Origin of the sequence: Sandarakinorhabdus sp., from assembly GCF_040398665.1 — a bacterium.
Classification (GTDB): domain Bacteria; phylum Pseudomonadota; class Alphaproteobacteria; order Sphingomonadales; family Sphingomonadaceae; genus Sandarakinorhabdus.
In genome coordinates this window covers 321,972-433,611 of the sequence record NZ_JBBATQ010000001.1, presented here as the reverse complement: position 1 = coordinate 433,611, position 111,640 = coordinate 321,972, and the positions used below count along the sequence as shown (strand labels likewise).

The 111,640-nt window shown below is 65.2% G+C and carries 111 protein-coding genes and 2 tRNA genes (1 of these 113 running past the window's edge); 50 read left to right on the top strand and 63 right to left on the bottom strand.

Translation table 11 applies throughout. The features are described 5' to 3' along the window. From ABWP22_RS02065 to ABWP22_RS02055, 3 genes are all read left to right on the top strand, one after another. Positions 1-872, top strand: partial view of a glycosyltransferase family 2 protein gene (locus tag ABWP22_RS02065; RefSeq protein WP_353198261.1) — the 3' portion only. 16 nt of this gene lie to the left of the window's left edge; the window shows 872 of its 888 coding nt (coding positions 17-888); the start codon falls outside the window, past its left edge; the stop codon is at positions 870-872. A gap of 342 nt (positions 873-1,214) precedes the next feature. Continuing rightward, the gene (locus ABWP22_RS02060; RefSeq protein ID WP_353198260.1) at positions 1,215-2,063 is read left to right on the top strand and encodes an FkbM family methyltransferase; all 849 of its coding nucleotides are present in this window, start codon (positions 1,215-1,217) and stop codon (positions 2,061-2,063) included. Positions 2,064-2,133: 70 nt separating this feature from the next. Next, positions 2,134-2,973: an FkbM family methyltransferase gene (locus ABWP22_RS02055; protein WP_353198259.1), complete on the top strand. Its 840-nt coding sequence runs from the start codon at positions 2,134-2,136 to the stop codon at positions 2,971-2,973. Between the two features lie 591 nt (positions 2,974-3,564). Here ABWP22_RS02055 and ABWP22_RS02050 read toward each other — a convergent pair. Both ABWP22_RS02050 and ABWP22_RS02045 read right to left on the bottom strand, forming a co-directional pair. Continuing rightward, a complete protein-coding gene (locus tag ABWP22_RS02050; RefSeq protein WP_353198258.1) occupies positions 3,565-4,044 on the bottom strand; it encodes a hypothetical protein in 480 nt (159 codons plus the stop codon). Positions 4,045-4,529: 485 nt separating this feature from the next. Next, positions 4,530-4,604, bottom strand: a tRNA-Gly gene (locus ABWP22_RS02045). A gap of 162 nt (positions 4,605-4,766) precedes the next feature. Between ABWP22_RS02045 and trxA the strand changes: the two genes are divergently transcribed. From trxA to ABWP22_RS02030, 3 genes are read left to right on the top strand one after another with little or no spacing between them, the layout of a single operon-like run. After that, positions 4,767-5,672, top strand: a complete 906-nt coding sequence (gene trxA / locus ABWP22_RS02040) for a thioredoxin (RefSeq protein ID WP_353198257.1) — start codon at positions 4,767-4,769, stop codon at positions 5,670-5,672. After that, entirely contained in the window at positions 5,669-6,352 is a 684-nt protein-coding gene (locus ABWP22_RS02035) for an LON peptidase substrate-binding domain-containing protein (RefSeq protein ID WP_353198256.1), read from the top strand. Before trxA ends, ABWP22_RS02035 begins: the two co-directional genes overlap by 4 nt. A gap of 1 nt (position 6,353) precedes the next feature. Then, a complete protein-coding gene (locus ABWP22_RS02030; protein ID WP_353198255.1) occupies positions 6,354-6,545 on the top strand; it encodes a Trm112 family protein in 192 nt (63 codons plus the stop codon). 39 nt (positions 6,546-6,584) lie between these two features. On the opposite strand, the gene ABWP22_RS02025 is transcribed toward ABWP22_RS02030, so the two are convergent. The 4 genes from ABWP22_RS02025 to ABWP22_RS02010 are packed head-to-tail and all read right to left on the bottom strand — an operon-like array spanning position 6,585 to position 10,190. Continuing rightward, a complete protein-coding gene (locus ABWP22_RS02025; protein ID WP_353198254.1) occupies positions 6,585-8,366 on the bottom strand; it encodes a flavin-containing monooxygenase in 1,782 nt (593 codons plus the stop codon). Between the two features lie 56 nt (positions 8,367-8,422). Then, a complete protein-coding gene (locus tag ABWP22_RS02020) occupies positions 8,423-8,710 on the bottom strand; it encodes a type II toxin-antitoxin system RelE/ParE family toxin (protein ID WP_353198253.1) in 288 nt (95 codons plus the stop codon). Beyond that, entirely contained in the window at positions 8,694-8,945 is a 252-nt protein-coding gene (locus ABWP22_RS02015) for a ribbon-helix-helix domain-containing protein (protein ID WP_353198252.1), read from the bottom strand. The genes ABWP22_RS02020 and ABWP22_RS02015 overlap by 17 nt, the downstream gene beginning before the upstream one ends. A gap of 27 nt (positions 8,946-8,972) precedes the next feature. Further along, a complete protein-coding gene (locus tag ABWP22_RS02010; protein WP_353198251.1) occupies positions 8,973-10,190 on the bottom strand; it encodes an FAD-dependent monooxygenase in 1,218 nt (405 codons plus the stop codon). 200 nt (positions 10,191-10,390) lie between these two features. On the opposite strand from ABWP22_RS02010, the gene ABWP22_RS02005 reads away from it, so the two are divergent. Then, positions 10,391-12,697 carry an FtsK/SpoIIIE family DNA translocase gene (locus ABWP22_RS02005; RefSeq protein WP_353198250.1) on the top strand — a complete coding sequence of 769 codons (2,307 nt, stop codon included), beginning with the start codon at positions 10,391-10,393 and terminating at the stop codon, positions 12,695-12,697. 29 nt (positions 12,698-12,726) lie between these two features. Further along, positions 12,727-13,113: a DUF2513 domain-containing protein gene (locus tag ABWP22_RS02000; RefSeq protein WP_353198249.1), complete on the top strand. Its 387-nt coding sequence runs from the start codon at positions 12,727-12,729 to the stop codon at positions 13,111-13,113. Here the strand turns inward: ABWP22_RS02000 and ABWP22_RS01995 are convergent. Continuing rightward, complete coding sequence (locus ABWP22_RS01995; RefSeq protein ID WP_353198248.1) at positions 13,110-13,871, bottom strand: sulfite exporter TauE/SafE family protein; 762 nt, start codon at positions 13,869-13,871, stop codon at positions 13,110-13,112. The genes ABWP22_RS02000 and ABWP22_RS01995 overlap by 4 nt on opposite strands. 158 nt (positions 13,872-14,029) lie before the next feature. On the opposite strand from ABWP22_RS01995, the gene lptB reads away from it, so the two are divergent. The 5 genes from lptB to ABWP22_RS01970 all read left to right on the top strand — a co-directional run bounded on the left by lptB (position 14,030) and on the right by ABWP22_RS01970 (position 19,254). Continuing rightward, on the top strand, positions 14,030-14,809 hold the full coding sequence (gene lptB / locus ABWP22_RS01990; protein ID WP_353198247.1) for an LPS export ABC transporter ATP-binding protein: 780 nt from the start codon (positions 14,030-14,032) through the stop codon (positions 14,807-14,809). Positions 14,810-14,827: 18 nt separating this feature from the next. Continuing rightward, on the top strand, positions 14,828-16,330 hold the full coding sequence (gene rpoN / locus ABWP22_RS01985; RefSeq protein WP_353198246.1) for an RNA polymerase factor sigma-54: 1,503 nt from the start codon (positions 14,828-14,830) through the stop codon (positions 16,328-16,330). A gap of 61 nt (positions 16,331-16,391) precedes the next feature. After that, entirely contained in the window at positions 16,392-17,738 is a 1,347-nt protein-coding gene (locus ABWP22_RS01980; protein WP_353198245.1) for a M48 family metalloprotease, read from the top strand. Between the two features lie 2 nt (positions 17,739-17,740). Continuing rightward, positions 17,741-18,505 carry a DsbA family protein gene (locus ABWP22_RS01975; protein WP_353198244.1) on the top strand — a complete coding sequence of 255 codons (765 nt, stop codon included), beginning with the start codon at positions 17,741-17,743 and terminating at the stop codon, positions 18,503-18,505. Positions 18,506-18,507: 2 nt separating this feature from the next. Continuing rightward, positions 18,508-19,254, top strand: coding sequence for an alpha/beta fold hydrolase (locus ABWP22_RS01970; RefSeq protein WP_353198243.1), 747 nt, complete (start codon positions 18,508-18,510; stop codon positions 19,252-19,254). Positions 19,255-19,293: 39 nt separating this feature from the next. On the opposite strand, the gene ABWP22_RS01965 is transcribed toward ABWP22_RS01970, so the two are convergent. From ABWP22_RS01965 to ABWP22_RS01950, 4 genes are all read right to left on the bottom strand, one after another. Continuing rightward, a complete protein-coding gene (locus tag ABWP22_RS01965; RefSeq protein WP_353198242.1) occupies positions 19,294-21,177 on the bottom strand; it encodes a TonB-dependent receptor domain-containing protein in 1,884 nt (627 codons plus the stop codon). Between the two features lie 137 nt (positions 21,178-21,314). Further along, positions 21,315-22,052 carry a M48 family metallopeptidase gene (locus tag ABWP22_RS01960; RefSeq protein ID WP_353198241.1) on the bottom strand — a complete coding sequence of 246 codons (738 nt, stop codon included), beginning with the start codon at positions 22,050-22,052 and terminating at the stop codon, positions 21,315-21,317. Positions 22,053-22,060: 8 nt separating this feature from the next. Next, complete coding sequence (locus ABWP22_RS01955; protein ID WP_353198240.1) at positions 22,061-22,510, bottom strand: YcgN family cysteine cluster protein; 450 nt, start codon at positions 22,508-22,510, stop codon at positions 22,061-22,063. Continuing rightward, positions 22,500-23,111: an SCO family protein gene (locus ABWP22_RS01950; protein ID WP_353198239.1), complete on the bottom strand. Its 612-nt coding sequence runs from the start codon at positions 23,109-23,111 to the stop codon at positions 22,500-22,502. Before ABWP22_RS01950 ends, ABWP22_RS01955 begins: the two co-directional genes overlap by 11 nt. A gap of 66 nt (positions 23,112-23,177) precedes the next feature. Between ABWP22_RS01950 and ABWP22_RS01945 the strand changes: the two genes are divergently transcribed. The 4 genes from ABWP22_RS01945 (at position 23,178) to ABWP22_RS01930 (ending at position 27,513) form a co-directional block, all read left to right on the top strand. Next, complete coding sequence (locus ABWP22_RS01945) at positions 23,178-23,765, top strand: ankyrin repeat domain-containing protein (RefSeq protein ID WP_353198238.1); 588 nt, start codon at positions 23,178-23,180, stop codon at positions 23,763-23,765. 79 nt (positions 23,766-23,844) lie between these two features. After that, positions 23,845-25,140 carry an ActS/PrrB/RegB family redox-sensitive histidine kinase gene (locus ABWP22_RS01940; protein ID WP_353198237.1) on the top strand — a complete coding sequence of 432 codons (1,296 nt, stop codon included), beginning with the start codon at positions 23,845-23,847 and terminating at the stop codon, positions 25,138-25,140. After that, the gene (locus tag ABWP22_RS01935; protein WP_353198236.1) at positions 25,140-25,685 is read left to right on the top strand and encodes an ActR/PrrA/RegA family redox response regulator transcription factor; all 546 of its coding nucleotides are present in this window, start codon (positions 25,140-25,142) and stop codon (positions 25,683-25,685) included. Before ABWP22_RS01940 ends, ABWP22_RS01935 begins: the two co-directional genes overlap by 1 nt. Positions 25,686-25,728: 43 nt before the next feature. Beyond that, a complete protein-coding gene (locus ABWP22_RS01930) occupies positions 25,729-27,513 on the top strand; it encodes a DUF885 domain-containing protein (RefSeq protein WP_353198235.1) in 1,785 nt (594 codons plus the stop codon). Here the strand turns inward: ABWP22_RS01930 and ABWP22_RS01925 are convergent. From ABWP22_RS01925 to ABWP22_RS01880, 10 genes are read right to left on the bottom strand one after another with little or no spacing between them, the layout of a single operon-like run. Further along, positions 27,504-27,968, bottom strand: a complete 465-nt coding sequence (locus ABWP22_RS01925) for an MmcB family DNA repair protein (RefSeq protein ID WP_353198234.1) — start codon at positions 27,966-27,968, stop codon at positions 27,504-27,506. The two genes, ABWP22_RS01930 and ABWP22_RS01925, sit on opposite strands and share 10 nt — an antisense overlap. A 38-nt stretch (positions 27,969-28,006) precedes the next feature. Beyond that, a complete protein-coding gene (locus tag ABWP22_RS01920; protein WP_353198233.1) occupies positions 28,007-28,582 on the bottom strand; it encodes a cell wall hydrolase in 576 nt (191 codons plus the stop codon). 32 nt (positions 28,583-28,614) lie between these two features. After that, the gene (locus tag ABWP22_RS01915) at positions 28,615-28,944 is read right to left on the bottom strand and encodes a DUF1491 family protein (RefSeq protein WP_353198232.1); all 330 of its coding nucleotides are present in this window, start codon (positions 28,942-28,944) and stop codon (positions 28,615-28,617) included. 4 nt (positions 28,945-28,948) lie between these two features. Then, on the bottom strand, positions 28,949-29,431 hold the full coding sequence (locus ABWP22_RS01910) for a PTS sugar transporter subunit IIA (RefSeq protein WP_353198231.1): 483 nt from the start codon (positions 29,429-29,431) through the stop codon (positions 28,949-28,951). An 11-nt stretch (positions 29,432-29,442) separates the two neighbouring features. Continuing rightward, a complete protein-coding gene (gene hpf / locus ABWP22_RS01905) occupies positions 29,443-30,081 on the bottom strand; it encodes a ribosome hibernation-promoting factor, HPF/YfiA family (protein ID WP_353198230.1) in 639 nt (212 codons plus the stop codon). Between the two features lie 42 nt (positions 30,082-30,123). Next, complete coding sequence (gene dnaQ / locus ABWP22_RS01900) at positions 30,124-30,789, bottom strand: DNA polymerase III subunit epsilon (RefSeq protein ID WP_353198229.1); 666 nt, start codon at positions 30,787-30,789, stop codon at positions 30,124-30,126. Positions 30,790-30,827: 38 nt separating this feature from the next. Beyond that, a complete protein-coding gene (gene coaE, locus ABWP22_RS01895; protein WP_353198228.1) occupies positions 30,828-31,412 on the bottom strand; it encodes a dephospho-CoA kinase in 585 nt (194 codons plus the stop codon). Beyond that, positions 31,409-32,221 carry a shikimate dehydrogenase family protein gene (locus ABWP22_RS01890; RefSeq protein ID WP_353198227.1) on the bottom strand — a complete coding sequence of 271 codons (813 nt, stop codon included), beginning with the start codon at positions 32,219-32,221 and terminating at the stop codon, positions 31,409-31,411. Before ABWP22_RS01890 ends, coaE begins: the two co-directional genes overlap by 4 nt. Next, positions 32,218-32,811 (bottom strand): Maf family protein, encoded by a 594-nt coding sequence (locus tag ABWP22_RS01885; RefSeq protein ID WP_353198420.1) that lies wholly within the window; start codon positions 32,809-32,811, stop codon positions 32,218-32,220. Before ABWP22_RS01885 ends, ABWP22_RS01890 begins: the two co-directional genes overlap by 4 nt. Continuing rightward, positions 32,811-33,674 (bottom strand): pyruvate, water dikinase regulatory protein, encoded by an 864-nt coding sequence (locus ABWP22_RS01880; RefSeq protein ID WP_353198226.1) that lies wholly within the window; start codon positions 33,672-33,674, stop codon positions 32,811-32,813. Before ABWP22_RS01880 ends, ABWP22_RS01885 begins: the two co-directional genes overlap by 1 nt. Positions 33,675-34,060: 386 nt before the next feature. On the opposite strand from ABWP22_RS01880, the gene hemE reads away from it, so the two are divergent. From hemE to ABWP22_RS01860, 4 genes are read left to right on the top strand one after another with little or no spacing between them, the layout of a single operon-like run. After that, positions 34,061-35,101 carry a uroporphyrinogen decarboxylase gene (hemE, locus tag ABWP22_RS01875; protein WP_353198225.1) on the top strand — a complete coding sequence of 347 codons (1,041 nt, stop codon included), beginning with the start codon at positions 34,061-34,063 and terminating at the stop codon, positions 35,099-35,101. 3 nt (positions 35,102-35,104) lie between these two features. Continuing rightward, on the top strand, positions 35,105-35,554 hold the full coding sequence (locus tag ABWP22_RS01870) for a CopD family protein (protein ID WP_353198224.1): 450 nt from the start codon (positions 35,105-35,107) through the stop codon (positions 35,552-35,554). A gap of 5 nt (positions 35,555-35,559) precedes the next feature. Continuing rightward, the gene (gene hrpB, locus ABWP22_RS01865; protein WP_353198223.1) at positions 35,560-38,001 is read left to right on the top strand and encodes an ATP-dependent helicase HrpB; all 2,442 of its coding nucleotides are present in this window, start codon (positions 35,560-35,562) and stop codon (positions 37,999-38,001) included. Positions 38,002-38,012: 11 nt separating this feature from the next. Further along, positions 38,013-38,396, top strand: a complete 384-nt coding sequence (locus ABWP22_RS01860) for a nuclear transport factor 2 family protein (protein ID WP_353198222.1) — start codon at positions 38,013-38,015, stop codon at positions 38,394-38,396. Positions 38,397-38,511: 115 nt separating this feature from the next. On the opposite strand, the gene ABWP22_RS01855 is transcribed toward ABWP22_RS01860, so the two are convergent. From ABWP22_RS01855 to ABWP22_RS01835, 5 genes are all read right to left on the bottom strand, one after another. Next, positions 38,512-38,585 (bottom strand) — tRNA-Arg (locus ABWP22_RS01855). A gap of 65 nt (positions 38,586-38,650) precedes the next feature. Further along, positions 38,651-39,073: a DUF1178 family protein gene (locus ABWP22_RS01850; protein ID WP_353198221.1), complete on the bottom strand. Its 423-nt coding sequence runs from the start codon at positions 39,071-39,073 to the stop codon at positions 38,651-38,653. Further along, a complete protein-coding gene (locus ABWP22_RS01845; RefSeq protein ID WP_353198220.1) occupies positions 39,070-39,894 on the bottom strand; it encodes a carbon-nitrogen hydrolase family protein in 825 nt (274 codons plus the stop codon). Before ABWP22_RS01845 ends, ABWP22_RS01850 begins: the two co-directional genes overlap by 4 nt. Further along, positions 39,891-40,148, bottom strand: coding sequence for a glutaredoxin 3 (gene grxC / locus ABWP22_RS01840; RefSeq protein ID WP_353198219.1), 258 nt, complete (start codon positions 40,146-40,148; stop codon positions 39,891-39,893). Before grxC ends, ABWP22_RS01845 begins: the two co-directional genes overlap by 4 nt. A gap of 50 nt (positions 40,149-40,198) precedes the next feature. Continuing rightward, positions 40,199-40,987 carry a ComF family protein gene (locus ABWP22_RS01835; protein ID WP_353198218.1) on the bottom strand — a complete coding sequence of 263 codons (789 nt, stop codon included), beginning with the start codon at positions 40,985-40,987 and terminating at the stop codon, positions 40,199-40,201. Positions 40,988-41,032: 45 nt separating this feature from the next. Between ABWP22_RS01835 and ABWP22_RS01830 the strand changes: the two genes are divergently transcribed. From ABWP22_RS01830 to ABWP22_RS01770, 13 genes are all read left to right on the top strand, one after another. After that, on the top strand, positions 41,033-41,818 hold the full coding sequence (locus ABWP22_RS01830; RefSeq protein ID WP_353198217.1) for a class I SAM-dependent methyltransferase: 786 nt from the start codon (positions 41,033-41,035) through the stop codon (positions 41,816-41,818). 38 nt (positions 41,819-41,856) lie between these two features. Beyond that, positions 41,857-42,321 (top strand): universal stress protein, encoded by a 465-nt coding sequence (locus ABWP22_RS01825; protein WP_353198216.1) that lies wholly within the window; start codon positions 41,857-41,859, stop codon positions 42,319-42,321. 85 nt (positions 42,322-42,406) lie between these two features. Further along, positions 42,407-42,961: a NifU family protein gene (locus ABWP22_RS01820; protein WP_353198215.1), complete on the top strand. Its 555-nt coding sequence runs from the start codon at positions 42,407-42,409 to the stop codon at positions 42,959-42,961. After that, positions 42,961-43,554 (top strand): malonic semialdehyde reductase, encoded by a 594-nt coding sequence (locus ABWP22_RS01815; protein ID WP_353198214.1) that lies wholly within the window; start codon positions 42,961-42,963, stop codon positions 43,552-43,554. The genes ABWP22_RS01820 and ABWP22_RS01815 overlap by 1 nt, the downstream gene beginning before the upstream one ends. Positions 43,555-43,563: 9 nt before the next feature. Then, positions 43,564-44,148 (top strand): tRNA (adenosine(37)-N6)-threonylcarbamoyltransferase complex dimerization subunit type 1 TsaB, encoded by a 585-nt coding sequence (tsaB, locus tag ABWP22_RS01810; RefSeq protein ID WP_353198213.1) that lies wholly within the window; start codon positions 43,564-43,566, stop codon positions 44,146-44,148. Positions 44,149-44,167: 19 nt separating this feature from the next. Next, a complete protein-coding gene (gene rimI / locus ABWP22_RS01805) occupies positions 44,168-44,668 on the top strand; it encodes a ribosomal protein S18-alanine N-acetyltransferase (RefSeq protein ID WP_353198212.1) in 501 nt (166 codons plus the stop codon). A gap of 87 nt (positions 44,669-44,755) precedes the next feature. Continuing rightward, on the top strand, positions 44,756-45,202 hold the full coding sequence (locus tag ABWP22_RS01800) for a Ros/MucR family transcriptional regulator (RefSeq protein WP_353198211.1): 447 nt from the start codon (positions 44,756-44,758) through the stop codon (positions 45,200-45,202). A gap of 97 nt (positions 45,203-45,299) precedes the next feature. Then, positions 45,300-45,719, top strand: a complete 420-nt coding sequence (locus ABWP22_RS01795; RefSeq protein WP_353198210.1) for a Fur family transcriptional regulator — start codon at positions 45,300-45,302, stop codon at positions 45,717-45,719. Between the two features lie 49 nt (positions 45,720-45,768). Continuing rightward, positions 45,769-46,539, top strand: a complete 771-nt coding sequence (locus ABWP22_RS01790) for a lysophospholipid acyltransferase family protein (protein ID WP_353198209.1) — start codon at positions 45,769-45,771, stop codon at positions 46,537-46,539. Positions 46,540-46,562: 23 nt separating this feature from the next. Beyond that, positions 46,563-47,948: a tRNA (N6-isopentenyl adenosine(37)-C2)-methylthiotransferase MiaB gene (gene miaB, locus ABWP22_RS01785; protein WP_353198419.1), complete on the top strand. Its 1,386-nt coding sequence runs from the start codon at positions 46,563-46,565 to the stop codon at positions 47,946-47,948. Continuing rightward, positions 47,948-48,961, top strand: coding sequence for a PhoH family protein (locus ABWP22_RS01780; protein ID WP_353198208.1), 1,014 nt, complete (start codon positions 47,948-47,950; stop codon positions 48,959-48,961). The genes miaB and ABWP22_RS01780 overlap by 1 nt, the downstream gene beginning before the upstream one ends. Continuing rightward, positions 48,961-49,479, top strand: coding sequence for an rRNA maturation RNase YbeY (ybeY, locus tag ABWP22_RS01775; RefSeq protein WP_353198207.1), 519 nt, complete (start codon positions 48,961-48,963; stop codon positions 49,477-49,479). Before ABWP22_RS01780 ends, ybeY begins: the two co-directional genes overlap by 1 nt. A gap of 84 nt (positions 49,480-49,563) precedes the next feature. Next, entirely contained in the window at positions 49,564-50,412 is an 849-nt protein-coding gene (locus ABWP22_RS01770; RefSeq protein ID WP_353198206.1) for a hemolysin family protein, read from the top strand. 269 nt (positions 50,413-50,681) lie between these two features. Here ABWP22_RS01770 and ABWP22_RS01765 read toward each other — a convergent pair whose 3' ends face one another. Continuing rightward, the gene (locus tag ABWP22_RS01765; protein ID WP_353198205.1) at positions 50,682-53,930 is read right to left on the bottom strand and encodes a type ISP restriction/modification enzyme; all 3,249 of its coding nucleotides are present in this window, start codon (positions 53,928-53,930) and stop codon (positions 50,682-50,684) included. 71 nt (positions 53,931-54,001) lie between these two features. On the opposite strand from ABWP22_RS01765, the gene ABWP22_RS01760 reads away from it, so the two are divergent. From ABWP22_RS01760 to ABWP22_RS01750, 3 genes are all read left to right on the top strand, one after another. Next, on the top strand, positions 54,002-54,289 hold the full coding sequence (locus tag ABWP22_RS01760) for a hypothetical protein (RefSeq protein WP_353198204.1): 288 nt from the start codon (positions 54,002-54,004) through the stop codon (positions 54,287-54,289). Between the two features lie 283 nt (positions 54,290-54,572). Beyond that, positions 54,573-54,833, top strand: coding sequence for a ribbon-helix-helix domain-containing protein (locus ABWP22_RS01755; protein ID WP_353198203.1), 261 nt, complete (start codon positions 54,573-54,575; stop codon positions 54,831-54,833). Positions 54,834-54,836: 3 nt separating this feature from the next. Next, on the top strand, positions 54,837-55,250 hold the full coding sequence (locus tag ABWP22_RS01750) for a putative toxin-antitoxin system toxin component, PIN family (RefSeq protein WP_353198202.1): 414 nt from the start codon (positions 54,837-54,839) through the stop codon (positions 55,248-55,250). A 1-nt stretch (position 55,251) separates the two neighbouring features. Here ABWP22_RS01750 and ABWP22_RS01745 read toward each other — a convergent pair whose 3' ends face one another. Continuing rightward, on the bottom strand, positions 55,252-55,911 hold the full coding sequence (locus tag ABWP22_RS01745) for a YggS family pyridoxal phosphate-dependent enzyme (protein ID WP_353198201.1): 660 nt from the start codon (positions 55,909-55,911) through the stop codon (positions 55,252-55,254). A 4-nt stretch (positions 55,912-55,915) separates the two neighbouring features. Next, positions 55,916-56,665: a hypothetical protein gene (locus tag ABWP22_RS01740; protein ID WP_353198200.1), complete on the bottom strand. Its 750-nt coding sequence runs from the start codon at positions 56,663-56,665 to the stop codon at positions 55,916-55,918. Between the two features lie 259 nt (positions 56,666-56,924). Here ABWP22_RS01740 and ABWP22_RS01735 point away from each other — a divergent pair, with 259 nt between their 5' ends. The 4 genes from ABWP22_RS01735 to holA are packed head-to-tail and all read left to right on the top strand — an operon-like array spanning position 56,925 to position 61,414. Beyond that, on the top strand, positions 56,925-57,362 hold the full coding sequence (locus ABWP22_RS01735; protein WP_353198199.1) for a DUF3576 domain-containing protein: 438 nt from the start codon (positions 56,925-56,927) through the stop codon (positions 57,360-57,362). 19 nt (positions 57,363-57,381) lie between these two features. Next, the gene (leuS, locus tag ABWP22_RS01730) at positions 57,382-59,904 is read left to right on the top strand and encodes a leucine--tRNA ligase (protein ID WP_353198198.1); all 2,523 of its coding nucleotides are present in this window, start codon (positions 57,382-57,384) and stop codon (positions 59,902-59,904) included. After that, positions 59,897-60,385 carry an LPS assembly lipoprotein LptE gene (gene lptE / locus ABWP22_RS01725; RefSeq protein WP_353198197.1) on the top strand — a complete coding sequence of 163 codons (489 nt, stop codon included), beginning with the start codon at positions 59,897-59,899 and terminating at the stop codon, positions 60,383-60,385. The genes leuS and lptE overlap by 8 nt, the downstream gene beginning before the upstream one ends. Before the next feature lie 9 nt (positions 60,386-60,394). Then, positions 60,395-61,414, top strand: a complete 1,020-nt coding sequence (gene holA / locus ABWP22_RS01720) for a DNA polymerase III subunit delta (protein ID WP_353198196.1) — start codon at positions 60,395-60,397, stop codon at positions 61,412-61,414. 98 nt (positions 61,415-61,512) lie between these two features. On the opposite strand, the gene ABWP22_RS01715 is transcribed toward holA, so the two are convergent. From ABWP22_RS01715 to ABWP22_RS01690, 6 genes are read right to left on the bottom strand one after another with little or no spacing between them, the layout of a single operon-like run. After that, the gene (locus tag ABWP22_RS01715; RefSeq protein ID WP_353198195.1) at positions 61,513-62,373 is read right to left on the bottom strand and encodes a ParB/RepB/Spo0J family partition protein; all 861 of its coding nucleotides are present in this window, start codon (positions 62,371-62,373) and stop codon (positions 61,513-61,515) included. Between the two features lie 11 nt (positions 62,374-62,384). Continuing rightward, positions 62,385-63,161, bottom strand: a complete 777-nt coding sequence (locus ABWP22_RS01710) for a ParA family protein (RefSeq protein WP_353198194.1) — start codon at positions 63,159-63,161, stop codon at positions 62,385-62,387. Beyond that, complete coding sequence (gene rsmG, locus ABWP22_RS01705) at positions 63,158-63,808, bottom strand: 16S rRNA (guanine(527)-N(7))-methyltransferase RsmG (protein WP_353198193.1); 651 nt, start codon at positions 63,806-63,808, stop codon at positions 63,158-63,160. Before rsmG ends, ABWP22_RS01710 begins: the two co-directional genes overlap by 4 nt. 1 nt (position 63,809) lies before the next feature. Further along, positions 63,810-65,651: a tRNA uridine-5-carboxymethylaminomethyl(34) synthesis enzyme MnmG gene (gene mnmG / locus ABWP22_RS01700; RefSeq protein ID WP_353198192.1), complete on the bottom strand. Its 1,842-nt coding sequence runs from the start codon at positions 65,649-65,651 to the stop codon at positions 63,810-63,812. Between the two features lie 49 nt (positions 65,652-65,700). After that, positions 65,701-67,005, bottom strand: coding sequence for a tRNA uridine-5-carboxymethylaminomethyl(34) synthesis GTPase MnmE (gene mnmE / locus ABWP22_RS01695; protein WP_353198191.1), 1,305 nt, complete (start codon positions 67,003-67,005; stop codon positions 65,701-65,703). Positions 67,006-67,015: 10 nt separating this feature from the next. After that, complete coding sequence (locus tag ABWP22_RS01690; protein WP_353198190.1) at positions 67,016-67,354, bottom strand: DUF6489 family protein; 339 nt, start codon at positions 67,352-67,354, stop codon at positions 67,016-67,018. A gap of 63 nt (positions 67,355-67,417) precedes the next feature. Between ABWP22_RS01690 and ABWP22_RS01685 the strand changes: the two genes are divergently transcribed. Continuing rightward, the gene (locus tag ABWP22_RS01685; protein WP_353198418.1) at positions 67,418-68,386 is read left to right on the top strand and encodes a quinone oxidoreductase family protein; all 969 of its coding nucleotides are present in this window, start codon (positions 67,418-67,420) and stop codon (positions 68,384-68,386) included. Positions 68,387-68,437: 51 nt separating this feature from the next. Here the strand turns inward: ABWP22_RS01685 and ABWP22_RS01680 are convergent, their stop codons facing one another. The 4 genes from ABWP22_RS01680 to ABWP22_RS01665 form a co-directional block, all read right to left on the bottom strand. Beyond that, complete coding sequence (locus tag ABWP22_RS01680; RefSeq protein ID WP_353198417.1) at positions 68,438-69,079, bottom strand: YjbE family putative metal transport protein; 642 nt, start codon at positions 69,077-69,079, stop codon at positions 68,438-68,440. A gap of 43 nt (positions 69,080-69,122) precedes the next feature. Continuing rightward, positions 69,123-70,538, bottom strand: a complete 1,416-nt coding sequence (locus ABWP22_RS01675) for a M20/M25/M40 family metallo-hydrolase (protein ID WP_353198189.1) — start codon at positions 70,536-70,538, stop codon at positions 69,123-69,125. A gap of 11 nt (positions 70,539-70,549) precedes the next feature. After that, entirely contained in the window at positions 70,550-71,974 is a 1,425-nt protein-coding gene (locus ABWP22_RS01670; protein ID WP_353198188.1) for a M20/M25/M40 family metallo-hydrolase, read from the bottom strand. Positions 71,975-72,050: 76 nt separating this feature from the next. After that, a complete protein-coding gene (locus ABWP22_RS01665; RefSeq protein ID WP_353198187.1) occupies positions 72,051-72,938 on the bottom strand; it encodes a LysR family transcriptional regulator in 888 nt (295 codons plus the stop codon). 91 nt (positions 72,939-73,029) lie between these two features. Here ABWP22_RS01665 and ABWP22_RS01660 point away from each other — a divergent pair, with 91 nt between their 5' ends. Together ABWP22_RS01660 and ABWP22_RS01655 are read left to right on the top strand one after the other, a co-directional pair. Further along, positions 73,030-73,974 (top strand): sterol desaturase family protein, encoded by a 945-nt coding sequence (locus tag ABWP22_RS01660; RefSeq protein WP_353198186.1) that lies wholly within the window; start codon positions 73,030-73,032, stop codon positions 73,972-73,974. After that, positions 73,971-74,537 carry a hypothetical protein gene (locus tag ABWP22_RS01655; RefSeq protein WP_353198185.1) on the top strand — a complete coding sequence of 189 codons (567 nt, stop codon included), beginning with the start codon at positions 73,971-73,973 and terminating at the stop codon, positions 74,535-74,537. The genes ABWP22_RS01660 and ABWP22_RS01655 overlap by 4 nt, the downstream gene beginning before the upstream one ends. Positions 74,538-74,555: 18 nt before the next feature. Here the strand turns inward: ABWP22_RS01655 and ABWP22_RS01650 are convergent, their stop codons facing one another. The 7 genes from ABWP22_RS01650 to ABWP22_RS01620 form a co-directional block, all read right to left on the bottom strand. Continuing rightward, positions 74,556-75,218 (bottom strand): class I SAM-dependent methyltransferase, encoded by a 663-nt coding sequence (locus ABWP22_RS01650; RefSeq protein ID WP_353198184.1) that lies wholly within the window; start codon positions 75,216-75,218, stop codon positions 74,556-74,558. Continuing rightward, positions 75,215-76,420, bottom strand: a complete 1,206-nt coding sequence (locus ABWP22_RS01645; RefSeq protein ID WP_353198183.1) for a BtaA family protein — start codon at positions 76,418-76,420, stop codon at positions 75,215-75,217. The genes ABWP22_RS01650 and ABWP22_RS01645 overlap by 4 nt, the downstream gene beginning before the upstream one ends. Before the next feature lie 142 nt (positions 76,421-76,562). Further along, the gene (locus ABWP22_RS01640) at positions 76,563-76,949 is read right to left on the bottom strand and encodes a type II toxin-antitoxin system VapC family toxin (protein ID WP_353198182.1); all 387 of its coding nucleotides are present in this window, start codon (positions 76,947-76,949) and stop codon (positions 76,563-76,565) included. Further along, positions 76,946-77,179, bottom strand: a complete 234-nt coding sequence (locus tag ABWP22_RS01635) for a type II toxin-antitoxin system Phd/YefM family antitoxin (RefSeq protein WP_353198181.1) — start codon at positions 77,177-77,179, stop codon at positions 76,946-76,948. Before ABWP22_RS01635 ends, ABWP22_RS01640 begins: the two co-directional genes overlap by 4 nt. Before the next feature lie 333 nt (positions 77,180-77,512). Next, positions 77,513-78,166 (bottom strand): PEPxxWA-CTERM sorting domain-containing protein, encoded by a 654-nt coding sequence (locus ABWP22_RS01630; protein WP_353198180.1) that lies wholly within the window; start codon positions 78,164-78,166, stop codon positions 77,513-77,515. A 514-nt stretch (positions 78,167-78,680) separates the two neighbouring features. Next, on the bottom strand, positions 78,681-79,508 hold the full coding sequence (gene dapD / locus ABWP22_RS01625; protein WP_353198416.1) for a 2,3,4,5-tetrahydropyridine-2,6-dicarboxylate N-succinyltransferase: 828 nt from the start codon (positions 79,506-79,508) through the stop codon (positions 78,681-78,683). A 2-nt stretch (positions 79,509-79,510) separates the two neighbouring features. After that, entirely contained in the window at positions 79,511-80,185 is a 675-nt protein-coding gene (locus tag ABWP22_RS01620) for a pyrimidine 5'-nucleotidase (protein WP_353198179.1), read from the bottom strand. 267 nt (positions 80,186-80,452) lie between these two features. On the opposite strand from ABWP22_RS01620, the gene ABWP22_RS01615 reads away from it, so the two are divergent. Then, a complete protein-coding gene (locus tag ABWP22_RS01615; RefSeq protein WP_353198178.1) occupies positions 80,453-82,486 on the top strand; it encodes an oxidoreductase in 2,034 nt (677 codons plus the stop codon). Positions 82,487-82,523: 37 nt separating this feature from the next. Here ABWP22_RS01615 and ABWP22_RS01610 read toward each other — a convergent pair whose 3' ends face one another. The 7 genes from ABWP22_RS01610 to ABWP22_RS01580 all read right to left on the bottom strand — a co-directional run bounded on the left by ABWP22_RS01610 (position 82,524) and on the right by ABWP22_RS01580 (position 89,967). Further along, positions 82,524-84,725, bottom strand: coding sequence for a patatin-like phospholipase family protein (locus ABWP22_RS01610; RefSeq protein ID WP_353198177.1), 2,202 nt, complete (start codon positions 84,723-84,725; stop codon positions 82,524-82,526). 77 nt (positions 84,726-84,802) lie between these two features. Beyond that, positions 84,803-85,219, bottom strand: coding sequence for a 6,7-dimethyl-8-ribityllumazine synthase (gene ribH, locus ABWP22_RS01605; RefSeq protein ID WP_353198176.1), 417 nt, complete (start codon positions 85,217-85,219; stop codon positions 84,803-84,805). Positions 85,220-85,223: 4 nt separating this feature from the next. Then, positions 85,224-86,501 carry a 3,4-dihydroxy-2-butanone-4-phosphate synthase gene (gene ribB / locus ABWP22_RS01600; protein WP_353198175.1) on the bottom strand — a complete coding sequence of 426 codons (1,278 nt, stop codon included), beginning with the start codon at positions 86,499-86,501 and terminating at the stop codon, positions 85,224-85,226. A gap of 55 nt (positions 86,502-86,556) precedes the next feature. Continuing rightward, positions 86,557-87,159 (bottom strand): riboflavin synthase, encoded by a 603-nt coding sequence (locus ABWP22_RS01595; RefSeq protein WP_353198174.1) that lies wholly within the window; start codon positions 87,157-87,159, stop codon positions 86,557-86,559. A gap of 9 nt (positions 87,160-87,168) precedes the next feature. Beyond that, entirely contained in the window at positions 87,169-88,113 is a 945-nt protein-coding gene (gene ribD, locus ABWP22_RS01590) for a bifunctional diaminohydroxyphosphoribosylaminopyrimidine deaminase/5-amino-6-(5-phosphoribosylamino)uracil reductase RibD (protein ID WP_353198415.1), read from the bottom strand. Positions 88,114-88,139: 26 nt separating this feature from the next. Beyond that, a complete protein-coding gene (locus ABWP22_RS01585) occupies positions 88,140-88,556 on the bottom strand; it encodes a hypothetical protein (RefSeq protein ID WP_353198173.1) in 417 nt (138 codons plus the stop codon). Positions 88,557-88,653: 97 nt separating this feature from the next. Continuing rightward, on the bottom strand, positions 88,654-89,967 hold the full coding sequence (locus ABWP22_RS01580) for a glutamate--tRNA ligase (RefSeq protein WP_353198172.1): 1,314 nt from the start codon (positions 89,965-89,967) through the stop codon (positions 88,654-88,656). Positions 89,968-90,068: 101 nt separating this feature from the next. Between ABWP22_RS01580 and ABWP22_RS01575 the strand changes: the two genes are divergently transcribed. Then, on the top strand, positions 90,069-90,497 hold the full coding sequence (locus ABWP22_RS01575) for a cupin domain-containing protein (RefSeq protein ID WP_353198171.1): 429 nt from the start codon (positions 90,069-90,071) through the stop codon (positions 90,495-90,497). A gap of 154 nt (positions 90,498-90,651) precedes the next feature. Here ABWP22_RS01575 and ABWP22_RS01570 read toward each other — a convergent pair whose 3' ends face one another. The 9 genes from ABWP22_RS01570 to ABWP22_RS01530 form a co-directional block, all read right to left on the bottom strand. After that, positions 90,652-91,737, bottom strand: coding sequence for a peptidyl-alpha-hydroxyglycine alpha-amidating lyase family protein (locus ABWP22_RS01570; RefSeq protein WP_353198170.1), 1,086 nt, complete (start codon positions 91,735-91,737; stop codon positions 90,652-90,654). A gap of 27 nt (positions 91,738-91,764) precedes the next feature. Further along, complete coding sequence (locus ABWP22_RS01565) at positions 91,765-92,220, bottom strand: c-type cytochrome (RefSeq protein WP_353198169.1); 456 nt, start codon at positions 92,218-92,220, stop codon at positions 91,765-91,767. A gap of 12 nt (positions 92,221-92,232) precedes the next feature. Next, the gene (locus ABWP22_RS01560; protein ID WP_353198168.1) at positions 92,233-94,317 is read right to left on the bottom strand and encodes an outer membrane protein assembly factor BamB family protein; all 2,085 of its coding nucleotides are present in this window, start codon (positions 94,315-94,317) and stop codon (positions 92,233-92,235) included. 44 nt (positions 94,318-94,361) lie between these two features. Next, on the bottom strand, positions 94,362-95,360 hold the full coding sequence (locus tag ABWP22_RS01555; RefSeq protein WP_353198167.1) for a dihydrodipicolinate synthase family protein: 999 nt from the start codon (positions 95,358-95,360) through the stop codon (positions 94,362-94,364). Between the two features lie 127 nt (positions 95,361-95,487). Next, positions 95,488-98,421, bottom strand: coding sequence for a TonB-dependent receptor domain-containing protein (locus ABWP22_RS01550; protein ID WP_353198166.1), 2,934 nt, complete (start codon positions 98,419-98,421; stop codon positions 95,488-95,490). 210 nt (positions 98,422-98,631) lie between these two features. Then, complete coding sequence (locus ABWP22_RS01545; protein ID WP_353198165.1) at positions 98,632-99,561, bottom strand: hypothetical protein; 930 nt, start codon at positions 99,559-99,561, stop codon at positions 98,632-98,634. 34 nt (positions 99,562-99,595) lie between these two features. Further along, on the bottom strand, positions 99,596-101,248 hold the full coding sequence (locus ABWP22_RS01540; RefSeq protein ID WP_353198164.1) for an NAD+ synthase: 1,653 nt from the start codon (positions 101,246-101,248) through the stop codon (positions 99,596-99,598). A gap of 28 nt (positions 101,249-101,276) precedes the next feature. Further along, positions 101,277-102,392 carry an L-lactate dehydrogenase gene (locus ABWP22_RS01535; RefSeq protein WP_353198163.1) on the bottom strand — a complete coding sequence of 372 codons (1,116 nt, stop codon included), beginning with the start codon at positions 102,390-102,392 and terminating at the stop codon, positions 101,277-101,279. After that, complete coding sequence (locus tag ABWP22_RS01530) at positions 102,389-103,990, bottom strand: amidohydrolase family protein (RefSeq protein WP_353198162.1); 1,602 nt, start codon at positions 103,988-103,990, stop codon at positions 102,389-102,391. The genes ABWP22_RS01535 and ABWP22_RS01530 overlap by 4 nt, the downstream gene beginning before the upstream one ends. Before the next feature lie 60 nt (positions 103,991-104,050). Between ABWP22_RS01530 and plsY the strand changes: the two genes are divergently transcribed. Together plsY and dprA are read left to right on the top strand one after the other, a co-directional pair. After that, positions 104,051-104,635 (top strand): glycerol-3-phosphate 1-O-acyltransferase PlsY, encoded by a 585-nt coding sequence (gene plsY / locus ABWP22_RS01525; protein WP_353198161.1) that lies wholly within the window; start codon positions 104,051-104,053, stop codon positions 104,633-104,635. After that, positions 104,632-105,717: a DNA-processing protein DprA gene (gene dprA, locus ABWP22_RS01520; protein WP_353198160.1), complete on the top strand. Its 1,086-nt coding sequence runs from the start codon at positions 104,632-104,634 to the stop codon at positions 105,715-105,717. Before plsY ends, dprA begins: the two co-directional genes overlap by 4 nt. A gap of 135 nt (positions 105,718-105,852) precedes the next feature. Here dprA and ABWP22_RS01515 read toward each other — a convergent pair whose 3' ends face one another. Next, the gene (locus ABWP22_RS01515) at positions 105,853-108,198 is read right to left on the bottom strand and encodes a TonB-dependent receptor (RefSeq protein WP_353198159.1); all 2,346 of its coding nucleotides are present in this window, start codon (positions 108,196-108,198) and stop codon (positions 105,853-105,855) included. Between the two features lie 83 nt (positions 108,199-108,281). Between ABWP22_RS01515 and ABWP22_RS01510 the strand changes: the two genes are divergently transcribed. Together ABWP22_RS01510 and topA are read left to right on the top strand one after the other, a co-directional pair. After that, positions 108,282-108,659 (top strand): winged helix-turn-helix domain-containing protein, encoded by a 378-nt coding sequence (locus ABWP22_RS01510; RefSeq protein WP_353198158.1) that lies wholly within the window; start codon positions 108,282-108,284, stop codon positions 108,657-108,659. Between the two features lie 388 nt (positions 108,660-109,047). Continuing rightward, a partial coding sequence (topA, locus tag ABWP22_RS01505; protein WP_353198157.1) for a type I DNA topoisomerase occupies positions 109,048-111,640 on the top strand: 2,593 nt, incomplete at its 3' end.

Sequence of the window (111,640 nt, the reverse complement as noted above, 5' to 3'; positions counted from 1 at the left end):
TGGCAGGAAAAGACTTTTTGCGCACAACTTTGCCGTTCTGCGGGTGCCCCCGGGGAGGCGCTCTCTGGCAGGGGGTGGCGCAAGATTGTGGTGCAGTGAAATGGACGCTCAAGTCGGCAAGGAAATATATGAAAGTTAGCCTCATCACCCCGACGTTCCAAAGGGAGCAATTCCATTCCCGGATCCTCAAATGTTTCCGATCGCAATCACATTCCGATATCGAGTGGCTGATTCTCGATGACAGCCCGACCCCTTCGAAGACACTAGCAGGACTAGAGTACGACAATATCAAATACTACCATACCCATGAACGAATGCTAATCGGTGACAAGAGGAACTGGTTGGCTGAGAGGTGCTCAGGCGATTTTATCGCCCATTTCGATGACGATGATTTTTATGCTAAAGAATATACATCAACAATGTTGTCAGCAATCGACGAACGGGGGCTCGATTTTCTGAATTTGCGCGGTTGGTTTGTACATGATATCAGATCCAGTTTCTTTGGATATTGGGACATGACAAAAAAGACTGGCAAACATTACGTATGCGATTGGGCCGGCGTTTCTTCCGTTGATTTTGAAAATGAAGATTTTCTTGGTCCGACGAATGAACTGGGCTGGGGTTTCGGATTTTTTTATCGGAAAAAAGTATGGGAGGCCATAAAATTCCCGTCTCAAAACTGGAAAGAGGATGGTATATTTTCAGTAGAAGTTCACAGTCAATTCAAGGCGGGGGGATTGATGGATAGCACGGGTATCTGTCTTCATGAAGTTCATGGTAAGAATTCTTCGCGCTGCTTTCCGCAGTATAACATACCGTCATTCTTCATAAATCGGGTGTTCCCAGATTATACGGAAATTGAAGCGGGCTGAAGTCCCAAGTTCGAATCCTGTCGGGTGCACCATGGTTTTTCTCTCGGTTTCAATAGTTTACACTCAGAAATACACGCCTGGAACGTCATTTTGGAACAAGCGGATCATAGGCAGATTCCGAGCTGCGAAACTGTGCTGTCTGATTGTGGCTTGAGGCTTCCGTTACGCTGTTTTGAACCCGGTGTTTGAAACGGTCTGAACCGCCGCGGAATCGCCGGAGGTCCTTGAAAAGATCTGTGAGCGCCAGGCGGCCGGCTTGGCACAGGCCGCCAACGGTGCTTGTCAAGACCTACCGGTCGGGCCAAGACATCGGGGGCATCCACCGCGATCTGGGCCTTTCTCATGAAGTCACTTAAGTTTCCGGTCGTCGATCCGCTCATTCAGGTAATGGATGTGGGGGCGGCGGCGATTGCCGAAACGCCGATGTACAAGGGCCTGCTCGATGCCGGTCTGGCGCATCTGCACGCCTTCGAAGGCGATGCCCGCCAGATAGCGGCGATCAAGGCGGCCTATGGGGATCGCGCCACCATCCACCAGGCGTTTCTGTTCGATGGCAGCTTGCGCCCGCTCCATATCGCCAGCCCGGCCAGCGGCATGACCTCGTTGCTGAAACCGCGGCAGGCGGCGCTGAACTTCTTCAACGGCTTTGACAGATTTGGTGCCATCGAGGCGGTGGAAGATGTGCAGACCTGCCGACTGGATGATCTTGGCGGGCTGCCCCGCATCGATCTGTTGAAGATGGACATCCAGGGCGCCGAACTGACGGTGATGCAGCACGGGCAGGACCGGCTACGGGACTGTGTCGCCGTGCAGCTCGAAGTGTCCTACATCTGCCTGTATGAAGATCAGCCCAGTTTCGGCGACGTGGATGTGTGGATGCGTGCGCAAGGCTATGCCCCGCACCGGTTTCTCGACGTCAAGCGCTGGTCGATCGCGCCGACCATCTTCCAGAATAATTTCCGCGTGGCGGGCCACCAGTTGCTGGAAAGCGACATCGTCTATGTGCGCGATCCGTTGGCGCTGGACAGGTTGAGCGACGTGCAATTGGAGAAACTGGCGATCATCGCGCATCATTGCCTGACCAGCCCTGATCTCTGTGCGTTTGTGCTGCTGGAACTGGTGCGGCGCGGGCGGCTTCCCGAAGGCCATAACCGCACCTATCTTGCGGAACTGGCAGGATCGGCACGCTGAACCGGGTCATTGTGCGGGGTTGGCAGCGGCACCGGACAGGCCGCACGCATTGTTTGGCAGGGGATCGTTCGTGAAAACCTATGTGAAAGACTGCAGGTGGGGGAAATTCCTGCTCCTGCACGGTGATTTCATCAGTCATTTCATGAACATGTTTGGAGAATGGAGCGAAGCCGAGGTGGATCTCTTCCGCTGGCTGCTGCCAGCAGACGGTGTGGTCATCGAGGTCGGTTCCAATATCGGCACTCACGCCGTGCCGCTGTCGATGATCTGTCCGCAAGGCCGCGTCTATTGCTATGAGCCCCAGCGGCAGATTTATCACATTCTTTGCGCCAACCTCGCGTTGAACAATCGCCTGAATGTCTTCGCCTTACACAGCGGCGTTGGAGACACGGTCGGACGGATCGCTATCGAGTCAAGCGACTACGACGAGCCGTTCAACTATGGCTCCTATTCATTGACCCAAGGGTTCAGCACCGAGACGGCTTTCAAGGGCCATCTATCGAGCGAGATTGTGCCAATCACGTCTCTTGACGGCGATCCAAACCTTGGCGATCTGCAAAATGTCCACCTACTCAAGATCGACGCCGAAGGATTTGAACCGCAAGTTATTGCCGGGGCAGAGCAGATCATATTGAAATTTCGACCTGATATCTTTGTGGAGGCCAACAAGCCGGAAGTCTTAGAGGCCGCAATGAAAGCCCTGTTGCCGTTAGGGTATATCGGATACTGGTTCGTTTCACACCGGTTTCGTCCTGATAATTACAACCGTTCCCCCTTTGTGGTTGCAGGCTGGGACGCGAACATTATCTTCCGTCAAACCAACCGACCAGTGCCATCCGGCCTTCGTGTGGCACAGGATTTTGACGACCTGTCACGAGGTGTGGCGATCCTGAACAAGTTTGAGGGTTGAAACAGAACCAACGGCCTTGAAACGGCCGGGTACCAGTTGTTGGTGTGGGTTGTTCGGTTTGGGATTGATGACCTCCGACTTTGGTCGGATTGGATCGCTCGCGAAAGCCTTCGTGGTTTGGGATCTTGGCTTCAAGGCATCAGCGCCAATGCCGTAAGCGACCGGCCACGGGCAAGTCGGCTGCCCGGATCGTCCGTCGAGACGGCGAAACCTGCCCCGTCATCGGCCTGCTGTCACGCTGTTCGAAACACGCTGCCTGGGAACGATCGGTCCAGTTGCTTGCTCTTCCTGAACGCAGGCTCGATCAACAGGCGCGTTTGAACGCCCGGAGTGTTCACCACGGCTCCAAACCAAAGCCGTCACAGGGCTTGCGGCGTTATCAGAACGACGACTGGCAATCGGCAGGTCACTCCGGGACATTCAGGTCATGGTCGGTCACAAGAACCTCCAAACGACACAACGATATATCGATTATGATACCGAATGTCAGAGGAGGGTTGTCGATCTGGTATAATCATACATTCCGGTTCCATTGGAACCATACGGACCCTGGTATCAATTCTTCGTCTTCAATTGACGTGTCCCACTTAACTATCTTTGTTTCCCAATCGTATGAAAAGTCTTCATGCCGTTTCTTTCGAAATTTATGTGGATTTCTGTAGGTAATTTATCATTGATAATTGAATTTTTTAATGTTTGGAATTCAATACCAATAAGGGGATGAAAAAATTCAAGATTAAAAAATTCTTCTAAATTATGTTTGTTTTCTTTATTGTACTTTATACTGGATCCCATTTTTATTAATTCTTCATTGGTACCGTATTTTTCTTGATTGTTTATGTAGAGAGAGGCAGTTTTTACATAATGTTCACTATTATTAAAATTTCTAACCACACTGACTTCATCACGACAAAAGACCTGTCCATTGTCAAAGTGTATTTCTGTTTGACATATAGGGACCAATTGGAACTGGATTCCTTCTCCCCAAACGTTCCCCCACTCCTGATTTTCTGTGTCCCAGACTGTATGGTGAGAAAACCCGTACCAGCATGATATGACTTTGAATTTCATCGATATTCCCAATCTCACGACACCACGCCGTCATCTAACGAACCTTTTCCTGATCTCCCCTGAGACCCGGGTCAGATGATCATCCATATCCCCATTGAGTACCATTCCCCGGAACGTACACAAGACGTGTTCGACCTCATCAAGGTCCTGACACTGAACAGAGAACATCCGATGTCCGAGTGGACCGATAGATGTACCCCTTCATACCGGGGACCTTGATCCGACAGAACCAAATCGGGGTTTTGTAGTCCCCCCGGAGGAACAGATAGATCCCACCGTCCCGGAAAGTTTTTGATTTCAGGATGTTTTTTCCCTGACGATTTTTATCGTCAGAGGTGAGGTCTGAGACCGATGTAATATCGTTGTGAACTGATTTTCCCAAAATCAATCTCCGAATCCGGATATCCGTACATGATCCGTATATCGACGATTTTGGAAATTTTGAAAACAGGGGGTCGCTAACCCCCTGAAATCCTTACAACGACTGGAGCGGGCGAAGGGATTCGAACCCTCGACTTCAACCTTGGCAAGGTTGCGCTCTACCCCTGAGCTACGCCCGCTCATCTGTCGATGAGAGGGCGGCGTCTAGCGCGGGTGGGGTGGGGGTGCAAGACTCTTTTTTCCCGGCCCTCATTAACCCGCCTGTGCGCAACCGCCGTCTTGGCAAACCCCCTCCTCCCGCCCCATATGGCGGGGAACGTGCAATCACCGGAGCAGCAGTCTTGGCCAGCATTCCCAACCCGGTCGCCGAAAAGGCCAGCATCGAAGCCTTCCGCCGCGATGTCATCGACGCGTCGAAAACCGCGCTGGTCCTGGTGGATTTCTGGGCGGAATGGTGCGGGCCGTGCAAAACACTGGGGCCGGCGCTGGAACGGCTGGTCGCGGCACGGGCGCCCAAGGTCAAGCTGGTCAAGATCGATGTCGACAAGAATCAGGCCTTGGCCGCGCAGTTCCGCATCCAATCCATCCCGACTGTCTATGCGTTTCTGGATGGCCGCCCGGTCGATGGCTTCCAGGGCGCGCTGCCCGAACGCGAGCTGGCGCAGTTCGTCGATCGCCTGCTGGCCGGCGTGCCGGCCGATGCCGAGGAAGCCGCGCTGGAAGAGCAGATTGCCCAGTTGATCGCCGCCGCCGAGCAGGCGTCCGCCGCCGGCGCCCACGACGATGCCGCCGCCATGCTGGCCGCGCTGGTGCAGGAATTGCCGGATCGCCACGATCTGATTGGCCGTTATGCGCTCGCGCTGCTGGCCGGTGGCAAGGTGGAGGCGGCGACGGCGGCGCTGGCCGTGGTGCCGGCCGACGTGAAGGATGAAACCGTGGCACGTGCCCGCGCCGCGCTGGCGCTGGCTGCGGCCGCGCCGGAACCGGACGAACTGGCCGATCTGGTGGCGCAGGTGGAACGCGATCCCGGCAATCACGCGGCGCGATTCGATCTCGCCAGCGCGCTGGCAGCGCGCGGGGATCGCGATGCAGCAGCAGCACATCTGCTCGGCATCATCAAGGCTGATCGCGGCTGGAACGACGGCGCCGCACGCACCAAGTTGCTGACCATGTTCGAAGCGGCTGGCCTGGGTGATCCGTGGAGCATCAAGACCCGCGCCGCCTTGCGCGCCATCTGGTTCGCATGAGCGCCAGCGAGGCCCTTGATCCGCTGCCGGCCGCGGTGCCGGTGTTCCCCTTGACCGGCGCCGTGCTGTTCCCGCGCGGCGTGCTGCCGCTGAACATCTTCGAGCCGCGCTATCTGGCGATGGTGCGCGATGCCATGGCCGCCACGGGGGCTGCCAACCGGGTGATCGGCATCATCCAGCCGCGCGAATCCGACAATAATCCGCCGCCGCTCTATCAGGTCGGCTGCCTGGGGCGGATCAGCGATTATCGCGAGACCGACGATGGCCGCATCCTGATCGCGCTGGTTGGCACCAGCCGTTTCCGGGTGGGAGCGGAGCTGGAGCGCGACACGCTCTATCGTCAGGTGATGACCGATTACCACAGCTTTGCCGAGGACCGTGACGAGGCCGAGTCGCTGGATGCCGCGACACGTTCGGCAGTGGAGGACGCGCTGCGCCCCTATCTCGACGCGCGCGGGCTGGCGGCGGATTGGGATGCGGTGCAATCAGCGGATGATGAAGCGCTGATCACCACCCTGGCCAGCGTGCTGCCATTCGAACCGGCGGAAAAACAGGCACTGCTGGAAACCGTCACCCTGCCCGAACGCGCGATGACCCTGGCGGCGTTGATGAGCTTTGCCAGCGGGCCCAACTCCGGCTTTGGTCCCGGCTTCGGCGCTGGCCCCGGCCGCCTGCAATAACATGTCCGGCGCTGCGCTCGATCCCCGCCTGCTGGGCATTTTGGTCTGCCCGCTGACCCGCCAGCCGTTGCGTTATGACCGCGATGCGCAGGAGCTGGTCAACGATACGGCGGGATTGGCCTATCCGATCCGCGACGGCGTGCCGATCCTGCTGGTCGATGAAGCGCGCGAGTTTCTGCCGAATACGGGGTGAAGACGCTCCCTCCCCCTTGCGGGGAGGGCGTTTCGTGGATCAACCGAACACCAGTCCCTTGAAATCCCCGCGCGTCCGCCAGCCATCCATGTAGCGGAAAAACGCGTTAGGCCCGGCTGGATAGCCGACGGCATATTTGGCGCGCGGGTCCATGGGTTGACCTTCGTTGTTGTAATAGCCGGGTGTGCAGTCAGGATTGTTGATCATCATGCCGGGGCCGGAGAGCAGCAGGTTGACCCAATCTTCCTGGGCCTTCGGGTCCGGCTCCATGGTCTTCAGGCCGGCATCGGTCATGTGGCGGACGATGGCGGCGATACTGGTGCCGGTTTCCATCCAGTTGTGCGGCACATTCACGATGAAATTGGCGGCCTGCGCGAACTGCACCAGAAACAGATTGGGGAAGCCCGCGCTGTTCAGGCCGTGCAGCGTGCGCATGCCATCCGCCCATGCTTCGGAGAGTTTCTGGCCGCCGCGCCCGACCGGATCGAATCCGGCACGCTCCTCGGTGGGGGTGCCCACTTCAAATCCGGTGCTGTGGATGATGCAATCCACGTCATAATGCTGCCCGTTCACCCACAGGCCGGTTTCGTCGATACGTTCCACGCCCTGGCCATCGGTGTCGACCAAGGTGACGCCCGGCCGGTTGAACGCCTGCAGATAGGCATCGTGGAAGCACGGCCGCTTGCACAACTGGCGATACCAGGCCTGCAATTTCTCGGCGGTGGCGCGATCCTCCACCACGTTGGCGGCGCGCTCCCGGATTTCGGTCATCTTCTCGTGATCGGCCATTTCCCAGGCGGCGGCCATCTTGTCCGGCGTCCAGTCAGATGGCGGCAGCGCCATGATGCGCGACCTTATGCGCTTCGACAGGTCGGTCCAGCCATCCTGCACCCAATCCTCACTGGCACCGCCCATGCCGACATTGCCGGCGAAATTTTCCAGCCAGCGCGTCTGCCAGCCGGGCGTCGCGATGGATTTGAACCAGTCTGGATCGATGGGCGCATTGGCGCGCACATCCACCGATGAGGGTGTGCGCTGCACGACGAACAGCGCCTGCGCATCGCGCGCCAGATGCGGCACGCACTGCACGCCGGTGGCGCCGGTGCCGATGATGGCGACGCGCTTGTTCGCCAGCCGGTCCATCGGTGCGCCTTCCGCCGAACCGCCGGTATAGAAATAATCCCAGCGGCTGGTGTGGAACTGGTGGCCCTTGAACGTGTCGATCCCGTTTATGCCGGGCAGCTTCGGCACGTTCAGCGGCCCGGTGCCGATGCCGACGAAATCGGCCGTGAAACGATCGCCGCGGTCGGTTTCGATCACCCAGACCAGCGCCGCTTCATCCCACACGCACGCCGTCACTTCGGTGTGGAACAACGCCTTGTCATACAGGTTGAAGGTGCGCGCGATGGCTTTGGCCTGGCCCTGGATTTCCGGGGCATGGGCATATTTCTCGGTCGGGACATGCCCGGTTTCCTCGAGCAGCGGCATGTAGATGATCGAGGCGGTATCGCATTGGGCACCGGGATAGCGGTTCCAATACCAGGTGCCGCCAACATCGCCGCCAGCCTCGATGAGGCGGAAATCCGTGATGCCCGCCTGCGCCAGCCGCGCGCCAGTGCACAGCCCGGCAAAACCGCCGCCGACCATGGCAAAGCGGACATGATCGGTAACCGGCGCGCGCTCGACCCGCGGGGTGTAGGGATCGGTGCGCAGCTGCGGGAAATGCGTGGCAAGGCGCACATATTGGGCATTGCCTTCGGGCCGCAGGCGCTTGTCGCGTTCGGCACGATATTTTTCGAGGAGAGCGTCGCGATCGATCATGGCGCTGACAGTGGCGGGGGCAGGCGCGAGCGGCAACGCTGGATAATGTCAGGCGGTTACAGATGCCGCGATGGGTCCATGCGCTGGTGCAGCACACGCACAATTCGCACAATGTCGCCATCGATCCGGTAGAAAATCACGTGGCTGCCACACCCCTTGCGGCGCAATCCCCGCCTGCCAAAGCCGGGTCCAACGTTCGGGAAATCAAGCAGAAAATGCATGGCAGCCAGCAAATCGTCCGCATATCGAATGGCTTGCGCCTCACCATGCACCTGACGGCCATAGTCCTCAATTGCTTCAAGATCAGCAACTGCCCGGCGAGCGAAGTTAAGTCGCGTTGGCATATCGGGACCGCAGATGAGAGCGAAGCTCGTCCACGGTCATTTCGACAAACCCGCTGGCGAAACCTTCCTCGATGGCCTCATCAAATGCCTTCTGCTTGGCCGCCTGTTCGGCTTCGCGGGCAACGAGATCGGCCACCAGGGCTTCGCGCGTTTCGGCATGGCCGGCGGCCACCAGCGCATCGAGGCCGGCGATGGTCTCTTCGGGCAACAAGATGGTTTTCAGAACGGTCGCCATGGCCGGTTTATGCCACAGGCTCGCGCGTCAAACCAGTTCGCCCTTCAGCAGCGCCGGCAGCTTGCCGGTTTCGCCGCGGGCCTGGTTCATGAAGAAGCGCTTCAGCGGCGGCAGGCGCTCGACCGCCGACAGGCCGATACGCCGCACCCGGCTGGGCACTGCGCCGGGCAGCGCAAACAGGCGGTTCAGCCCGTCGGTAACGGCACACACCAGGCTGTTGTCGAACCGCCGCCACGCCGAAATCTGCGCCAGCACATCCGGGCTGCCGAGATCGAGGCCGGTTCGGGCCGCATTGGTCAACACTTCGGCCGCCGCCGCGACGTCGCGGAACCCCATGTTGAGGCCCTGGCCGGCGATCGGGTGGATGCCGTGGGCACTGTCCCCGAGCAGCAGCAGGCGATTGTCGGTGTAGCGGGCGGCGTGGTGATACCCCAGCGGCCACACGGCCTGCGGCGCGATCACCTCGATATCGCCCAGCGTGCCATCACAGCGCGCAGCGATTTCGGCGGCGAGTTGCTTTGGCCCCAGTTTCTTCGCGGCGGCCATGTGCTTGCCGTCCACCGTCCACACGATGGCGGTGCGCGGCCGACCGTCATCGCTGTCGACCATCGGCAGCAGCGCCAATGGGCCTTGCGGGTAGAACAGCTCGCACGCCACATTGAAGTGCGGCACGCTGTGGGTGACCATTGTGATCAACGCAGCGTGCGGATAATGGAATTGCGCGATCGGAATGCCGGCCGCTTCGCGGGTGGCCGAACGCCGGCCGTCACACGCCACCACCAGCGCGGCACGAAACACCCGGCCATCGGTGAGCGTGAGCGTTGCGGCATGATCGTCGCGTACAAGGCTGGCGACCGTCACCGGCGCCAACAGGGTGACTTGCCCACAGTCACGCACGGCGTTCAGCAGACCGATGCGCAGATGGCGGTTTTCCACCATAGTCCCGAGCGGATCATTGCCTTCGCCGGCATCGAAATGCAGGAACTGCGGGTGCGCGGCATCGGTGACGCGGATCGCGCGGATCGCGCAGCCATGGGTGTCGAGGATATCGCCCAGGCCAAGCGCGCGCAGCATCCGGCCGCTGGCGCTGGCCACGGCACTGGCCCGCCCATCGAAGGCGGCGGTGATGGTGGTATCGAGATCGGCCGAGTCCACCACGATGCTGGTCACGTCGTGGCGGGCCAGGGCCAACGCCAGAGTCGATCCGACAAGCCCGCCACCGATGATGATGACATCTGCGTCCATGGTCTGCATACACTGGCCTTAGCCCAGACAGGCGATTCCCCCAAGCGAGACATGATGTCATAAGCGGTGCAGCGCTTGACCGGCCGGGCGGCCTGATTCATGCTCCGCAGTGACCAAAGGGTGAACGCTCGCCGAGCCTTCACAGCAATAAAGGCTGAACCGCGATGGCCACACGGGCAAATACGGCCACAGCGTCGACCATGGCGGGATGGCTGGTGCGCGTCCGCGTGGGCGCGGTGCTGCTGCTCCGGCAGTTGGGGCGCATCCTGGCCGGGCTGGCCCTGGCCGGTACGGGCGCGGCACTGGCAGCGGCACTGCTGACCTATTCGCCGCGGGATCCGTCGTTCAACACCGCCACCGCACTGCTGCCCGGCAATGTGATGGGTGTGCCCGGTGCGCATGTCGCCGATCTGCTGCTGCATCTGGTGGGTTGGCCGGCGCTGTTGCTGGTGCCAGCGCTGATTTTGGCAGCGTGGCGAACCGCCTTCAATCTTGCGGTGCCGGCGCTGCGCATGGCGGGCGCCACGCTGGCCGGCGTGGCGGCGCTGTCGGGTGCGGCCGGCGGCTTTGATCTGCCCGCTCTGGGCGCTCCGGCCGGCGCCGGCGGCCTGTTGGGCCTTGCGCTGATGGCACTGGCCGGCACATTGGAGGCCATTCCCGAACTCGCCGACGTGCCGGCCGGTGCGGTGCTGGCGATCCTGCTGGCGCCTGCAGGCCTGGTGCTGATCGCCATCGGCACCGCCCTCGGCCGCGACAGCGTGTCGTATGCCTTCGCCAGCATCCGGGCATTGTGGCAACCGGCCGAAGTCGATTCGCCAACCTTGCCGATCCCGGCAGCACCGCGCCGGTCACGGCCGGCCGAGACGAATCTGCCGCTGCCAATGGATGCCGAATCCGGCCCCGTGGTGGTGGAGCGGGGTGCTGCCCCCAGCGCCGGCCGCCGCGTGCGCCGCGACACGCAGGCTTCGCTCGATCTGGGCGATGCCGCCGTGCTGCCCGGCCTCGATCTGCTGAGCCCGCCGCCAACGGCACCCAGGGCGCGCATTGATGCGGCGTCGCTGGAACAGAATGCCCGGCTACTGGAAGGCGTGCTGGAGGATTTCGGCGTGCGTGGCCGCATCGGCGAAGTGCGCCCCGGCCCGGTGGTGACGATGTATGAACTGGAACCGGCGCCGGGCATCAAGGCCAGCCGGGTGATCGGGTTGGCCGATGATATCGCCCGGTCGATGTCGGCGCTGTCGGCGCGCGTTGCCGTGGTGCCGGGCCGCAATGTGATCGGCATCGAACTGCCCAACCAGACGCGCGAGATCGTCTCGCTGTCGGAACTGCTCGGCAGCGCCGCCTTCGATGGCCGCGGCATGGGGCTGCCACTGGTGCTGGGCAAGGATATCGCCGGCGATCCGGTGGTCGCCGATCTGGCACCGATGCCGCATCTGCTGATCGCCGGCACCACCGGTTCAGGCAAATCGGTGGGCCTGAACGCGATGATCCTGTCTCTGCTGTTCCGCATGACCCCGGCGCAGTGCCGGTTGATCATGATCGATCCCAAGATGCTGGAACTGAAGATGTACGACGGCATCCCGCATCTGCTGGCGCCGGTGGTGACCGAGCCTGGCAAGGCGGTGCGCGCGCTGAAATGGGCTGTCGAGCAGATGGAGGATCGCTATCGCAAGATGAGCGAGCTGAATGTGCGCAGCCTGGCCAGTTTCAACCAGAAGGTGAAGGAAGCGCGCGTCGCCGGCAAGCCGTTCGTCCGCCGCGTGCAGACCGGGTGGGACCCGGAAACCGAAATGCCGATCATCGAAGAGGAGGTGCTGGAATTCGAAGCCATGCCGCTGGTGGTGGTGGTGGTCGATGAGCTGGCCGATCTGATGATCACCGCCGGCAAGGAAGTGGAAGTGCTGATCCAGCGGCTGGCGCAAAAGGCGCGCGCGGCCGGCATCCACCTGATCGTTGCCACACAGCGGCCATCGGTGGATGTGATCACCGGCGTCATCAAGGCCAATTTGCCGACGCGCATCAGTTTCCAGGTGACCAGCAAGATCGATTCGCGCACCATTCTGGGCGAGCCGGGCGCCGAGCAACTGCTGGGCAAGGGTGATATGCTGTGGATGCAGGGCGGCCGGCTGGTGCGTGTGCACGGGCCGTTCGTGTCGGATGAGGAAGTGGAAGCCGTCGCCGATTTCTGGCGCGCGCAGGGCGAGCCCGACTATGTGGAATCGGTGACCGAAGAGCCGGCCGACCTCGACGGCCAGCTCGATCTGTCAGGCGCCGGGCTGAGCGGTGGCGGCCGCGGCGACGAGGAAGCCGATATCTATGCCAAGGCCGTCGACGTGGTCGCCAAGGCGCAGAAGGCCAGCACCAGCTTCATCCAGCGCCATCTGCGCATCGGGTACAACAATGCCGCCCGCCTGATCGAACGCATGGAGCAGGATGGCTTTGTCAGCCGGCCGGATCATGTCGGCCGGCGCGAGGTGCTGGTGGATGAATATGGCAACCGGCGGTGACATGACGATTGCGAAGGTGATTGCTAGACATGAAGAGAGACATGGAGCTTATTCGGAAAATACTCTTTCATATTGAGGCATGTGAAAGACCAAATGGTCCTGATCAAATTGATCTACCCGAGGAATCGCCAGATGCTGTTAGCTACCATGTATCCCTCCTGTTAGAGGCGAACCTAATTCAAGGAATGGTGCAGCCAGATCCGAATTCAGTGTATGGGTGTTGGATTTATCATCCAAGCCTAACTTGGAATGGTCACGAGTTTCTAGACAATGTTCGTGATGATGCGGTTTGGAAAAAGACAAAAGAGGGCGCTTCTAAAGTTGGCGGATGGAGCATTTCGCTAGTCGGGGATATTGCTAAGGCCGTACTGAAAGTGGAAGCAAAGAGGCGTCTTGGGCTGGATATTGGGGACTAACCCCGCAGGAATAGCCCCACCGTCAACGCCACGCCGATCACGATCACCGCCAGCTTCAACGCCTTTTCCGGAACCACCGCCAGCAGACGTGCCCCGGCATAGCCGCCGGCCATCGCGCCGATGCCCACCACCAGTGCATGGGCCCAGGCGACATTGCCGGTCAACGCGAACAGGATCGCCGCCGTGGTGTTGGACAGGGACACCAGCACATTCTTGGTGCCGCCAGCGTTGCGCACGGCCAGGCCGGCGATGGTCAGGCTGGCCAGGGTCAGGATGCCGGCACCGCCGCCGAAAAAGCCGCTGTACACCGCGATGGCGGATTGGCTGAGCACAGTCACCCAGGCCGGCGGCGGCGCACGATCCGCCGCCTTCTTCGGCCCGAAGCTGCCCCAGGCGAACACGGCCGTGGCCAGCAGCACGAGCCACGGCACCAGGGCGGCAAAGACGCGGGTGGGCGTGGCGTTGAGCAATAGCGCACCGGCCACGCCGCCGGCCAGCGCGATGATGGCCAGCGCGCGGAACGACAGCCGCTCTGCCCCGGCCACCAGCTTGCGGCCTGCCAGGCCTGTGGTGATCTGCCCCGGAAACAGTGCCATGGTCGACGTGATATTGGCCAGTTTCGGATCCAGCCCGGCGGCGATCAGCGCCGGCAGGGTGATGAAGCTGCCACCGCCGGCCAGCGCATTCTGCGCCCCGGCCCACAGCCCGGCCAGCAGCAACAGGCCGATCATGGCGGGTTCGGGGAGCGCGTCGAGCATAGCCCCCCTTTGCCCGCGCGCCGCGGCTTGGCAAGCCTGCGCCGGGCGGTCGTTATGGTGCGTATATCCCGGCGCTTTGTCTTGGCGCGACACCGGTTTCAGGCTAGCGTGGCGCGACATGCAATTGTTGGGCCAATTGCAAAGGGATTGATTCGCAGATGGTTCAGACCGAAGTGAGGGAACGCGGCACCCAGGCCGGGCAAAGCGGCGAAGTGGTGCGCGGCTTGTCGGTGGACGGCATCGGCAAGCGTTATGACAACCGCGTCGTGCTGCGCGACGTGTCGCTTTCGGTGCGGCGCGGCGAGGTTGTCGGCCTGCTCGGCCCCAATGGCGCCGGCAAGACCACCTGTTTCTATTCGATCATGGGCCTGGCCATGCCCGATTCCGGGCGCATCCTGCTCGATGGCCATGACATCACCGGCCTGCCGATGTACCGCCGCGCCGCGCTCGGCCTGGGCTATCTGCCGCAGGAAACCTCGATCTTCCGCGGCATGACCGTGGAGCAGAATATCCAGGCTGTGCTGGAAGTGGCGGAGCCCGATGCCAGCACACGCGCCGCCCGGCTGGAGCAATTGCTGGGGGAATTCAACATCACCCGGCTGCGCAGCGCCCCGGCGATGGCGCTTTCCGGCGGGGAGCGGCGGCGGGTGGAAATCGCGCGGGCGCTGGCGGCCAACCCGTCGATCATGCTGCTCGATGAGCCATTTGCCGGCATCGATCCCATCTCCATCGCCGATATTCGCGCCCTGGTGGTGCAATTGCGCGCCCGCGACATCGGCGTGCTGATCACCGATCACAATGTGCGCGAAACGCTGGAAATCGTGAACCGCGCCTGCATCATCTATGATGGCCGCGTGCTGTTCGAAGGCACACCCGAAGCGCTGGTCGCCGATGAAACCGTGCGCCGCGTGTATCTGGGTGAGGATTTCACCCTGTGATGGCTATCACGACCTGACATGGGGCTGGGGCCGCGCCTTGAGCTGAGGCAGTCGCAGCAGTTGGTGATGACGCCCCAGTTGCAGCTGGCCATCAAGTTGCTGACACTGACCAATGTCGAGCTGGAAGGCTGGATCGGCGAGGAAATGGAGCGCAACCCGCTGCTGGCCAGCGGCGATGTGGCCGAACCTGGCGAAGCGGGCCCCAGCGGGGTCGATGCCAGCCCCGATCCGCTGCCGGTGTCGGAGCATAGCAGCAACACCGGCCTGGAAAGCCTGCTGCAGAATGGCACGTCCGGTGGGGATGCACCGCTGGAGGCCGATTACAGCAGCGAACGGTTCCACCATGACTGCACGTCCGACCAGCCCGCCGATTGGGGCGAACGCGCCAACCAGGGCGCCGGCGGCGACGAGGATGGTTTTGATTTTGATCGCATTGCCGGCAGCGATGCGACGCTGGCCGAAGTGCTGGAGCGCCAGGCCGTGGCCCAGTTCAGCGGCATAGAGCTCGCCATCGCGCGCTTCATCATCGATGGGTTGGATGAATGCGGCTATCTGGCCGAACGCGTCGACGATATTGCCGACCGGCTCGGCACCAGCCCGGCCGACGTCGAACAGGTGCTGGCCCGCGTGCAGATGTTCGATCCGGTCGGTGTGGCGGCGCGCACGCTTTCGGAATGCCTGATCGCCCAGGCGCGTGCGGTCGATCGCTGCGACCCGGCGATGCTCCAGTTGCTGCGCAATCTCGATCTGGTGGCGCGCGGCGACATGGCCGGCCTGGTCCGCAAATGCGGCGTCGACCGGGAGGACATCGTCGAGATGATCCGCGAGCTGAAGGCCTATGATCCCAAGCCCGGCCTGCGTTATGGCGGGGAGGCGGCGACGGCGGTGGTGCCCGATGTGTTCGTATTGCGCGGCGCCGACGGCGGCTGGCAGGTCACGCTCAACCAGGCGACGCTGCCACGGCTGATCATCGATCGCCAGTATCAATCCGAACTGGCCGCCGGCGCCGATCGCGCCACCACCAGTTTCGTGAACGAATGCGTGGCCAGCGCCAATTGGCTGTTGAAGGCGCTGGATCAGCGCGCTCGCACCATCGTGCGCGTCGCCACCGAGATCGTGCGGCTGCAACAGGGGTTTTTCGAACAGGGCGTCAGCCAGTTGAAGCCGCTGACCCTGCGCCAGGTTGCCGAGCTGATCGAAATGCACGAATCGACCGTCAGCCGGGTGACCAGCCACAAATATCTGCTGTGCGAACGCGGCCTGTTCGAACTGAAATATTTCTTCACCTCCGGTGTCGGTTCCGGCGATGGCGAAACCGCCTCCGCCCTCGCCGTGAAGGATCGCATCGCCCGGCTGATTGCCGCCGAAGGCGAGGACGTGTTGTCGGACGACAAGTTGGTGGAAGTGCTGCAGGGCGAAGGCTTTGACATCGCCCGGCGCACCGTGGCCAAATATCGCGAGGCGCTGGGCCTGGGCTCATCCGTGCAGCGCCGCCGGGCACGGGCGTTGAAGGCGGCTTGAGCGTCGGTCGGCTGCCCCCCGCTTCACCCACCGTTCAACTGTGCTAGGCAAGGGCGTGACCATGCGCGCAATCCTTGCCCTGTTCGCGATGCTGGTTCTGGCGATGCCGCGCCCGGCGGCGGCGCAATCGATTCTGCGCGATGCCGAGACCGAGGCGTTTTTCCGCGATATCAGCAAGGATCTGGTGCTCGCCGCCGGGCTGGAGCCGCGCAATGTGCAATTCGTGCTGGTTGGCGATTCCAGCATCAACGCCTTCGTCACCGGGGGGCAGAATGTGTTCATTCATTCCGGCCTGATCATCGCGGCCGACAATGTGAACGAATTGCAGGGCGTGATCGCCCATGAACTTGGCCATATCGCCGCCGGGCACAACGTGCGCTTTGGCGAAGGCGCCGGCCCGGCCAGCAAGATTTCCCTGCTGTCGCTGGTCGGCGCGGCACTGGCGGTGGCTGCCGGGGCAGGCGAGGCCGGGATGGCGATCCTGGGCCTGGGCACGGCGGCCGCGCAGGGGCGCTTTCTGGCCTTTACCCGCGATCAGGAAAGCCGCACCGATCAGGCCGGAGCGGTGTTCCTTTCAAAAGCCGGGATTTCCGGTCGCGGTTCGATCGCGTTTTTCCGCAAATTGCAGGGCATGGAATATCGCCTCGCCATCAGCCAAGACAATGAATATGCCCGCACCCACCCGCTTTCGAGCACGCGCGTCAACAATCTGCTGGCGGTGTATGAACGCGACAAGGCCTGGGATACACCGCCCGACAAGGCGTTGCAGGCGCGGTTCGAACGCATCAAGGGCAAGCTGGTCGGCTTTGTCGAGGAACCGCGGCTGGTGATGCAGCGTTATCCGGAAGGCACCAACACGCCGGCCGCGCTCTATGCCCGTGCCTATGCCTGGCACCGGTCGGGCCACCCCGATCAGGCCATGGCCGAAGCGGCACGGCTGGTCGCCAGCGGGCCGAATGACCCATATTTCCTGGAACTGGAAGGCCAGATCCTGCTGGAATCCGGCAAGGTCGATGACAGCTTGCCGGTGCTGCGCCGGGCGGTGGCGCAGGCGCCGGGCGAACCGATGATCCTCACGCTGCTCGGCCATGCGCTGGTGACGAGTGAAGACCCGAAACTGCAAGCCGAAGCCGAGCCGTTGTTGCGCAAGGCCGTCAGCCTCGATCGCGAAAACCCCTTTACCTGGTATCAGCTGGGCGTGATCTATGACCGGCGCGGCGACAAGCCGCGCGCCGCGCTGGCGGCTGCGGAGCGCTTCAGCCTGGAAGGCAATGCCATGGGCGCGATGATGAACGCGCGGATGGCACGGGCAGGCTTGCCGGCCGGCACGCCGGACTTTATCCGGGCCGACGACATCACATTGGTCGCCGGCGATGCGCTGGACCTGCAGAAACGCAAGAAGAGGTAAGCATGGCGAGCAAGACAGGCTTCTGGAACCGCCGGCTGAGCATGGCGGCCGGCATGGCGTTGGCGCTGGCCGGCACCGCCTTGGGCACCGGCGCGGCCTTTGCCGCCGGGCAGGGTGCACCGTCCGCCAATCGCGCCGAAATCGAAGCCATCGTGCGCGATTACATTCTGAATCACCCCGAAATCATCCCCCTGGCCGTCGCGCGGCTGGAACAGGCCGAGGCCCGCAAGCTGCTGGCCGCCAATCGCAGCGCCATCGAAACGCCGTTTGCCGGGGCCATCGCCGGCAATCCCAGGGGTGACGTGAAGCTGGTGGTGTTTTTCGATTATGCCTGCCCCTATTGCCGCCAGGGCCATGCCGATGTGCAAAGGCTGGTGCGCGAAGATCCGCAGCTGATGGTGATCTACCGCGATTTCCCGGTGCTCGGCCCGGCCAGCACCGAGGCGGCACTGGCCAGTCTGTCGGCGGCGCAGCAAGGCAAATATGCCGGGTTCCACAATGCGATGTTCGAAAGCCCCGGCCGTCCAAACCAGGCGCGCACGCTGGGCATCGTCAAGGGTATCGGCATGGATCAGGCCCGGGCCACGGCGGCACTGAATGATGCCGAACTGAAGGCGCAGGTGAATCTCAACCTCGAACTCGGCCGCAATCTGGGGCTGACCGGCACGCCAAGCTATATCATCGGCAACCGCATCCTTTCGGGCGCGGTCGGCTTTGACCGGCTGAAAGAGGCCGTGGCCGCCGCGCGCACCGAAAAAGGCCGTTGAGCTTGGGCCAGTATCGCGGTTTTGATGGCGCCGAACTGGCGCTGTCCGAAATCGGTGAAGGCCGGGCCATCATCCTGCTGCACGGGCTGTTTTCATCGGCCGAAATGAACTGGCTGCGTTATGGTGCCGCCGCCGAGATCGCCAGCGCCGGTTATCGGGTGATCCTGCCGGATTTCCGCGCCCACGGCCGCAGCGCCGCGCCGCATGACGCCGCCGCCTATCCGCCGGATGTGCTGGCCATGGATATCGAGGCGATGATCGCCCAATTGGGCCTGACGGATTTCGATATCGCCGGCTATTCAATGGGCGCGCGCACGCTGGTGCGGCTGCTGGCGCGCGGTTTGAAGCCGGGCAAGGCGATCATTTCGGGCATGGGGCTGGAAGGCTTGATCGGCGGTACGCAGCGAGCGGAATTTTTCCTGAAGATCCTTGCCCAACCCGATGGCTGGCCATCCGGCAGCCCGGAGGCCTTTGCCGCCGCCTTCATGCGGCAAAACAACATCGATCGTGCCGCGGTCAGCCTGTTGCTGAAGAGCCAGCAATCGACGCCCATCGAAACACTGCGCACAATCGACACGCGCGCCCTCATTCTGTGCGGGCGGGACGATCGCGACAATGGCTCGGCCCCGGCGCTGGCCATGGAATTGCCCGACGCCGCGCTCGTCGAAATCCCCGGCAATCACATGAGCGCGGTGACCAAGCCGGATTTCGGCACCGCCATCGCCGCCTGGCTGGGGCATATGCTGTAGAATTTCTGTTTGGGTGGCAAATCATCATGCGTTCACCGCCTAGAAATCCACAGTGAGATAGGCAGAGGCCAGCCGACCCTGAATCAGATCGTAAGCGCCCGCGCCGCGCAGTTCCCAGCCCTGGAAATCGGCAATGTTGGTGATCTGCACACGCAAGACAGAGGGGTTGCGGGCCAGTTTGAAGGCATAACGCGCACCCACATCAACCAGGGTGCGGGTCGGGATATTCACATCATTGGCCACGGTGGCAGTCTGGCGGCTGGCGTGAGCAACGTTGATGTCGAACGACAGTCCAGGCGCAAAGCCGGGCCGCCAATCGGCACCGGCCTCGATCCGGCGGCGGATGGCCCCCACCGGTCGCGGGCCAGTAAGCCCGCGCGCAACAACATCGCCGCTCACCACCGGTTCAAGCAGCACTGCGCCGGCCACTAGGCTGAGCTGGGGCATGATCGGCCCGGAGATGGAGGCTTCGATGCCACGGTTGATGACATCGCCCAAGGCCGTGAAACGATTGTTCGGATCGAGATTGAAATAAGGTTTGCGCACTTCAAAGCCGCCGGCGATCACGCGCATGCTGGCGATCTGCCAACGCAGGCCGAAGTCAAACTGCCGAGTGGTTATGGCGGGCAGGGCTTCGTTGCGGTTGGCAGCATTTTCCGGCGCGATTCCGCTTTCCTCCAGCCCGGTGACAAAGCCCGCATAGACATTGAGCGTGGAATTGACCGCAACCGCGGCCGCCACATTGACCAACAGGGGCGTGGCATCAGTCGCCACGGGCGGGCGGCCAGGCAAGCCGATGCGCTTGGAATAATCGCTGCGCTGCAGGCCCACAGACAGTTCGCCGACGCCCTGCCATCGGCCTTCATAGGCCAGACCCACTGTCCATTGCCGCACGCGATCGCGCTGTTGCTCACCAAAGGTCAAGCCCGGTGCTGGGCGGGTTTCCGTACTGTTGATGGTGGTAACGCCCAGATCAATCAGATCAGATCCATCAAACCGCCGATCGCCAGCCCGTGCGCGCAGCGTGGCATGAATGATATGCGTGCGCGGGCCATCACCGATGGTGCGCGACAGGCGGACTTCGCCGCTGGTGGAGGCGAACAGCAGCGGCGGATCGGCGATGATCAGCCGGCGCGCACTGCCATCCGATTGCACATCTGTAAGCAGATGCGAAAAGCTGCGGGCATCGTCGAACAGGCTGCGGAACAGGCCGGCGCGCAGCAACCATATTGAACTGGCCTGCCAATCGACGATGGCACCAGCATTGATCGCGGTGCCGCGATAGCGCGGCCAAGCGGGGCCGAAAAACTGTCGCCGTGGCAGGCGCGGCGGCAGGCGGGCACCCGCCGGCAGGTAGATCGGCCCGGTTTCGTCCACGCCCTGGCTGATTGCCAGCCAGGGCCGGATGGTGATTTGATCGGTGGGTGTCCACCGCGCGGTAACGGCGCCCTGCTGGAAATGGGCGCCCGTGCCATTGTAGAATTCATCGCCAAACAACGCGCCGCCCAACCCAAGGCTGAATCGCGGTGTGATCGGAACGGCCGCATCGATCTCCGCCGAACGGTTGCCCCATTGGTTGATGCTGATCAGCAGGCTGGCGGCGGGTTTGTCCCCTGGTGAGCGCAAGCCAAAATCCACAATGCCGGTCGGGGCTGGAAACGGGCTGCCGAGTGCGCTGAGCCCCACGCGGATGGTGGTTGTGGTGCGCAGCCGTTGGTTGGGCAGCCACACGCTGTCGAAATACAGGCCATCAATGCGCACATTGCCAGCGGCCACCGGAGAAAAGCCGCGCACTTCGGAACTGCCGTAAAGGCCGATTTCCTCACGGCCGACCGCGGTGCCAAAGGCATCGCCAGCCTGGCGCACGGCATTTTCGCCGGCGCGCGCACCAGTTGCAGCGGGCAGTTCCGGAGCCAGGGGCAAGGCTGAAGTGGCAGGCCCGGACGCCACGAGTGCCAGGAGCAGGCATGAAAGCAAGGCAATGTCCTCCGCAGAACCGGAGCGGATTGTAATACTATATCATGACATTGACAATCGCTAACGTTGGGAGGACAGATTGTTCAATCGGCCCGCCCCACCCAGTGGAGTGCCGCGCCATGGCGGGCCAACCAGCGCCGCGCTTCGGCCGCGCGCGGATCGAGCTGACGGTTAAGGGCGTGAAAGGCCGGTGAGTGGTTCTGGTGGACCAGATGCGCGGCCTCATGCGCCGCCAAGGATCGCCGCACCCAGGCCGGGGCCATGATCAACCGCCAGCTATAGGCGATGCGCGCGCCTTCCGGGCGCAACGCACCCGCGCAACTGCCCCAGCGGCTGGTGGTGTCGCCCACGCTGACCCGCGCGACCTTGCGCGCCAGCTGGGCCGCGAACCCTTGCGTCATCGCGTCCAGATCGGCCAGCGCCCGCGCCTTCAGCCAACGTTCGATGCGGCCGGGCAGCAATGGCAAAGGCCCACCCAGTTGCAGCTTGCCATCGGCCAACAGGGGCATGCGTTTATGGCCTTCCTGCCAATCGATCAGCACCGGTTCGCCGTCGATCGGGATGATGAAGCCGGGGGCAAAGGGAATCGGCCGCGGCCAGCGCGCCACCTGGGTCTCGATCCAGGCGCTGTGCGATTTCAGCAGCGCCGCGCCAATGTCTTCGCCGCCGCGCGTCGGCAGGCTGATTTCGATGCGCCCGGCCACGGCGCTGGCCCGCAGCCGCACCGCGCGCTGGCTGGGGCGGCGGGTGAGCACCACCGGCACAGTTCGCCCGGCAACGTTCAGCTCTGTTGGCAATTCCGCCCGACGCCAGCGCAGCATGGCCAAGCCTACAACGGCTTCTCGAGGATATAATCTTCCAGATCGCCGATATGATCCTCGCTGATCACCCGGCCCGCCACGGATTCACGGGCGCGGTGAATGGATTCGCGGTCGCCGGTGATCAGATGGTGCCACGGCGCCAGCCCCTGGCCGCGATGCACGCGCAGATAGGAGCAGGTTTCCGGCAGCCAATCCAGTTCATCAAGGCGGGCGGGGGTGAGCCGCACGCAATCCGGCACCAGCGCCTTGCGGTTGCGATAATCGCGGCATTGGGCGGTTTTGGTGTCGAGCAAGGTGCAGCAGACATTGGTGGGAAACACCTCGCCCGTGTCCTCATCCTCCAGCTTGTGCACGCAGCATTTGCCGCAGCCGTCGCACAGGCTTTCCCATTGCGCGCGGCTCATGCGCGCGAACGGCGTGGTTTCCCAAAATGGCTTGGCTGACGGCCTATCGGACATAGGTGGCCAGCATCCGGGTGATCAGTTCAGCGGTCAACCCCTTGTGGTCGAGGTAAGCAATTGGCTGACCCTCTGGACCGTATAGATAGACCATGGCGCTGTGATCCATCAGGTAGTTTTCCGCATCGCCCGTGTCGACGCGCTTGGCATAGACGCCGTAGGCCTTGGTGACGGCTGCGATCTGGGCGCTCGTGCCGGTCAGGCCGACGAGGCGGGGATGGAATGCGGCGACAAAGGGTTTGAGCATTGCCGGCGTGTCACGCGCCGGATCGATGGTGATGAAGATCGGCGCCACCTTGGCCGCGCGCGCTGCGTCCTGCGCTTGGAACGAAGCCAAGCCGCGGCCAAGCTGCGCCAGATCGGTGGGGCAGATATCCGGGCAAAAGCTATAGCCGAAATAGATCAGGCGATATCGACCCGCGAAATCCGTGTCGCGCACGGTGCGGCCGTTCTGATCAACCAGCGCAAACGGCCCGCCCAGGCTGGCGCCGGCCAGATTGCCGGCCGGCAGTGATGGGCTGGAAAACCGCATCCAGCCCAGGCCTGCGGCGATCGCCACCGCGAGGCCCAGCACCAGCCACAGATTCTTGCCCCTGTTCATCGCCGGTTCGAAAGGTTATGCCCAATCATGCTGGCAAGGCCTTAAGCATGTGGGGATGACTTGTCGATGATCAGACATTTGGTGGCGGTCCTGATGGCGCTGGCGCTGGCCGGCCCGGCCGCTGCGCAGTTTTCCGACAGCTATAATTTCCTGAAGGCCGTGCGGGACCGCGACGTCAACAAGGCGATCGAGATGGCCGACAAGCCCGGCACCACCGTGGTCAATACCCGCGACAATGACACTGGCGAAGCAGCAGTGCACATCGTGACGCGGCGCGGCGATCTGGGCTGGCTGGGGCTGCTGTATCAGAAGGGCGCCAACCTGAATGTGAAGGATCGCGAAGGCAATACCCCGCTGATCCTGGCGGCCATCACCCGCTGGAACGACGGCGCATCGACGCTGATCCGCCTGAAGGCCCAGGTGAATGCGCAGAATCGGCTGGGCGAAACCGCCTTGCTGAAGGTGGTGCAGGCACGCGATCTGGGATTGGCCAAGGCGTTGATCGAGGCCGGTGCCAATCCCGATATTGCCGACAACAGCGGGATTTCGCCACGCATCGCGGCAGACAATGATGTCCGCGCCGGCGCAATCGCCAAATTGTTCAAGGACATTCCGGCCAAGCCCAGCGGCCGCGTGCAGGGGCCGTCGCTGTAAACATCCTGTACGGCGGGCGCAATTGTCGCATACAATCTGCCGCATGGGCGCAGCGGTCTTGGGGGTTTAGGCGATGGCAATGGAACGTCCGTCCATTGCAGCAGCGGCCTTCGATCGGCCCGGGGTACGCGTGCGCACCTTGGCGGCGATCCGTTGGATTGCGATCCTGGGCCAGTTCGCCACGCTTCTGGTGGTGGGGATGGGCTTTGGTTACCCCTTGCCGTGGGGATCGCTGCTGGCCGCAGTGGCCGCGTCGGTCATCCTGAATTTCGGCCTGTCGACGCTGTACGGACGCAATGACCGGATGACCGGCCGCGAACTGGCGCTGCATCTGGCCTTCGATCTGATCCAGGCCGGCGTGCTGCTGTTTCTCACGGGCGGGCTGGCCAATCCGTTCGCGCTGCTGCTGATCGTGCCGGTCACCATCGCGGCGACCTTGTTGACCGCCAAGGATATGGCGCCGCTGGTGGCGCTGGCCTTTGGGGTGCTGGCGGTGCTGTGGTTCGGGGCGCAACCCCTGCCCTGGCTCGGGCCGCCACCGGAATTTCCGCTGATCTACCGCTTTGGCGATGTGATCGCCTATGCGCTCGCCATCGGCTTTCTCACCGTTTATCTGTGGATGGTCTCCGCCGAAAGCCGCGACCGCGCCCGGGCGCTGGTTGCCACGGAAGCCGCCTTGACTCGCGAAGCCCGCATGAATGCGCTCGGCAGCCTGGCGGCGGCGGCGGCGCACGAACTGGGAGGGCCGCTCGGCTCCATCTCGCTGATCGCCCACAGCCTGGAAGAGCAGTTGGGCGATGATCCTGATTTCGGCGAGGATATCCGCCTGCTGGCCGCCGAAGCCGCGCGCAGCCGCCGCATCATGAAGGGCATCGCCACCCGCGCCGAAGCCGAAGATCCGTTCGCCACGCTCACCCTCGATCTGCTGCTGCACGAGGTGGCGCAAAGCGTGAAGCCCAGTCGCGTGCCGGTGCATGTGGTGGCATCGCAGCCGCAACCGCTGGTGCAACGATCGCCGGAACTGCTGCACGCCTTCAACAACCTCGTGTCCAACGCCGCGCGCCATGCCGGCACGGAAGTGCGCATCGAAACCATCATCACGCCCTCCGAAATCCGCGTTGCGGTGCTGGATGATGGTTTCGGTTTTCCCCCCGATCTGCTGCCGCGGCTGGGCGAGCCCATCCTGGGCCCGACGCGGTCCAAATCCAATTCCACCGGTCTGGGCGTGTTCATTGCCACCACGCTGATTGAACGGACAGGCGGCCGGCTGTCCTTCTCCAACCGACCCGAAGGCGGCGCGCGCGTGGACGTGCGCTGGCCACGCGAAGAGTTTGAGGTTAGTGAAAACCTTGTGGCACAACAGGAGCCCAACTGATGGCGAGTACGCCCGAACCCGAAACCCGTCCGCTGCTGCTGGTCGATGATGATGCCCCGTTCCGCCAGCGTCTCGGCGTGTTGCTGGCGCGCAAGGGCTTTGCCGTCACGGCGGTGGGCAGCCTGTCCGAAGCGCGCATTGAAGCCGCACGGCTGAAGCCTGGCCATGCCGTGGTCGACATGCGGCTGGAGGATGGCAACGGCCTCGATCTGGTCACGGAAATGCGGGCAACCAACCCGGATGTGCGCATCGTGATGCTGACCGGCTATGGCAATCTTGCCACGGCGGTTGCGGCCGTGAAGGCCGGCGCGATCGATTATCTCGCCAAGCCGGCTGACCCGGAAGACATTGTTCGCGCCCTTTCCGCCGATGGCAGTGCCCGCCCGGAAGCCCCGCCGGAACCGATGTCGGCGGATCGGGTGCGCTGGGAACATATTCAGCGTGTCTATGAACTGTGCGAGCGCAACGTTTCCGAAACCGCACGCCGGTTGAAGATGCACCGTCGCACCTTGCAGCGCATCCTGGCCAAACGCTCACCCAAGTAAACCGCCCCCTTGCAATCCTGCACCAAGCTGGTTGGATGCAGGCATGTTGAACCGTCGCTCCGCCCTGGGCCTGCTGGCCGCTGTTCCCGTCGCTCCGGCGCTGGCCGCCGCCGACACGCCATCATCGCGCTTTGCCGCGCTGATTGCGCGGGCGGCGGCCGATGATGTAGCCCTGGCACCCAATGGCCCGCCGGGGCAGCGCCGGCCAGCCGGCCAGCCGGTGTTCATCGATCCGCTGACGGACGCGTGGGCCGCCACGACCCTAGCCAACAAGCGCAGTGCGGCGGCGGCGCTGGCCCGCATCGATCGCGGCGCCCTCACCCCGGCCGAGCGCATCGCCTATGATGTGTTCGGGCGCAGCCTGAACCAGACGATTGCCTTCCACAGTTCCGGCCTGTTCGCGATCCAGCGGCAACTGGCGCTGAACCCGAGTTTCGGCCTGCACATTGAATTGCCGGATTATGTGTCCGGCGCCGGTGCGCTGTTCGAAACGTCGGCGGATTATCAGGACGGGCTGGAACGGCTGCGGCTGTTTGCCGGCCATATGGACATGGCGCTGGTGCGCCTGCGCGAAGGCCTGGCCAGCGGTAACATCCAGCCGCGGGTGCTGGTGGAGAACGTCATCCGCCAGGTTGAGGCGCAGCTGGCCCAGGCACCCGACGACACGGCCTTCATGGGGGCGATCAAGCGCCTGCCGCCGGCGCTGTCTGCCGATCAGGAGCAGTGGACGGCCGCCTATCGCACCATGGTGACCGGCACCGTGCTCCCGGCCTATGCGCGCTGGCTGGAATATCTGCGCGGCACCTATCTGGCGCGCACACCGGCCACGCCGGGGCGATCGGGCATCAAGGATGGCCTGCGGCTGTACATGTTCGAACTGGAGCGCCACACCACGCTGCCGATGGCGGCCGCCGATATCCATGCGCTGGGCCTGCGCGAAGTCACCCGCATTCGCGCCGAATTCGAAAGCGTGCGCGGGCAATTGGGCTTTGCCGGCGATCTGAAGGCGCTGTTCGAACATGTCCGCACCGATCCGCGCTTCTATTGCAAGACGGAAGTCGAGTTGCTGGGCCGGTTTGCCGAGATTGAATCCCGCATCTGGCTGGGGATCCCGCGCCTGTTCCATTCCCGCCCGAAGGCACCGTTCAAGGTGGCACCCCTGCCGGGGCTGGGCGGCCAGCGCGGCACCGGATATTATCGGGCCGGGCCACCCGATGGCGTGTCGCCGGGCATCCTGTATTTCAACATGTCCATGCTTGATACGCGGCCGATTCCGACGCTGGAAACGCTGACCCTGCACGAAGGCATCCCTGGCCATCATTTCCAATCGACGCTGGTCAACGAAGACAAGGCGCTGCCGGCCTTCCTGAAACGCGGCGGCAGCACGGCCTACACCGAAGGCTGGGGCCTTTATGCCGAATCGCTCGGCCGCGAACTGGGGATGTTCACCGACCCGTGGCAATGGTTCGGCCATCTCGACATGGAAATGCTGCGCGCCGTGCGGCTGGTGGTGGATACCGGGCTGCACGCGCTGGGCTGGAGCCGTGATCGTGCCATCGCCTGTATGCTGGACAACACCTCGATGGCGCCACGCGATGTCGCGGTGGAGATCGATCGCTATATCGCCCAGCCCGGCCAGGCCTGCGCCTACAAGATCGGCGAGCTGACCTTCGCGCGGCTGCGCCGCGAGGCCACGGCGGCGCTGGGGCCGAAATTCGACGTGCGCGATTTCCATGAGGTCTGCCTGAACACCGGCGCACTGCCGCTGGCCGTGCTGGAAGCCAAGGTGAAGGACTGGATCGCCGGCGGCGGCGGCCGTCAATCGTAGCCGAGCAGGGCGCTTTCCGGATCGACCAGGCCCAGCCAGCGATTGGCGGCGCGGCGGGCCAGCGCCACGGTGATCGCCCGGCGCCGCGCCGCATTGAGCGGGCGGCACGGCGCAGCGCGCAGCTGTTCGGCGTCATAGCTGTCCGCCACGATCAGGCCGGTCACGTCGGGCCTGAACGCCGGTGTGTGCAGATCATCCAGCGGCAAGCCGGCCGGCACCGCCCAGAAAAACCGGTCACAATGATTGAGATAATCCGGCCATTTGCGATCACCGCGCAGATCGGCGAGGCTGACCTTGATTTCGACGATGGTCAGTTGCCCGGCCGGATCGATGCCCAATATGTCGGCGCGGCGGCCGCCGGCCAACGGCACCTCGGCGAGCGGGCTGATGCCGGCGCGCAGTAGCCAGCGGCAGGTGCCGCGCAGCACATCGGTCGCCGTATATTCATGCCCCATAGATGGGGGTCTGCCAGAACGTAGCGGGAACGGCAAGCTCAGCGATAGAAGACGTGATTGCCGATCTTCGCAACGCGCGTGAGGCGCCAGCGGGGGCTGAGCCGGGCGGCGTGGAAACTGTGCGCACCTGCTGCCATGTCGTGCCAAAGGCCGGCGACGGCGATGCGGGCGACGGCCATGGCCGTGGTGAAAGTGGTCGTGCTGCGCTTGACCTGCGCGGCGTTGAAACTGAACTGGCGCGGCGCCTTGATCACGCCGCAGATATTCTTGCCCCACCGCCCGATGCGGGCACGGTTGACCACGGCCTGGGCGACGGCCAACTGACCTTCCAGCGTTTCACCGCGGCTTTCGAACCAAACCGCAGTGGCCAGGCAATCAAGTTCCGCCGGCTCGGCGGCGGCGAGTTGCGGATCGGCAGCGGCCATCTGCACCAGGGCCGGCAGACCGGTTGAGGAGCCACCGGTATCGGCAGACGCCACCACAACGCGAACATCATCGGCCGGCAGGATCGGCAAAGTCGTATCGGCCAGCGCCGGGCCGGCAAGCGCCATCACGATCAGGGCTGCGCATTGCACGCCGCGCCGCGCCAGAAATTGAAGAGCCGATGCAACCATGGACACAGTTTGAGCGTGGGGCGCTGATTGCTTCAAGCACCGGTGAGCATTTCGGCGACGAACTGCCCTGCCTGCGGGATATCCAGTTCGATCACCCACAAATCCGGGTCACGTCCCCGCGCCCGTTCGATCCACGGCGCCACCGCATCGCCGCTCGCCAATTCGGCAAATTCATAGGCGCCGCTGACGGCCAGCACGGCTGCCAGCAGGCATTCCCGGCCGCCATCGCGGCTGACCACGGCGATGGCGCCGGCCACATCGTCGCCGTGCGCCAGCACCGTGGCAAAGCCGCCTGCCGCACTCACCCGGCGGCGGAGCGCATCAATCTTGAAGCGGCTGGCCAGCCGCGGCAGCGCGTCCACCGGCTCAGACGACCGGCACAGATTCGAGCGACACCGCCGCGAGCATGGCCGCGGCCGTGCGGGCGCTGCGCAGCGCCGGCAGGGTTTCGGGATGGCGCAGCGTTCGGCCGATCCGCGCCAGCGCCTTCAGATGATCGACGTCGGCCTCGGCTGGCGACAGCAGCAGCACCAGGACATCGACCGGTTGGCCGTCCACCGCCAGCCAATCGACGGCCACCGGCAGCCGCGCCAGCAGCACGATGCAGCGCGGCAGACCGGGCAGCCGCGCGTGCGGGATGGCGACACCGCCGCCACCGCCAGTGCTGGCCGCGGCTTCCCGGGCCACCAACATGGCCTGGAGGGCCGATGCTGGCGCGTCGGTGTGAGCGGCGGCGGCCCGCGCCAGCGCCAGCAGCGCGGCGTCACGCGACAAGGCCTCCAGCGCCGGGAACACCCCGTCCGCCACCACCAGCCCGGCAAAGCCGGTACCCAGACCACTATATGGCATGTGGACAGCGTTCAACCGGCGGCCACGGCGCGGCGCGGCGGCGCGGCGGTCGCAACGTTCACAACGCGCGGCTCCACCCAGCCGATGGTGCCATCTTCGCGGCGATAGACCATGTTGTGGGCGCCGCTGGCGCTGTTGACGAACAGCAAGGCGGTGGTGTTGCGCAGATCAAGCATCATCACCGCATCGCCCACCGAAGCGGTCGGGATATCGACGCGGGTTTCGGCGATGATCAGCGGGGCATCGCCGGCCGGTTCGGCATCATCGTCCGATCCGGCAAAGATCTTGTATTCGGCGTTGTCGAGCGGTGGCAGTTCGGCCAGTGGCGGCACGTCGCGCGCGGCGGCCGGCGAATGACGATCCTTCAGCCGGCGCATGTAGCGGCGCAACTGCTTGTCGATGCGTTCGGCAGCGGCATCAAAGGCCGCGTGCGCGCCATTGGCTTGCGCCGTGCCCTTCAGGATCAGATCGGCCATCACGTGCATGACGATATCGCAGGAAAAATGCCCGTGCGGCGCCGGGCCGAGCGTGACATGGGCGGACAGGGCGCGCGGGAAATATTTTTCCGCCATTGCGGTCAGGCGTTCGCGCACATGTTCGGCAAAGGCCGCCCCGGTATCAACCTGGTGGCCGGAAATGCGAATATCCATTGTATATTCTCCTCGCGTGCTGCTGACAGGCCCTGAATAGGGTCACGACAGCCAGAGCGGGTCTTTCAGGCCGCTCACGAACGCGGCGTGACGGGCCAGCTCCTCTGGGCTGGCATCATGGGCACGCGCGGCAAGACTCACCCGCTCGTATACAGTGTCGTCGTCGCCTGCGTCGCTGGCAAGGTCGAATCCGATCTGTCGGCCTCCGGTCAACTCGATATAGACACGCGCCAGCAGTTCGGCGTCGATCAAGGCACCGTGCTTGGTGCGACCTGAAAGATCAATACCATACCGGTTGCACAGGGCATCGAGCGTGTGCTTGGCGCCAGGGTTGGCCTTGCGGCTGATCTCCAGCGTGTCGATGGCACGTGCCATCGGGATGATCGGCATCCCCGCCCGCTTCAGTTCCCAGTTGAGGAACTCCATGTCGAAGGCGGCATTGTGCGCAACCAACGGCGCATCGCCGATGAAGGCGAGGAAATCGTCGACCACCTGTTCAAAGATGGGCTGTCCGGTCAGGAAGTCTGACGACAGGCCGTGCACCCGCTCGGCATCCTTGGGCATGGGGCGCTGCGGATCGAGATAGGTGTGGAAACTGCGCCCGGTCAGCGAGCGATTCACCATCTCCAGCGCGCCGATCTCGACAATACGGTGGCCATCACCGGGCATGATGCCCGTGGTTTCAGTGTCCCAGACGATCTCGCGCATGACCCCCTATGCCCCCACAGGCGGGTGCGGGGCAAGCCTTACAAGCCGGCGACCAGGCGTTTCACCGCCAACCAGGTTTCGCGCCGGCCGCGCCCGGTTTCGATGACCACATCGGCAAGCCTGCGCTTTTCGCGGTCCGGCATCTGGCCCTTCAGGATGCCGGCGAATTTTTGCGCCGTCATGCCAGGCCGCGCCAGCACGCGCGCGCGCTGCACGCGGAAGGGCGCGGAGACCACCACGGTCAGATGGCAACGCTGCCATCCGCCCTTTTCGAACAACAAGGGCACATCGAGAACGATGGCGGGCTTCAGCCGATGCGCGCCAAGGAATTCGCTCTGCGCTTCGGCCACCAGTGGATGGAGGATCTGTTCGAGCCGGCGCAACTGCGCGTGATCGCCAAACACCGCCGCGCCCAACTTTTCCCGGTGCAGGCCGCCTGCATGGGTGGTGCCCGGAAACGCCGCTTCGATCGCCGCCAGCGCACGGCCGCCCGGACCTTGCACGCGGCGCACTTCGGCATCGGCATCGAACACCGGCACGCCCAGTTTGCGGAACATGGCCGCCACGGTCGATTTGCCCATGCCGATGGAGCCGGTGAGGCCGATGATGGTGGCACGGCTCATTTTGTCAGCAGCCTCCGCAGTTCATCGTCATGCGCGCGCGGCGCTGGCGCACCAAAGAACAGCGCGAACGCTTCGGCGGCCTGGCCGATCAGCATGGCGAGGCCATCGATCGTGGCCAGCCCGCGCGCGCGCGCGGCCTTGAGCAATCCCGTTTCCAACGGCGCATAAACCGCATCGAACACAGTGGCATCCTGCGGAAGCCGCGTCAGATCGAGTTCAAGCGGTGGCTGCCCGACCATGCCCAATTGTGTGGCATTGAACAGCAGGCCGGTACCATCGGGCAGCGGCGCCCCCCATGGCATGACCCCGCCGGGCAGGCCGCTGGCGGTGTGGATCGCCCTGGCCTCCACCTGGTTGCGCGCCAGCAGCCACAAATGTGCAGCGCCGGCCTGACGGGCCGCAGCCACCCCGGCCCGCGCCGCGCCGCCACTGCCGACCACCAACACCGTACGCGCCGCCATGGCCGCCGCAGCCGGCACGTGGATGCCGGCGACATCGGTGTTGTGACCATGCAGCTGCCCATCCGCCCCGACCAGGATCGTGTTGATCGCGCCGACCGCCGTGGCGCCGGCCGATATTGATGCGAGATGCGGGATCGCCAGCAATTTGTGCGGCACCGTCACATTCACGCCGCGCAGGCCCATGGCCGGCATCGCCGCCAGAAATTGCCCCAGACGATCGGGTGCCACCGGAAAGCGGCTGTAATCACCGTCAAGTCCCAGCTTGCCCAGCCAGAAGCGGTGGATCAGCGGGGATTTCGAATGGGCGATCGGCCAGCCGATCACGCCCGCCACGGCAGGCTGGATCATGATGGCAACAGGCCGCGCACGCGCAGATAATCCAGCACCGCCAGCAACGGCAGGCCGCGGATGCTATACTGGTCACCATCGACGCGGGTGAACAGCTGCGCGCCCAGCCCTTCGATGCGATAACAGCCGACGCAACCAAGCACCGCATTGCCTTCGGCATCGAGATAGTCGGCGATGAATGCGTCGGACAGGGCGCGCATGGTCAGCTTGGCCGAACCCGTGCTGCGCCACACCGGTTGTCCGCCCTCGCAGATCACCGCCGCCGAAATCAATTGGTGGCTGGTGCCAGACAGCGCGCGCAGTTGCGCTTCGGCGCGCGCGCGCGTTTCCGGCTTGTTGAGCAGCGTGCCATCCTGTGCCACCGCCACACTGTCTGCCCCCAGCACCAGCGCGCCGGGCTGCTGGCGACTGATCTTCAGCGCCTTCACTTCGGCCAGGGCATCGGCAATGCGCAGCGGGGTCGCACCTTCGGCCTGCAGACCGGCGGTGATTGCATCCTCATCGACATGCGCCGGCAACGCCTGGTGCGGCACCCCGGCGGCGATCAGCATGGCGCGCCGTGCCGCGGATTGGCTGGCCAGCACCAGCATCACGGCTCGCCCGCTGCAATGGCGATGCGCTCGGCACGCGCCTGGTGGAGATTGATGATCGCCGCGGCCGTTTCCTCGATGCTCCGCCGTGTGACATCAATCACAGGCACATCATGATCGGCAAAGAGCCGGCGGGCAAAGGCCACTTCGGCTTCGATGCGATCGGCATTGACATAATCGGTGTCAGGGGTTTGCCCCAGGCTGAGCAGACGATTGCGGCGAATGGATTGCAGCCGGTCAGGCGCTGTGGTCAGCCCGACCAGCAAGGGGCCTTCGATCGTCCACACATGCGGCGGCGGCGGCGATTGTGGCACCAGCGGGATATTCGCCGTCTTGTAGCCGCGGTTGGCAAGATAGATCGATGTTGGCGTTTTCGAGGTCCGCGACACGCCGAGCAGCACGATATCGGCCTCTTCCAGCTCTTCGCGGCTGGTCAGGGCGCCATCATCATGCACCATCGTGTAGTTGATCGCATCCACGCGGCGAAAATAGGCCTGATCCATCACATGCTGACGCCCCGGCCGGCGGGTGGCAGCCTGACCGAGCAATTCCGACATCGCCGAAATCGTCGGATCGAGCGGTGAAACCATCGGCAGGCCGAGCGTGGCGCAGCGGCTTTCCAGCCGATCGCGCACCGCGCCATCGACCAGCGTGTAGATGACAAGCCCGGGTTTCTTGGCAATTTCCTCAATGACGCGATCAAGATGGCCTTCGCTGCGCACCATCGGCCAGAAATGCTTCACGGCCTGTGCGCCCTCGAAGCGGGCGAGGCTGGCCTTCGCCACCGATTCGAGCGTTTCGCCGGTCGAATCGCTGATCAGATGCAGATGCAGCAGGTCTGGCACGGTGCTGGCCGGGCTCATGCCGCCACCAGCCGCATGCGTTGCTGCGGGGGGACGAAATATTTCAGTCTGATGACTCTGTGGAAAACCATGGGCGAGCAGCGTTAGTGCCTGTGTGGCGGCGGGAGCAAGTCACATTTCCGCCAGAACGCACACCATGGCTTCGCATGATCATTCGCCTGGGCACATATGCACAGCCATGCCTGTGGAAAACGGGGATGATTGCCGCGACTCGCGTGATTCCGCCGAGTCGCAGCCACTGCCGCCTGTGGACAGGGCGGCGCATGGGATTTTATCCCCACATTGCGAGCCGCCATCTACTTGCTACATCCTCATCAGATTCATTGAATGGTTGAGACACGCGCTGGGCTCTTGACCGGTTTCGCCGCTCCGTCGAAAGGAACGGCATGTCCACTGCTCTTCCCACCGATCCACCGTTGCTTGCCGTGCTGAAAGGCGAACGCCGCGATCCGCCGCCCGTGTGGCTGATGCGCCAGGCTGGGCGTTATCTGCCGGAATATCGCGCCCTGCGCGCCGAGAAGGGCGGGTTTCTCGAACTCGTTTATGACAGCGATGCCGCCGCCGAAATCACCATCCAGCCGCTGAAGCGTTTCGGCATGGACGGTGCCATCCTGTTTTCCGATATTTTGATCGTGCCGCACGCCATGGGCCAGGGCCTGACCTTTGGTCCCGGCGAGGGCCCGCAGCTGACCCCGCCGCTGCATGATGGCGATTGGTCGGCCTTGCAGCCAAACCCGCTGCACTTCGCCAAAATCTATGAAACCGTGGCCAAGGTGCGCAAGGCCATTGATCCCAGTGTGACCATGCTGGGCTTTGCCGGGTCCCCATGGACTGTGGCGACCTATATGGTCGCTGGCCATGGCAGCAAGGATCAGGCCGAAACCCGGCGGCTGGCTTATGCCGATCCGGCACGCTTCCAGGCGCTGATCGATCGCATCGTCGCGGTGACAGTGGATTATCTGTCCGGCCAGATCGAGGCGGGTGCGCAGGCGGTACAGTTGTTCGACAGTTGGGCCGGCACCTTGTCGCCCGCGCAGTTCGAACGTTGGGTGATCGCGCCCAATGCCGATATCGTTGGCCGGTTGATGGTACGCCACCCCGATGTGCCGATCATCGGCTTCCCCAAAGGCGCCGGCGCCAAATTGGCCGCTTATGCCGCCGAAACCGGTGTCGATGCCGTCGGCCTTGATGAAACCGTCGATCCCGCCTGGGCCGATGCGATGCTGCCGCCGGACATGCCGGTGCAGGGCAATCTCGATCCGCTGGCGCTGATCACCGGTGGCAAGGCACTGGAGGACGCCGTCATCCGGATCCGCCATGCGTTGAGTGGCCGGCCGCATATCTTCAACCTGGGCCATGGCATCTTGCAGGACACGCCGATCGCGCATGTCGAGCATCTGTTCAGCCTGCTCAAGAGGCCGCTGTAAGCCATGATGGAATGGGGGGTTGGCTGGCTGGAAGACGCTTATCCGTGGGTGAAGGCGCTGCATGTCGCCTTTGTCATCTTCTGGATGGCCGGATTGTTCATGGTGCCGCGCTTCCTGGTCTATTGGCATCCGGTGGTGCCTGGCGCGCCGGAGTCGCTGCTGTGGGATGAGCGCTGCCGTCGTCTGCGCCGTATCATCCTGACTCCGGCGATGATGGTCAGTTGGGCCGCCGGGCTGTCGCTGGGTTTTCACCTCGGCTGGCCGCTGTGGTTGTTGGCAAAGCTGGTGTTTGTTGTCGGATTGACAGGCTTTCACGAATGGACGCTCGGGATGGTCAAGCGCTTCGCCGCTGGTGAACGCCCGGTCAGCGAGAAGGCCCTGCGCCTGGCCAATGAAATCCCCTCGCTGGTGACGCTGGCCGTTGCGGTGCTGGTGATCGTCAAGCCATTTTGACCGCGATGGCAGCGCTGCCTGTTGAAGCGGTGCTGCCCGATGTTTTGGTGGCGCTGGCGGGCAATGCGCCGGTTGCGCTGATCGCGCCGCCGGGTGCCGGCAAGACGACGGCCGTGCCACCGGCGCTGCTCGATGCCGATTGGGCCCAGGGGCGCCGCATCATCCTGCTGCAACCGCGCCGATTGGCGGCGCGCGCCGCGGCAGAGCGCATGGCGGACCTGCTGGGAGAGCCTGTGGGGCAGACCATCGGCTATCGCACAAGGCTGGATTCGCGCACATCGGCCGCCACCCGTATCGAAGTTGTGACCGAGGGCATCTACACACGGCTGCTGGTTGGCGACCCTGAATTGGCCGGCGTGGCGGCGGTGATTTTCGACGAAGTCCATGAGCGCAGCCTCGACAGCGATTTTGCGCTGGCGTTGACGCTGGAAGCACGCGATGCGCTGCGCCCCGATCTCCGGCTGCTGCTGATGTCGGCGACGCTGGATGGCAGCGGCTTTGCCAGCATCATTCCCGATCTGCATGTCATCGAATCGCTGGGACGGATGTTCCCCGTGGAGCTCCGCCATATCGGCCGGCGCAACGAAGAGCGGCTGGAGGACGCCATGGCCAGCGCCATCCGCGCTGCGCTGGCCAGCGAGGCCGGATCGATCCTCGCCTTTTTGCCCGGTGTTGCGGAGATCGAGCGCACCGCCGAACGGCTGGAGCCGCGACTGCCAGGTGACGTCGATCTGTTCCGCTTGCATGGCGCGCGCGAGGCTGCCGACCAGCGCGCTGCCATTGCCCCCGCCGCCGGCGGCCGCCGCAAGCTGGTGCTGACCACCAGCATTGCGGAAACCAGCATCACCATCGATGGTGTGCGCGTGGTGGTCGATTCCGGGCTGTCGCGGCGACCGCAACTGGATCGCAGCGTTGGCCTGTCACGGTTGGTGACGGTACGTGCCAGCCAGGCTTCGGCCAGCCAACGCGCCGGGCGGGCCGGGCGCACGGCGCCGGGCGTGGCCATAAGGCTGTGGGATGCCGCCGAGACTGCCGGGCGTGCCGCGTTCGATCCCCCGGAGATTCTGGAAGCCGATCTGGCCGGGCTGGTGCTGGAATGCGCGCGCTGGGGTGTGAGCGATCCAGCCAGCCTGAATTGGCGCGATCCGCCGCCGTTTGCCGCCGTGGCCGATGCGCGCCGGCGTCTGGCGGCGCTGGGCGCGCTGGACGGCGATGGCCGGGTGACTCCGCATGGCGAGGCAATGGCCGTGCTGCCGCTGGCGCCGGAACTGGCGCACATGCTGATCCAGGCGGCGCGTGGCGGCCATGGTCTGCTGGCGGCGCGCATCGCGGTCTTGATTGGTGAACGCGGGCTGGGCGGCCGCAGTGACGATATCGAACAGCGGTTGACCGGGTGGGCGCGGGAACGCGGCCAGCGTGCCGAAGCGGCGCGGCGGCTGGCGCAACGCTGGGCGCAGGCGGTGGGCGCGCGTGAAACCCGTGTGGAGATCGAGGCGGCGGGCGCTGTGCTGGCGCTGGCCTGGCCGGATCGGGTGGCGCGGCGGCGGGGCTCTGGCTTTCTGATGGCCAATGGCCGCGCCGTCGCCGTGCCGGGCGAATCGGCGCTGGCGCGCGGCGAATGGCTGGTGGTGGCCGATGCCAGCGGCAGCGCCGCCGGCGCGCGGCTGTTGCTCGGCGCACCGTTGAATGGTGATGTCGAATCCACGCTGGCCAGCCGCATCGAAACCCGCGCCATCTTTGCCTATGATCCGGTGACCACGGGCGTGACGGCCGAAACCCAGCGTCGGCTGGGCGCCATCACGCTGGCGCGGCAGCCGTTGGCGCGTCCTGATTCGGCACGGGTGCGCGCCACGCTGCTGGCGGCGGTGGCCGATCAGGGGCTTGGGCTGCTGCCTTGGGGCGACGCCGCCACCGCCGTGCGCGCGCGACTGGCTTTTGCGGCGGCGCAAGGCCTGGCGCTGCCAGCCAGCGAGGATGCGGCGCTGCTCGCCAGCCTGGATGACTGGCTGGCGCCGCTGCTCGGCCGCCGCCTGTCCGACATCGGCGATGCTGCGCTGGCCGACGCGTTGCTGGGCCGGCTGGATTGGCAACAGCGGCAGCGGCTCGACCAGTTTGCCCCGGTTCGGCTCGACACCCCGGCAGGCAGCAGCCACGTTATCGATTATGCGGCGGATGGCGGCCCGGCTGTTGATGTGCGCTGCCAGGCGTTGTTTGGCCTGGCCCGCCACCCGATGGTTGGCGATGGCCGCGTGCCGCTGACCTTGCGACTGACGTCGCCCGCCGGCCGGCCGATCCAGGTGACCAGGAACTTGCCGGGTTTCTGGGCCGGCAGTTGGGCCGACGTGCGCAAGGACTTGAAGGGCCGCTATCCCCGCCACCCTTGGCCGGAGAATCCATTGGAGGCTCCGCCCACTTTGCGGGCAAAACGGCCGGGGCAAGCCGGATGAAGGAGAAAGCGATGAACCACGCCATGATCGCGCAGGCGCTGTTTGAGGCCCTGGCGCAGACCGACGACCAACGCGTTCGCGCGCTGTGTTCACCTGCGATGCTGCTGCGCCAGAATGGCGGCAAACCAATGGATCTGGAAACCCTGCTGCGCTTCAATCGGCGGGTGCATGGGGTGGTCAGCGGCTTTCGCTATGAAGAGGCCATCTGTGCGGAGACAGACAACGGCTTTGTGGAGGAACATGCGGTGCGCGGCACGCTGCGGGACGGAAGCCTGATCGATTTTGCCGCCTGCATCGTGGCCGAGGTCCGCGAGGGCCAGGTGATCAGCGTTCGGGAATATGTGGACACGGCAGCCGCCGCCCCGATGCTCGCGGCTTTGGCCGCCAGCAAGTAAGCAGCGGCCAGCACGCGGAGCCCGATGGTTGGCCGTGCGCTGGCGGGCAGCGAAGCCAGGCAGCGCGGACTGGCCGGGTCTGGGGTCGGCGGCAGATCCGCGCCCCGCAAAAACGTGCACCCGACTGGATTCGAACCAGTGGCCTACGGTTTAGGAAACCGCCGCTCTATCCTGCTGAGCTACGGGTGCGCGACGCCTTCAAGGCCATGGGGCGCGGCCGGATTCAAGCAGAAATTTGCAGCGGCCAGATATCGTCAGGCGTCGGACCGGGCGCGCGGCCGGAAGGGCAGTGGCAGCAATTGCACGCCATCTTCGCGCAGCGCCTTCACTTCGTCGGCCGATGCTTCACCATGCACACTGCGCACTTCGCCGCTTTCATGGATGGCGCGGGCTTCGGCCGCGAAGCGATCCCCGACATAGTCGCTTTGCGCCTCAAACGCCCGTTGCATCATCAGCAGGCGGGCCATCGGATCATCATTGGCCAGGCTCTGGCGCAGCGGTGACTGGTTGGATTTGGCGGGCACGGCCGGTGCCATCACCGCCTTGCCGACATTCTGTGATCCGCACAGCGGGCATTCCAGCAGGCCACGCGCCTGTTGATCGTCGAAATCGGCGCTGCTGCCGAACCAGGCTTCGAAACGGTGAGCGCCATCGCAGGCCAGATCATAAACCATCATGGCGCTGTCACCCGAAATTCGCGCCCATGTTCAAGCGCCGGCACCTTGCCGCGCGCGATGGCGACCTCGCCAAGATCAATATCAATCAAACCCACACCGGGCGCCTCGCCCATGTCGAGCCGCACTTCGCCCCAGGGCGATACCACTAGGCTGTGGCCATAAGTGGCGCGGCCATCGGCATGTTCGCCGGTCTGCGCCGCAGCGATCACCCAGCAACCGGTTTCGATGGCGCGGGCGCGCAGCAACACGTGCCAGTGCGCAGCGCCGGTGGGGCGGGTAAACGCCGCCGGCACGGCGATCATCGCAGCGCCTGCCGTGGCCAGCGCGCGATGCAAGGCCGGGAAACGGATATCATAGCAGATGGTCAGGCCCAGCGGCCCCCACGGCGTCGCGGCGACGACGGCTTCTTCGCCGGCTTCATAGGCTGCGGACTCGCGCCAGCTTTCGCTGCCCAGCGCCACATCGAACAGATGGATCTTGGCGTAGCGTGCCTGCACCGCCCCGGTCGGATCGATCAGGAAGCCACGATTGACGAACTTGTCGGATGTCTCGCTGCGCAGCGCCAGGCTGCCCAATTGCACCCACACGCGATGTTGTGCAGCAGCGGCGCGCACGGCGGCCAGCACGATATCGTTGGCTTCGGTGCGGACATGGCCGGCGGCGCGCGAGCGGTCACGATCGAGCAGACCGCTCATTTCAGGTGTGAAGATGATCTGGGCACCCTGCGCAGCCGCCTCGGCGATGCGCAGGGCAAGGCCTTCGGCTTCAACGAGGGGATCGATGCCGGTGGTGGTCTGGATCAGGCCGATGCGAAGATTCATGCGCCAAGCATCGGATCGAGCCGGCCGGCACGATCCAGGGCCAACAGATCATCGCAGCCGCCGACATGGGCGCCATCGATGAAGATTTGTGGCACCGTCTGCCGGCCGCCCGAGCGATCAAGCATCTCGCCACGCCGCGGTCCGCCGGCGCTGATGTCGATCTCTTCGAAGGCGACGCCCTTGGTTTCGAGCAGTTTCTTGGCACGTGTGCAGAAGGGGCACAGGAATTTCGTATAGATTTCAATCTTGGCCATGGCCTGTTCCAATCTTCAAGGGCGAGGCGATACACCGCCGCCGGCCAATGTCAAACATTGGCAGTTATCGTCTGTTCCGCCTTGAAAGCGGCAAAACCCCCGTCAGTGTTGGCCAAAGCGCGCGTGTAGGTCAACACGGCCACATGTCGCGCCCCGGCACGATGCAGCTGGCGTGCACAGGCCGATACAGTGGCGCCGGTGGTCATCACATCATCGACCAGCACCACGGCGCGGCCCTGTACCGCCGCCTTGCGCGCCACCTTGAACGCACCTGTGACATTGGCGGTGCGCTGCTTGCGGGTCAGCCCTTTGGTGCTGACGGTCGGCTTCACGCGGACCAGCGCATCGACCGCCAACGCCCGCCCGGACTGGCGCGCGACATGGCGGGCGATTTCGGCGGCCTGGTTGAAGCCGCGCTGCCAAAGCCGCCAGCGATGTGACGGCACCGGCACGATCACGCTATCGTCGGGCAGCGGGCCTGCCACCCGCAACATCGCCCGTGCCATCAACCGCGCCAGCACGAGCCTTCGGCCGTGTTTGAGCGCGAGCACCACCTGCCGTGCTGGCCCGCCATAGGCCAACGGCGCGCGGGCGGTGGCAAAGGGCGGTGGATCGGCCAGACACGCGCCGCATTGCGCCGCCGCGTCACCATCGTGCGGCAACGGCACACCGCAGCAAGCGCACTGCGGCGGCCCCATAAATTGCAGTGCGGCAAAGCAGGTGGCGCAAAACCGATCATCGCCATCGACAATCTGACCACAGCCCGGACAGCGCGACGGCAGCACGGCATCGATGACCAGCCGAAGCGGCAGGCTGAGCAGATGAGCGGTGCTGGCCATGCGCTGCAGCTTGCGCGGGCCATTGTCCGCCGTAAAGGGGTGGCCATGCTGGATCTGCCCTTTGATGCCATGTTGCGCCGCCGCCGGCATATCAGCGCAACGCCGGGCTTTGCCGCCGCCGGCTTTCTGCATGATCGCCTGGCCGAAGACTTGCGCGAACGCGCGGCGATGATCGCCCGGCCCTTTGCCGACGTGCTCGATCTGGGGGGGCCGCGCCCCGTTTGGCCTGCCGGCGATGGCCTGGTGGTGCGGGCGGCGCTTGGGGCCGGGCCGACGGAGCCAGCCGGCCGGCTGGTGGTGGCCGACGAGGACGGGTTGCCGTTTGCTGACGCCAGTTTCGATCTGGTGGTTGCGGCCGGCAGCCTGACCACGGTGAATGATCTGCCCGGCGCACTGGTGGGCGTGCGCCGCGTGCTGCGCCCTGATGGCCTGTTCATGGCGAGCTTTGTCGGCGGGCTCAGCCTGGTCGAGCTGCGCACCTGCCTGCTGGAGGCCGAAGCCGAGCTGACCGGCGGAGCCGGCCGCCACACGGCGCCGATGGTGGAGGCGGCCCAGGCGGCCGGCCTGCTGGCCCGCGCCGGCTTTTCCATGCCGGTCGCCGATGTCGATCGCGTCACGCTGCGTTATGCCAGCCTGTTCGGTCTGTTCGATGATCTGGCAGCGATGGGCGCGCGATCGGTGCTGGCGGATCGCCGGCCGTTGCGTCGCGATGTGCTGATCAATGCGGCGGCACGCTTTGCCGCCATGGCCGATCCCGATGGCAAAACGCCGGTAACCATCGAGATATTGCACGTCGCCGGCTGGGCGCCGATGCTGAAGCGCCCGGCGTGAGTTTTGCGTTCCCGCCGGATTCCCCTTAGATTGCTGGCATGCAAACGGCCGCAACCTATCTGGTGGTGATCGAAGACAGCCCGGAAAGCGGCGTCGCGATGCGCTTTGCCGTGCAGCGGGCCGCGCATGTCGATGCCGCGGTGGCGCTGGTCAGTGTGGTGGCCCCCACCGAATTTCTGCATTTCGGCAGCCTGCAAAGCGCGATGGCCGCCGAAGCCCGCGCCGATGCAGAAAAACTGCTCGACCGGTTGGCGACCGAAGCCGAAACATTGGCCGGTGTTCGCCCGGCCACGCGGGTGCTGGATGGGGAGCCCGCCAAGGCAATCCTGGCGCATGTGAAGAACAACCCCGGCATCCGCGCCCTGGTGCTGGGCACAGCGACCCGTGGCAGTCCGAGCGCACTGGTCAGTTTTTTCGCCGGCGAAACCGCCGGCAGCCTGCCGTGCATCCTGATGCTGGTGCCCGGCGGGCTGGAGCCGGCGCGGATTGCCGATCTGGCTTGATAGTGGACGACTTCGGTCTTAATTTGGTTGAAGCGCCGACGGCCGTAGGCCATAGCCGACGTGATCGATTCTGAAGGTACAAGCCATGTTCATCGAAACCGAGCAGACGCCGAATCCGCTGACCCTGATGTTCCGTCCCGGCCGCAAGGTCACGGGCGGCGATGGTGTCGATGTGGCGACGCCCGAAGCAGCCGGCGCCTCACCATTGGCGGCGGCGCTGTTTGCGCTGGGCGATATCGATCGGGTGTTTTTCGGTTATGATTTCGTGTCGGTGACGCGCAATCCGGCCGGCGCCGAATGGCTGGGGCTGAAGCCGCAGATCCTGGGCGTGCTTGTTGATCATTTCAGCAGCGGCGCACCGCTGTTCACCGGCACGGTGGCGCAGGCGACCTATGATGATGACCCCGCAGATGCCGAGATCGTCATGCAGATCCGCGAATTGATCGAAACCCGCGTGCGCCCGCAGGTCGCGGACGATGGCGGCGACATCGTCTATCGCGGGTTCAAGCAGGGCACGGTGTTCCTCGAAATGCAGGGTGCCTGCTCGGGCTGCCCATCCAGCACGATGACCCTGAAAATGGGCATTGAATCGCTGCTGAAATATTATGTTCCCGAAGTCACCGACGTGCGGGCAATCTGATGGCTGGCGAACCGTTGCCGGATGCCGCGCTGGCGCAGCTCTTCACCGATGCGCGCACCCATTATGGCTGGGACGACACCCCGGTGTCCGAAGCCGATCTGCGCCAACTCTATGACCTGTTCAAGATGGGCCCGACGTCGGCGAACAGCAGCCCTGCCCGGTTCATCTTTTGCCATTCCACCGCAGCGCGCGAACGGCTGGCGGCGTGCGTGAGCGCCGCCAACCAGCCCAAGGTCAAAGCCGCGCCGGTGACGGTGATCATCGGTTTCGATCCGGAATTCTATGATCGCCTGCCGGAATTGTTCCCGCATGTCGATGCGCGGCCGTGGTTCAATTGGAGCGCGGATTTCGCGCGCGAAACCGCATTCCGCAATTCGTCGCTGCAAGCCGCCTGGCTGATCATGGCGGCGCGTGCGCTGGGCTGGGACACCGGGCCGATGTCGGGCTTTGCCAAGCCGGCGGTGGACGCCGAATTCTGGGCCGGGACCAAGATCGAAACCAACTTCATCTGCTCGCTGGGCAAGGGCACCGCCGAAGGCCTGTTCCCGCGGTTGCCGCGACTGGCGTTTGAGGATGCCGCCCGTATCCTGTAACGGGCAGGCGTGACCGTTTCCCCACCCCTGCTTCTGGCGATCTCCACATCGTCACCGGCCCTGTCGATTGCGCTTGTTGCCGGGCCGTCGGTGCTGGTGTGCCGGCATGAACTGATCGGGCGCGGCCATGCCGAGGCGCTGGTGCCCGGCATCGCCGCGCTGCTGGGTGGCCAGCCACGCCCCCACGCCATATTGGTCGATATCGGGCCGGGCAGTTACACCGGCATCCGCATCGGCATCGCCGCCGCCCGCGCGTTGGGGCTGGCATGGGGCATTCCGGTGCACGGTGTTTCTGCGCTGGCCCTGGTGGCGGCACAGGCCTTTGCCGATGATCAGGCGCTGGCTTCGATACTGGCGGTGATTGATGCCGGTCGCGGTCAGCCGGTGGGCGCGAAGGTGACCCGCGGGGCCGTGGTGCCGACGGCGCGGGTGTTGACTTGTTTGCCGGCGGGTGAGGCGCTGGCCGGTGCGGGGGTGCAGTTGCTGGCTCCTGAGGCGCCAACGCGGCACGCCGGCCACCCCGATGCGCGCTATGCTGGGCTGGTTGTACCGGCGGCGCTTGGGCTGCCGACCGCGCTTTACCTCGACGATTGAGCCGCTTATGGCGAGCGCCGTGGAACAGCCTGGCCTTGGCTCCCCCGCGTTGGTGATCGTACCAGCCGACGAACGTCATCTCGACGCGATGATGGCGGTCATGCATGCTGCCTTTGATCCGCGTTATGGTGAAGCCTGGTCGGCGGCGCAGCTGCTTGCCACCCTGGTGATGCCCGGCTGTTGGGGGCGGCTGGCCTTGCTTGGTGGGCAGGTCGTCGGCTTCACCTTGTGCCGGGCCGTAATTGAAGAAGTTGAACTGTTGTTAATCGCAGTGGCTCCGCAATTGCGGCGGCAGGGCGCGGGCAGCCGGCTGCTGTTGCGTGCGCAGGAGGATGCACTTGGGCGCGGTGGCAATGTGTTGTTTCTTGAGGTACGCGAAGACAACGCAGCGGCGCGTTGTCTTTATGAATCGGCAGGTTTTGCTGTGATTGGACGCCGCGCCGACTATTATGCTGGCAAGGATGGTAGCCGCCGCGCCGCAATTACCATGCGTTTTGGACTTGATGCCTTGATCATGTGACATTTTTTTGTTGCAAAATGCTGGACAGCGGCTCAGGACGGGCGCGCGGAAGTAGGGATCCGCCCGTTTGGGGTCAAGGAACAGATAATGACAGATAATACACATTCACATACTGAATTGCTGGCGTTGACCGCCGACATCGTTGCATCGCATTTTGCGAACAACACGGTACAACCCGCCGATGTGCCCGGCGTGATTGAGGCCGTTTATGCCACGCTGTCGCGGCTTGGCAGCCCGGTGGCACCGCCGCCGCCGAAGCAGGAACCGGCTGTTGCCATTCGTTCATCGATCAAGCCCGATTTCATCGTGTGCCTGGAAGATGGCAAGAAGCTGAAGATGCTGAAGCGCCACCTGATGACGCGGTACGGCATGACGCCCGATGATTACCGCACCAAGTGGGGCCTGCCGGGCGATTACCCGATGGTTGCGCCCAACTATGCTGAACAGCGTCGTACGCTGGCCAAGTCGATTGGCCTGGGTACCAAGCGCACGGCCAAGCCGCGCGGTCGCCCGCGCAAGAACCCGGTCGCCTGAACCGACACTTCTGGACATTCGTCCGCTTGCTACCGTCCGTCTTGCCCCCTAAATGGGTGCAGGGCTGGCGGGAGCACGGGTGACCGGGAGAGCGGAGATGGGCGAGCAGATCGACATCGAGGCCTTGTGCCTGAAAAAGGGCCTGCGCATTACCGAGCAGCGCCGGGTGATCGCGCGCGTCTTGAGCGACGTGACCGACCATCCGGACGTGGAGGCGTTGCATCGCCGCGTGGCGCAGGTTGATCCGCGCATTTCCATCGCCACGGTTTATCGCACCGTCAAATTGTTCGAAGAAGCGGGCATATTGGAGCGCCACGAATTCCAGGGCGGCCGATCCCGTTACGAAACGGTGGCGGATGGCCATCACGATCATCTGATCGATATTGAAACCGGTGACGTGGTCGAATTTCACGATCCCGAAATCGAAGAGCTGCAGCGCCGCATCGCCGACCGTCTGGGCTATCGCCTGGTCGACCACCGCATGGAGCTTTATGGCACGGCGATCAAACCGGCCTGAGTCACCACTTGCACAGCGGCGGGCCCCAAGCACCCGGCGCCTGGGCACCATGCGCACCGCATTGGGCACCGCAGCCACCGTTGTAGCCACTGTTCCTGCCGAATTGTTGCTGCGGGCCATCACGTTGCGCAATCGGCCCTACCTGCCGATCTGGTTCCACCGCGGCCTGTCGCGGGCGATGAATGTGGTTATCCGCACCCATGGCCGGCCGGCTGCGCGCAGTCGGGTGCTGTACGTGGTCAATCATCTTTCGTGGGCCGACATCCCGGTGCTGGGCGCGCGCCTGCGCGGCAGTTTTGTGGCCAAAGCCGAAGTTGCCGATTGGGGCCCGGTCGGCTGGCTGGCCAGCTTTGCCCACACTGTCTATGTCGCACGGGATCGCCGCCACAGTGCCGGAACCCAACGGAACGAGATTGCCGATCGCCTGCGCGCCGGAGGGAGCATCATCCTGTTTCCCGAAGGCACCAACAGTGATGGCACCTGCGTCTTGCCGTTCAAATCGTCACTGTTTGCCGTGGTCGCCGATGTGCCGGGCGTGATTATTCAACCGGTGACCCTGGCCTATACCCGCATCAACGGCCTGCCTGTCGTCCGCGCCGATCTGCCGGATCTGGCCTGGGTGGGTGATACCGCGCTGGCGCCGCACGCCCTGGGTTTCATCGGTCTGGGCCGGGTGACCGCCGAAATCATCTTCCATCCACCACTTGACCCGGCCGCCTGGCCGGATCGCAAGGCGCTGGCCCGCCACTGTCATGACGTGATCGCCGCCGGTTATCGCCGGCTGATGCGCGGCCACGCGCCCGAAGAGGTCGCTGCCTGATGACCACGCCCCATAAAGCCGCTATGGCAGAGGTGATTCATCTGGAGATCGCAGCGCCCGTGTCGTCCGCCCCGCCCAAACACGTGCAGCAGCGATTCCATGTCAAATCCTTCGGATGTCAGATGAATGTCTATGACAGTGAGCGGATGGGCGACGTGTTGACGGCGCAGGGCATGGCCGCGACGGATTCGCCCGACGATGCCGATGTGGTCGTGCTCAACACCTGTCACATCCGCGAACGCGCCTCTGAAAAGCTCTATTCCGATATCGGCCGCCTGCGCCAGCCGCGCCGCGATGGCAGCCGGCCAACGATTGTGGCCGCCGGCTGCGTTGCCCAGGCCGAAGGTGCGGAAATTGCCGTCCGCGCACCGGCGGTCGATGTGATTGTCGGCCCGCTGGCCTATCATCGCCTGCCGCAACTGCTGCAAGAGGCGCGCGGCGGCCGGGTGATCGATATCGACATGCCGGCGGTGCCGAAATTCGATGCGCTGCCGGCGCGGCGCATCGCTCAGGCCAGCGCCTTTCTTACCGTGCAGGAAGGCTGCGACAAATTCTGTACCTTTTGCGTCGTGCCCTATACGCGCGGCCCTGAAACCAGCCGCCCGGCGGCCGACCTGATCGCCGAGGCCGCGGCTTTGGTGGCACGCGGCGTGCGCGAGATCACTTTGCTCGGCCAGAATGTGAACGCTTATGCGGGCGGGCTGTCGCTGTCGGGTCTGATCCGCGAATTGGCGCAGATCGATGGGCTGGCCCGCATCCGCTACACCACCAGCCACCCGCGCGACATGGAAGGCGCCGGCGGCGATGATCTGATCGCCGCTCATGCCGAGGTGGCCAAGCTGATGCCCTATCTGCATCTGCCGGTGCAATCGGGTTCCAGCCGCATCCTCAAAGCCATGAACCGCGCCCACACCCGCGATTCCTATCTGGCGACCCTGGCGCGGCTGCGCGCCGCTCGGACGGATATTGCGCTGTCCGGCGATTTCATCGTCGGCTTTCCGGGCGAGACCGAAGCGGATTTCCAACAGACGCTGTCGATTGTCCACGAGGTTGGCTACGCCGCCGCCTACAGCTTCAAGTACAGCGTGCGCCCCGGTACGCCGGCGGCGACCATGGCCGATCAGGTGCCCGAAACCGTGAAGGATGAACGGCTCGCCCGGCTGCAAGCCGCCATCAACGAAGCCAGCCTGGCCTTCAACCACACGACCATTGGCCGGCGCTGTACGGTGCTGCTGGAACGGCCCGGCCGCAAGCCGGGGCAATTGATCGGCAAGACACCGTGGCTGCAATCGGCGGTGGTCTCCTTGCCGGGCGCCGTGATTGGTGATCTTGTGGAAGTGGAGATCGTGTCGGCCATGCCAAACAGCGTCGAAGCCGTGCCCTGCGCAACAACCCAAAGCCCGGTCTGATGGGGCGAAAACCGCACCGCGGTGGCAACCCGCCCGGCCCCACCGACCGCGTCAAGCTGGAGATCCAGTTCGACAAGGTGCAGTTGCTGGGCGCACTGTTCGGCCAATATGATCAGAATCTGATCGCACTGGAAGGCCAGCTCGGCGTCTATATCAGCGCGCGGGGCAATCGCGTCGTGGTGGAGGGCCAGGCCGATGCCGCGGCGCGCACCCGCGATGTGCTGACCAGTCTTTATGCCCGCGTGCTGAAGGGCGACGATATCGACACCGGCGACGTGATCGGGGCCGTGGCGCTGGCCGCCGAGCCGATGCTGGAGGGGCTGGTGCATGCCGATGCCGGCCCGGCGCCCACCGCTGCCATCCGCACCCGCCGCAAGACCATCGTGGCGCGTTCCCCCACCCAGGTCCGCTATATCGAAGCGTTGAGCTCGTCCGACGTGATTTTCGCGCTGGGCCCGGCCGGCACCGGCAAGACCTATCTGGCGGTGGCGCAAGCCGTCAGCCAGTTGATTTCCGGATCGGTCGACCGGCTGATCCTGTCCCGCCCCGCCGTGGAAGCCGGTGAACGGCTCGGATTTCTGCCCGGCGACATGAAGGAAAAGGTCGATCCCTACCTGCGGCCCCTGTACGACGCGCTCTACGACATGCTGCCCGCTGAACAGGTAGAACGGCGGCTGGCATCGGGCGAGATCGAAATCGCCCCGCTGGCCTTCATGCGCGGCCGCACCCTCGCCAATGCCTTCATCATCCTCGATGAAGCGCAGAACACCACGCCGCTGCAGATGAAGATGTTCCTCACCCGCTTTGGTGAGCGCAGCCGCATGGTGGTCTGCGGCGATCCCAACCAGGTCGATCTGCCCAATCCCGGTGCCTCCGGCCTCGCCGATGCCGTCCGGCGCCTCGACGGCGTCGAAGGCATCGCTGTCTTGCGCTTTTCGGCCAAGGAAATCGTGCGCCATCCCATCGTCGGCCGCATTGTCGAGGCCTACGAAGGCCCCTCCCAGGACGGCTGATGCTGACGGTCGAAACCGATATCGTCGCCGCCGGCTGGCCGGCGGGGACGGACTGGGAAGCGGTGGCGCGTGCCGCCGTGGCCGCCGCCGTGGCCGAAACCCCGCACGCCGATCTGGATGCGGCGCCGATGTCCGTCGAAGTCGCCGTGCGCCTTACCAACGATGCCGAAGTCCACGAGCTCAACCGCCAGTATCGCGGCAAGGACAAGCCGACCAACATCCTCTCCTTCCCGATGCTCAGCGCCGACATGCTGGTGCAACTGGCCAACAGCGACGATGGCGAAGTGCTGCTCGGCGATCTCGTGCTCGCCGCCGAAACCGTGCTGGTCGAAGCCGCCGCCAAGGGCTGGACGCCCGGCCAATATGTCGCCCATCTGGTTGTGCATGGCACGCTCCACCTGCTAGGTTATGATCATGAGGATGACGAGGCCGCCGCCGAGCATATGGAAGCGCTGGAACGTGCAGCCTGCGCGCGCCTGCACCTGCCAGACCCTTATGCTGACCCCGATGAAGGATGAAGCCTGACCATGCCCGAGGGCGACAGTAGCGGCGACAGCCATAGTCGATTGCGGGGCAAGAGCTGGTGGCACCAGGTGCGCCATATGTTCACCCCCGCGACGGAACCCACGCTGCGCGAAAGCCTGGAAGAGGCCATTGACGAAGCCGAGGATGCCGAGCCGTCCGGCGCACCCGGCGCCGATCTCGGCCCGGTCGAACGCGCCATGCTGCGCAACATGCTGCACCTGGGCGAAGAATGCGCCGGCGATATCGCCGTGCCCCGCGCCGACATGATCACCTTCGATGCCGATCAGGGCTTTGCCGCCCTGGTCGCAAAGTTCCGCGATGCCGGCCACAGCCGCATGCCCGTCTGGCGCGGGGAACGCGACAACATCATCGGCATGATCCACATCAAGGATGTCTATGCCCGCATCGCCGACACCTTTGGCGACCAGGCCAGTGCCGCCCCGCTGATGGACCTCGCCATCGAGCCGCTGCTGCGCGAAGTGCTGTTCGTGCCGGCCTCCATGGCCATCGTCGATCTGCTGGCCCGCATGCGCGCCGGGCGCACCCACATGGCCATCATCATCGATGAATATGGCGGCGTCGATGGCCTCGTCACCATTGAAGACCTCGTCGAGGAAATCGTCGGCGACATCGAAGACGAACATGACGAAGCCGCCGCCGCGCTGATCCAGGAAGTCGGCGACGGCCTGTGGGAAGCCGACGCCCGCCTCTCCATCAGCGACCTCGAAGACACGCTCGGCGTCAAACTCGCCGACGACGCCGTCGGCCTCGATGTCGACACGCTCGGCGGCCTCGTCTTCATGCTCGCCGGCCGCGTCCCCGCCCCCGGCGAACATGTCGACCACCCCGCCGGCTGGCGCATCGACGTGATCGACGGCGACCCCCGCATGGTCAAACGCCTGCGCATCCAGACGACAGCAGCCTGATCACCCGGCACATTGCAAATTCCTGTCGCCGCCACTTTTGCCACTCTTGACGAATCCGCCGGGAATCGGCGTCGAAATTGCCCGATTTTGTTGGTTTCGAACTTTACATTCCCACCCCATGCCCGCGCGGCACGCACCGTCCGGCCTTATTGCGAAGCCTGAAATATACGCCACCCCGCCCCTGTAGGACAGCGCGGCGCGCGGGGAGAGGAAGCGCGGCCTCCGGCGGGCAGGGACTCGTCCCTGCACCCGTCAGTTTTCGGGCGCGCCTAACCCAGTTTGATCAAGGGCGAATCGCAAACGCGCTGCAACAGGTCGGCCTGGCGGGGTTCCAGTGCCACCAACAGAGTCAGCACGTTGAGCACGTTGATCAACTCGCTGGTATATTCGGGCAGCCAGTGATCGGGCTGGATGTCGCCCAGCGGCGACGGCGGGCGCTTGTCGCCGATCTGCGGGCGTTCGCGGTTGCGCTTGCGGTAACTGAACCATTGTTTCAGCACCGCCTTGCCCGACACTTCATAGGCCCACACTTCGGGGATGACATTGTCGACAAAGCCGCTGCCGACAGCCAAGCGCCTTGTGGCGGCGTCATAGCTGATCGAGTCGGGAAAGCCTTCCGGCGTGGATGGAATCTTACCGGCCTTGCTGATCGTTGGCGCGTCGATGGCAACGCGCGGCGCGCCGTCGGGGCGACCTTCGGTGAAGCGCTCGCCGAAACTGTGCAGCCAGATGATCTCGCGGCCGAGCGCTGCCGCCTCGGCGAACAGCGCGGCATCGGCGGTCAATGGCACGCGCAGGCCGGGGCGGATGAGGCCGGCCTTGAAGCGTTCGGTATAGTCCGGGCAGGCAAGCAGCGCCGCGACAAAGGCGAACACATCGACAGGATCGACCGCCACGCCGTAGGCGCGCGACAGCGCTGCGACGACGGCGGGAGATACATTGGTTTCGGTGGCGGCCGCGTCTTTCCACAGCCCGAACACGCGACCGCCGCGACCCGCATAATGATGCAAATCGGGTATCAACGCACTAGCTGTTGCGGCCGGTCCGTTCGTTGGCGCCAAATCCATGGGAGCAGTCAAATAAGTCTGGCTGTTGCCATGGGCTGCCCAAATCTTCGGTCTCGGATCATTCAAAAGTCGAGCGTCAACCGGAAGCCATTGGCGATCAAAAGAACGGAAGCCATAGCGCGCCGTGCTGGGGAGACCTCCGGTTTCTGCAAGGATATTGGATGGGCGCGTTTTTGATACGCCGAAATTTTGCACAACAAATTTGCGAATATGGCGGCTCGCAACTTTGCCATTTCGAAGTTGTGGATGAAACAGCACTTCCTTTCGGCCTTCGTCCGTCTCCCTGATGAGATCGTCCCAGCGTTGTTTCAATGTTTGGACGTCAGGGGCAACAACCCAAGTCCGTCCAGACATCACGCCAGAGCCACAGTCGCCGAGCACGGCGTCAAGCGGCACGAATTCGCCCCAACCTCCAGTAAACTCCGGCAGGAAGGGTGCCCGCCAGTCAGTGGGGCCATCGGCCCAACCGGGGCTGTCGAGCGCCAGCTTGGCAAGTTCAGCGAACTTGATTTCGCGCCTGCCCTTCGCCAGCGATCGAAAGCGCACGCGCGCCGGTTGCGTTGGCTTGTTGGCCGGCGTCCGCGATGCCAGCACGATGCACACCGGGTGCTGGACACCTTCGAAGATACGCGTTGCCACTTCGGGCTGGTGGCCTTCCGGCGAGCAGTCGATCACCCAGATTTCATCGCAGTCGCGGCGCAGATCGGCGCGCATCTTCTGAAAGCCCGGGCCATTCAGGAAACCGGCAACCGTGATGTAGCAGACCAACCCGGCGTATTGCTCTTCCTGCGGAGGCTCGCGGTCGCGCAGCCCGGCACCCTGCTCAAAGACTTTCCAGGCCGCCCAGCGCCAGAAATACACGTAGAGATTGCGCAGATGCTTGGAGTGGGTGCCGACCTTCCAGTCCTTTGGCGGCTGCCAGTCACGCAACGGCGCGTCCTTGCCATCCTTGAAGCGGCCATTCTCAATCCACGCTCCCTTGCCCTTGGCCTTTTCCTTGTAGGGCGGGTTGCCGATGACGACGGTGATCGGCTGGGCGCGTTTGACCTCGTTGGCTTCACGCTGCGACCGCGAGATTTCCCGGTAGATGCCCTGCCCGGCTTCAATGTCAGCAAACGGATCACCAAGCGTGTCGGTGACGAACAGCGCCGGGCTGCCTTCGGCATCGAGCGCGATCATTTCCGCCAGCAGCCGCAACTGCGCCACGGCAAAGGCGCCGAATTGCAGCTCGAACCCATAGAGCCGCTTGGCCGCCTCGGTAATCGCGCCGCCGACCGCGCCTTCGCCTTCGTCCGCCGTCACCCGCGCGGCGATGGCGCGCAAGATGGCGAGCAGGAAGGTGCCCGAACCAGTGGCGGGATCGGCGATATGGACGTCGTTGCTGGCCAGGCCCTGCGCCACCCCAAAGCGTTTCGATGACCGCAGCGCCTCGTCGCACAGCCGCACCATGGCCTGCACGACTTCCGGCGGGGTGTAGTAGGAACCGGTCTGCTTGCGCAGCCGGCGATCATAGATGTCGAGAAAATCCTCGTAGAAATACAGCCAGGCCTCGGGATCGCCCTTGGCGATCTTGTCCCAATCGACCACGTCGAGCACGCGCACCATGGTATCGAGCGAAGGGCCGAGCGACAGATCCTGCTCCGTCAGCAAGCGCAGCGCCGTGCCGATCAGCGTGTTGGTCTTGCCCAACTGCTTCGCCACATCGTCAAGCCCGCCGGCCAGCGACAGTTTGCGCGATTTGGCCATCAGCAGCCCGAAGGTGACCGCCTGGGCATAGCCATCGGCGAATTTCGCATCATCGGCATCGGGGAACAGCAGTGCCTTCCAATCTTCCTTCAATTCCGAAAGCCGGGCGTTGTTGATGCCAAGCTGTTCGACCACTTCATCACGCAGATAGCGGCACAGCCGGGCTGCTACAGCGGCGAGTTCCTTGGCCCCTTTGGGCACAATTGGTTGCCAGCCGAGGAAATCCTCGATCAGCGGCATCAGAGCGCCGGGCGCGGCAAGTTTCGCGCCCGATGTTTCAATATCGCCATCGAATTTGACGATGTCGCGCGCCAATACGCCGTTGCGCCACACCGACATGGCGTTGCCATCGGTATAGAGCAGGTTGGGCAGCGCCTTCAGCTTGTCCCACTGTTCCTTGTCGTGCTTGTCCTTGAATTTGCGTGGGTCGGCACCTTTGCCGGGGGCCTTGACCTCGATGAAGCCGATCAGCGCCTTGTTGAGATTGACGGCGAAATCCGGCCGGGTGCGCAGCGCCGCCAGCGATTTTTCGCCAACCAGTACCAGCGCGTCCTTGCCATGGCCGCATTGCGCCGAGAACGCCGCAAACAATTGCTCGATCGGGTTGCGCAATTGGTCTTCGGGCTGGCCGCCCTCGTTCAGCTTGGCCTTGGCGGCCGCGCCGAAGTCACTCACCGCCTTTTTGATGGTCTCGGCTTGCGTCATGCCAACCCCTCGTTATTCTTGTGTTGTGCATCGGGTATCGCCACCCTGCAAGCATGGGATATCGTGACCTTATGAGCGAAGTGCTTGAATCGCCAAAGGGCCAACTCGGTTTCGATCTTGGCGAAGCCAAGGCGCCGCAGCGTTATGTGCCGGATATCGATGACATAAGGGCGGAGCTGAACGCCGTGCTCGATAGCCTTCGAGCGGCGGCTGACGCCGGGGCAATGGATGCTCGCACCATGCGTTTCCACAAGACTGTGTTCCCGCAAATGGCCAATTGGCTGCCCGAGAAGGAGCGTGACTCCATGCGCGCCGCCTTCGTAGCGGAAATCGCTCGTGTGGAGGCGATTGGGGCCTAACTTCGGGGACGCCAGGCTGGTGCGATCAAGTCCGTGACGTGTGGCGGGCGTGCTGCCCGAAAACTGATGGGTGCAGGGGTCACCCCTGCCCGCCGGAGGCTTTCGATCCTCTAACCCCGAACAGCGCGCTGCCCACCCACGGTGGACCCGAGCAGCGCGGCCGTCTGGTCGTCGCTGGACATGCTCATGGAGAGGCCGGGCGGGCTGGGAGGTGCGTTCTGTCGCCTGATTGCAGCCCAGGCCGGATGGACGTATATGTGTCTGAACGCATGAAGGACATGACATGGCTGAGCTGGCCCGTTGGAGTTTGAAGGTCTCGCGCGATACCGATGTGGCGTTGCGAACGTTGTTGGCGACGCGCGGGGGCCGCAAGGGTGATTTGTCAAAGTTCGTTGAAGAGGCGGTCAACCGCGAGGTTTTGCGTCAGACGGTGAGCGATATCCGCGCGCGGAATGCCGACATCGGTGAGGATGAGGTGTCGCGTCTGGTTGAGGACGCGCTTGGCGAGACACGGTTGGCATTCTGGGCCGACGCGCGGGAATAGACCGTGCGGGTGATCCTGGACACGAACATCCTGCTGAGCGGCCTGCTTTCTCCGCACGGCATCCCGGCGCGTTTGATTGACGCCTGGCTGGACCGCCGGTTTGTGCTTGTGAGCCACAGGACCCAGTTGGAGGAGTTCCGCGCGGTCAGTCGTCGCGACAAGATCAGGGCGCTGGTTCGGCCGTCTGAAGTTGGGCGGTTGGTCAACCAGATGGCGGCGCTGGCCGAGATGCCATCCCGGCTGCCCCAGGTGCAACGGTCACGTGATCCACGCGACGATTTCCTGCTGGCATTGTGCGAGGCGGGTTCAGCCGACCGGTTGGTTACGGGCGACAAGGATGACCTGCTTGTCCTTCGCCAGCATGGCGCAACGCGCATCACGACAGCGGCGGACTTCGCCGCGGAGATCAATTTCTGAGCTAGCCTCGGCTGCCGAACAGCGCGCTGCCCACGCGGACCACGGTGGAGCCGAGCAGCGCGGCGGTCTGGTAGTCGCTGGACATGCCCATGGAGAGGCCGGGGAGGTTCAGGCGGCGCGCGTGTTCGGCCAGCAGCGCGAAATAGGGGGCGGGCTCACGATCCGCGGGGGGGACGCACATCAGGCCGGCGATATCGAGATTGGCTTCGCGGGCCTGGGTGAGCAGGGCGGGGAGATCGGGGATCGCGCAGCCGCCTTTTTGGGCTTCATCGCCGATATTGACTTGGATGAAGCAGGCGGGCCGTTTGTTGGCGGCGGTTTGGGCCTTGGCCAGCGCGGTGACCAGCGACGGGCGATCGACGCTGTGGATCACATCGAACAGCGCGACGGCCTCGGCCGCCTTGTTGGATTGCAGTTGGCCGACGAGGTGCAGGACGATGCCGGCCGTTTCGGCCATCAGCGCCGGCCATTTGGCTTGCGCTTCCTGCACGCGGTTTTCGCCGAAGTGGCGTTGGCCGGCGGCGATCAGCGGGGTGATGTCTTCGGCGGCGAAGGTTTTGGAGACGGCGACCAGCAGGGGACGATCTTTGCGGCCGGCATCGCGGCAGGCTCGTTGAATCCCGGCCTGCACGGCGGCGAGACGTTCGGAAGCGTCGCTCACCGGATCAGAAGGCGATGCTGGTGCCGAGATAGACGGCCTGGTCGTCGCGGTTCGGCAGCACCAGGCTCGGCGGTTCGGGCGCGATGCGATAGCGCAGGCCGCCGGTGACCGACAGGCGCGGTGCGACGCGATAGGCGCCGCCCAGTTCGAGCGAATAGCGGCGGGTGAGCGGCGCGAAGGCCAATGGCTGGCTTTGTTCGGCGGTGCCTTCCAGGCGGGTGCGCCAGTTGCGGCCGCCATAGGACAGGCCGAGATTGACGGCGTCGGTCATCCGGCCGGCCAGCGGCGAGGCCAGCACCGGTTCGGCATGGCTGTAGCCGGTATCGAGCGCAAAGCCCTTCCAGCCGAGCGAGAGATTGAGGCCATAGCCGGCCGGCACCACCAGCAATTCGGTGGGGGCGGTGGCCTTGGAACGATCGGCGACTGCGGCGGTCAAGCGGGTGGCGACGCCGAGCGACAGGGCGCGCAGGCTATCGGCCTGGCCCGATGGCGTGAAACGGAAGCCGCTGGACAGCGATTGTGGCTGCGACGGGGCACCGGGGGCGGTGAAGGCGAAGCGGCCGAATTCGGCGAGCTTTGGCGCGAACGGTGTGATCGGCGTATCGATGGCGAGCCGTTGTTTCACGGCGCGCGCCGGCTTTGCGGCCTGCGCCGACACGGCAAGGCCGGCGCACAGGCTTGCGGCCACCAGCACCGTAGCGGTGCGGCGGGCGAAGGCGCGCACGAGCGCGGCCGAATCAGCCCCGGTTTTCATCCATTGCAACGTAGCAACCAGCATCGCGTAAGCCCATATGCGTTTGGAGATATCCCGTACATGAACGGCCGCAACCACGCGTTTTTGCGGGACTTGTGGCGGGAAGCCCACAGTTTCCGCCCCGGGCAGCGGCGTGGCCGTGCTGCGAAACGGCGCTGCCCGGCGTTGCAGCGTGCGCCGGGCTTGGCGACAGGGGTGCAACATGCCAATAAGCAGCCCGAGCCGGCCCGCCGGGGCCGCATCCGATGAAGGGCCTGCCATGCGGCGTATCGTTACCCTGGTTTTCCTGTCTTCGTTGGCGCTGATGGCGCCGGCGTGCGGCCGCAAGAAGCCGAAATTGTCGGCCGAAGCGCCGCCGCGCGTCACCACGTTGGGCATCAACGCCTATCTGTGGCGTTCGGCGCTGGATACGATCGGTTTCATGCCGTTGGCCCAGGTCGATTCCAATGGCGGCGTGATCCTTTCCGATTGGTATGTCTCTCCGCAAAGCGCCAATGAGCGGGTGAAGGTGACGATCACCATTCTCGATACCGAATTGCGATCCGATGCGATCAAGGTGAATGTGCAGCGCCAGACGCTGGGTGCCACCGGCTGGGCCGATGCCGGCGTGCGGGCCGGCACCGTGCAGCGTCTGGAAGAAGCCATCCTGGCCAAGGCCCGCGATCTGCGGCGCAATGCCATGGCGCCAGACCGTTGATCTGCTGATTTGAGCGCCCATGCCGCGTTTTGACCATCAGGCCGCAGAGCGGCGCTGGCAGGCCATCTGGGATGCGCGCGAAAGCTTTGTCGCGCGCGATGACAGCCCGAAGCCCAAGTCCTATGTGCTTGAAATGTTTCCCTATCCTTCGGGGCGCATCCATATCGGCCATGTGCGCAACTATACGATGGGCGATGTTGTGGCGCGCACGCGCCGCGCCCAGGGTTTTGAAGTGCTGCATCCCATGGGCTGGGATGCGTTCGGCATGCCGGCCGAAAATGCCGCCATGGAACGCGGTGTGGACCCCGGCAGTTGGACCCGCGCCAATATCGCGGCGATGCGCGCCCAGTTGAAGCGGCTGGGCTTCGCGCTGGATTGGAGCCGCGAACTCGCCACCTGCGAGCCGGATTATTACGGCCACGAACAGGCACTGTTTCTGGACATGCTGGCCGCCGGGCTGGTCTATCGCCGTGAATCGGCGGTGAACTGGGATCCGGTCGACATGACCGTGCTGGCCAATGAACAGGTGATCGACGGCCGCGGCTGGCGATCGGGCGCGCTGGTCGAACGGCGCAAGCTGAACCAGTGGTTCCTGAAGATCACCGATTTTGCCGATGATCTGCTGGATGGGTTGCAGGGGTTGGACCAGTGGCCGGACAAGGTCCGTTTGATGCAGGAGAACTGGATCGGGCGATCGACCGGGCTGCGGTTTGCCTTCCAGGTGGCCGAAGGTGGCGCGTTCGACGTGTTCACCACGCGGCCCGACACGCTGTTCGGCGCCAGCTTTGCCGCCATCGCCGCCGATCACCCGTTGGCGCAGCAATGTGCGCGCGATAATCCGGCGCTGGCGGACTTCATCCTGCAGTGCCAGGCCGGTGGCACCGCGGCGGCCGATATCGAAACCCAGGAGAAGCTGGGCTTTGATACGGGCCTGTCGGTGGTCCATCCGCTTGATCCCGGCATCAGCTTGCCGGTGTTCGTCGCCAATTTCGTGTTGATGGAATATGGCACCGGCGCGCTGTTCGGCTGCCCCGGCCATGACCAGCGCGACCTGGATTTTGCGCGCAAATATCAATTGCCGGTGCTGCGCGTCGTCGCGGCCGAGGGCGAGGAATCAGCCCCCATCCACGACGAAGCCTATACCGGCGCCGGCCGCATGGTGAACTCGCGCTTCCTGGACGGCATGACCGCCGAGGATGCGCGCGCCACCGTGATCGCGCGGGCCGAGGCCGAAGGCTGGGGCGAGGCCGTCACCCAATATCGCCTGCGCGATTGGGGCGTGTCGCGCCAACGCTATTGGGGCACGCCGATCCCGATCATCCATTGCGATGCCTGCGGGGTGGTGCCGGTGCCCAAGGCCGATCTGCCGGTGATCCTGCCGGAGGATGTGAGCTTCGACCAACCCGGCAACCCGCTGGAGCGCCACCCGACCTGGGGGCAGGTGGACTGCCCGGCGTGCGGCGCGGCGGCGCGGCGCGAGACCGACACGCTCGACACCTTCACCAATTCGTCCTGGTATTTCATCCGCTTTGCCAGCGCGCCCGTCGATCGCCCGTTCGATCCGGCGGTGGCGGCGCAGTGGCTGCCGGTTGGCCAGTATATCGGCGGGGTGGAGCATGCCATCCTGCACCTGCTCTATGCGCGCTTCTGGACGCGCGCCCTGCAGCGCATCGGCGCGCTTGATGTGGCCGAGCCCTTTGCTGGCCTGTTCACGCAAGGCATGGTGACCCACGAGACCTACAGCCGGCCGCAGGGCGAAGGCCTGCCGCCACTGTGGTTCGCGCCCGATGATGTCGAACGGCGCAGCGATGGCGCGTGGCTGAAGGCCGATGGGGAGGCCGTAGAGATTGGCCGCGTCATCAAGATGTCGAAATCCAAGAAGAATGTCATCGATCCCGATGCCATTCTCGGTCGATACGGCGCCGATGCGGTGCGCTGGTTCATGCTTTCCGATTCGCCGCCCGAGCGTGATCTGGCCTGGTCGGAAAGCGGCATCGATGGCGCCTGGCGCTTTGTGCAGCGCGTGTGGCGGCTGGCTGAAGACCATGTGACGCCTGCCGAGGGTGCCGTCGACCTGAAGATCGATCGCCAGGTGCACCGCGCCATCGCGGCGGTGACCGGCGATATCGACAAGTTGCAGTTCAACAAGGCGGTGGCGCGCCTGTATGAGCTGGTCGGGGCGCTGGAGCGTGCTACGCCCGGCCCCAGTCGCTTCGCCGGTGTTATCACGTTGATTCAACTGGTTGCGCCGATGTCGCCGCATCTGGCCGAAGAGGCGTGGGCGCTGCTCGGCCAGCATGGGCTGGTGTGCGACGCGGCCTGGCCGGTGGCCGATCCGGCGCTGCTGATCGACGATGAAGTCACCATCGCGGTGCAGTTGAACGGCAAGCTCAAGGGCAGCTTCACCGCTGCCAAGGGCGCTGACAAGGCCGCGCTGGAGGCCGAAGCGCTGGCGCTGCCCACGGTGCAGCGCAGCCTCGACGGCGCAACCCCGCGCAAGATCATCGTGGTTCCCGATCGCCTGGTGAACATCGTTGCGTAGCGCCGCTCTGCTGCTGGCCCTGCTGGCCCTGCCCGGTTGTGCGCTGCAGCCGGTCTATTCCGGTGGCAGCGCATCGGCACCGGCCAGCCTGCTGGCGGATATCGGCATCGCGCCAATCCCGGAACGCGCCGGATTCCTGGTCCGCCAGGCGCTGGAGGAACAGTTCGGCCGTGCCGCTGCCGATCCACGCTATCGGCTGGAAATCCTGTTGGATGATCAGATCACCGCCTTCGGTTTGCGCGGCGATTCGTCGGCCGCGCGCGAGCGGCGCACACTGCGCGCCCGTTTCCGGCTGGTGGAGGCCGCCACCGGCCAGGTCGTGCTGGACGACACTGTCGCGGCGGACGCCGGCATTGATCGCGTCAGTTCCAACTATGCCGTGGTTGCGGCGGAAAATGCCGCGCTGGATCGTCTGTCGATCGATCTCGCCCGGCAGATCAGCGCCCGGCTGGCGCGCCATGCCCGCGCCACCGCCAAGTAGGCTGCAGCGATGAAGGCCGATGCCGGCCGCATTGCCAGCATCGCCCGCGCCTGGCCGGCCGATCTGCGCCTGGTGCTGCTGTTCGGGCCGGATGAATCGGCGTCGCGTGATCTGGCCGGGCAGGTGCTGGCCGGCCTGGCCGCGGAAACCTTGACCGAGATCGACGGCGCCAGCCTGAAGCATGACAGCCAGGCCTTGGTGGCGGCGGCCACCAGCCTGTCGATGTTTGGCGGCCGCGAGGTGGTGCGCGTCGATGGCCTTGACGAAGCGGGCCTGCCCGCTGTGGAGGCGCTGCTGGCGGCACCGGCCGGGCACCCGGTGGTGGCGCTGGCCGGCGATCTGAAGGCGGCCAACAAGCTGCGCCAATATGCCGAGAAGCAGGCTGGAATTGCGTCCAGCGCCCAATATGAGGCGACGCTGCGCGATGCGCCGCGCCTGCTTGCCGAGATGGCGGCACCGTTGGGGTTGCGTCTGGAGCGCGGCGTGGCGGAGATCTTGTTCGCGTCCGCCGCCGGCGACCGCCAGGTGATGCGCCGGGAGCTGGAGAAATACGCGCTTTACAAGGATTCAGACGCGGGCCGCCCGCAGCGGCTGGAGGCCGAGGATCTGGCGGCGTTGGGCATTACCAGCGGCGACGCCGAGCTGTTTGCGCCCATCGCGGCGATCACCACCGGTGATGTTGCGACCGCCACCGATCTGCTGGCGCGGCTGCCCGATGGCACAGCCATCCCGTTGCTGCGCGGGTTGGAACGGCGATTGGTGCAACTGATCGCGCTGCGCGTGGAGGTTGATGCTGGCCGCAGCCCGGATAGCGTGGTGGAGGGTGCCAGGGCGATTTTCTTCAAGGAAAAGCCCATCATCGCCAAGGCGTTGGGCCTGTGGACACAGGATCGCCTGCAACGTGCCATGGCCGAAGTGCTGGCGGCCGAACGCGGGGTGAAGACCAGCGGCGGCCTCGCCGACCTGGGGGTGCATGCCATGTTGTTGGCCATCACGCGCCGCGCCGCGGCGGCTGCGCGACGGCGTTGATTGCCTTCAAGTTGAAGCACTCAACGCCCTCCCTGCAGCCGTAGGCGACCGAAGGTCTACGGGGAGGGCGTGGCGAATCGATTCAAGCGCAAACGCGTCTAACTGGCCCCGAGCCGGGCGCAAAGCATGTCGAGCTGATCGAGATCGGCAAAGCGGATGGTGAGGCTGCCGCTGCTGGCGCCGGGGGCGACCTGCAAGGCGACCGGCATGCCAAGCGCTTCCGCCAACTGGCTTTCCAGCGCTTCGCTATTGGGATCGCTGGCCGGCACCGGTGCCGGTGCGCCGGCTTTGGTGCGACCGCCGGCAAGCTGCTGTTCGAGCGCGCGCACCGAGAGGCCCTGGCGGACAACGCGTTCGGCTAGCGCCTGCGCATCGGCGGCGCCGACCAGCGCGCGGGCATGGCCCATCGACAGCGCGCCGGTTTCAACCAGGGCCTGCACCCCGGCCGGCAGGTCGAGCAGGCGCAGCAGATTGGCGATATGGCTGCGCGATTTGCCGACAATATCCGCCAGCACCATCTGGGTGTGGCCATGTTCGGCGATCAGCCGCTGATAGCCGCGGGCTTCCTCGATGGCGTTGAGATCGGCCCGCTGGATATTTTCGATCAATGCAATTTCAGAGACCTGGCGGTCATCGAGCGGGCGGACCACCACCGGCACTTCGTGCAATCCCGCCACCTGCGCCGCGCGCCAGCGGCGTTCGCCGGCGATGATCTGATGCCGGCCGCGGTAGGGGCGCACCAGGATCGGTTGCAGGATGCCGTGTGCGCGAACCGAGGCGACCAGTTCCGCCATGGCCTGCTCGTCGAAATGGCGGCGGGGCTGATCAGGATTGGCCGCGATATCGGCGATAGAGAGCCGCACCACATTCGGCGAATCAACAGAGGGCGGCGCGGCGATATCGTCCAGCAAGGCCGACAGCCCACGACCAAGGCCGGATTTCTTCTTGGTTTCAGCCATTTGGACTCTCTTTATCCCGCCAGCGCCAGGCCGGCATCAATGCGGCCGAGGAGTTCCCTCGCCAGGGCGACATAGGCCTCGGAGCCGACGCAGCGGCTGTCATAGATCAAGGCCGGCAGGCCGTGGCTGGGCGCTTCCGACAGGCGGATGTTGCGTGGCACCATGGTTTGCAACACCTTGGCGCCCATCACGGCGCGGACATCGTCGCAAACCTGATCGGAAAGCCGGTTGCGGCGGTCAACCATGGTCAGCACGATGCCCAGCAGTTCAAGCCGGCGGTTGAGCCCGGCCTTCACGCGATCGATGGTGCTGAGCAGTTGCGACAGCCCTTCCAGGGCGAAAAACTCACTTTGCAGCGGCACCAACACCGAATCGGCCGCGACCAGGGCGTTGACGGTGAGCAGGCCGAGCGAAGGCGGGCAATCGATCAGCACGAAATCATGGCGTGGCAGGGTGGTGAGCGCGTCGGCAAGGCGATGGGTGCGGCGATCGGTGCTGACCAGCTCGACCTCCGCGCCGGACAAGGCCGAGGTGGCCGGGATCAGCGACAGGCCAGGCACGGCCGTCGGCTTGATGGTTTCAGCGGCAGCGGCTTCCCCGATCAGCAGTTGATACAGCGACGGTTCGCGATCCCGGCGGCCCACCCCAAGTCCGGTCGAGGCATTGCCTTGCGGGTCGCTGTCGATCACCAGCACGCGCTTGCCGATGGCGGCCAGCGCGGTGGCCAGATTGACCGCAGTCGTCGTCTTGCCGACGCCGCCTTTCTGATTGGCAATGGCAATGATCATCGGCGTTTTACCCCCATATGGCCTGACGCTGCCAACCTGACCTTGCTGGCGACGACGATGCGGGCGGCAGAATCAGTGCGGCTGGGAATCAGCTCGTGATCAAAGTGGTAGCGCTTGGCGGCGGTGGCAAGCTCTTCCTGCACGCGGGCGCCTTTTGGCAGGATCCAGCGCGTGCCGGGGCCGGCGAAACGCGTGCTCCATGCAAACAGCGTGTCCAGTGCGGCGGCGGCGCGGGCGGTGATCACGTCGAAATGCGTGGCTTTGGTGTCCTCTATGCGCGCGTTGGTGACGATGATCTGGTCATGCGTGCCGGTTTCGTGCGCAACTGTGGACAAGAATGTGCATTTCTTGGTGATGGATTCAACCAACATGATGTTGCAGGTCGGATCGAGGATGGCGAGGACCAGGCTGGGGAAACCGCCGCCGGCGCCGATATCCAGCCAGCGTTGGCCGGTGCCGGCGATCGGCAACAGTTGCGCCGAATCGCGGAAGTGTCGATCCCAGATGTGCGGCAGCGTGGATGGGCCAACCAGGTTCATGCGCTGCTGCCATTCGGTGAGCAGATCGGCATAGCGATCGAGCCGCGCCAATGTTTCACGTGAAACATCAAATTCGGCCGCGAAGGCCTCGCGTTCCGGATTGGTCATGTCAAGCGGCTCGGCGCGTGGCGAGCGGCAACAGCGCAATCAGCGCGGCGGGCGTGATGCCGGGCACGCGGCTGGCGGCCCCAATGGTGAGCGGGCGGGCGCGGGTGAGGCGCTCGACCATCTCGTGCGACAGGCCAGGCACGCCGGCGTAATCGAGCGACGCCGGCAGCAACAGGCCTTCATCGCGGCGCAGCGCGGCCACGTCGGCATCCTGGCGGGCCACATAGGCGGCATAGTTGGCATCGACGGCGAGGCTGGCAAGCAGGTCGTCGGGCAGGGCGGCCAGTTGTGGCCAGACGCGGCGGGCCGCATCATGCGTGACGGCCGGGAAGCGCAGCCAATCGAACAGGCTGCGCGTCTGGCCATCCTGGCGCACATCGATGCCGTGGCTCGCCAGTTGGTGGGGGGTTGCGGACAGTGAATCGAGCAGGGCGCGCGCGGTATCGCGCGCGCTGGCCTGGGCCTCGAAACGCTGCGCCTGATCGCCGGGGATAAGGCCCAGGGTCTGGCCGTGGGGAGTCAGGCGTTGATCGGCATTGTCGGCGCGCAACCGCAGGCGATATTCGGCGCGGCTGGTGAACATGCGATAGGGTTCGGCGACGCCGTGCGTGGTCAGATCGTCGATCATCACGCCGATATAGGCCATGGTGCGATCGATGCGCAGCTCCGGCAGGTCCAGTGCCTGGGCCGCGGCGTTGGCGCCGGCGATCAGGCCCTGCGCGGCTGCCTCTTCATAACCGGTGGTGCCGTTGATCTGGCCGGCGAGGAACAGGCCGGGGATATCCTTGCAGGCCAGCCCCGGCGTCAGCGCCCGCGGATCGACATGATCATATTCGATGGCATAGCCCGGCCGCAGGATGCGCACCCGTTCAAGCCCCGTTATCGTGGCAATGAAGGCCTGCTGCACGCCGAGCGGCAGTGAGGTCGACAGGCCATTGGGATAGATGGTGATGTCGTCATAGCCTTCCGGTTCCAGGAAGATCTGGTGGCCATCGCGGTCGCCGAAGCGCACCACCTTGTCTTCGATGGAGGGGCAGTAGCGCGGGCCGACCGAATCGATATGGCCGCCATAGAGCGCCGATTCCCCCAGATGGTCGCGGATGATCTGGTGGGTGCGGGCATTGGTGCGGGTGATTGCGCAGGGCAGCGGCGGACGGGGGTTGGCGGTACCGCTCTGGCTGAAGCGGGGGTGATCCGTATCGCCATGCTGCCATTCCAGCGCCGCCCAATCGATGCTGCGGCCATCGAGGCGCGCCGGCGTGCCGGTCTTCAGCCGACTGACCGGCAGGCCCATGGCGCGCAGTGCGGCGCCGAGATCGGAGGCTTCCGCACCGACGCGACCACCGGCTTCACGCTGGCTGCCGATGTGCATCACACCGCCGAGGAAGGTGCCAGTGGTGAGCACGACGGTTGGCGCGTCGAGGCGGCCTTGCGCGGTCTCCACGCCGGTGACGCGGCCGCTGTCGATGATCAGCGATTGCACGGCGGTCGCGACAACCTGCAAAGCGGGATGCTCGGCGAGCACCCGCGCCATGGCATTGCGATAGAGTTTGCGGTCAACCTGCGCGCGCGGGCCATGCACGGCGGGACCCTTGGAGCGGTTGAGCAGCCGCGATTGCAGGCGTGCCGCATCCGTTACGCGGCCCATGATGCCACCCAGCGCATCGATCTCGGTCACCAGATGGCCCTTGCCGATGCCACCGACAGCGGGATTGCAACTGAGCGTGCCGGGATCGTCGCTGCGCAGCGTTACCAGCGCCACACGCGCGCCGCGCCGTGCCGCAGCGGCTGCGGCCTCGCACCCGGCATGGCCGGCGCCGACGATGATGACGTCGTAATCCATGCCGCGGCTTTAGCGTGTCGGCGGCGATTGTTCCACGTGAAACATCCCCTCACTTGCCGATGCAGAAGCGGCTGAAGATACGGTCCAGCACATCGTCCACCGCGACCCGCCCGGCGATGCGGCCGAAGGCGTGGGCGGCAGCGCGCAGGGCTTCGGCGCGCAGGACAGGCTCGGCGGCGTCGGCGGCGTCGCGCAGGGCGGCTTCAGCGGCGGTGAAGGCGGCGCGGTGGCGGGCGTGGGAGAGGAGGGCGGGCTCGCCGGGACGGATGGTGCTGTGGGCCCAGTCGCTCAACCAGTCGCGCAATTCAGCCAATCCTTCGCCTGTCGCGGCAGAAACGGCCAGCACGTCGCCGGGCAGGCCAGGGGGCAGGCCGAGGTCGGCCTTGTTGAGTAACAGCAGGCGCTTGGGCTGCACTTCGGGCCACGCGGGCGCATCGGCGCTGGCCACGGCGATCACCAGATCAGCATCGGCGGCGCGGCGGCGGGCACGGGCGATGCCTTCGGCCTCCACCGGGTCATCGGTGTCGCGCAGGCCGGCGGTATCGATCAGCACGGCGGCCACGCCGCCCAGATCGATGGGAACCTCGATGGCATCGCGGGTGGTGCCGGCGATGGCCGTGACGATCGACACGTCGCGCATCGCCAAAGCATTGACCAGACTTGATTTTCCGACATTCGGCGCCCCGGTGACCGCGATGGCAAGGCCGTGACGGATGCGCGCGGCGCGGGCGGAATCGGCGATCAGGCGCGCGAGATCGCCGGCCATGGCCAGCAGCTCCTTGCGCGCGGCCTCGTCCAGCCGCTCGGCGACATCGTCCTCCTCTTCGGCAAAATCCAGCCCGGCTTCTGCCTGCGCCAGCACATCCAGGCAGCGGCCGCGCCAATCCTCTGCCAATCGTCCCAACGCGCCGCCGGCCAGCGCCAGCGCCTGATCGCGCTGGCTGGCGGTTTCGGCGGCAACCAGATCGGCAAGGCCTTCCACCTGGGCCAGATCCATGCGGCCATTCGCAAAGGCGCGGCGCGTATAGTCACCGGGTTCGGCCAGGCGCACGTCGGGCAGCGCGGTGACGGCGGCGAGCACACCGCTGATCACGGCCGGGCCGCCGTGCAGGTGCAGTTCGGCGAGATCCTCCCCGCTGGCGCTGTTCGGGCCCGGAAACGTCACCACCAGCGCCGAATCGAGCCACGCGCCGCTGGCCGGGTCGGTCAGTCGGCACAGGCTCATCCGGCGCGGCGGTGGCAGCCGCCCCGCCAGCGCACGCACCACGGCAAAGGCCGCGGGGCCGGAGATGCGGATGACCGCCAGCGCGGCCGGTGGGCGGCCGCTGGCCAGCGCCGCGATCGTATCGGTCATGGCGGAAGGTTCAGGCTTTGGGTGGTTTGGTGGGGCTGCCCATGGCGCCGCCGTTCAGGCCGGCCATGAACAATTTCTGCCATTGTTCATAGCTGCCGGCGATGCCCGGCGCCCAGGTGCGCATCAGTTTCTCCCAATCGGCGGGATTGATACCGTCGGTCATCGTGGCCTTCATGCGATCAAGATAGACATCGTGCAGCGGCTGCAGATCGGGCAAGCCGAAAAAGGCGCGGGCCTCTTGCGGAGTGCACTCGATGTCGAAGCTGATCTTCATGCGCGCTTTGCCTCTTGCCGGGAAACCGCTAGTGTAGCGGTTTGGCAGCGACATCGGCAAGGCGCTGCGCTTCATTGTGTGTTGCAAGTGAAATCAGATGCTTACCGCGCAGCACGGGTGCAGCATGAAGAGGGCGAAATGATGAAGGCGATCCGGATCTCGGCCACAGGTGGCCCCGACGTGATGCAGTGGCAGGACATCAGCCTGGCCGAACCAGGGCCGGGCGAGGTGCGTATCCGCCACACCGCCATCGGCCTGAATTTCATCGACACCTATCACCGGTCCGGCCTCTATCCGCTCAGCTTCCCATCGGGCCTGGGGCTGGAAGCCGCCGGCGTGATCGAGGCGGTTGGGGAAGGCGTGACGCTGCCGGTGGGCGCGCGCGTCGGTTATTGCTGGGGGCCGATCGGCGCCTATGCCACGCACCGCAACATCGCAGCCGCCATGCTGGTGCCCTTGCCCGACGGGGTGAGCGACGAGGTGGCTGCGGCTGGCCTGCTCAAGGGCTGTACCACCGAATTTCTGGTAGAACGCTGTGCGCGGGTGCAGGCCGGCGATTGGGCGCTGGTGCCGGCGGCGGCCGGTGGCGTGGGCCTGTTGCTGGTGCAATGGCTGAAATCGGTCGGTGCGACGGTGATCGCCGTGGCCGGCAGCGCCGAGAAACTGGCGCTGGCGGCGGCCAATGGCGCTGACCATGGCGTGCTGGACAGTGATGATGTGGCGGGGGCTGTGCGCAGCCTGACCGGCGGGCGCGGTGTTGACGTGGTGTTCGATGGCGTTGGCAAGGCCAGTTGGGAACCGTCGCTGGACAGTTTGAAACGCCGCGGGTTGATGGTCAGCTTCGGCAATGCGTCGGGTCCGGTGTCGGGCGTCGATCTGGGCATATTGGCGCGCAAGGGATCGCTGTTTGCGACGCGGCCGACCTTGTTCGATTATTATGCCACGCCCGATGACCGCGCGACCCATGCCGGCCGGGTGCTGGCGATGATGGCGTCGGGCGCGCTGAAACTCGCGGTGAATCAACATTATGCGCTGGCTGATGTGGCAAGGGCGCACGAAGATCTGGCGGCGCGGCGCACGACCGGATCGACGGTGCTGCTGCCATAAGGCTGGCGTGCGCGCCCCTCTCGACCTCTCCCCGGCGGGGAGAGGTCAGATTCACATGCCCATGATCGGCGCGACTTCGTTGAAGCCTTCCCAGATCATCTTGCCGGCGACATAGACGATGACCGCCAGGCCGACATAGGCGATCCAGCGATAGCGCTCGATATATTGCGCGATGAAATTGGCGGCGACGCCCATCAGCGCGACCGACAGAATCAGGCCGGCAATCAGGATATCGGGATGTTCGCGCGCCGCGCCGGCCACGGCGAGCACATTGTCCAGGCTCATCGAGACATCCGCGATCGCCACCGACCAGGCCGCAGCGGCGAAGCTTTTGGCCGGGGCCGGTGCATTGCTGGCGGCATAATCCTCATTGCTGCCCGGCGCGTCGATCATGGCGGTGCGCGGGTGGAGTTCGCGCCACATGCGCCAGGCGACCCACAGCAGCAGCAACCCGCCGGCAAGGATCAGGCCGACGATCTGCAGCAATTGCGTGACCAGCAGCGCGAAGACGATGCGCAGCACCAGCGCGGCGATGATGCCGATCAGGATCACCTTCTTGCGCTGCGCCGCGGGCAGGCCGGCCGCGAGCGCGCCGACGACGATGGCGTTGTCGCCGGCCAGCACCAGATCGATCAGCACGACCTGGCCGAACGCCGCCAGTGCTTCTGGCGAAAGGAGATGCGCAATATCCATGGGCTGCATGTAGGGCGTCAGGCCGATTGATGCGAGTCCCGCATCATGGGTTTGCCAGGGCGATCACCAGATCGGAAAGATAGTCGCGGCCCTTCAGCACGCTTGTCACCCGGATGCGTTCGTTGAGGCCGTGGACGCCGTTGCCATCGGGATCGATGAACATGCCGGGCGCGCCATAGACCGGCACGCCGATGGGCGTGATGTAAATGGCATCGGTGGCACCGGTGGACATCATCGCCAGCAGCGGCACGCCGGGGAAATGCTTGGCGGCAAGGCTCTGCATCGGGCCGATGATCGCCGGGTTCATCGGCGTGGGCTTGGCGACCGGGCGGATCGGCAGCTTCAGGCTGATGCTCATCTTCGGATTGCCGATGATGGCGGCCAGATCGGCCTTCAGCACATTCGGATCGGTGCCGGGGAACATGCGGCAGTTCACATTGGTGCGCGCGCGCTGCGCCAGGGCGTTTTCGGCATGGCCGGCCTCGATCAAGGTGGCGACGCAGGTGGTGCGCAGCACGCTGTGGTTGGTCGGGTCCTGCGAAACAATGGCGTTGGCTTCGGCATCATTGGGGTTGGCCAGCAGGCGGGTGATCGCCGGGCCGATCGGTGCCGGCATCATGCGGGCGAGGGCGGAGAAATAGGCGCGGGTGGTATCGGTATATTGCACCGGGAATTCATGGGTGTTCACCGCCACGATGGCCCGCGCCAGATCGGTGATGGCGTTGTCGGGGCGGGGCACACTGCTGTGGCCGCCGGGGTTGGTTGCCTGGATCCAGAAATTCTGCACGGTCTTTTCGCCGACCTGCACGGCCAGGCCCTGCGGCTTGCCATCGGCACCGTACCGGCCGCCGCCGCCTTCGTTCAGCGCGAAGGCCGCGCTGATCAGATCGGGGCGATTCTTCGCCAGCCAATCGGCGCCGTTGAAGGCATAGGTGGTTTCCTCGCCGCAGGTCAGCGCCAGTTTGATGGTGCGCTTCTGCGGCTTGCCGGCGGCCTTCAGGCGGATCAGCAGATCGGCCCACACGGCGGCTTGCGCTTTATCGTCCAGCGTGCCGCGGCCATAGAAATAGCCATCTTCCTCAATCAGTTGAAAGGGGCTGCGCGTCCAATCTTCCGGCTTTGCCGCCACGACATCCAGGTGGCCGAGCAGCAGCATCGGCTGCGCCTTTTTGTCGGTGCCGTTCAGGTGAACGACGATGCCGCCTTCCTTGGGAAATAAAGGCACCGAGAATTGCGTGATCTCGGCATTGGTGAAGCCGGCGGCGCGGAAGCGGACGGCGAGCTTGTCAGCGGCGGCGGTGCAACTGCCGGTGGTCAGGCTGGTGTCGGTTTCCACCATCTCCTTGTACAGCGCACGGAAGGCGGCTTCGCCCGGTTGCGGTGTCACCGGCTGGGCGGCAGCGGGAATGGCGGCGGGAACGGCAGCCAGCAGGGCCGCAGCGAACAGGGTCTTGCGCACGGGGAAAATCCTTACTTGCTGGCGTAGGCGACGATCAGGTCGAAGAGATAATCGCGTTCATCGAGCACGCCCTTCACCGAAATCCGCTCGTTGAGGCCGTGGACGCCATTGCCATCGGGCATGCCGAACCGACCGGGCATGCCATAGGTGGCGATGCCGGCGGCGTTCAGAAAGCGGCCGTCGGTGGCGCCGGTGCTCATCGTCGGGATGATGGCGATGCCGGGGAAATGCTTGCTCGCCAGCGCGACGGCGGGGCCATAGACTTGGGGGCTGAGCGGCGGCGGCGGCGCGGCCTTGTCGGGATTCTCGGAGGCGCGCGGGGTGACCGTGATGGTCGCGTCGCCCAGCCGCTCGGCGATCTGGCCGCGCACCTTTTCAACGCTTTCGCCGGGGAACATGCGGCAGTTCACATTGGCCTGCGCGCGCTGCGGCAGCGCGTTCCTCGCGTGGCCGGCGTCGAGCATGGTCGCGACGCAGCTGGTGCGCAGCGTGGAGTGCCAGCCGGGATCGCGCGAGACGGTGGCATCGGCGGCGGCATCGCCCGGATTGGCCAGCAGGGTGCGGATGGCGACGGCATTGTCCGGCGTGGTCAGCCCGGCCATGGCGGTGAAATAGGCGCGGGTCGTGTCGGACAGGATGATCGGGAAATCATTTTTCGACAGGCGCACCAGCCCGGCGGCCAGTTCATAAATGGCATTGTCCGGGCGCGGCCGGCTGCTGTGGCCGCCGGGGTTGCGGGTTTCCAGCACGAAATCCTGATAGACTTTCTCGCCGGCCTGGAAGGCCAGGCTGATCGGCTTGCCGGTCTCGTCGGCCTTGCCGCCGCCGCCTTCGTTCAGGGCGAATTCCGCCTCGATCCAGTCGCGGTGATTTGCCACCAGCCATTGCGCGCCATTGAACGGTCCGCCTTCCTCGCCGCAGGTCAGCGCGAGTTTCAGCGTGCGTTTCTGGGGCTTGCCGGCCTGTTTCAGGCGGATCATCGCATCGGTGAAGATGGTGGCGTGCGCCTTGTCGTCCGAAACGCCGCGGCCATAGAAAAAGCCGCCGTCCTCGATGAAGGCAAACGGGTCACGCTCCCAATCGGCGCGCTTGGCCTCCACCACGTCGAGGTGCGAGAGCAGCAGGATCGCCTTCGCCTTCGGGTCCTTGCCCGGCAACGTCGCGACCAGGCCGCCATCCTGCGGGCGATCCGTGGGCCCATTGAACAATCTGATGTCCGCATCGGCGTAACCGGCGGCCTTCAGGCGCACCGCGATCTTCTGCGCCAGCGCCGTGCAACTGCCGGTGGAAACGGTGGTGTTGGTCTCCACCAGCTCCTTGTACAGCGCGCGGAAGGCGGGCTCCCCGGGCCGCGCGATGGGCGCCTGCGCGGCGGCTGGAACGGCGTTCGAAAACATGGCGCTGGCGGCCAGCAGGCCGGCGAATATGTGACGCATGATGATCCCCTGTTTGCGCGCATCAAAGCGGGCGGCGTGCGCGATGGCAAGGGGCAAAGGGCGGTGAAGTGGCACGTCACGCCCAGTCATTTGTGTTCAGCATCTGGATGAAATCGCTCGCCGCCGCATCGGGCAGTTGTGCCAGCGTCATGGCGGCAAGCGAAAACGGGGCGATCCCGGGTATATCGAAGGACACCAGCCCGCCTTCGGCACAGGCCTTCAGCGCGGCGGAGCGCGGTGCCATCGTCACCACGACTCCGTGCCGCGCCAGCTCCAGACAGGCGCGCTGGCTCGAGAGGCGAAAGCGCGGGAACCCGGCGCGCAACAGCGCCTCGCGACGTTCGGGGGCAAGGTTGGCGGCAAAGCCGGGATCGAGCCCCGCAATGGCCCAATCATGTTGCAGCAGGGCATCGGGCGCGCGGGATTCCGCTGCCGGATGCGTTGGCGCGCACAGGAGATGGTAGGGCTCCTCGATCACCGGCTGGATCTTCAGGTCGCGCCGTGCGGCAAAGGCCGCGAACGAATCCTTGTGGTACAGCAGCAACTGCGCCCGGTGTTGCTGCAACCGCTGCACGGCCATGTCGGGCGGCAGATATTCGACGTCCACCCCGATGTCGCGGCGCAGCTTTGCAAAGGCGAGAAGCGCTGTGGGGATGAAACTGTCGATGATGGCCGGGCCGCACACGATCGAAAGCCGGCGCCCCGCCGCCAGCACGCGCGCCTTGCCCTCGTCTGCATGCGTGAGCAGTTCGGGCGCAATTTCGATCAGGCGCCGGCCGGCTGCCGTCGGCACGATCGATCGCGTCGTGCGTTCGAACAGGCGGACGCTCCACAGATCTTCCAGCGTCCGGATGCTCTTGGTCATGGCCGAGTGCGTCATGCCGAGTTCGTCGGCCGCCCTGGAAAAGCTGCCGAGCCTGGCGACGGCTTCAAAACGGCGGATCAGGACCAGATCGAATGACATGTTCCATTTGGTATAGAATAAGGCGAAATAACTCAATTGTTCTCCGCAATCTCGTTGCCCTATCACGGCGATGGGGTTCGGGGAGTTTCAAATGGCTGCGGAAGATTTCATCCGTTCCAACATCGTCATGTTTTCAGCCTTTGCCTTTCTGGCGCTGATTGCGATCGAACAGGTCGCGATCCGGCTGTTCCGGCAGAGGGGCAAAACCCCGCTCAAGGACAGCGCGATGAGCATCGCGCTGGGCTATCTGAGCGAACCGGCGAATGCGGCCACCGCGTTCATCACATTGGGCGCGCTTGCCGCGGTGGAGCCCTACAGCTTCGCGACGATCCCGGTGACCTGGGGGACCTTCATCCTCTGCTTCGTGCTGGATGATCTGCGATTCTACGTCCACCACCGGCTCGCCCACCGGGTGCGCTGGGTGTGGGCGATGCATGTCGTCCACCATTCCAGCGAGAATTATAATCTGCCGATTGCCTTGCGCCAATCATGGACCAAGCATTTCACCGGCACGATGATGCTGAAGATCCCGCTGGTGCTGGTGGGGTTTGATCCCGTCATGGTCACATTCTGCGGCGTGCTGAATGCGACCTACCAGTTCTTCCTGCACACCGAGACCATCGACAGGATGCCGCGCTGGTATGAAGCGATCTTCAACACGCCATCCCACCACCGTGTTCATCATGGCAATAATCCGCGCTATCTCGACGCGAATTATGCCGGCACGCTGATCATCTGGGACAGGTTGTTCGGGACGTTCGAGCCCGAGTGCGCCGCTGACCCGCCGGTCTATGGCCTGGTCAAGCAGTTGAACACGCTGAACCCGGTGAAACTGCTGACGCATGAATATGTCGGCATCGCCCGTGACGCCAGCCAGCGTGGTTTGCGCTGGTGGCAAAGGCTGGCCTATGTGTTCGCGCCGCCGGGCTGGAGCCATGATGGCTCACGCGAAACGACGCTGTCCATCCGCACGGCGGCGGGCTTCGCACCCGACGCCCGCCGCAATCGGGCTGCCCGCATCGTGCCGGCCGAATGACCGCGTTGTTGCCGCAGCACTTCGCGTTGAGCGAGGCCGTGGTTGCGGCAGCCGGGACTTTTGCCATCGCGCGTGCAGCGCGGGTCAGCCCCTGGTTCGCGGCGGGGCTGGCACCCTTTGCGCTTGCGGCGCTGGTCGGCACGATCCGGATCAGCGCCGGCCTGACCGGCCCGATCGAGGATATCCACCAATTTCTGTCCCGGTCTGGCGCGCTGTTCGGTCTGGGGTGTCTGGTGGGCGCTCTGGCTGTCAGACATCCCGTGCTGCCGCCGCTGCTTGGCGGTGCGGCCTTTGCATTGGCCGTTGTGGTGCCAGGCGCCTTGACGCCGTTGTTTGCGGGCCTGATCCTGCTGGGCGCTGCAATGGCCTATCGCGCGAACCCTGGCAGAGCGAAGCTTGCGGCTGCCAGCTTCGTCGTCCTTCTGGTGGGCCGACTGGCAACCGATCCGCTGCGGGCGGCGCATCCGGCCCTTGCCTGGCACCTGTTCCACCTCGCCGTGGCGATCTGGCTGTTGCTGTTGGCCCTTTATCTCGTTCCGGGCCTGCCACGCGCCAAAGCGTGAGGAGCGGGCTCCCCGCGTTCAGCGGGGGCGGCGGAGTTGGGCCGTCCAGGCATAGCCGGCGCGGGTGGCGTGCCAATCACTGGCCAGGCCGCGAGCGGCCGCCAGCCCTGCCACGGCGTCGGCGAGGTCGGCGCGGGGGGTGACGTCGAACTTGGCCAGCCAGGCGAACAGCGCCTTGCGGAAGGCGGCAGGCAGGCGTTCCTGCTGGCCGAAATCGACGAGATCGAGGCGCCCGCCGGGGGCCAGGGCAGCGGTGGCTTGCGCCAGTGCGGCGCGCCAGTCGGGGATCATGGAGAGTGTGTAAGACAGGAAGACGCGGTCGAAGCCGGTGCCGCCCGACAGCGCTGCGCCATCGAAGGCGGTGGCGTCGCCTTGCAGCAGGGTGATGCGATCCGCCAACCCGGCGCGGGCAACGTTGGCGCGGGCGGTGGCCAGCATTTCCAATGAGATATCGATGCCGGTGAAGCGCGCGGCCGGAAAGCGGCGGGCGGCGGCGATCAGGTTGCGCCCGGTGCCGCAGCCGACTTCCAAGACATTGCAGCCCGGCCCGGCATCCAGCCCGGCGATGAGATCATCGCGGCCGAGCAGATAATATTTGCGGGTGAGATCGTAAAAATGGCGCTGGTTGCGGTAGATGCGGTCCATCGCTGCGCCGTGGGTCACGGCATTGGCGGCGCTCATGCGGCAGCGAGCGTGTAGAGATGGACCCCGCCATAGATGGACGAGCGGTCGGCGCGGGTCAAGCGCAGCGAATCCTCCACCGCATAATCCCAGCGCGCCAGCAGTTCGTCCGGCAAGCGGCCGGGCAGCAGGCTCGGCTGCGCGGCGGTGCGGAACAGCACGCGGGCGCCCGGGCGGGCGGTGCGGGTGATCTCGCTCCACAGCGCGGTCAATTGCGCGTCGGTCATCCAGTCCTGCGCGTCGAGCAGCACATAGCGGTCGCAACTGGCGGCGGGCTGGGTGGCCAAGAAATCGACATAGTTGATATGGCGATAATCGACCCGATCCGCGCGCGCGGCGACGGCGGCGTGATGCGCGGCCTGCAGATAGGGCGGCAGTGGCGCGTGGGCGTGCTTGCCATAACCGCGGCCAAAGGCCTGCCAGGCGAAATAATTGTCGGACACGGCAAAATCGCACGACAATTTTTCCAGCCGGGCGCGCAGCACGCTGGCCATGTCGGGCGCATCGCCGAGCAGGGCCTGATATTGCGCCGGCGGGATGCCCAGGCCGAACAGCGACGCCGGATTGCTGGTCAGCCAGCGCACGAATTTCTTGTCGAACAGCGGCGCGAACTCGGTTTCGAAAATTTCGCGCTGCTCTGCCATGGTCTTCGCCGCCAGCATCCGCCGCGTATCGATGCCATAGGCGCGCGCCAGCCACTGCCCGGTGATGATGAAGCTGCCGAGCAGGCCACGCCGGTAGAAGTTCCGGGCAAAGCCGTTGATGCGCTTGCGGCCCAGCGGATCGCGCCCTTCCCAATAATCGCGGCTGACCGCATCGAGATGCGGCGCGACATGCGCCGTGTAGGCGGCGATATTGGCCGGGCTGTCGGCGTCAGCGAAAAAGCGGTGGAAACTCGCCTGGTCGGGCAGATGCTGCGCGGCGGCCAGCTTCAACTTGCCGAGCGCGACATGCGCGGTGTTGAGATCGACCGCGGTGATCCGCGCCGGATCGGCGGTGAGATAAGAGAGGACATTGCAACCGCCGCTGGCGATGGTGACCAGATGCATCCCCGGCCCCAGTTGCAGCGCCGCCAGATCGACCACCGGGTCTTCCCAGATCTGCGCATAGACCAGGCCGCGAAAGGCAAAGGTGAAGGCGCGTTCCAGCACCCCCTGCTTGCTGAACTCCTCATGCCGATGCACGGCCTCGCGCACGGCCATGTGACGGGCTTTGGCAAGCGCAACTTCCATATCCGTGCGTCCCCAGCGGTTTTGACGCCTCTAGGCCGATGCAGTGACATTGTTGTGACAGTCAAGAAAGCGCAGCAATTCTGACATGTTGCTTTGTGTCAGCGCGCGGGCTTCACCAAAGCCGCTTCACCGAAAAGCTGTCGAAGAGCGTTTCGTTGGACACCAGCACCATGTCTTCCGCCAACGCCTGGGCGATCAGCAGGCGATCAAACGGGTCCTTGTGGGCGATGTTCATTTCACCGGCGAGGCGGGCATGGTGGACACTGATCGGCAGTTCGATGAAGCCCTGATCGGCGATGATGGCCTCGAAATCCTGCGCGAGCAGCGCGGCCTCCGGCAGTTTCCCGATCCGGAACTTGGTGGCAACTTCCATGGCGGACGCGGCGCTGACAGCGACATCATTGGCCTCGTCGGCGATGGCTTCGCGCGCGCGGCGGCTGAGTGCGTCGTCCCCGAGCAGCCACCAGATCAGCGCGTGGGTGTCGAGCAGCAACCTCAATCGAGTGCCCAGCCATCCAGTTCATCGGCCGGCAGCGGTTCGTCGAAGCGCGCATCGATGGCGATCTTGCCCTTCAACGCACCGAACTGCCGGCGACCGCGCGGGTTGACGGGCACCAGACGCACCGCCGGCACATTGCCACGGGCAATCACCACCTCCCCGCCGGCCAGCGCGTCGGCGATCAAGCGGGACAGGTTGGTTTTTGCGTCGTGAACCGAGAATTGGGCCATGGCTCGCTCCTTGGCTAACTATGTAGCTAAGGCAGACATTGGACGCAAGAAGAAGGGCCTCCGGCGGGCAGGGCCTGAGGCCCTGCACCCACTTTTGTTTTCGGGTGCGCTGGTTGGCAGCGTGTTTGCTTGCGGGCCAAATGTCGTCGTTCGCGGCCCCGCCGGTGGATGGCCGCTTTGTGCAATACCGGACGTTACGGTCAACCTGTTGAAGTTGGCTCGGGGGCTGCAGGTCCAGCAAAGCCAGCGCGGTTCAGTTTTGACAATAGCAGGCACACAAAAAACCGCCGGCCCATTGGGCCGGCGGTGCAATAGCTGTTCAGAGCGACATGATCAGGCCGCGACGGCGGTCCGCTGGCGACGGCGAGCAGCGCCGACCAGACCGAACCCGACAATCATCATGGCCCACATTTCCGGCTCCGGCACCGCGGTCAAGCTGACCAGGTCAAAAGTACCCTGATCGCCCGCCGAGAAGAGCTCGATGGTGATCGGGCTGCCAGCGTCGGCCAGTGTTGCGATGTAGGTCGCAGTCATCTCCGAAAAGTGCCCAACCGCAGGCGCAACGCCGGTGGCAGTCACCGTATTTGAGCCGACGACCAGTCTCGCGGTTCCCGCATTGGCAAAACCATCGTTGCGAAGGCCCACCCAGGCCTTCAGCGTATAGGTAAAGCCGGCTTGAGCAAGAACGCCGACGGTCTGCGAAATTGTGCCGACGTTTGAATAGGCGACCGTTATGCCATCGGGAATGGAATTGAAGCGAAGGGGAAGAGCGGGCCGAAACAGGCCCGATTGACCGGCGGGGCCGGTCACGGTCCAACCGGGAACGAGATTGTCAGCGGTATACAGGCAGCCCGAACCGCAATCAAGAAACGCACCCGACGGCGGCGTTTCGAACGACGCGTTGGTGACCAACACGCTTACGGCGGCGGCCGGCGCAGCAACGAGGGTCGCGGCAACGGCAAATGCGCTCAACAAGCTCAACTTCATTTCGGCCTCCCTTGATTAAAGTTCTATGCAATCCCCTGTGCAAAATCCGTGCCAAGATGCCGATACGAAACGATTCAATGCGTTGGTATTCCAGCCCATGCGAAAGTGTAAAATCTAACGACAGTTTTGTGTCAATAGGCTTAACATTCTGTTAAGAGGGGCCTTTCGATCACGATACCGACCCGGTCAAGACCCGGCCAGAAACTCCACGCAAACGGGCGCAAAGGGCGGCCATCGTCAATCCATCAGATTGTTGCGGACAGTCAAAACCCAGTGTAACCGCAGCCATTCGCCGACGTCGGTCGAGAACGCACGCGCTTGCGTCTGCTTATGCCAGAGGCCGACGATCGACTGGCCAAATTGGAATGACCGCTTTGGCCCATAGCGGGACGTTCAACGCTGAAACTTGGAACGACCGCCTCCCCGCCTCAAAGCTGACCACCAGAACCGCCCGAAAACGAAAGTGGGTGCAGGGCCTCAGGCCCTGCCCGCCGGAGGCCCTCTTTCTTGAACCTCAATCACGCAACAACTCGTTGATCCCCGTTTTCGACCGCGTCTGCGCGTCCACCGTTTTCACGATCACCGCGCAATAGAGGTTCGGCCCTGGCGTGCCATCGGGCAGTGGCTTGCCGGGCAGGGTGCCGGAGACGACGACGGCGTAGGGCGGGACCTTGCCGATGTGGATTTCGCCGGTGGCGCGGTCGATGATCTTGGTGGAGGCGCCGAGATAGACGCCCATGGAGAGGACAGCGCCTTCGCCGACGATCACGCCTTCGGCGACTTCGGCGCGGGCGCCGATGAAGGCGCCGTCGCCGATGATGACGGGGTTGGCTTGCAGGGGTTCGAGCACGCCGCCGATGCCGGCACCGCCGGAGATGTGGACATTCTCGCCGATCTGGGCGCAGCTACCGACCGTGGCCCAGGTGTCGACCATGGTGTTCTTGCCGACGCGCGCGCCGATGTTGACGAAGCTGGGCATCAGCACGGCGCCGGGCGCAATATAGGCGCCGCGCCGCACGATGGCGCCAGGCACGGCGCGAAAGCCGGCTTCACGGAAGCGGTTGTCGCCCCAGGTGTCGAACTTCAGCGGCACCTTGTCATAGAAATTGGCATCGCCGAAGCCGGGCATCACGACGTTGTCGTTCAGGCGGAAGCTGAGCAGCACGGCCTTTTTCAGCCACTGGTGGGTGATCCAGCCGCTGTTGCCATCGGGCTCGGCCACGCGCAGTTCGCCGCTGTCCAGCAGGGCGAGGGCGCGATCGACGGCGAGGCGCAATTCGCCGCCGGTTTTCCATGTTACATTGGCGCGGTTTTCCCAGCCGGCCTCGATCACGTCGGTCATGGTCATGCGGTCCCCTCCAGTTGCGCCAGGACGCCGGCCAGAAAATCGGCCAGGTCGGCTATGCTATGATCGATATGGTCGCTGCCGCCTGCGGGGCCCTGTTCCGATCCGTTGTTGATCCACACGGTGGTCATGCCGATCGCCTTGGCCGGTGCCAGGTTGCGCGCCATATCCTCCACGAACAGCGACGTGGTGGGATCGATGCCGTGCGCGGCGCACAGATTGGCATAGGCCGGCAGTTGCGGCTTGGGCACATAGCCGAGCGCGTGGATATCGTGCAGCGCGTCGAAGGTGTCGGACAGGCCGAGCCGCGCCAGCACGCGCTGCGCATAGGGCGCGTCGGCATTGGTGAAAACGAACTTGCGCCCCGGCAGGCGGGCGATCAACGCGCCCAATTCCGGGTGCGGATCGAGGACGTCGATATCGACATCATGCACTTCGCCGAGGAACTGGTGCGGATCGACATCGTGCAGCGCCATCAGGCCGGGCAGGGTCATGCCGTGGCTGTGGAACAGGCTTTTCTGGATGCGGTGGGCTTCGGCCGGATCCACATTCAGCAGGCGCTGGATATAGGCGCCCATGCGGGCATCGATCTGCGGAAACAGCGCCGACCCCGCCGGATACAGCGTGTTGTCGAGATCGAAGATCCAGGTGTCGATGTGGGAGAGCGGGGCCATTGTGCTGCGCATAGGCGCATCGCGGTTGGCAGCCAAGAGGGGGCCGTAGTTGGGGGCAGCGGGGGCGGTGGAAGGCAAGGTCGGGTTTGCCAGGCCACCGCCCGCGCTGGCCTGAGGAGGATCAGGCATGCGCATCCTATGCGCCCCGGCAGGTCATGTTGCACTGCGGCGTGCGCACCGCGCTTCAGTGTGTCGCGGCTGGACACTTAAGTTCGCCCGCATGGATGTGGCAGGTGACGGCGTGGCCTGCGCTGATATCATGCGCGCATGACCACGCACCCGCGCTATCCGCTCAGTTTCTCGCCGCTCGATCTGGGCTTCACCCGGCTGAAGAATCGCATCCTGATGGGATCGATGCACACCGGGCTGGAGGATATCGAAGGCGGTTTCGAACGCATGGCCGCCTATTTTTCGGCGCGCGCGCGCGGCGGGGTGGGCATGATCATCACCGGCGGGATCGCGCCCAACCACGAAGGCGGCGGCGGTGCCAAATTGTCGACGCCCGAAGAGGCACAGCAGCACCGCATGGTCACCGATGCCGTGCATGAAGCCGACGCCGATGTGAAGATCGTGCTGCAGATCCTGCATGCCGGGCCGCTGGCCGGCACCCCGGCCTGTGTGGCGCCTTCGGCGGTGCGCAGCCGCATCGGCCGATTCGTGCCGAACGAGCTGGATGCGGACGGTATCGAGAAGCAGCTGGCGGATTTCGCCACCTGCACCGCGCTGGCCAAGGCGGCCGGCTATGACGGGGTGGAGATCATCGGATCGGCCGGTTATCTGCTCTCCACCTTCCTGGTCGAGAAGACCAACACGCGCGACGACGAATGGGGCGGCAGTTTTGAAAACCGCATGCGCTTCCCGGTGGAGGTGATCCGCCGGGCGCGCGCCGCCGTGGGCGATGATTTCATCCTGATCTTCCGCATTCCGGCGATGGACATGCTCGATGGCGGCATGTCGGGCGAGGAGGTGATCCAGTTGGCGAAAGCCGTGGAGGCCGCCGGCGCCACCATCATCAGTACGCACTTCACCTGGCACGAGGCGCAGGTGCCGACCATCGCCACCATGGTGCCACGCGCCGCCTTCGCCGAAGTGACCGGGCGCATCCGGGCGCATGTGACGGTGCCGATGATCACATCCAATCGCATCAACATGCCCGATGTGGTGGAACAGGTGCTGGCCGCCGGCCATGCCGATCTCGTGTCGATGGCGCGGCCGATGCTGGCCGATGCCGATCTGGTCAACAAGGCGTATGAAGGCCGGGAAGACGAGATCAACACCTGCATCGCCTGCAACCAGGCCTGCCTGGATCACACCTTCACCGGCCGGCTGACATCGTGCCTGGTCAACCCGCGCGCCTGCCACGAAACGCTGATCGTCGCGCAGCCGGCGGCCGCCCCGCGCAATCTGGCGGTGGTCGGCGCCGGCCCGGCGGGCCTCGCCTTTGCCACCGAAGCGGCGCAGCGCGGCCATCGCGTGACCTTGTATGACGCCGCGCCCGAGATCGGCGGGCAATTCAACCTGGCCAAGCTGGTGCCGGGCAAGGAGGAGTTTTCCGAAACCTTGCGCTATTTCCGGCGGATGATCGACAAGCACGGCATCACGCTGCGCCTGAACACGCGCGTGGACGCCGATGCGCTGGCGGCGGCCGGGCATGACGAGGTGATCGTCGCTACCGGCATCCGCCCGCGCGTGCCCGATCTGCCCGGCATCGATCATCCCAAGGCGGTCAGCTATATCGATGTCATCCAGGGCCGGCGCGAGGTCGGCCGGCGCGTGGCGATCATGGGGGCGGGCGGCATCGGATTCGATGTGGCGACGCTGATCACCCATGCCGGGCTGTCGGCAGCGATGGATATCCCCACCTTCTGCCGCGAATGGGGGGTGGATTTTGCCGGCCATCCGCGCGGCGGCGTGACGGGCGTTGAACTGCAGATCGAACGCGCCGACCGCGAGGTGGTGATATTGCAGCGCCGCGACGGCGCGCCGGGCAAGACACTGGGCCGCACCACCGGCTGGACCCACCGCCTCAGCCTGCAACGGCGTGGCGTCAAGCTGCTGGGCGGCGTGGATTATCTGAAGATCGACGATGAAGGCCTGCATACGCTGGTCGGTGGCGAGCCGCGGCTGTTTGCGGTCGATACGGTGATCATCTGCGCCGGGCAGGAGCCGGAACGCAGCCTGTATGAAGCGCTGGTGGCGCGCGGCATCCCGGCGCAACTGGTCGGCGGCGCGCACGAAGCCGGCGAACTGGATGCCAAGCGCGCCATCGCCGAAGCGACGGCGCTGGCGTTGGCGGCCTAAGGGGGGCGGCCTGAGGGGGCGGCCTGAGGGAGCGGCGTCAGGTTTTTGTGGCGGCCGGATCGTTGCCGGCCGGGCGCAGTTGCAGGCGGCTGCGCGGATTGGGGGCACCCACGGCGGCGCTGTTGCTGCTGTTGTCTTCGGGGGGTGCGGACGGCTTCAGCGCGTCAAGCTGATCGATGATGGCCCTGATGTGGTTTCGCCGGTCTCTGGTCAGCTTGTAGGTGTAGCCGATGTGGAAATCGCCGATGCTCGGCCATTTTTTGTAACCGGCGTGCTTCAGGATCTGGTCCAGGCCGGGCTCTGACTGGGGGATGGCTGCGTTCGTGGCGCGCGCCCACGCCGCTGTCGCCCGATTGCCGAGCAGTTCCTGCGCCGCCGCAAAGGCGCGCAGGCGCACGAAGCGGTGATTGTGCCAGTTGAGCTGCACGGGCGCGTCCGGATGCAGCGGATCGCTGGGCTTGTCGGGATCGAAACGCCTGGTGAGCACCTCGCCGGCCAGACCGCCCTTTTTCGACAATGCCGCGATGGTGGCCTGATCCATGCCGAGATTGAAGCCGCCTTCGGCGTCGGTCAGGCGAACATGCACGATGCGGTCGCGCACGCCCGGCTGGCTGTACAGGCTGATATCACCCCAGTTGCGCGCGGCTTCGACCACGCGCATGGCCAGCCCGCCGATCTGGGCCAGCGGGGTGCCGCCGGGCGGTGCCTTGTAGAGCAGCACACGGCCGGAATTGCTGCGCGGCATGAAGATGTCGCCGCGCAGCGAGGGAGCGCCGGTGCCACCGCCGGCCATGGCCTCCACCTTTTCCCCGTCATTCTGATCGAACGGGTCCGCAATGATCGTGTCGTCGGGATAAAGGAGATTGATGGCGAAGGTCGGTCGGGTGGGGATGGGCGCGTCGAACAGATGGATGGGAAAGTTGGAGGTGATGCCGCCATCGGCCAGCAATATGCGGGCGAAACAGGGGACGCGCTTTTCGTTCACATCCTGCCAGTGCAGCAGCCACAGCGGCAGCGGCGTGAACAGGCCGGGAAAGGCCAGTGACGCCCGCGCCGCCACAATCACTGGCAGATGGGGCGCATCGGGCAGCAGCATGAGATTCTGATGCAGCTGCGGGTCACCGGTGGCCGCGGCCGCAAGGGCGATTTCCCTGGCTGGGTCTTTGACCGGATAGTGAAGTTCGGTCTTGAAAAAATCATCCGCCACGGCCTTCTTGCCGGCCGGGCCCGCACTGGCCTGTCGGATCGCGTCCATCACCTTGCAGGGAAACAGCGTCTCCCATTGACGCTGATCGATGAACAGGCGGCTCCGTTCGGGCAGGAACGGAAAGTTCACCGATTGCAGCCGGTTGAGATCAGTGGCGACCAGCACGAGATCGATCGCGCGTGGCGCATCGCTCTTGACGTCATTCGGTGATTTTTCGGGATACGCGTGGCCGAGCCAGAGGTGGCCGAAGGTCAATACCTCATTTTCAAGGCCGGAAAGAGCTTGCAGCTGGTCATGCAGCCATTGCGTCAACGGCTGCACCTGGTGCCCGCCTATGGTGGCGTCGGGCAAACCCATGCCGGTGGCAAGCCCAAGCCCATTGTCGATGACCGGCTGCAAATATCGGTTTGTCTGATCCAGCAGGCGCGCGAAGATATCGCCAATGACGGCCTTGCCGTTTCGCCAGGCAAAATAGCTGGTGCTCCCCAACAGCGCCGTCGCAACCGCTGCGGCCTGGGCGGGCTCAGACCATGCCAGCGCCACCGCCCCCAGCCAGGTCAGACCGCTGGTCCCGGCGCCCTGCGCGACCGTTTTCAGGGCCGCCCGCTTCAGATCGCGCCGCGCTTCGCCGTCAACCAGCTGCCAGAGTTGTCGCAGAACGTCTGCGGCGCCGGCCTTCCCGGCCAAGCTGCGCTTGATGATCTTCAGCAGGTCAGCCGTGCCCTTGTCGCCAGCGAACATCGTTTCCAGCCGGGTGCTGGCGCCATGATCAGTAGCTTCTGACAATATGCTGTTCAGATTGCCGAGCGCGGTGAGCGCATGCGTATTCGTTTGTGACTGCCGGCCAAATTCCATCGCGGCTGCCCCCGCCGCGGCGATGGCGCCGGCGGACGTGCCGCCAATGGAGCGCAGGCGATAGGCACTGGCGATCGTGGCGATGGCGGCCGGATAGACGAGGCCACTGGTGACCCCGCCCTTCATCACCAGATCGCATTCCAGCTTGCGCGGGTCGGGATGGAAGGGATCGGGCATGGCACAGGTCTCCGCTCAACTGCGGTTGATGACCCGAGCCGAAGGATGCCAGCCGGACTGCCGGCTGGCCAGCGCAATCAGGCGAAGCGTTGTTGCAATGCCACCATGGCCAGTGCCGCAGCCGCCGCTTCGCCGCCCTTGTTCTTGCGGGTCTTGTCGGCCCGCGCCAGCGCCTGGGCTTCGTTTTCAACGGTGAGGATGCCGTTGCCGATGGCGAGGCCATCCAGCGTCAGCGCCATGATGGCGCGGGCCGATTCGCCGGCGACAATCTCGAAATGATAGGTCTCGCCGCGGATCACGCAGCCGCTGGCGACATAGCCGTCATATTTGCCCGATGCGTCGGCAAAGGCGATGGCGGCGGGGATTTCCAGTGCGCCGGGCACGGTGATCACCTCGTGCGTGGCCCCGGCCGCAGCGAGCGCGGTGGTGATGCCGTCCAGCATCATGTCGGCGATATGGTCGTAGAATCGGGCTTCGACGATCAGGATATGCATGGGCTTAGCTCCGGGACGGAATGGCGCGTTCGCCGACCACTTTCAGGCCATAGCCTTCGATGCCGACGATGTTGCGGTGCTGGTTGGTGAGCAGGATCATGTCGGTGACGCCAAGGTCCACCAATATCTGCGCGCCGATGCCGTAATCCCTGAGCACGATCGATTCGCCCTGGTCCTTGGCGCGCATCTGTTCGGAAATGGCGGTGGGGCTGCCGTCGCGGATGATGACGATGATGCCGGCGCCTTCGCGGCCGATCTCGTCCATGGCGCGGTTCAATTGCCCGGCGCGCTCGCCCTTCTCGGCGAACATGTCGGTGAACATCGATTGGGTGTGCACGCGCACCAGCGTGGGCTTGCCGGGTTCGATGCGGCCCTTCTGCAGCACCATATGCTCGGAATATTCGGCGGTGTTGGCATAGGTCTTGGCGATCCAGTCGCCGCCGTGCCAGCTTTCCAGCCTAGTTTCGGCGACGCATTTCACCAGCCGGTCGTGGGCGTGGCGATAGGCGATCAGATCGCGGATGGTGCCGATCTTCAGGCCATGGCGGCGCGCGAACGGAATCAGATCGGGCAGGCGCGCCATGCTGCCATCGTCGTTCATGATCTCGCAGATCACGCCGCTTGGGTTCAGCCCGGCCAGGCGGGAGATATCGACGCTGGCTTCAGTATGGCCGGCGCGCACCAGCACGCCGCCATCGCGGGCGACCAGCGGAAACACATGGCCCGGGGTGACGATATGCTCGGCGCCCTTGCCGGCATCGATGGCCACCGCGATGGTGCGGGCGCGGTCGGCGGCCGAAATGCCGGTGGTCACGCCTTCCTTCGCCTCGATCGAAACCGTGAAGGCGGTGCTGTGGCGGGTGCCATTGTGCTGCGCCATCAGCGGCAGGCCCAGCGCCTTCACCCGTTCCGATGCGAGGGCCAGGCAGATCAGGCCGCGGCCGAATTTGGCCATGAAATTGATCGCATCCGGCGTCGCCATCTGGCCGGGGATGATCAGATCGCCTTCATTTTCGCGGTCTTCATCATCGACCAGGATATACATGCGGCCGTTGCGCGCTTCGTTGATGATGTCGGCGATCGGGGCCAGCACCGGGCCGGCCTCACGCTCGGTCAGCCAGGATTCCAGCTTGCGCAGCGTGTCGGTGGTCGGGTTCCAGTCGGCTTCGTCGAGCGCGCGCAGGCTGTTGGCGTGCAGGCCGGCGGCGCGGGCCATGCCGGCCTTGGACTCCTCGCCGGTTGCCACCAGGTCCCGCAACCGGGCAATCAGGGACTCGCTCATCTTCGCGCCTCACATCATAATGTGATGCGGGGTGTGCGCCCGTCACATTACAGTGTCAAGTCCGCAGCTGATTCATCCGGAACAGATAGCGGGCGAGCACGTCGATCTCGATATTGATCTCGTCATCCACTGCGGCGGTGCCGAACGTCGTCCATTCGGCGGTGTGCGGGATGATGTTGATGGTGAACCAATGGCCGAGATCGTCATCCGCCACGTCGTTCACCGTCAGCGAGACGCCGTTCAGGCAGACGCTGCCCTTGGGCGCGATATAGGGCGCGACGCTGGCCGGCATCTGGAAGGTGAAGCGCTTGGAATCGCCCTCGGCCGCGATGTCGGTGATGCGGCCGACCGCATCGACATGCCCGGTGACGATATGGCCGCCCAGTTCGTCGCCCACCTTCAGCGCGCGTTCCAGATTGAGGCGGGCACCGGCCTGCCACATGCCCTTGGCGGTGCAGCGCTGGGTTTCGGCGGAAACATCGAAGCTGAGGCTGTCGGCCGTTTTGCTGACCACGGTCAGGCACACACCGCTGTTGGCCACGGACGCGCCGATGGCGATGCTGCTTGTGTCATATCCGGTGCTGACGGTGACACGCAGGTCGCCGCGCGCCTCCACGGATGTGATGGTGCCGATGTCGGTGATGATGCCGGTGAACATGGGCGGTCCCTAACGGATGCGGGTGAAGCGTTCAATGCGGTCTGGCCCCAGCGCGATGACCGGCGCGGCGGCCCAGCGGCCGTGCGCATCGGCCAGATCGTCGAGGCCGATGTCGCCCAGCGTGCGGCCATGGCCGATGATGATCGGCGCGCGGTGCAACACAAGCGAATCGACCAGGTCCACAGCCAGCAGGCTGGCCGCCAGCCCCATGCCGCCTTCCACCAGCACATGCAGCGCCGGATCGGCGGCAAGCGCGGCGAGATCGGCAAAATGCCTCACATGCGTTGGCAGGCCTTCACCCCGCCCGACAACCCCGATGCGCGGGCGGCGCGCTTCCAGGCCGGGCAGGCGCACATCCAGCGACGGCGCATCGGCATCCCAGGTGCCGCGCCCCACCAGGATCAGATCGCTGCGTGCGCGCAGCAGATGCGCGGCGGCGCGGGCGCGGGCGCCGGTGATCCAGCGGCTGCGGCCGTCGTGCAGGGCGATGGCGCCATCCAGGCTGACGGCAAGCTTCAGCGTGATGTGCGGGCGGCCCAGCGCCAGCCGCGTGAGGAATCCGGCCAGCCCGGCCTCTGCCTCGGCGGCGCGCACGCCGCTGGTCACGGCGATGCCGGCGGCGCGCAGGCGTTCGATGCCCTGGCCATTGGTGCGCGGATCCGGATCGGGCGCGGCGACCACGACACGGGCGATGCCGGCGGCGATCAGGCTATCGGCACAGGCGGCCCCGCGCGCGCTGCGGTGCGCGCAGGGTTCCAGCGTGACATAGGCGGTGCTGCCGCGCGCTGCATCCCCGGCTTGGGCAAGCGCTTCGGCCTCGGCATGCGGGCGGCCGCCGTTCCTTGTGTGGCCGCGGCCGGCCACCCGGCCCGCTTGCACGATGACGCAGCCGACCGACGGGTTGGGCGTTGTTGTTCCGACGCCGCGGCTGGCCAGCGCCAACGCCGCGCCCATCCAGCGCCAATCGTCCGGCGCGTCGCTCACTCGATGGGTGGTTCGGACGCCTGGCCGGGCACCCGCACGATGGCCTGGGTCGCCGGCTGCGCCGCCACATAGGGGATGTCCTTGGCGGCGCCGCCACCTTCGACATAGGCATCATATTGCGCCTGCGCGTCGATCTTCGCCTGGCCCTGCAAGGTGGCGATGAAGGCGCGGGCTTCGGCCAACTTGGCCTCGCGCGCCGCCTTGGTGGCCTTGGTGTCGGCGATGGCCTGCTCGCGGCTGCGATCCGCCTTCCAGCTTTGCGCATAGATGATGATCGGGTCGGGCTTGGAATATCCCCAGCGCGATTCGATCAGGAACAGGGTCATGATTGCTGCGGTGGCCAGCACGGCGCCGCCGCCGATCCAGTATCGGGTGCGGCGCGCCTGCGCATCGGGCGGATCGAGAAAAGCCATGCACCGACCATAAGGGTGCCGCGCCGGCTTTGCCAGAGGTGCGGCAATGCGGGGCTGGCTTCAACGCCCTCCCCTTGAGGGGAGGGCGTTGTTTGACTCAGCCCGCCAATCGCGCCAGCGCCGCATCCCTGCCGATCAGCGGCAGCAGCGCGGCCATTTCCGGGCCGTGCGGCTGGCCGGTGAAGGCGAGGCGCAGCGGCAGGAACAGCGCCTTGCCCTTGCGGCCGGTGCTGGCCTTCAGCGCGTCGATCAGGCGCGCCCAGATATCATCGCCCCAATCCAGTTCGGTCAGTGTGGCGAGCGCCGCAGCGATATAATCCGGCTCCTCGATCACCGGCGTGATCGGCCCGGTGATCACCTGGTGCCACAGTGCGGCTTCCGCGATCCGCAAGAGGTTGCCGCGCACCGCCAGCCAACCGGCTTCGTTCATGCCGGCGGGCAGGCGCGGTGCGACCAGCACAAAATCCATCAATTGCAGGCAGCGTGGCGACAGCGCGGTCAGATCGGCGGGATCGAAGCGGGCAGGCGCACGGCCGAAGTGGCTGAGCGCGAAGCCGGGCAGCAGATCGGCCAAATGCGCCACCGGCTCGATCGGCTGCGAGGTGCCGAGGCGGGCGAGCAGCGCGGCGATGGCCACCGATTCGATGCCCTGTTCGCGCCACTGGTCCACGCCTTCGGAACCGAGGCGCTTGGACAGCGCGGCATCCTTGCCGGTGAACAGCGCCATGTGCGCCAGACGCGGCGGGGGAGCATCCAGCGCCGCGAACATCTGCAACTGCACGGCCGAATTGGTGACATGATCCTCGCCGCGCGCGATGTCGGTGATGCCCAGATCGATATCGTCCACCACTGATGGCAGCATGTAAAGCCAAGTGCCATCGGCGCGGCGCACGACCGGATCGGACAGGCTGGCGGCGTCGAAATGGCAGGGCCCGCGCACGCCATCGTCCCAATGGATCGGGCTGTCATCCAGCTTGAAGCGCCAATGAGGCTGGCGGCCCTGCGCCGCCAGATCGGCGTGGTCGGCATCGCTGAGCGCCAGCGCGGCGCGATCATAGATTGGTGGCAGGCCGCGCGACAGCGCAACGCGGCGCTTCAGTTCCAGCTCTTCGGGGGTTTCATAGCAGCGATAGGCGCGGCCGGCGCTGGCCAGCCGCGCCAGCGCCGCACCATAAAGCGCGAAGCGGTCGGACTGTTTGACCTCGATGTCGGGCACCAGGCCGAGCCAGGCGAGATCGGCGCGGATGGAGACCGCGGATTCATCGGTGGAGCGCGCCAGATCGGTATCATCGAGGCGCAGCACGAAACGGCCAGCATTGGCGCGCGCCAGCAGCCAGTTGACCAGCGCGGTGCGGATGTTGCCGGCATGGAGCCGGCCGGTGGGCGACGGGGCGAAGCGGGTGATGATCATGGCGTGTGGGCTTAGCCGGTTGGCTGCGAAAAATCACGAACACAAAAATCATGGGCCGATTGCCGCCAGACAGGCGCGGCAGGTGCTGATATCCGGGCGGCATGATCCACGCGCTCATCCTGTTGGCGGTCGAAGCCGCCGTCGCCATCACGCCTGCCACCATCCCCTGGGAACCAACCGCGCCCGACGGCACGCGCTTTGCGCTGCTGGAAGGCCAGCGCGAGGCGGCGGGGCAGCAATTTTCCTATGCCTTCGCCCTGCCCGGCGGCGTGTGGGACAAGCCGCACAGCCACAGCACCACGGCGCGCATCTTCGTGTTGAAGGGCGCGCTCAAACTTGGCTGGGGGGCGGCGATGGACAAGGCCAAGGCGCAGCGCTTCCCGGCCGGCAGCTTTGTGGTGGTGCCGGCCGGCGCGGTGCATTTCGATGGCGCCGATGAAGAGACGATCATCCTGGGCGTTGCCAGCGGGGTGTGGGCGACGCGCTATGTCGACGGTGGGGCGGGGTCGGCGGGGACGCCGCCGCAGTAATTGCCGCTGGTTCGGAGGGCGTCACCCCTCCGTCTCGCTGCGCTCGCTACCTCCCCTTGAAGGGGAGGATCTTGGTTCCTCCCCTTCAAGGGGAGGTGGCAGCCGTAAGCTGACGGAGGGGTGCCGGGCGCAGCGAGGCTGAGCCCAAGCCTCGCTATTTCACCGGCACATGCCGGGCGACCAGCCGTTCCTTGACCTGCGCGCCGTAAATCACGCCGTTGCGGTCCACCGTGATGCCTTCGGCATTGCTGGTGGCGCCCTTGTCGGGTTCGGGTTCGGGATCGGGGATGAACGCGATGACCTTGCCGTCCTTCACGCTGCCGACGCGGATGCCGCGCTGCCAGCCGGGGTTGTAGCCATAGCCGACCGGACGGCGGCTTTCGCTGTCGGCGCTATACAAGATGTCGTTCCTGTCGATGAAGATGCCCGACGGCCGGCCGAATTGCGTCCAACTGTTCAGCAACTTGCCGGCCTGCGTGTAGACCTGCACGCGGTTGTTCCAACGATCGCCGACATAGAGCAGGCCCTTGCTGTCCATGGCGAGCGCATGCGGCACTTCCAGATCGCCCTGGGCCTTGCCGGGTTGGCCCCATTGCATCAGGAACTTGCCCTTGGCGTTGTACTTCAGGATGCGCGCAACACCGCGATCGGCCTCGTGGCCATCGCCAACGAAGATGTCACCATTCTTCGCCACGAGCACCGCGTTGGGTTCGGTGAATTCGTCGGTGCCCTTGCCCTGCACACCCGGCTTGCCCAGCGTGAGCAGCAATTTGCCATCAGGCGAGAATTTCATCACCGTCGCGCCCTTGCCGGGCATGGCGCGGGCGTCGGTCAGCCAGATATTGTCCTTGGCGTCGATGTAAAATCCGTGCGGAAACACGGTGAGGCCGCCGCCGAAGGCCTTGATGAAATTGCCCTGCGCGTCGAATTCCATGATCGGGTCGATCGTGCTGGTGGCGCAGCTGTTGGCACCGCAGCGTTCGGCGATCCAGATATGGCCCTTGCTGTCGACGCCCACGGCGCTGGTCGATCCCATCACGCGGCCGGGTGGCAGCTTGAAGAAATTCAGGTCCGTCTTGTACGTGTTGGGCTGCTTGTTGGTCTCGCCCGTCAGCGGCGCCGGTTTGGGCAGGGTCTCGACCGTCCACACCGGGCGCGGCGGGCCGGCAGGGGGCGCAGCTTGTTGCGCCATCGCGGACGTGCCGGCCAGCAATGCTGCGGCAACGAACAGGCTCTTCATCCGATCCCCCTTTTGGCTCCCGGCAGTTCAACTGCCGCTGTTGGCCGGTTTTTCTGCGGTGATGCCGATGGTGGCCAGCACTTCCGAACGGCGATCGAGCGGCTGGCCGCCGGCCGGGAAGCCATTGTTCTTCAACAGGAAGGCCAGCACATCGGCATATTCTTCGCGCGTCAGCGATTGCGGATCATTCTGCGGCATGGTGGTGCGCACCCGATCGAACAGGTCGCCCAGGGTCATCGTGTCCCAATGGCTGACGAATTCGCCGCCCACCAGCGCCGGTGCTTCGCCGGTGCCGTTCAATGCCGCGCCGTGGCAGGCGCCGCAGCGCTGCGCATAAACCGCAGCGCCACGGGTCGCCTGATCGGGCGTGAACACGCCTTGCCACACCGATTTGCCGGCTTCCTGGGCCAGCGCCCCCCCTGCACTTGCAACGCCAGCCAGAATCACGGCCAGACCGACGGGAAGGGCAAACACGACACGCATCACGTCACTCCGTTATCGCTTGTTCGGCAGGGCATAGGCGATGAATTCGCCCGATGCGTTGCCGCCGCTGGTCGGCACGATGATATACTGCTTTCCACCGACCATGTAGGTCATCGGCGAACCCGATTGGGTGGACGGCATGTATACCGCGCCGACTTCCGCGCCGGTCTGCTTGTCATAGGCGCGCAGCATGGCGCCGCGCGGCCGGTCCGGCGTGGTGGTGAACTGGTTTTCGCCGGCGATCACCACCGATTTCGTCACCAGCGTGCCGATCTGATAGGTGGATTGACCGGTGCGCGGGATGCCGCCCAGCGCCTTGATGGCCGGGTGGTTGCGCACGAAATCCGGGGTTTCGCCGTGGGCGACCTGCCATTTGATCGTGCCGCTGTTCACATCGATCGCGCTGATCGTGCCGTAGGGCGGCTTGACCAGCGGCAGGCCATCGACGGCGAGGCGCGGCGGGCCGCCACCACCGCCGCCACCGGCGGCCGGAGCCGGGCTGTCGGCACCAGCGCCTTCGCCGGGGCCCTTGATCATCACCACCGGCTGACCGGCGACGCCGACGACCAGCGGAATATCCGACAGGCCGGCGGGCGGCGGCAGCAGGCCGGTGGAGGAGATGCAGGCGCCGCAGGCATAGACATAGGCGATGCCGGATTCCGGATCGAAGCTGCCGCCGGGCCAATTGGTGCCGCCCTGCGCCCAGTTGTTGATCACGCCGAACTTCTGCGGCGTGGAGACGATCGGCGGCGTGTAGACGGGGCCCAGCACATATTGGCCGGTCAGCGCCACGGCCTTGGCCTTCAGATCCGGCGTGAAATCGATCAGATCCTTGTCTTCGACGCCGTTGCGGGCATAGACTGGCGGCTTCGACGGGATCGGCTGGGTCGGGCTGTACCATTCGCCGGGCACATTGCCCTTGGCGACCTTGGTTTCCTTGATCGGCCACACCGGCTGCCCGGTGGCGCGATCAAAGACATAGAAGAAGCCCTGCTTGGACGGCAGGCCGACGACCTTGCGCGGCTTGCCATCGACGGTCACGTCCATCAGCAACGGCGCCGAGCTGTTGTCCAGATCCCAGATTTCGTGGTGGATCAACTGGAAATGCCAGCGGCGCTCACCGGTTTTCAGATCGACCGCAACCAGGCTGTTGCCGAACAGATTGGGGCCGGGGCGCTTGCCACCGAAGAAATCCGAGGTCGGCGATTCGACGGCGAGATAGGCGAGGCCCAGGTCCTCATCCACCGACACCTGCGTCCACACGCCGGTGTTGCCGTTGATCTCGGCCGAATTGTTCAGCCAGGTCTCATAGCCGAATTCGCCCTTTTTCGGCACGGTGTGGAACGTCCACAGGCGCTTGCCGGTGCGCACGTCGAAGGCGCGGGCATAGCCCTTGGTGTTGTTGCTGGTTTTCGGCGTGAAGCCTTCGCGGAAGGCGGCGCCGATGATGATGGTGTTGCCCGACACCGCCGGCGCCGAGTGCACGCCGACTTCGCCGGTGTCGAGATCGCCCAGGTCCTGATCGAAATCGGTCTTCAGATCGACGACACCATTGGTGCCGAAATCCGGATCGGGGCGGCCGGTGTCGGCATCCAGGCTGACCAGGCGATAACCGATGGTAACATACAGGATGCGGCGCTTGGTGCCGTCGGTCCAATAGGACAGGCCGCGCCCCGAGAGGGCGCGCGGGCTTTCGGCCGAACGCTTGCCTTCATGCAGCGCATACTGCCAGAGCAGTTCACCCGTGGCGCCATTCAGCGCCACCACGGCGCGGCGGGTGCCGCCGGTGGTATAGATCACGCCATCCACCGCCAGCGGGGTCGATTCCAGCTTATATTCCGGGCGCGAGCCCAGGATGTCGGTCTTGAAGCGCCAGGCGATTTCCAGGTCCTTGAAATTGCCGGCATTGATCTGATCGAGCGCCGAATAGCGGCTGCCCTTCAGATCGGCGTTGTAGGTGGTCCAGTTGGCGACACCGGCCGTGGTGCGGGCCGCGATGGTGCCTTCCTTGGCCGGGGTCTGCGCCAATGCGCCGGGCGCGGCATTCAGCAGCAGCGCGGCGGCGATGGAAAGCGGCAGAATAGGGGTGATCTTCATCGGTCAGGTCTTTCGGTTGAGAACGGGCAAGGGGCGGGCGCGGCTCAGGCCAGCGCCGCCGCCTTTTCCACGCCGATCTTCAGGCTGGCCTTCTGCGCGTCGGTCAACTGCGGATAGGGGGTGCGCGCGTACATCATCGGGCCGCCCATGCGCAGCGACAGCACATATTTCATCGACGCATAGGTGTTGGCGCCCATGTTGTGATCGCGGATCACCGTCTGCGCGGCGCGCAGTTTTTCAAGTTCGGCCTTCCAGTCGCCCTTGGCGCGATAGGCCTTGAAGATGTTGGCGCACTTGTCGCTGAACTGGTTGCCGTCGGCCAGGATGGCCCCCATGCCAGCCGAAACCGCCGGGATCAGGTTGTTGGACGTGCCGCAGCGCATGTTGAGTTCCGGGAAACCGGCCAGGAACTGCGCAAAGCCTTCGGCACTGCCCGATGAATCCTTGATGCCGGCAAGATGCGGATATTTCATCAGATTCTTCAACAGATCGAGGGTGATGTTCACCTCCGACGTGCCGGGGATATGATAGAGATTGATCGGGATCGACACGGCTTCGAACAGGCGGGTGTAATAATCGGTCAGGCCTTCGATCGGCGGCTGATTGAAGTAGAAGGGCGGAATGACCAGCAGGCCATCGGCGCCGACGCTCTGCGCATGCTTGGCCAGATCGATCGTCTCGACGATATTGGACGTGCCCGGGCCGACCATGATGTTCATGTTGCCCTTGTGCTTCATCGCCGTCTCGGTGATCAGCTTGCGCTCCGCCACCGAGAAGCTCGGGAATTCGCCGGAGGTGCCGAGCACCACGACGCCATCGGCGCCGCATTTCTGGTGCCATTCCATCACGGCCTTCATGGCGCCGGGATCGAACATGCCCTTGGCATCGCACGGCGTGACGGTGGCCACCCAGTAAGCGACCTTTTCCTTGGAGCCGAGGCGACGCGGGCCACCCATCTGGGCGGCAGCCGGCCCGGCGGCCAGAGCGAGTGATGCGGCGGCAGCAGCAGCGCCAGCCATGGTTTCGCGACGGTTCAGTTCCATGATCGTTCCTCCCCAAGAACGGCCGCCACCTGTGTGGCTGGTCGGCCAGTTGATTGCCATCATTGCGCCGGACGGGCCATGCGGCAAGATGCTTGTGCCGCCGCCGGCCTGACCAGCGCCCGATTCTTCAGAAATTCACACGCACGCCGGCGCGATAGGCCCGGCCGATCGCATCATAGATGATGCCGTTGATCGGGGTGAAGTAAAAGGCGCTCTGCCCCTGTGCCTGGCTGGCCGCGACGTTGGGCGGTGCCTTGTTGAGCAGGTTGTCGACGGTGGCGAACAACTGGACATGCTTGTTCATCTGCCAGCTGCCGCGCAGATCGACATAGGCGATCGCCGGGACCTTGTTGTCGTCCACATCCCTGGGCCCCCAGGCGCTGTTCAGCTTCGCCGCGCCGATGAAGCGGGTCTGCGCGGTCAGGCTGATGTCATCCTTGTTCCAGGTGGTCGATGCGGTGAAGCGCGCGCGTGGGAAGCCGGTGCCGCCCAGATTGTCCGGACCGATGGCGCCCGCCAGTTTGAAGGTGGTGCCCAACTGCTGCTGTTCAAGCTGGAGGATATAGCTGCCGAGCACGCGGAAATTGAGGTTTCCACCCAGGGCCGGCACCGTCCAGTCGAGCTGATAATCGATGCCCGATGTGGTCAGCCTGGCAATGTTGTTGGGAATGACGTTGATCTGCGACAGCAGCGGCTGGCCATTTGCCCCGGTTGCACCGGCAAACACGAGCTGGCTGCAGAAGGCGGCTTCGCCGGCGTTGCAGCGTTGCAGCGTATCATTGGCACCCACCGTCACGATCGCATCGGTCAGGGCGATGCGATAATAATCGATCGACAGGCTGAACCGGTCGATGAACGACGGCTGCAACACCACACCGGCCGAGAAGGTGCGGGCCTTTTCCGGCTGCAGATTGGCATTGCCGCTGGCGAAGCTGAAAATCGCCACGGTCACGTTGTTGCGCGGGTCCACCGCCGACGACAGGGTGGACAGGCCGGTCGAGAACAGTTCGTTCAAATTGGGGGCCCGGATATCGCGTGACAACGTGGCGCGCACGCGCACGCCATCGACCACATCCGACAGCATGCCCGCCTTCCAGGTGATGACGCTGCCGCTGGTGGAATAATCGGTGTAGCGGATTGCACCCGACACGTTCAGCGACTGGACGCCATTGTCCTTCAACAGCGGCACATCGACTTCGACAAAGCCTTCCTTGACGTTGTAACCGCCGACAAAGCTGGGGAAATTGGCCACCGAATAGATGCGGGCCTGAGCGCCCGGATCGTTGGTGATCGTGCCGCTTTCGGTGCGATATTCACCGCCGAACGCCACGGCGACGTCGCCCGCCGACAGTCCGGGCAGGGTGCCCTGGATGGTCGCGGCGGTCACCGTCTGGCGCAGTTTCTGGCGCTGGAAATTCTGCCCCGGCGCGACGTTGATATAGCGGATGGCCGCCTGGCTGGCGACGCCGGTGCCCAGGATGTTCAAGGGCGCGCAGGCCGGATCATCATTGGCTGTGGTGGCATCGGCATTGACGCGGCAGACGATCTGGCCGGCGGTGTTGCGCACGGCATCGACGGCGCGGTTGAAATTGCCGATGATGGCGTTTGATTCGGTTTTCTGGAACACGGTCACGTCGCCGCGCTGGTAATAGGCGTTGTAGCTCCAGCCGCCGCCGAGATCGCCTTCGGCGCTGAACACGCCGCGCAGCAGCGAACGATCGGTGGTCGCCACCGGAATGCCGACGGCGTTGGTGGCGAAATTATCGTAACTCAGCGTGTCGCCGGTGACGTTGTTGAGGTTCATCGTGCCGACCTGGATGGCGGTCAGCCCGGCCGCTGTCATCTGCGCACGCAACCCATCGGAAACGAACGGGTTTTCGGCGCGGATGAACGGCGCCTGCGCGCCGACGCGGATGAACGGCACCGAATTGTTGCGGCTGAAGGTGGCGCCGTAATTGCCCTGCAACGACAGTTTCAGCCAGTCTGCAACCTCGTAGGACACAAGGCTGAACACGGAACCGGTGCGATAATTGATCGCCAGATTGTTCAGCGCGCCCTGCAATGTGTCGGCGTTGGCGGCGATCTGCCCCGAAACCAGCGTGCCGCCAAACGGCGACAACGCGCCGTTGGCCCCGAATTGCTGGTTCTGCAGCGGGCTTGCGGTGGTGGATTGGCCTGCCGGGCAGCCGCCCGTCGCGGTCAGGGCCGCACGGCAGCCGGCCGTGATCAGGCCCCCCGTCGTCCCGTTCGACAGGTTGACATTGTTGGCATGGATCAGCCGGGGCTCGCTGTTGGTGGCGGTGAAGGCCGGATTGTTGACCAGTTGGCGATAATTGTTCCAGCCGCGCTGATTGGCGAAGATGTTGCTGGGCGCGTTGAAGAAGTTGCCGGCCACGATCAATCGGCCGCGACCATCGTTGAAACCGGTGCCGAACGCGGCTTGCGCGCGATAGTTGAAACGATCGAAGGCATAGGAATCGCCGGCTTCGATGCTGGCCTTCAGGCCATCGAATTTCTTGTTGAGCACCAGGTTGACCACGCCCGACACGGCATCCGAACCCCAGGCGGCCGAAGCGCCTGCGGTCACCACATCGATGCGCTGCACCAGCGCGGTGGGCATGGTGCCGATATCGACCTGGCCAGTGACGTTGGATTGCACGACACGCTGGCCATCGAACAGCACCAGCGTGCGGGTCACGCCCAGGTTGCGCAGGTTCACCGTATCAAGGCCGGTGATGCCGGCGACGATGTTGCCGGCGCCCGACGTGTTGTTGGGCGACGCCGACGATCCGACCGCCGGCAGTTCGCGGATGGCATCGCCGATGGTCGGCTTGGCATCGCGCAGGATCAATTCCTCGCTGACCACGGTGACCGGCGTCGGCGCGGTATAGCCCGATGCGGTGATGCGCGATCCGGTGACCACGATTGTCTCGTTACCGGTGTCTTCCGGTGCGGCGGCGGCGGCTGGTGCTGCCGGTGCCGCGGCTTGCTGCGCGGCCGCCATGGCCGGCCAGGCCAATGCCGTGATGAGTGCCAGACGTGAAACGGCGATTGCAGCCATGATCCGTTACCCCCAAGTTACGGCCAGGTGCGATGGGGCAGATTGGTTCCGCCACCGACGGGCCGGTGCTGTTGATTGAAACCACATCTGTGGCGGCCTGCTGGCGTGCCGTCTCACCGACTCGCATTTGGTATCATCTGTGCGGCATGGCCACAAGTGTTCGCTGACCGAACGATGCGCTGCGATTGGGCCGCACGATTTGCTTTCCGCTCAAGGGCTTGGGCAGGTCAGCAGCCACTCGCCCGCTTCGCGCCGCCAGCGCAGGCTGGCGCAGCGGCCCAGCACGTCATCGCCCAGTTTCAGCACTGGCCAACCCCGCTGCCGGCCGCGCCGGCCGATCACGGTGAGGGTGGCGCGATCGGTGCCGGCATCGGGCGGCAGATCGGCGCCGCCGGCCCAATCGAACAGGCGCACGTCGACGCTCGTCACCGCCAGGCCGGCCATCACCACCGGCCTTTCGAACAACAGCCGGCGCACCGGGCGCGCGACGCCAAAGCCGATCACCACCCGCCGCACCGGGCCGTCCAGATGCCCGCCGCCGGCCTGCGCCAGCCGGCTGGCTGCCGCCACGCTGGCCACGCTGGCCACACCGGCAGGGCGCAGATTGTGCAGCTCCACCTCGATGCGTCCGGCGCCATCGCCAAGCCTCCAGTCAAAGCCCAGCGCGCCACTGTTGCCGCCGATCCGCGCCGGCACGGTCACCTGGCGATCCTGCGCGCCGGGTGCGCGCCGGCTGATCTGCACGTCGCCGTACGGCAGCAGCGGCAGGCCGATCACGCCGTCGCTGCCCGCCGCCTGGCCATCGGGCACCGCCGCCGCCGCCAGCACGCGCGCCGGCAGGGCCTGCCCGGCAATCACCAGCGTTTCGCGGCTGAACGGCACCGCCAGCGGCACCTGGCCCACCGACACCTGGAACAGTCCGCGCCGCACCGGCTTGCCATCGGGTCGGGCCTCCCCCGCCAGGCCGAGCCGGCGATGCGCATCGGGGCCGATCAGCACGACCGGATCAGCGCCGAAATCCACGGTGAGCAGCACATCGCGCCCGGCGATCTGCGCGGCGATCACCGGGCGGTCGGCGGGCAGATCGAGGGCGGGCAGCGGTGGCGGCAGTGGCGGCAGTAGCGGTGGCCCCTTTGCCAACGCCAGAGTCGGTGCCGCGGCCAGGATGAGGGCGCTAAGCCGTGCGAAACGCATTGCTGATCGGATAGCGCCGGTCGCGGCCGAAGTTGCGGCCGCCGATCTTCACGCCCGGCGGGGCCTGGCGGCGCTTGTATTCGGCGATGTAGAGCAGGCGTTCGATGCGGGCGACCGTGGCCGCATCCAGCCCCTGCGCCACCAGATCGGCCGCCGATTGTTCCTGCTCCACCAGCCCGTGCAGGATGGCATCGAGCAGCGGATAGGGCGGCAGGCTGTCCTCATCCTTCTGGTCGGGGCGCAGCTCGGCCGATGGCGGCTTGCTGATCACCCGTGCCGGCATCACCGGGCCTGACGGGCCAATGCCCAGCCGGGGCGCATGGGCATTGCGCCATTCCGACACGCGAAACACAGTCATCTTGTACAGATCTTTCAGCACCGAATAGCCGCCGGCCATGTCGCCATAGATGGTGGCATAGCCGACGCTCATCTCGCTCTTGTTGCCGGTGGTCAGCAGCATGTGGCCAAATTTGTTCGACAGCGCCATCAGCGTGACGGCGCGGATGCGCGATTGGATATTCTCCTCGGTCAGATCGGGCGTGCGGCCGGCGAACAGCGGGGCCAGCATCGTATCATAGGCCTGCATCGCCGGTTCGATGCGCACGGTATCCAGCCGGCAGCCGAGCAGGCGCGCACATTCCGCGGCATCGTCCAGGCTCTCCTGGCTGGTGTAGGGGCTGGGCAGCATGACGCACCACACCCGGTCTGCGCCCAGCGCATCGACGGCGACCGCCGCCGACAGCGCTGAATCAATGCCGCCCGACAGGCCGAGCACCACGCCGGGAAAGCGGTTGCGGTTCACATAATCGCGCAGCCCCACCAGCATGGCATGATAGATGTCGGCCGGGTCTTCGTCAGGCGGGCTGAGCGGCCCGGGCGCGCACGCCCAGCCGGCCGGGCCGCGCTGCCAGTGGGTAAGGCGCACCTCTTCATCCCAATCGGGCAGGCGCTGCGCCAGTGTGCGGTTCGCGTTCAGCACGAACGACGCGCCATCGAACACCAGCTCATCCTGCCCGCCAACGCGGTTCAGATAGGCCAGCGGCAAGCCGGTTTCCGTCACCCGCGCCACGCTGACGGACAGGCGCTGGTCGCCCTTGCCCACTTCATAGGGGCTGCCGTTGGGCACGATCAGCAGTTCGGCGCCGGTTTCGCCCAGGCATTCGCACACATCGGGCAACCAGATGTCTTCGCAGATCGGCACGCCGATGCGCACGCCGCGCACCACCAGCGGGCCGGGCAGCGGCCCGCTGTCGAACAAGCGCTTTTCATCGAACGTGCCATAATTGGGCAGGTCATGTTTGCGGGTGATGCCGGCAATGCGCCCGCCATCCAGCAGCAGCATGGCGTTGAACAGCTTGCCATCTTCCGCCCAGGGCGTGCCGACCAGCAGCGCCGGGCCCTGCGTGGCCGTGGCCGCCGCCAGCCGCTCCACCTGGTGCCTGGCCGCCGCGACCAACGCCGGTTTCAGCACCAGATCCTCGGGCGGATAGCCGACGATGCTGAGTTCGGGTGTCACCAGCAGATCGGCGCCGGCGGCGTGCTCGCGTGCCTGCAATATGGCATCGGCATTGCCGGCCACATCGCCGACGCTGGCGTTCAACTGGGCAAGGGCGATGATCAGCCGGTCGGTCATTGCAGCAGCGTTACAAGGCTTTGCCGTGTCAGGCCAGCCGGGTGCGACCCGTCAGCGCCATGGCAGTTTCCAGCTCGGCCCGGATCAAGGCCAGCATGTGCGCCACCCCGGCCTGGCCGCGCGCGCCCAGCGCCCACACCCACGGCCGGCCGACCAGCACGGCGCTGGCGCCTGAACTGACATAGCGCAGCACATCAAGGCCGGACCGCACGCCGCCATCGGCGAGCACCGGCACGCAGCCGCCCAGCCTGTCCAGGATCGCCGGCAGCGCCCGCACGGCCGACATCGCGCCGTCCAGTTGCCGGCCGCCATGGTTGGACACGACAATGGCATCGGCGCCGTTCTGCACCGCCAGCGCAGCATCGTCCGGGTGCAAGATGCCCTTCACGATCAACGGCCCCGGCCACAGCGAGCGCACCCAGGCCAGCCGATCCCAATCGGCGCTGGCATCGAAATTGCGCGCCAGCCAGCCGAGATAATCGCTGAGCGGCGCCTTGGCCCCCACAAGCTGCGCAAGATTGCCCATCGCCACCGGACCCCCCAGCAGGCCGACATCCATCGCCCAGCGCGGCCGCGCCGCCACCTGCGCGGCGCGGTGCAGCCAGCCGGCAACGCCCGGCGCGCCCGACAGGCTGGACCGCACATCGCGGTAACGCGCGCCGGGGGTCGGCAGATCGACGGTGAGCACCAGCGCCGGGCAGTGCTGCGCCCGCGCAGCAGCAATCATCGCTTCATTCGCGCCGCGATCCTTGACGAGATAGAGTTGATACCAGGGCGGCGCGCCGGCACCCTGCGCAACCTCGGCCAGCGAACAGACCGAAACGGTGGACAGCGCCATCGCAACGCCGGCATCACGCGCCGCCCGCATTGCCTGCACTTCGCCGCGCCGTGCGTGCAGCCCGGCCAGGCCCACCGGCGCCAGCACCACCGGCATCGTCAGTTTCTGCCCCAGCAACGTCACCGCCGTATCGATGCGCGACACATCCACCAGCACCCGCTGATCCAGCTGCACCGCCGCCAGATCGGCAAGGTTGGCGGCCAGGGTGGTTTCGCCATAGCTGCCGCCGTCCGTGTAATCGAACAGGAAGCGCGGGACGCGCGCCCGGCTGCGCGCGCGGTAATCGAGGATCGAGGCTGGCCTCACCGCGCCGCCTTGGCCCCCGACTTGGCTAACGCCACCTGTGCCTCCACGCTGCGCAGGATCGCCGGCACATCGTGCACGATGCCGTCGCGGATGGTCCAGCGGATGCCGCCCTTCACCACCGTGGTCTGCGTCGCCTCGTCCAGCCGGGCAAAGCCGGTGCCGTACAGCGTCTTCAGATTGTTCAGCGGGTTTTCCGGCACCACGATCAGATCGGCGCGCATGCCCACCCGCACCAGGCCGAAATCCGGTTCGCGGCCCTTGGGTTCTTCCAGGGTGCGGGCGCCGTTGATGGTGGCGGCCTGGATCACCTCCAGCGGCGCAAAGCCGGCTTCGCGCAGCAGTTCCAGTTCGAGAATGTAACCGAAGCCCCAGGTCTGCCAGATGAAGCCGGGATCGGAGCCGGTGGTGACGCGCCCGCCGATATTCTTGTAATCATTCACTAATTGCATGTATCGCGTGTAGAATCGCCGCCATTCATATTCGCGCTCGGACGTCCATTCGAAGAAATAGCTGCCGTGGTTGTCGCGGTTGGATTCAAAGAATTTCGTCAGGCTGGGCAGCGTGTAACGATCATGCCATTCGGCGCGCTGGGCGCGCATCAGATCGCGGCTGGCGCTGTAGATGTTGAAGGTGGGATCGAACACGACGCCGCTGGCCTTCTGTGCCTGCAGATAGGCCTGCCATTCCGGCCCGCCCGGTTCATGGATCTGGTTCCAGATCTCGGCGATGCCGCCAAAGCGCATCTGTTCGTCGTTGAAATTGTAATTGGCCGGCGTGTCCTGCACGCGGCGGCCATCCAGCAGGCTTTCGAAATGGCCATAGAAATGCGTGATGGTGCCCAGGCCCGCCGCCGCCGCATCGCGGGCGTTGAATTCGGCGATGTTGGGTTGCGACAGATGCGCGACGGTGCCGAGGCCGAGCTTCTTCGCCTCATCGATGGCAGCACGGTCGATCGCCGGGGTTTCATCGCCGCGGTTGAAGAATTTGATGCCATCGATGCCGACAGACGCTGCCCAGCGCACCCATTCGCGCGCCTTTTCCGGCGTCAGCACGCGTCCACCCTTCCAGCCGGCCGATGCACCCGAACCAAGCGTCTGATACACATAAAGCCGCGGGCTCATGATCTCGCCGGCTGCGGCGCGTTTCTGATCGGCGAGGGCGCGCGCGGTGTCACTGCCAAAGAAGGACACGCCGCGCACCGTGGTGACGCCATGTGCCAGCCAGAGTTTCCAGGCGTAATCCGGCGTGTCCATCTTGTCGGGATCGCCCTGGTGGCCGTGCATGTCCACGAAACCGGGCAGCACATACATGCCGGTGGCGTCGATCTCGCGGGTGGGATTGGCAGGCGCGCGGTTGGCACGCAGCGGCAGGCCCGGCGTGCCGGCGCTGCGGATATCGGTGATGCGGCCTTGCGTGATGATGATGTCGGCTGGGCCTTGCGGCGGGCCCCCGTTGCCGGTGATGATGGTGGCGCCGCGGATCACCAGCGTCTCATACGGCCCGGCGGCCAGCGCGGGGTCGCGCGGCGCGGAGGGCTTCATCTGGGCGGTGGCGGCGGTAGCGGCCAGGGCCATGGCAAGTGCGAGCAACGTCTTCATCAGAACCCCCTGTTGCGCGCAGCATAGACGGCGGATTTCTGCGCCGCTAGGCTGGCGATCATGCAATGGATCGCGCTTCTGATTGGTTATGTCCTGGGCTCGATCCCGTTCGGCCTGCTGCTCACGCGGATGATCGGCATCGATATTCGCCAGGTGGGCAGCGGCAATATCGGCACCACCAACGTGCTGCGCACCGGCAACAAGGCGCTGGCGGCAGCGACGTTGCTGCTCGATGCCGGCAAGGGCGCGGCGGCGGTGCTGATCGGGCGCGAACTGGGCGGCGAGATGGCCGGGATCATGGCCGGCATGGCGGCGTTCATCGGCCATTGCTTTCCGGTGTGGCTGCGCTTCCGCGGCGGCAAGGGCGTGGCGACGATTCTGGGCATCACATTGGCGGCGCTGCCGCTGGCGGGGCTGATCGCCCTGGCCGTGTGGCTCGGCGGTGCGCTGGTGACGCGCTATTCCAGCGTGGGCGGCATGCTGGCGGCGGTCGCCTGCCCGTTGGCCGTGTGGCTCCTGGCCCACGATCTCGGCTGGGCCTTGCATCTGGCGATGCTGGCGGCGCTGCTGATCTTCCAGCACCGGGACAATCTCGCGCGGCTGGGCAACGGCACCGAATCGAAAATCGGACAAAAGGCCAAATGAGCCTGCCGGCCGACGCCGTTGCAAGGTTGCGGTTGATCCGCACGGACAGCATCGGCCCGGTCACCTATCGGCAACTCGTGGCGCGCTTTGGCAGCGCAGAGGCGGCGCTGCACGCGCTCCCCGATCTGGCCAGGCGCGGCAACCGGCCGTTGCACCTTTGCGCCAGCGATGTGGCAGAGGCGGAACTGGCCACCGCGGTGCGGCTGGGCGCGACATTGCTGTTCATCGGCACGCCCGATTATCCGCCGCTGCTCGCCCGCACCGAAACCGCGCCGCCGGTGCTGTTCGCGCACGGCGACACCGCGCTGCTCGATCGCCCGGCGGTGGCCATCGTCGGCGCCCGCAATGCCAGCGCGGCTGGGTCACGCTTTGCGCGGCAATTGGCGATTGATCTGGGCGAGGCGGATTTCGTCGTGGTCTCCGGCCTGGCGCGCGGCATCGATGCGGCGGCGCATGTGGCGGCGCTGGATCGGGGGACCATTGCGGTGGTCGCCGGCGGCATCGATGTGCCCTACCCGCCCGATCACGCCGATCTGATGGCAAAGATCGCCGCGACCGGCCTGGTGGTGGCGGAACAGGCGCCGGGCATCGAACCGCAGGCGCGCCACTTCCCGCGCCGCAACCGGATCATCGCCGGGCTGGCCGCCGGCACCATCGTGGTGGAGGGCGCGCCCAAATCCGGCAGCCTGATCACCGCCCGCATCGCCGCCGAATTGGGCCGCGAAGTCATGGCCGTCCCCGGTTCCCCGCTCGATCCGCGTGCGCAAGGCTGCAACCTCCTCATCCGCGAAGGTGCCACCCTGATCCAAGGCGCGGCGGACGTGCTGGAGGCGCTGCACACGCTGTCGGGCCAACCCGCGCTGCCGCTGCACGTGTCGGAATCCATGCCCGCTCCCGCCCTGGTCGCCGAACCAGACGCGCGGCGTGCCGTGATCGCCCTGCTCTCCCCCACGCCGGTGCAGGTGGACGAACTCGTCCGCCAATCCGGCCTGCCGGCGGCGCAGGTTGCGACGGTGCTGCTCGATCTGGAACTGGAGGGCGCGCTGGCCCGCCATGCCGGCGGGCGGGTGGCGTTAAGTTGAGGCGCGGCCGGCCGGGCCGCTTGTCGCCCATGCAGCCTTTGAACATTCGTTCCGGGCGCGCCAGAATTGTCCGCAGGCAAATCAATCCGAGCGCCCGGCTTCAACGCCGATCGCCCGGATGGCCAGGCAATCTGGTCAAATGCGGAACCCCATGGTCGCCCCGATGATGCGGGGATCGCTCGGAGTGCCAAGGATCAGCCCGGCGTTGCCCGCCTGTATCGTCAGGTTCTGGATATAATTGCTGTTGAACAGGTTGCGGGCGAAGACGGTGACGGTCCAGCCCTTTGCGGCGCGGATGCCGATCGCGGCATTGGTGACGTTGAAGCCGTCGATCAGCGTGAACTTCGATAGCGTCGGATCGCCATGATGGCTGCTGCGCCAGCTTGAATCGGCGTGGAAGAACAGTTCGCCGGCCTTGCCGATCGGGACGGCATAGTCGCCGCCCAGCGTCGTCGACCAGCGCGGCAACCCCGACAGCCGCCCGCCGGTCAGGTCGCAGGCGGTTGTGGCCGTGCCCTGCAACTCCAGCGGGCATGGGCCCTTCGGGTACTCGGCGTATCTGCCCCGGGCATAGGCCACAGAGGCGCGCAGTTGCAGACCGGCGATGGGCGCGGCGACCGCATCGGCTTCGAAACCCTCGACCGTCACTTTGGGAATGTTCGACAGATAACCGCGCAGCGCGATCGTCTGCGTTGAATCGACCAAGGTCGCCTGGAAGTCGCGGACTTCGGTGTGGTAGCCGGTCAGATTGAACCGCAGCCGCCGGTCGAAGAGATCCGTTTTCAGCCCGCCTTCATAGGTCGTATTCCGCTCTGGCCGCACGACCGCTGTCGACAGCGCCGGCTGGTTCTGGACGTTGAGCGGCAGGCCCGACATGTTGATGCCGCCCGATTTGAAGCCCCGCGCATGGCTGGCATAGGCGAAGATGCCATCGGCAAGTTGGTACGAGACGTTTGCCCGCCCCGAAAGATCGCCAGAATCGTCACGGGCGCCATAGGCTTGTGGGCGCAAGATCGACAGCTTGGCATTGATCAGGGCCGGCACTGTGGTCTGCAAGCCACCGGACACCGTCGTCGTGTAATCCCCGACCTTATGCTCGATCGTGTAGCGCAGGCCACCGGTCAGGGTCAGCCGATCGGTCGCCTTCCAGTTGACCTCGCCGAACATTGCATAGCTGTCGGCCGCAAAGCGCGTGCTGCCGTCCTGGCCATAACCATCGAGCAGGTTCGAAGGCACCGCGACGGGCGGCGTGCCCGTTGTCGGGCCGATCAGCCAATATGCAGCGGTCGGACCGTAGATCGAGATCGGCCGGCCGGTGATGACCTGCCGGAAATAGTAGAGGCCCCAGACATAACCGAGCGGGCCATCGCCGTTCGAGGCCATGCGCAGTTCCTGGCTGATCTGGTCCTGGCGCGAGGGGATGCCCTGCTGCAACTGGATCTTCAGGCCGGTGTAATCGCGGTCGTTGGCGGCATTCCAGTTCCAGAAGCGCCACGCGGTCACCGAGGTGATCGTCGCATGGCCAAGGTCCCAATCGTAAACAAGCGATACCCCGCCCTCATTGGTATCGACCGCCAGTCTTGCATCGATGTCGGTCAACCGATCATAGGCATTGAGGCTGGGCGGGGCATGGCCGATGCCGGTCGACAGGGCTGGAAACTGGCGTGCCGCTGGTCGAAGCGATGTGCCGACCCGCAGATACACCTGCGTGCAGCATTCGCTGCTGAAACTGCTCCAGTCGCCCGTCAGCCGGACGGTGAGCGCGTCGCGGGCCTGCCACAGCAACTGGCCGCGCACCGACCGGTTGTCGAGATTGTTCTGATCGCGACCGGTGGTCACATTGTGGAGGACGCCGTTGCGGCGCGTCGCCAGACCGGAGATGCGGAAGGCGAGCGTGTCGGCCACGATCGGCCCTGAGACGGCCGCGCGCGCCTGGAAAAAGTTGAATTCGCCATGGGACGCTTCCCCTTGCGCCTGCCAGTCGAACGTCGGCGCGCGCGTGATGATGTGGATGGCGCCCGCCGTGCTGTTCTTGCCGAACAATGTGCCCTGCGGGCCGCGCAGCACCTCGATGCGGTCGATATCGACAAAGTCAAAGGCGGCGGTGGCCGGACGGGCGTGGTAGACCTGATCGACGTAAAAGCCGACGCCGGGCTCGAGCCCGTCATTGGCCTGGCTGACGGCGACGACGCTGCTGCCGAGCCCGCGGATGGTGAAGGCCGTGTTGCGCGGGTTGGCAGAGCTGTAGTTGAGCGCCGGCACGAGCAGGCTGAGTTGCGCGGTGTTGACGGTGTAGCTGCGCTCGATCAGGTCGCCATCGACGACCGACAGGGCGGCCGGTACGACCTGGACATCTTCGACCCGGCGACGCGCCGTGACCAGAATTTCGGGCACACGCCGGGATCCGCCGCCCGCAACCTCGGCGTCAACCGTGCCCGGCGCGGCCGCCGCTGCGACTGCCAGCACCGCTCCGACCGCCATTTGCACATCTGACCCCGATTCGTTGTATCTGTCTGGATATAACGCAATTGACAGAAGAGGCACAGGCCGCCCCAGATGCCGACATGATTCCGCCGCCGCGCTCGCCCAACACAGCCATGCTGTGGTTCCGGATCCTGCTGCCCACAGGTGCGCTAGGGCCGGGCAAGATCGCGCTGCTGCGTTCCATCGCCGCAAAGGGATCGGTGTCGGCAGCCGCCAGAACGTTGCGCATGAGCCATGCCCGCAGCGTCAGGCTCGTCGCCGAACTCAATGCCCTGGCACCTGATCCCATCATCGATACGCGGGCCGGTGGCCTGTCCGGGGGCGGCGCATCGCTGACGCCGCTGGGGCTTGCGGTGCTGGACGCCTACGACGATATCGAGCGCTGCGTCAACAATGCCGCTGCACAACCGCTTGAAAACTTGAACATCATTCTGGGCGCCCCTCGCCATGGCGATTGAGTGACGCTTGCGTTGGTTGCCTGGCAGCGACCAGGGGCTCCAACCGGCTTTGATCATGGGTCCGGTCTGAAGCCGTCTGCGCCCCGTGAGATCGGCGATCAAGGCCGCATGGCCGCCCCATGCACCAGATGGCGCGGCGGCGGTCGCGGTTGATCACGGTGCGCGGTGGCTTGGCCACAAGGGCGCTATGCCGGGCGTGACTGTCGAAACCACGACCTTCCCCGCTGATCAGACCAATGTGATGGTGCGGGTCAATCGCGCGCCGCCAGTGCCATGGCGCTGCTGCCTGTGGTGATCGGCGGGCGCCGCCCGCGTGAGCCTGCGGCGGCTGGCCGCTTGACGAGAGCTGCAACCCGCCGCCACCCTCGCGCGTACACGTGAGGACCATATGCAGCTTGTCATCGTCGAATCGCCCGCCAAGGCGAAGACCATCAACAAATATCTGGGCAGCGACTATGAGGTGCTGGCCAGTTTCGGGCATGTGCGCGATCTGCCGCCGCGCGATGGGTCGGTGAATCCGGAAGCGGATTTCGCCATGGCCTGGGAGGTTTCGGCCGATCGCACCAAGCAGCTCTCAGCGATTCGCGAGGCGGCCAAGCGCGCCGACAGCGTGATCCTGGCGACCGATCCGGATCGCGAGGGCGAGGCGATTTCCTGGCACCTGCTGGAATGGCTGAAGGACAAGCGGGCGGTGCCCAAGGGCGGCGCGCGGCGGGTGACGTTCAATGAAATCACCAAGACGGCGGTGACGCGCGCCATGCAGGCCCCGCGCGATCTCGATCAGCCATTGATCGATGCCTATCTGGCGCGCCGGGCGCTGGATTATCTGGTCGGCTTCACGCTCTCCCCGGTGTTGTGGCGCAAGCTGCCCGGCGCGAAGAGCGCGGGCCGCGTGCAATCGGTGGCGCTGCGGCTGGTGGTGGAGCGCGAACGCGAGATCGAGGCGCATGTCGCGCGCGAATATTGGCGCGTGTCGGCGGAGATGATCGCGCCCAATGGCGCGACCTTCATGGCGCGGCTGGCGGTGCTGAATGGCAAGAAACTCGGCCAGTTCGATCTGGATCATGCTGCAGCAAATGCTGCGCGGGAAGCCATTGCAAACAATGGATTTACGGTGCGGACGGTGGAGACCAAGCCAGTCAGCCGCAACCCCGCGCCGCCGTTCACCACATCGACCCTGCAACAGGAGGCTTCGCGCCGGCTGGGCTTCAACGCCAGCCACACGATGCGCGTCGCGCAGGGCCTGTATGAAGATGGCCGCATCACCTACATGCGCACCGATGGCGTGCAGATTGCCGGCGAAGCCATGGCCGCCGTGCGCGATCTGATCGCGCAGGATTATGGAGCCAAGCCCGATGTGCTGCCCGAAAAGCCGCGGTTCTATGCCACCAAGGCCAAGAACGCCCAGGAGGCGCACGAAGCCATCCGCCCGACGGATTTCTCGCGCCGGCCGGGCCGGGCGGATTCGGATGCGGAGAAACTCTATGCGCTGATCTGGAACCGCACCGTCGCCAGCCAGATGGCCAGCGCCCGGCTGGAGCGCACCAGCATCGATCTCTATGATGATGATGGCCGCCACGGCCTGCGCGCCACCGGCCAGGTGGTGATCACGCCGGGATTCCTGGTGCTGTACAGCGAAGCCCGCGACGAGAAGCCGGCGGACGACGAGGACGATGAAGCCCGCCTGCCGCGCCTGGCCGGCGGCGATCGCTGCGCATCGAAAGAGGTGCAGGCCACCCAGCATTTCACCGAACCACCCCCGCGCTTCAGCGAAGCCACGCTGGTCAAGCGCATGGAGGAACTGGGCATCGGCCGGCCCTCGACCTACGCCTCGATCCTGACGACGCTGCGCGACCGCGCCTATGTGCGGGTGGAAAAGAACCGGTTTCACGCCGAGGAAAAGGGCCGGCTGGTCACGGCGTTTCTGGAGCGGTTCTTCGCGCGATATGTGGAATATGATTTCACCGCCGGGCTGGAGACGCAGCTTGATGATGTGTCGGCCGGGGACGCGTCTTACCTGGAATTGCTGCGCGCCTTCTGGGCGGATTTCCAGCCGAAAACCGCCGAGATCATGGAGCAGCGGCCATCGGATGTGACCGCCGCGCTCGATGACTATCTGGCGCCGTTCCTGTTTCCGGACAAGGAAGATGGCAGCGATCCGCGCCTGTGCCCGCGTTGCGCGGCGGGGCGGCTGTCCTTGAAGACCGGGCGGTTCGGGGCGTTTGTCGCCTGCTCCAACTACCCGGAATGCAAATACACGCGGCCGTTTGCCAGCGAAGGCGGCGCCAGTGAAGGCCCGATCGAACTGGGCGCCGATCCGGTGTCGGGCGAGCTGATCACGCTCCGGTCAGGGCGTTTCGGCCGCTTCGTGCAGATGGGTGAAGGCGAAAAACCGCCACGCGCGTCGATCCCCAAGGATGTCAGCATTTCAGGCCCGGAGGATCTGGATTGGGCGGTGAAATTGCTCAGCCTGCCTCGCACCATCGGCCAGCATCCGGAAACGGGTGAGCCGATCACCGCCAGCATCGGCCGTTATGGCCCCTATCTGGCGCACGCCGGCAAATACGGCCGGCTGACCAACACGGCGGAGGTGTTCGAAACCGGCATGAACGCCGCCGTGGTCAAGCTGGCCGAAGCCGCCGCCGCCAAGGCCGCAGGCGGGCGGCCGCAACGCGGGACGGCGACGGCGCTGGCCGAACTGGGCGCGCATCCGGAAAGCGGCGTGGCGGTGCGCGTGCTGTCGGGCCGCTATGGCCCCTATATCAGCGACGGCACCACCAACGCTAACGTACCCAAGGGCACCGAACCGACCGAGGTGACGCTGGACGAAGCCGTGGCGCTGCTGGCGGCCCGCGCCGCAGCGGCCCCGGCCAAGAAGGGCAAGAAGCCGGCGGCGAAGAAGGCGGCGGCCAAGAAGCCCGCTGCGAAGAAGCCGGCGGCGAAGAAGGCGGCGGCCAAGAAGCCCGCTGCGAAGAAGCCGG

Bases quoted from the DNA above. Each gene is read 5' to 3' on its own strand.
- ABWP22_RS02060 (WP_353198260.1), top strand. From the start codon at position 1,215: ATGAAGTCACTTAAGTTTCCGGTCGTCGATCCGCTCATTCAGGTAATG.
- ABWP22_RS02050 (WP_353198258.1), bottom strand. From the start codon at position 4,044: ATGAAATTCAAAGTCATATCATGCTGGTACGGGTTTTCTCACCATACA.
- ABWP22_RS02035 (WP_353198256.1), top strand. From the start codon at position 5,669: ATGAGCGCCAGCGAGGCCCTTGATCCGCTGCCGGCCGCGGTGCCGGTG.
- ABWP22_RS02030 (WP_353198255.1), top strand. From the start codon at position 6,354: ATGTCCGGCGCTGCGCTCGATCCCCGCCTGCTGGGCATTTTGGTCTGC.
- ABWP22_RS02025 (WP_353198254.1), bottom strand. From the start codon at position 8,366: ATGATCGATCGCGACGCTCTCCTCGAAAAATATCGTGCCGAACGCGAC.
- ABWP22_RS02020 (WP_353198253.1), bottom strand. From the start codon at position 8,710: ATGCCAACGCGACTTAACTTCGCTCGCCGGGCAGTTGCTGATCTTGAA.
- ABWP22_RS02015 (WP_353198252.1), bottom strand. From the start codon at position 8,945: ATGGCGACCGTTCTGAAAACCATCTTGTTGCCCGAAGAGACCATCGCC.
- ABWP22_RS02010 (WP_353198251.1), bottom strand. From the start codon at position 10,190: ATGGACGCAGATGTCATCATCATCGGTGGCGGGCTTGTCGGATCGACT.
- ABWP22_RS02005 (WP_353198250.1), top strand. From the start codon at position 10,391: ATGGCGGGATGGCTGGTGCGCGTCCGCGTGGGCGCGGTGCTGCTGCTC.
- ABWP22_RS02000 (WP_353198249.1), top strand. From the start codon at position 12,727: ATGAAGAGAGACATGGAGCTTATTCGGAAAATACTCTTTCATATTGAG.
- ABWP22_RS01995 (WP_353198248.1), bottom strand. From the start codon at position 13,871: ATGCTCGACGCGCTCCCCGAACCCGCCATGATCGGCCTGTTGCTGCTG.
- lptB (WP_353198247.1), top strand. From the start codon at position 14,030: ATGGTTCAGACCGAAGTGAGGGAACGCGGCACCCAGGCCGGGCAAAGC.
- rpoN (WP_353198246.1), top strand. From the start codon at position 14,828: ATGGGGCTGGGGCCGCGCCTTGAGCTGAGGCAGTCGCAGCAGTTGGTG.
- ABWP22_RS01980 (WP_353198245.1), top strand. From the start codon at position 16,392: ATGCGCGCAATCCTTGCCCTGTTCGCGATGCTGGTTCTGGCGATGCCG.
- ABWP22_RS01975 (WP_353198244.1), top strand. From the start codon at position 17,741: ATGGCGAGCAAGACAGGCTTCTGGAACCGCCGGCTGAGCATGGCGGCC.
- ABWP22_RS01960 (WP_353198241.1), bottom strand. From the start codon at position 22,052: ATGCTGCGCTGGCGTCGGGCGGAATTGCCAACAGAGCTGAACGTTGCC.
- ABWP22_RS01955 (WP_353198240.1), bottom strand. From the start codon at position 22,510: ATGTCCGATAGGCCGTCAGCCAAGCCATTTTGGGAAACCACGCCGTTC.
- ABWP22_RS01950 (WP_353198239.1), bottom strand. From the start codon at position 23,111: ATGAACAGGGGCAAGAATCTGTGGCTGGTGCTGGGCCTCGCGGTGGCG.
- ABWP22_RS01945 (WP_353198238.1), top strand. From the start codon at position 23,178: ATGATCAGACATTTGGTGGCGGTCCTGATGGCGCTGGCGCTGGCCGGC.
- ABWP22_RS01940 (WP_353198237.1), top strand. From the start codon at position 23,845: ATGGAACGTCCGTCCATTGCAGCAGCGGCCTTCGATCGGCCCGGGGTA.
- ABWP22_RS01935 (WP_353198236.1), top strand. From the start codon at position 25,140: ATGGCGAGTACGCCCGAACCCGAAACCCGTCCGCTGCTGCTGGTCGAT.
- ABWP22_RS01930 (WP_353198235.1), top strand. From the start codon at position 25,729: ATGTTGAACCGTCGCTCCGCCCTGGGCCTGCTGGCCGCTGTTCCCGTC.
- ABWP22_RS01925 (WP_353198234.1), bottom strand. From the start codon at position 27,968: ATGGGGCATGAATATACGGCGACCGATGTGCTGCGCGGCACCTGCCGC.
- ABWP22_RS01920 (WP_353198233.1), bottom strand. From the start codon at position 28,582: ATGGTTGCATCGGCTCTTCAATTTCTGGCGCGGCGCGGCGTGCAATGC.
- ABWP22_RS01910 (WP_353198231.1), bottom strand. From the start codon at position 29,431: ATGCCATATAGTGGTCTGGGTACCGGCTTTGCCGGGCTGGTGGTGGCG.
- hpf (WP_353198230.1), bottom strand. From the start codon at position 30,081: ATGGATATTCGCATTTCCGGCCACCAGGTTGATACCGGGGCGGCCTTT.
- dnaQ (WP_353198229.1), bottom strand. From the start codon at position 30,789: ATGCGCGAGATCGTCTGGGACACTGAAACCACGGGCATCATGCCCGGT.
- coaE (WP_353198228.1), bottom strand. From the start codon at position 31,412: ATGAGCCGTGCCACCATCATCGGCCTCACCGGCTCCATCGGCATGGGC.
- ABWP22_RS01890 (WP_353198227.1), bottom strand. From the start codon at position 32,221: ATGATCCAGCCTGCCGTGGCGGGCGTGATCGGCTGGCCGATCGCCCAT.
- ABWP22_RS01885 (WP_353198420.1), bottom strand. From the start codon at position 32,811: ATGCTGGTGCTGGCCAGCCAATCCGCGGCACGGCGCGCCATGCTGATC.
- ABWP22_RS01880 (WP_353198226.1), bottom strand. From the start codon at position 33,674: ATGAGCCCGGCCAGCACCGTGCCAGACCTGCTGCATCTGCATCTGATC.
- hemE (WP_353198225.1), top strand. From the start codon at position 34,061: ATGTCCACTGCTCTTCCCACCGATCCACCGTTGCTTGCCGTGCTGAAA.
- ABWP22_RS01870 (WP_353198224.1), top strand. From the start codon at position 35,105: ATGATGGAATGGGGGGTTGGCTGGCTGGAAGACGCTTATCCGTGGGTG.
- hrpB (WP_353198223.1), top strand. From the start codon at position 35,560: ATGGCAGCGCTGCCTGTTGAAGCGGTGCTGCCCGATGTTTTGGTGGCG.
- ABWP22_RS01860 (WP_353198222.1), top strand. From the start codon at position 38,013: ATGAACCACGCCATGATCGCGCAGGCGCTGTTTGAGGCCCTGGCGCAG.
- ABWP22_RS01850 (WP_353198221.1), bottom strand. From the start codon at position 39,073: ATGATGGTTTATGATCTGGCCTGCGATGGCGCTCACCGTTTCGAAGCC.
- ABWP22_RS01845 (WP_353198220.1), bottom strand. From the start codon at position 39,894: ATGAATCTTCGCATCGGCCTGATCCAGACCACCACCGGCATCGATCCC.
- grxC (WP_353198219.1), bottom strand. From the start codon at position 40,148: ATGGCCAAGATTGAAATCTATACGAAATTCCTGTGCCCCTTCTGCACA.
- ABWP22_RS01835 (WP_353198218.1), bottom strand. From the start codon at position 40,987: ATGGCCAGCACCGCTCATCTGCTCAGCCTGCCGCTTCGGCTGGTCATC.
- ABWP22_RS01830 (WP_353198217.1), top strand. From the start codon at position 41,033: ATGCTGGATCTGCCCTTTGATGCCATGTTGCGCCGCCGCCGGCATATC.
- ABWP22_RS01825 (WP_353198216.1), top strand. From the start codon at position 41,857: ATGCAAACGGCCGCAACCTATCTGGTGGTGATCGAAGACAGCCCGGAA.
- ABWP22_RS01820 (WP_353198215.1), top strand. From the start codon at position 42,407: ATGTTCATCGAAACCGAGCAGACGCCGAATCCGCTGACCCTGATGTTC.
- ABWP22_RS01815 (WP_353198214.1), top strand. From the start codon at position 42,961: ATGGCTGGCGAACCGTTGCCGGATGCCGCGCTGGCGCAGCTCTTCACC.
- ABWP22_RS01800 (WP_353198211.1), top strand. From the start codon at position 44,756: ATGACAGATAATACACATTCACATACTGAATTGCTGGCGTTGACCGCC.
- ABWP22_RS01795 (WP_353198210.1), top strand. From the start codon at position 45,300: ATGGGCGAGCAGATCGACATCGAGGCCTTGTGCCTGAAAAAGGGCCTG.
- ABWP22_RS01790 (WP_353198209.1), top strand. From the start codon at position 45,769: ATGCGCACCGCATTGGGCACCGCAGCCACCGTTGTAGCCACTGTTCCT.
- miaB (WP_353198419.1), top strand. From the start codon at position 46,563: ATGGCAGAGGTGATTCATCTGGAGATCGCAGCGCCCGTGTCGTCCGCC.
- ABWP22_RS01780 (WP_353198208.1), top strand. From the start codon at position 47,948: ATGGGGCGAAAACCGCACCGCGGTGGCAACCCGCCCGGCCCCACCGAC.
- ybeY (WP_353198207.1), top strand. From the start codon at position 48,961: ATGCTGACGGTCGAAACCGATATCGTCGCCGCCGGCTGGCCGGCGGGG.
- ABWP22_RS01770 (WP_353198206.1), top strand. From the start codon at position 49,564: ATGTTCACCCCCGCGACGGAACCCACGCTGCGCGAAAGCCTGGAAGAG.
- ABWP22_RS01765 (WP_353198205.1), bottom strand. From the start codon at position 53,930: ATGACGCAAGCCGAGACCATCAAAAAGGCGGTGAGTGACTTCGGCGCG.
- ABWP22_RS01760 (WP_353198204.1), top strand. From the start codon at position 54,002: ATGAGCGAAGTGCTTGAATCGCCAAAGGGCCAACTCGGTTTCGATCTT.
- ABWP22_RS01755 (WP_353198203.1), top strand. From the start codon at position 54,573: ATGGCTGAGCTGGCCCGTTGGAGTTTGAAGGTCTCGCGCGATACCGAT.
- ABWP22_RS01740 (WP_353198200.1), bottom strand. From the start codon at position 56,665: ATGAAAACCGGGGCTGATTCGGCCGCGCTCGTGCGCGCCTTCGCCCGC.
- ABWP22_RS01735 (WP_353198199.1), top strand. From the start codon at position 56,925: ATGCGGCGTATCGTTACCCTGGTTTTCCTGTCTTCGTTGGCGCTGATG.
- leuS (WP_353198198.1), top strand. From the start codon at position 57,382: ATGCCGCGTTTTGACCATCAGGCCGCAGAGCGGCGCTGGCAGGCCATC.
- holA (WP_353198196.1), top strand. From the start codon at position 60,395: ATGAAGGCCGATGCCGGCCGCATTGCCAGCATCGCCCGCGCCTGGCCG.
- ABWP22_RS01715 (WP_353198195.1), bottom strand. From the start codon at position 62,373: ATGGCTGAAACCAAGAAGAAATCCGGCCTTGGTCGTGGGCTGTCGGCC.
- ABWP22_RS01710 (WP_353198194.1), bottom strand. From the start codon at position 63,161: ATGATCATTGCCATTGCCAATCAGAAAGGCGGCGTCGGCAAGACGACG.
- rsmG (WP_353198193.1), bottom strand. From the start codon at position 63,808: ATGACCAATCCGGAACGCGAGGCCTTCGCGGCCGAATTTGATGTTTCA.
- mnmG (WP_353198192.1), bottom strand. From the start codon at position 65,651: ATGGATTACGACGTCATCATCGTCGGCGCCGGCCATGCCGGGTGCGAG.
- mnmE (WP_353198191.1), bottom strand. From the start codon at position 67,005: ATGACCGATACGATCGCGGCGCTGGCCAGCGGCCGCCCACCGGCCGCG.
- ABWP22_RS01690 (WP_353198190.1), bottom strand. From the start codon at position 67,354: ATGAAGCGCAGCGCCTTGCCGATGTCGCTGCCAAACCGCTACACTAGC.
- ABWP22_RS01685 (WP_353198418.1), top strand. From the start codon at position 67,418: ATGATGAAGGCGATCCGGATCTCGGCCACAGGTGGCCCCGACGTGATG.
- ABWP22_RS01680 (WP_353198417.1), bottom strand. From the start codon at position 69,079: ATGGATATTGCGCATCTCCTTTCGCCAGAAGCACTGGCGGCGTTCGGC.
- ABWP22_RS01670 (WP_353198188.1), bottom strand. From the start codon at position 71,974: ATGCGTCACATATTCGCCGGCCTGCTGGCCGCCAGCGCCATGTTTTCG.
- ABWP22_RS01665 (WP_353198187.1), bottom strand. From the start codon at position 72,938: ATGTCATTCGATCTGGTCCTGATCCGCCGTTTTGAAGCCGTCGCCAGG.
- ABWP22_RS01660 (WP_353198186.1), top strand. From the start codon at position 73,030: ATGGCTGCGGAAGATTTCATCCGTTCCAACATCGTCATGTTTTCAGCC.
- ABWP22_RS01655 (WP_353198185.1), top strand. From the start codon at position 73,971: ATGACCGCGTTGTTGCCGCAGCACTTCGCGTTGAGCGAGGCCGTGGTT.
- ABWP22_RS01650 (WP_353198184.1), bottom strand. From the start codon at position 75,218: ATGAGCGCCGCCAATGCCGTGACCCACGGCGCAGCGATGGACCGCATC.
- ABWP22_RS01645 (WP_353198183.1), bottom strand. From the start codon at position 76,420: ATGGCCGTGCGCGAGGCCGTGCATCGGCATGAGGAGTTCAGCAAGCAG.
- ABWP22_RS01635 (WP_353198181.1), bottom strand. From the start codon at position 77,179: ATGGCCCAATTCTCGGTTCACGACGCAAAAACCAACCTGTCCCGCTTG.
- ABWP22_RS01630 (WP_353198180.1), bottom strand. From the start codon at position 78,166: ATGAAGTTGAGCTTGTTGAGCGCATTTGCCGTTGCCGCGACCCTCGTT.
- dapD (WP_353198416.1), bottom strand. From the start codon at position 79,508: ATGACCGACGTGATCGAGGCCGGCTGGGAAAACCGCGCCAATGTAACA.
- ABWP22_RS01620 (WP_353198179.1), bottom strand. From the start codon at position 80,185: ATGGCCCCGCTCTCCCACATCGACACCTGGATCTTCGATCTCGACAAC.
- ABWP22_RS01615 (WP_353198178.1), top strand. From the start codon at position 80,453: ATGACCACGCACCCGCGCTATCCGCTCAGTTTCTCGCCGCTCGATCTG.
- ABWP22_RS01610 (WP_353198177.1), bottom strand. From the start codon at position 84,725: ATGCCCGATCCCTTCCATCCCGACCCGCGCAAGCTGGAATGCGATCTG.
- ribH (WP_353198176.1), bottom strand. From the start codon at position 85,219: ATGCATATCCTGATCGTCGAAGCCCGATTCTACGACCATATCGCCGAC.
- ribB (WP_353198175.1), bottom strand. From the start codon at position 86,501: ATGAGCGAGTCCCTGATTGCCCGGTTGCGGGACCTGGTGGCAACCGGC.
- ABWP22_RS01595 (WP_353198174.1), bottom strand. From the start codon at position 87,159: ATGTTCACCGGCATCATCACCGACATCGGCACCATCACATCCGTGGAG.
- ribD (WP_353198415.1), bottom strand. From the start codon at position 88,113: ATGGGCGCGGCGTTGGCGCTGGCCAGCCGCGGCGTCGGAACAACAACG.
- ABWP22_RS01585 (WP_353198173.1), bottom strand. From the start codon at position 88,556: ATGGCTTTTCTCGATCCGCCCGATGCGCAGGCGCGCCGCACCCGATAC.
- ABWP22_RS01580 (WP_353198172.1), bottom strand. From the start codon at position 89,967: ATGATCATCACCCGCTTCGCCCCGTCGCCCACCGGCCGGCTCCATGCC.
- ABWP22_RS01575 (WP_353198171.1), top strand. From the start codon at position 90,069: ATGATCCACGCGCTCATCCTGTTGGCGGTCGAAGCCGCCGTCGCCATC.
- ABWP22_RS01570 (WP_353198170.1), bottom strand. From the start codon at position 91,737: ATGAAGAGCCTGTTCGTTGCCGCAGCATTGCTGGCCGGCACGTCCGCG.
- ABWP22_RS01565 (WP_353198169.1), bottom strand. From the start codon at position 92,220: ATGCGTGTCGTGTTTGCCCTTCCCGTCGGTCTGGCCGTGATTCTGGCT.
- ABWP22_RS01560 (WP_353198168.1), bottom strand. From the start codon at position 94,317: ATGAAGATCACCCCTATTCTGCCGCTTTCCATCGCCGCCGCGCTGCTG.
- ABWP22_RS01555 (WP_353198167.1), bottom strand. From the start codon at position 95,360: ATGGAACTGAACCGTCGCGAAACCATGGCTGGCGCTGCTGCTGCCGCC.
- ABWP22_RS01550 (WP_353198166.1), bottom strand. From the start codon at position 98,421: ATGGCTGCAATCGCCGTTTCACGTCTGGCACTCATCACGGCATTGGCC.
- ABWP22_RS01540 (WP_353198164.1), bottom strand. From the start codon at position 101,248: ATGACCGACCGGCTGATCATCGCCCTTGCCCAGTTGAACGCCAGCGTC.
- ABWP22_RS01530 (WP_353198162.1), bottom strand. From the start codon at position 103,990: ATGAAGACGTTGCTCGCACTTGCCATGGCCCTGGCCGCTACCGCCGCC.
- plsY (WP_353198161.1), top strand. From the start codon at position 104,051: ATGCAATGGATCGCGCTTCTGATTGGTTATGTCCTGGGCTCGATCCCG.
- dprA (WP_353198160.1), top strand. From the start codon at position 104,632: ATGAGCCTGCCGGCCGACGCCGTTGCAAGGTTGCGGTTGATCCGCACG.
- ABWP22_RS01515 (WP_353198159.1), bottom strand. From the start codon at position 108,198: ATGGCGGTCGGAGCGGTGCTGGCAGTCGCAGCGGCGGCCGCGCCGGGC.
- ABWP22_RS01510 (WP_353198158.1), top strand. From the start codon at position 108,282: ATGATTCCGCCGCCGCGCTCGCCCAACACAGCCATGCTGTGGTTCCGG.